Here is a 112,827-nt window from a genome sequence, read left to right on the forward strand (position 1 = left end):
CCGTGAACCGCGCATGCCAGTCGTCCGCGACCTGCGCGGCCTGCACAATGGCCACCGGTTGCGGCTTGAGGTGATAGTTCAGCGCCTCGGACAGGCGGAACGGATCCCAATCCTTGATCAGATCGCAATGGGCCACTTGCCCCAGCGCATGCACGCCCGCATCGGTACGCCCGGCGGCGGCAATGGTGTGATCGCCCGGTTGAATGCGGGACAAGGCGTACTCGATGGCACCCTGTACCGACGGCAAGTCCTTCTGCCGCTGCCAACCGGCAAACGGTTCCCCCTGGTATTCGACTTTCAACGCATATCTGGGCATGCGCCGCTGGTAGCGTGCGGCGCGCAAACGGGCAAGGGGGCGAAAGCACTGGCATGTCCGAAGGCGGCTACCTATCTTGGGCAAAACGATAATTGCGGGGCGACAGTTTGGTCATCTCATCCCTGGCAGACAGTCTTGTGCGCGGCGTCGAAACCATTGGCGACAGCGTGTCCGAGACATTTTTCGAGCCGGTCATCCGTCTGGGCGTCACCGGTCTGGCGCGATCTGGCAAGACGGTTTTCATCACCTCGCTGGTGGCAAACCTGCTTGACCGGGGCCGCATGAGCGGCCTTGTCGCGCAGCAGGAAGGCCGGATCAACGCCGCTTATCTGCAACCGCAACCTGACGACATCGTCCCCCGATTTGACTATGAATCGCACCTCTCCGACCTGACTGGCCCTCAACCACACTGGCCCGACAGCACCCGCGCCGTGTCCGAGTTGCGCTTGTCTTTCAAGGCACGTCCTGCCGGGTTGCTGGCCGGTCTACAGGGGCCGCGCACCGTGCATCTGGACATCGTGGACTATCCGGGTGAATGGCTACTGGACCTCGCGCTGTTGGACAAATCCTATGAGGATTGGTCGCGCGAGACCCTCTCGCGCATCGAAAACCGACCTGACGCGGCAGAGTTTCTGAAACAAGCCCGCGCAACCGATCTGACAGCCATTCATGACGAACCGACCGCGCAGGCCCTGTCTTCCGCATTTACCACCTATCTGAATCAGGCACGCGAGGTCGGGTTCCACGACTGTACGCCGGGGCGGTTCCTGCTGCCGGGCGATCTGGCAGGCTCTCCGGTTCTGACCTTCGCGCCATTGCCGGTGTCCGAGCCCTCGCGCCGCCGTACCCTCCAGCGCGAGATGGAGCGGCGGTATGAGGCCTACAAGGCGCAGGTAGTAAAGCCGTTCTTCCGCGACCACTTCTCGCGCATTGATCGGCAGTTGGTTCTGGTCGATGCGCTGGGCGCGATCCACAAAGGCCCGCAAGCGGTCGAGGATATGCGCCGGGCCATGGGCGATATCCTGTCGGCTTTCCGTCCGGGCCGTAACGCGTGGCTCAGCCAGTTGCTGCTGGGCAAACGGGTCGAACGCATCCTGTTCGCCGCCACCAAGGCCGATCACCTGCATCACACGCAGCACCCCCGCCTGACCGCGATCATGGAGGCGCTGACACGTGAGGCGCGCGACCGGGCAAGCTTTGCGGGGGCCGAAACAGCGGCGCTGTCGCTGGCCTCGCTGCGGGCCACAACCGAAGAGATGCGCAGCCATGACGGGGTCGAATTGCCCTGCGTGCGCGGCACGTTGCAGGACAGTGGCAAGCAGGCGGCGTTTTACCCCGGTGAGCTGCCGGACGATCCGGCCCACTTGCTGGGCCCGGCCCGGAACGGGGCCGAGACTTGGCTGGGCGATGATTTTGGCTTCATGAGGTTCGCTCCGGCGCATCTGACCCTACGCCCCGGCGATGGCCCACCGCATATCCGGCTGGACCGGGCCGCGCAGTTCCTGATCGGAGACCGGTTGTGATGGTCACTTTGCGCCCGGCCCGCAGCACCGATGCCGGAACGACCGGGGAAATCCTGCACGGGTTTGCCCGCGAAAACGACTGGATGCCGGAACTGCATAGCTGCGCCGAAACCATCGCCTTTTGCGGTCGCATGATTGATCAGGGCTGGGTCACGGTGGCTGAAACCTCGGATGGGGTGGTTGGGTTTCTGGCGTTGAATGGATCGGATATTCATTCGCTGTACCTGACGGCCTCTGCGCGCGGGCAGGGGATCGGGGCGCAGTTGCTCGACCATGCCAAGGCGCGACACCCGCAACTCAGCCTCTTTGCCTTTCAGGCCAATACCGACGCGTGCAGGTTCTACGAACGTCATGGCTTTGCCGAGGTTGCCCGCAGCGACGGGGCCGACAATGATGAAAACCTGCCGGACATCAAATATGTCTGGCGTATCGAAAGGGCAGCACATGGCTAAAGGCCCGGTACTGATCGATCTCGAGGAAGATGCGCCCGCCGCCGACGTGGCCATGGCCCCGCCGGTGCCGGACCTTGCGCAGCCTCAGGGTCAGGCGATGCAAAGCGCGGCCCGAATTGCTGCCCGCAAGCCCTCGGCCCTGTCGCGGTGGTTCTGGGGCTTGGCGCTGGCGGTTGTTGGCGCTGCGATCTCGGTCGCCGCATGGGATTTCGCCACCTCGCTGGTCGCCCGCGCGCCTGTGCTGGGGTGGATCGTCACCGGATTGATCGCGGCGCTGGTTTTTGTCGCGCTGATCATCGCAATCCGGGAGTTGGCGGCGATTGGCCGTCTGTCCCGTGTCGACGGGCTGCGCCGCGCTGCGGATGAAGCGCTGGCCGACGCCGATCTTGCCAAGGCCCGTGCTGTTACGTCTCGCCTGATCGCCTTCTACAAAGGTCGGCATGAGACCCAATGGGGCCGCGACCGCCTGTCCGAACGAATGCCCGAGCAATTTGACGCCTCAGGCCTTCTGGGTTTAGCCGAAGATGAAATTCTGGCCCCTCTGGACGCTGCCGCCAGCCGCGAGGTTGAGGCGGCTGCCCGGCAGGTGGCGACTGTGACCGCTTTGGTGCCGCTGGCGCTGGCGGATGTGGTGACGGCTTTGGCCGCCTCGCTGCGGATGATCCGGCGGATAGCGGACATCTATGGCGGGCGGGCCGGGTTTCTGGGCAGTTGGCGTCTGACCCGCGCCGTTTTTGTTCATCTGGTCGCAACCGGCGCAGTCGCAGTGGGCGACGATTTGTTGGAGCCGGTTTTGGGCGGCTCGGTCCTCAGCAAACTGTCCCGCCGGTTTGGTGAGGGGCTGGTGAACGGCGCACTCAGCGCCCGGGTTGGCGTTGCCGCGATGGAGGTGTGCAGACCCTTGCCGTTCTCGGATCGTCACAAACCGTCGACCAGGGCCGTGATCAAACGCGCCTTGAAGGGTCTGTTTTCCAAGGGTTGATCTGACGCAAAGCGCACCTGCCAGCCATTCGTCACACTGAATGTGACGGAGGGCCAGCCATGACAGATCACGGTCACAGCCAGCAGGAGATCGCCCAGCGGATCAATGCCCCGCCCGGGCGCGGCGTTCTGCGCGATGTGGTCTATGGCGGTATCGACGGTTCGGTCACCACCTTCGCCATCGTGGCAGGTGTTGCGGGGGCAGGGTTGTCGTCCTTTGTCATCGTGGCGCTAGGGTTGGCGAATGTTCTGGCCGATGGGTTTTCCATGGCGGCGGGCAACTACTCGGGCACCAAGGCGGAACTGGACAACATCAAGCGGATCCGCGCCATCGAGGAACGCCACATCGCCCTTTACCCACAAGGCGAACGCGACGAGGTGCGGGCGATTCTGGCGCAGAAGGGGCTGTCGGGACCCGTGCTGGAGGATGCGACCGCGGCCATAACCTCGAACCACGAAAGCTGGATAGACCTGATGATCGAAGGCGAATATGGGCTGGGCAGTGTCGATCCGCATCCGATGAAGGCCGCTCTTGCCACGTTCTTTGCCTTTCTGGTGGCCGGGATGATCCCTTTGTTGCCGTTTCTGCTGTCGCTGAACAACGCCTTCGCTGTTTCGGCATGGATGACGATGGGCGTCTTTTTCGCCATCGGAGCGCTGAAAAGCCGCTGGTCGCTGGCCCCGTGGTGGCGTTCGGGCTTGGAGACGCTGCTGATCGGCGGCGTGGCGGCACTTATTGCCTATCTGGTGGGGTCGCTGTTTCACCCCTGACCCTGCGGCTTTGTCGCAGATCGCCTGACACGTCTGGCGCGTTCCCATGTTTCCGTTAGGCTGAGGCAAAACGGATTTGACAGCCAATGCCTTCTGACGATCTGCGTGGGAAAAACATTCTGGTTCTGGGCGCTTACGGGTTTATCGGAGCCGCTGTTGCGCGCGCGCTGACGGCTGAAGGTGCAAGCGTGCGCGGGCTGGTGCGCAACTTGCCGATGGGGAACAAGGTTCTTCCGGGGACACAACTCATACAGGGCGATCTGCGCAATCTGAACCGATCGTAGGACTGGCAGGACCTGCTGCAATCGGTCGATATCGTGGTCAATTGCGCAGGTGCCCTGCAGGATGGCGGGCAGGACGATCTTGAAGTGGTCCACCACACTGCAATCGCGGCCTTGGGTCAGGCTTGCGCTGCACGGGAAATCGCGGTGATCCAAATCTCGGCCATTGGGGCCGAGCCGGATGCGCCGACGCCATTCCTGAACACCAAAGCCGCCGGGGACGCCGCTTTGCGGGCCTCGGGCATGCCGCTTTGGGTGCTGAAGCCAGGGCTGGTGATTGGGCAGAGCGACTACGGTGGTACCGCGCTGCTGCGCATGCTGGCCGCGATCCCGTGGGTACAGCCGCTGGCTTATCCGGACACCCCTGTGCAGTGCATCGGAATGCCGGATCTGTGTCGCGTCGTTCTGTCTGCCGCCATGGATCGGCTGCCGCAAGGCACTTATGATCTGGTCGAGGATACGCCCCATCCGCTGGCAGAGGTGGTTGCGGCCACGCGTCGTTGGCTTGGGTTTCGCCCAGCCTCGACCCATTTGAGGATTCCGTCCGCATTGATCAAACCCATCGCTGCCGGGGCTGATCTGCTGGGTCGGTTGGGGTGGCGATCCCCGCTGCGCAGCACGGCAATGACGGTCATGGCGCAAGGCGTGATCGGTGATCCTGCACCATTTCGGCAGGCCTCGGGGCAGGCGCTGGCGTCCTTGCCGCAGATCTACGCCGGATTGCCCTGCGGTCGCGAACACAGGCTGACCGCGCGCATGACCCTTCTGATGCCACTGGTCGTTGGGGTGCTGAGCCTGTTTTGGCTGCTCTCAGGTCTTTTCGGGCTTTTGGGGCTGTCCAATGCGGCGCAGGTCCTGATCGGGGCAGGATGGGCGGTGCCCGTCGCGATGCTTGGCGTGGCGTTCTGGTCGGTGGTCGACATTGCGCTTGGGCTGGCCATTCTGTGGCGGCCCTGGGCCACCCGCGCATGTTTGGCGCAGATCGGGGTGGCGCTGATTTACCTGATTTCAGCCTCGGTTCTGGTGCCCGGCTTGTGGGCCGATCCGCTGGGTCCGTTGGTCAAAGTGCTTCCTGCAATGACCTTGTCCCTGATTGCCATTCCGATGTTGGAGAGCCGCTGATGGACCCCGATCTGATCCTGCTCTGGCTGCATGTCATTGGAGCGTGCGTGTTGTTGGGAACCGGCGCTGGCATCGCGTTTTTCATGCTGATGGCACACCGTAGCCGGGACGCACATCTGATTGCGCATACCGCAGGCATCGTGGTGCTGGCTGATCTGATCTTCACAACAACCGCCGTCATCCTGCAGCCGATCACCGGGACCGCGCTGGCCTGGCGGTTGGGCTGGTCGCTGAGCGAGGGTTGGATCGCCTTGTCGCTGGTGCTGTATGTGCTGACCGGGTTGTTCTGGTTGCCGGTGGTGTGGATACAGATCAGGCTGCGGGCCTATGCGCGGGTTGCTGCGGATGCAGGAAGCCCAATGCCCGCAGACTACACCCGCCTGTTCCGTATCTGGTTTATATGCGGAATTCCGGCTTTTCTGTCGGTGCTGGTGATCCTTTGGCTCATGATCGCGCGCCCGGCGATCTCGGTCCTTTAGCGTGTTTCCCGCAACACCGCGACGGTACCGGGATTTCCGTACTGTCGCCCGATAGCTCGCGCGGTATAGCTTGCCCGGACGATATTGAACGGAGCCTGAATTGGAATCGCTGCTTGTTCTTCTTGGCCTGATTGTACTGGCCATTCCGGTAACGATTGTCGTGCTTTTGGTTGGCCAAGCGCGCTTGCGCCGCCGGGTTGAGCACCTTGAGCGGCAAGTACAGGCGCTGTCGCCGGGTCAGGCTGAGGTCGAACTGCCAGAGGCCGTGGCATCGGCGCCAGAGCCAAAAGCCGAGGTGGATTTGCCCGCATCAGAGGCCACGCCCGGCCCATGGTCGCCACCTGACCAAAAGCAGGATCCTCCGGTTGCCGAAGAGACCGAGCCATCAGGGGCCGTTGTTTTCCGGCAGGATCGCTTTGCGGCCCTCGGGCTGTGGCTGCGCGAGAACTGGTTTTATGCGGTTTCGGCCCTGTCCTTGGCCTTGGCCGGTATCTTTCTGGTTCAGTACGGGGTTGAAAATGGGCTGCTGCCACCGGCTGCGCGGGTCGCGGTATCTTTGGCCTTTGGGGTCGCGCTGATCGTGGTGGGCGAAGTCATTCGCCGCAGGTTCGGCGATGACGAAACAGCCTCGACCGCGTATCTGCCATCGGTCTTTTCCGGTGCGGGCTTGGTAACATTGTTCGGCGGCATTCTGGCCGCCCGGCAACTCTATGACCTGATCTCTCCCGAAACGGCGTTGGTTGGCATGGTTCTTGTCGCGCTGGTGGGTCTGGTGCTGGGCTGGTTCCACGGGCCGCTGCTGGCTGCTGTGGGACTGATCGGAGCCTTCTCGGCCCCCTTTATGGTTGGAGGCTCATCCGATGATCCGACATGGCTGTATGGGTATTTTGTCATCCTGACCTTGCTGGGTCTGGGCATCGATACGGTGCGGCGCTGGGCCTGGATTTCGGTGCTTACGCTCTTTGCCGCCTATATTGCCTGCCTGCTGCTGGTTCTGTCTTCCCCGTTGACCGAGCCCGGTTATCTGACCAGCGTTACCGTGCTGGCACTTCTGGCCATTGCGATCCCCAACCGGCGCATCTGGCCCGATCACGCGGGCCCCATGGTGGCCGAGATCATCCGGCGCAAGAAGGGTGATCCGTGGCCTGCTTTCCCGACCCGCGTGGCATTTGCCGCAGTGGCCGTCAGCTCGGCCATCCTGTCCCTGCACTGGGCGGATTCAGCGGGTGAGTTCTGGCTGACCACATGCTTGCTGCTCGGGTTGGCTCTGGCACTGCTTTTGTGGGCCAAGGACGCGCCTGCCTTGCAGGATGCCACGGTGTTCCCGGCTGTTGGGTTGATCGGCTTTGTCGTCGCGCATGGCCTCGAAAACGGCACCGTCGCGCGCACCTTCGCGGCCACCTATGCCGAGACGCCCGAAGCAGACGCCCCGTTAGTTGTCACGATACTGGTCGCATTGGGCGTGCTGGTCTCAGTTCTTGCGGCTTGGCGATCCTGCAACGCAGACCGATACGCCGCCATATGGGCCGGGGCGGCCGCCGTGTTCGCGCCCGCCATGGCCATCGCGCTGGAGGTCGGCTGGCATCCGGCCAAGGTGATCGGCCCGTACCCCTGGGCGCTGCACGCCATCGTTCTGGGTGCGGTGATGGTTGGTATAGCGGAACGCTTCGCCCGCGTTGATGGCGAGAACCGGATGCGGCCCGCGCTGGCCACGCTTTCAGCGCTGTCCTGTCTGGCCTTTGCCTGCGTGATCGTCCTCAGTTCCGCAGCGCTAACGATTGCGCTGGTCGTGACCATCGTGGTCGCTGCGGCGTTGGATCGCCGGTTCACTTTGCCGCCGATGAGCTGGTTTATCTGGGCAGGTGTGTTCACGGTAACCGTACGGCTGGTTCTGGACCCCGGTCTGCGCTGGGCCGAAAGCGCACCACTTGCCGAGATGGCGCTGGTCTACGCTTCGGCGACGCTTGGGTTCTTTGTCGGCTGGGTGCTGATCAAACCGCTGGATCGCCCGATTGCCAAGCTGCTGCTCGAAAGCGCGGCCTGGGCGACCGGAGGCATTTTGCTATCGCTGCTTCTGCTGCGCTGGCTGGAGGCGTTTGGTGAGGGCGGGGCCGAGAACAGCCATTGGGGTCTGGGCCTGCTGTCCGTCATCTGGCTGCTGCTGGCCTATGCGCAGGTGCAACGCTTCGAACTGGGCGGCAAGCTGACCTATGCGCGCTATGCTCTGGCGATCTTCTTCGCTGGTCACGGGGTGCTGCGTCTGGTCGAAGCTCTGGTAGATCGCAATCCGTTGCTGAACCCCTTGGCCGAGCCGGTTCTGGGCCCTCCGCTGTTGAACACACTGGCGGTGGCCTATCTGATCCCCGCACTGGCCATCGGGTTTTCGGCCTGGAGGATTACGTCCATGCCCAAGCATTTGCGGCAGGTCAGCTATGGTGTGGCTGCGGGTTTAGTGACCGTCTGGCTGGGCCTGACCATCCGCCATGTCTGGCAGGGTGCCGAGGGCATGTACGAGGGCAACGGCGTAACCCAGCCCGAGCTTTATACCTATACCCTGACCCTTTTGATTGTCGGTGCGGCGTTGTTCTACCAATCGCTCGCGCGGCGGTCCGACCTGATGCGCAAGGCGGGGCTGGCGGTGATCGGGCTGGCCGTGGCCAAGGTGTTCCTGATCGACATCGCGGGCCTTGGCGGTCTGATCCGCGTCTTCTCGCTGCTGGCGCTGGGCCTCGCGCTGGCGGGGCTTGCATGGCTCAATCGTTGGGCCAAGCTGCGCCATTTGCCGCAAGGCTCGGAACCTCTGGACCATTGAGAGCGGGCGTCATATAAGCGCGGCCATGTTTGACCGTTTGGCCATCATTATTCGAATTATATCCCCGGCGCTCTGATCCTCGAGACGCCGGGCAAAGGTGTTTGAGACTTCGCACCGACCGCTTCGATCCTAGTACGACCAGATCACCCAAAGGACGCCCCCAATGTGCGCCGACACGACCCAAACACCTGACTACAAAGACACGCTGAACCTGCCCAAGACCGATTTCCCCATGCGCGCCGGCCTGCCCAAGCGCGAGCCCGCATGGCTGGACCGTTGGGCAAAGATCGGCGTCTATGACCGCCTGCGCGAGAAAGAGGGCCGCACGCCCTTTACCCTGCATGACGGCCCACCCTACGCGAACGGCCACCTGCATATCGGCCACGCGCTGAACAAGACCATCAAAGACATGATCGTGCGGTCCCATCAGATGATGGGGTTTGACGCGCGCTATGTGCCCGGCTGGGACTGCCACGGTCTGCCCATCGAATGGAAGATCGAGGAGCAGTACCGCAAGAAAGGCAAGAACAAGGACGAGGTGAACGTCGTCGACTTCCGTCAGGAATGCCGCAAGTTCGCCGAGGGCTGGATCGATATCCAGCGCGAAGAGTTCAAGCGTCTGGGCATCACCGGCAACTGGGCCGATCCCTATATCACCATGGACTACCACGCCGAGGCAGTGATCGCCGACGAGTTCATGAAGTTCCTGATGAACGGCACGCTCTATCAGGGCTCGAAACCCGTAATGTGGTCGCCTGTTGAAAAGACCGCGCTGGCCGAGGCCGAGGTCGAGTATCACGACAAGGAAAGCTTTACCATCTGGGTGAAGTTCAGGGTCGTGAATGCAGGCGATCTGGATGATGCCTATGTGGTGATCTGGACGACGACTCCGTGGACCATGCCGTCGAACAAGGCGGTCGTTTACGGCAAGGATATCTCCTACGGCCTGTACGAAGTCACCGACACGCCGGACGAATGCTGGGCCAGTGTTGGCGACAAGTTCCTGCTGGCCGACAATCTGGCCGCGGATGTGCTGGGCCGTGCCCGTCTGAACGACGACCAGTGGACCCGTGTCCGCGATGTAACCACCGATGAACTGGAAGGCGTGCAACTGACCCACCCGCTGGCCGGGGCCGAGGGCGGCAATGGCGAGTGGGATGATCTTCGCGATTTCCGCGCCGCTGAGTTTGTGACCGACACCGAAGGCACCGGATTCGTCCACTGTGCGCCGTCACACGGGATGGAAGAATTCGAGTTGTACCGCGATCTGGGGATGCTCGAGCAGGTCATCACTTATAACGTGATGGACGATGGCTCGTTCCGCGCTGATCTGCCGTTCTTCGGCGGCAAATACATCCTGTCCCGCAAGGGCGGTGAGGGTGATGCGAACAAAGCCGTGATCGACAAGCTGGTCGAGGTTGGTGGGCTGCTGGCACGCGGCAAGATCAAGCACAGCTATCCGCATTCGTGGCGCTCGAAAGCGCCGATCATCTACCGCAACACGCCGCAGTGGTTTGCCTCGGTCGACCGCAAGCTGGATGACGGCATGGGTGAGATGGGCGACACCATCCGCGAACGTGCGCTGCGGTCCATCGACGAGCTGGTGAAATGGACGCCGCAGACCGGCCGCAACCGTCTGTATTCGATGATCGAGGCGCGCCCGGACTGGGTTCTGTCGCGCCAGCGCGCCTGGGGTGTGCCGTTGACCTGCTTCACCAAGAAAGGTGCTCTGCCCACCGACGCGGATTACCTGCTGCGCAACGCAGACCTGAACGCCCGCATCAAGGCGGCGTTCGAGAAGGACGGCGCGGATATCTGGTATACCGAAGGCTTCAAAGAGCAAGTGCTGGACGGCATTGCCAACCCGGACGACTACGACCAGGTGTTCGATGTGCTGGACGTGTGGTTCGACTCGGGTTCGACCCACGCCTTCGTTTTGCGCGACCGTGAGGACGGGACCGAGGACGGCATCGCCGATGTCTACATGGAAGGCACCGACCAGCATCGTGGTTGGTTCCATTCGTCCATGCTGCAGGCCTGCGGCACCAAGGGACGCGCGCCATATCGGAACGTGGTGACCCACGGCTTCACGCTGGACGCCAAGGGCAACAAGATGTCCAAGTCGCTGGGCAACACCATTGTCCCGGAGGAGATCGTCAAGCAATACGGCGCGGATATCCTGCGCCTGTGGGTTGCTCAGACCGACTATACCGCTGACCAGCGGATCGGGCCGGAAATCCTGAAGGGCACCGCTGACAGCTATCGCCGTTTGCGCAACACGATGCGGTTCATGCTGGGCTCTCTGGCAGACTTTACCGAAGCCGACCGGGTCGATCCGCAGGACATGCCGCGTCTGGAACGCTGGGTGCTCAGCCGTCTGGCGGAACTGGATGAACAGGTGCGCAAGGGCTATGCGTCCTTCGACTTCCAGGGTGTGTTCAGCGCGGTGTTTACCTTTGCCACGGTCGATCTGTCGTCTTTCTATTTCGACGTCCGCAAAGACGCGCTCTATTGCGACGGTGATACCCTGCGCCGCCGTTCGGCCCGTACGGTGCTGGACATCCTGTTCCACCGCCTGACCACATGGCTGGCCCCTGTTCTGGTTTTCACCATGGAAGAGGTTTGGCTGGAGCGGTTCCCGGGCGACGACAGTTCGGTCCATCTGGTGGATTTCCCCGAAACGCCCGCCGATTGGCGCGACGTCGAGTTGGAAACCAACATGGCCAAGGTTCGTCGCGTGCGCCGCGCCGTGACCGCCGCGCTTGAGGTGCAGCGCCAGGACAAGGTGATCGGATCGAGCCTTGAGGCCGCGCCGATTGTAAATGTCGAGGATGGCGAAACCCGCGACTTGCTGGCGACGTTTGACGTGGATGACATGTGCATCACCTCCGGCTTGACCGTCACGGGCGATCCAGCCCCGGCCGAGGCGTTCCGCGTGCCGGAAATCGAAGGCGTCGCGGTGATTTTCGAGAAAGCCGAGGGCAAAAAATGCCAGCGCTGCTGGAAGATCCTGCCGGATGTCGGGTTGCACGCGCATGAAGGCGTGTGCGGACGCTGCAACGAAGCACTGGGCTAAAGCGAACCGCCCCCTCGGGCATCTGAGGGGGCGATTTCAGTTCAGGGCTGCTTGGTCTGAGGTGTCGGGTTGAACAGGTCGAACCCGATTTTCGGATCTGTCAAAGCTTTCCAGACCTCATAATCGGTAAAGTACCCGGAATGCCCTCCGGGATTGACCGGTATGTTGCGATCCGAGAATATCAGGCCGCCTTCGATCTCAGTGCCGACGAAATCATCCTGCCGGAATATGTTGAACCACGCGGCATTCAGTTTACCGGCAACGACCGTAAACATCTCGGGGAAATAGCGCTGGTAGATATGCGTGACCGGGCAGCCCATCGTGATCAATGTCAGGTTCCGCCCGTTTATCAGCCGTTGCACCCGCGGGTCGGCCAACATCTGGGTCGCAATCACAGTGCCCTGAGAGTGCGAGATCACGGTGATATGGTCCGCCGGAAAGACGTCCAGCACATAGTGCATTGTGCGATAGAACCGCTCGTCAATGGCGGTACGGTCCGGGTAGTTGTGGATTCTGCTGTTCAGATCTGCGCTGATGAAACATCTGTCGCGAATGGCATAAGTCACAATGTCCCGCGCCACGCCCAGCCCGGCAGCAACAAAATCTGAAAACCGGTACATCAAAGCCGTCGCGCCCAGCACGATCAGGCCGATCTCACCGTGAAAACAAGCAAGCCGATCCAAAGCCCAGGCAATGACATAGGCGTCGTTCAGGGTGGTTTTGCAGACAGAGCCATGGTGCGGGTTCGTGACAATCTCGCGGATCGTTACCAGAACCAGCACAATCGCCCCAAACAAAAAGACCCATTGCGCAAACCGATTGACAATCGCGCGGCTGATCAGCCCGTTGCGGGCATGCAGGTTCGCCTTGAATTTCCGGCGACCGGCAAACAGCCCGCCACCGACCAAAAGCAGCAGAACGATGGCGATGAACACGGCGCTTAGCGTTTCGATCGAGTCGCGGAGGTTGGCGTCGAACAAGGTCTGGAGCTGACCGTCCGACAAGAAATCAACGGTTTTCAACATCTGTTCGATGGTTAGCCACAGACCCGAAATGAAGAACATCCAGAAGATCATCATGCCGGCGCAAATGCTTGGATAAAGCCGCCTGTGTTCTGTCAGATTGTCGTTGATCTGAATGGGGGCGGCGGACATCAAGTACAGAAATAGTGTCAGGAAGATCAGCGTGGCCCAGAAGACCGACAATATGTAGATCTGAAAGCCCACAAAGGGTTCCAGGATCAAAGGACAGAAAGTTGTCTCTGACGGGATGCAATTGCGAAATTCAGCGCCAACCGGCCCTAGGGCCAGACCAAGCGCCAGAACGACCCCCATTCCGAACATGCCACGCCAAAATACCCGCCGCAGATAGGTCGGGGCGGAAAAACCACGCAGCAGACCAACAACAGCTCCGCCTGCGTAAAGCGCGAGAAGCAGCCAGAACAGCAATGTCGGGCTTTGAAAAAATCCGACCGGAATTCTGTCGATCATTATCACCGCCGCGCCCAGCAACAGATAGGCGTTCAGGGTCGCGACCGCGCCAAAAAAGATCCAGGTGAACAGATGAACCAACTGTGCGGCGAAAGTGTTCCTGCCGTTGGGGGCGTCCGGGGCGATATTCTTGCGCTGATGGGTCTGTTCGACATTGTCCATCGCCAGATAGCCCAGCGCCAGAACCACCCAGATCAGATCCAGTATTGTCTTGATGGCCCCTTTTGGCGCGGGCGAACGATCTGCCCAATAAACCTCGGCAAACAGGGCCTCGTCGCTGGGGACCGAGGGTTTGGTTACTTTCCGCAGATTAACCTTATAGAGCTTGGCATTGCGCGGGGTGCCGTTGAACGTTGTCTCGGCCAGCTCGATCATGCCGCGTTCGACCTCGATCGGGGGTTTGGGTCGCCCGTCCAGCCAGGTCGTGGCCGCGCCAACGACCTGATCTACCGTTTCACCGGGTTTCTGTTCGCCGATACCATGAACTGTGAGGACAAGATGCCGTCCCATTCCCCCAAAACTCCAACGCATAAAACAATGCCATCAGCATAGCACGGGCCGAGGGTTTTCCCAAAAGGACGCGCTTATCTGGCAATTTGTCTAAATTTGCGACGCGGGAATTGGCCAACTGGGCCCGGCCAAAACCAACTGCGCCCGCGCTGTTTCAGCAGGCAGGCGCAGGATGAACTTGGACCTCTGCGGCGTTGTCGGACGGCCGGTTAGCCTTCCTCTTCCTCGGGATCGAAATTCGCGATCACAAGGTTTTCGAGGAATGCGATCAACTCGTCCTGCTGTTCCTCGGGCAGCGCAATGAACGCGTTCTTGCTAAGCTCCGCCGCGCCGCCATGGGCCATAATCGCCTCTCGCAATGTGGTGGCATGGCCGTGGTGCAGCCACGGACCCGTCGAACCGACACCTGCCAGCGACCGCGTGGGCCAAACCGAGGCACCGAAGCCATAAGCGTCAATCGGATCGGCAAGCTTGGGACCCATGTCGTGACGGCGGAAATCGGTGTACCAGAACACGGTTGCGCCGGTCTCGCCCTTGCTTGGGAACGCGCCCAAATGGACCTCGCTGCCGTCGGCCATTGCGATCCGGTTGTTGGGCTGATCTTTGGTCAGGTCAAACCACATGGGGTTTTTCCCGTCCAAACCCAATTTGGCGGCGATTGCGCCGCTGGGCAGTTCTTCCTCGCTATATCCCGGCACGGCGCTGGGTTCGGCAAACACCGCATTATTCAGATCGACGCTTGGCACATGGCAGGACGTGCACCCGGCATCCACCAGCCGCTGTTCGCCGCGCAACAGCTTGTATTTCTCATCCTGGGTCAACTCGACCAGACCCAGTTCCGCAAGTTCCAGCTTGGAGGTTGGCCGCTCTAACGCAGCCATATAGAGCGTGACAGCGGTGACGTCTCCGACCGTCAGTTCGCCGGTCACGCCATCGAAATCCCCGTCCTCGTTTCCGACCAACTCGACCGCCTGCATTCCCATCTCGTTATGGGCCGCACTTCTGGCAAAGCTGCGCAGGGTCGAGTGCAAGCCTTTCCAACCAAAAGGACGCACGATCAGGTCCTCATCGATTCCGTAGACCTCATCGTAGTTAATGCTGGCCTTGCAGGTTGTTCCGTCCACCTCGGCCGAGGCTGTAAGCGCGCCAAAGGAAATACCCTTGGACACCAGATAGTGCTTGATCGGGAAGCTTTCCTCGCAGGTTTCCTTGGCCAGCGCGGCTTCCTGTTGCTTCAGGTCTTGGGTGATTTCCTCGGCGACCCGCTGCACGGCGCCAAGGCCGAACAGATGCAGGGTGTTGCGTTCCAGAAAGCTGGATGGATCACCCGAATGCGTCGGGTCGATCACAACGTTCATCGCCATCGGTCCCGCCCCGTTGGCCAGCGGGGCCGAGTGGCAGGAAATGCACGAATGCGCCTGAGGGCCGCCTTCGCGGGCGGGAAAATGTTCGGCCCAATCCCCGGCGCTGGCCAGATCGGCGCGTGGCAGGCGCGAGAAATACTGGCCATCTGAGACGCGTGCACCAACCCCGCGCTCCATCGTATAGTCCGCTTCGGTTATTTCGTCGCCGGCCTCAAAGGCATAGACGAAAGCCTTGAGCCGGTCCTTGCCCAACCGCGACATCAGGTCTTTCTGATCGACCGGCGGAGGCGTTTCGGCCAAAGCAACTGAAGCTGATAAAACAAGCGAACCTACAACAATAACGCGAATCTGATTTCGCATCCCATCCCACATTGGCGTTGATTTCAGCTGCCCTCACGTTAGGGATAACAATTCATCACGACAACGTTTTATGTGAATGCGTGTTTGTTTAAGTGGATGAGCGCCGAGCCTTGCGAAACTGAGCCCGCTCTGACAGCATCGCGACATGCCGATGATTGCCGTTGAAACGCGTTTTGGATGCCTTGGGGTGGAAGAGCAGGACGGCTTTGTCAGGCGTCTTGTTTGGCATGGTGCAGACGAAGGTGAACCGACGGCTCTGCTGCACGAGGCCGCGGCCCAGTTGCGGGCCTATGATGCGGGTCAGCTTGACCGTTTCGACCTGCCGTACCGTGTCGAAGGGTCCGCGTTTCAAAAGCAGGTTTGTGATCTGATGTACGCGATCCCATTGGGTGAGACACGCACATACGGGGACATCGCAAAAGAGCTGGGCCAACCTGCGCAGCCGGTGGGGCAAGCCTGCGGGGCAAACCCGATCCCGGTCATTATTCCCTGTCATCGGGTGCTGGCCGCCAACGGTCTGGGCGGGTTTTCCGGTGATGGCGGGATCGAGACGAAGGTGGCCCTTTTGCGTCATGAAAAGGCAGCGGGCCTGTTGATCTGAGTGACGGAAATCAGTTGCAATCCGAAATCCGGATGCTCAACTTATATTTGATGCTGATTTTGAAGGATCCTATTGCATGATGACCGACGCAGACCGTGCCGCCCGCAAGAAGGCCATTATTGACAAGCTGATGTCGTTAGAGGCGCAGGAACTGGCGACCGCTCAGGCGCATTACGATGCCTTTCTGAAAGACGCTCAGCTGGATGACCGCGAGGGCCACGACAAGGACGATATTGCCGCCTCGCGTGAGAATGCCGATCTGGCGGCCGCTTTTGACGCCCCGGTCCATGCGCATCACGCCAAGATCGACGTCATTGAAAACACCGATTTCGGCCTGACCGATACGGTGCAACCGGGTGCGATCATCAAGTTCAACAACCGCCGCTTTGTTGTCTGCGTTTCCACGACGCGGTTTGACGTGGACGGCAAGACCTATATGGGCATTTCAACGCAAAGCCCGATCTATCTGGCCATGGTTGGGCTACAGGCCGGAGATGTCTTTACCCATAACGGCACCGAGTTCGAGGTTCAGGACGTCCTGTAACCCCCTCTAGGTATTGCGCTGCGGTATGATCTGCTGCGCGATACCGGCAAAGGTCAGATACAGGCTGGTGACAACCAGCCCCCAATGCGCCCAGCTTTCAGGGTGGAAATCGACCCAGGCTGCCCAGCCCGCAAAGAAGGTCCAGGCCAGGGCCATCGGCAAGGTCAGGCTGCGCCAGCGTTCGGTCCGTACGGGATGGACGAATTTCAGCGGCAGGAACATTGCAATCGACAGCAACGTCACCAGCACCAGGCTGAACCAGAAGTTGGGTTCAAGCGCGAAAATCACGATAACCACCATATTCCAGCATCCAGGGAAGCCGGAAAACGAGTTGTCCTTGGTTTTCATGCGCGTATCGGCAAAATACATCGCGCTTGCAAAGGTGATGACAATGATTGCAAACCATCCGGTCCAGCCATCCATCAACCCGGATTTGAACAGGGCATAGGCCGGAATGAACACGTAGGTCAGGTAATCGATGATCAGGTCCAGCAGGACGCCATCGAATTCAGGCGCGTTTTTCTTGACGTGATAGTGTCGGGCCAAAGGACCGTCGATGCCATCGACTATGAAGGAAACGACAAGCCAGAGATACATCAGGCTCCACTTTTCCTCGACGGCGGCCAGCATGGCCAGCATGGCGAAAACGGCGCCCGTTGCGGTGAAAAGATGGACGGCTAATGCTTTGAATCTAAGTGTCATGCGGCTGTCATGTACGATGCGTTGGCGAGATGCAAATCAAAAGCCCGCTTAAGTTGCAGAAGTCTTCAGGACGCAGCGTTCCAGGCGTCACGCTTTGGGATGCGCACGGTTGTAAACCTCCATCAACCGCGCGGTATCGACGGCAGTGTAAGCCTGAGTGGTCGATAATGAGGCGTGGCCCAGCAGTTCCTGAATTGCACGCAAATCCCCCCCGGCCGTAAGCAGGTGGGTGGCAAAGCTGTGTCGCATGGCATGAGGTGTGGCCGTTGACGGCAGGCCCAGTTGCATCCGCGCCTTGGCCATCGCGCCCTGAATGGCCCGCGGGTTCAGCCGCCCGCCGCGCACGCCGCGAAACAAGGGCGCATCGTCGGCCTGAGGGTGCGGGCAGAGTTTCAGGTATCGGGTCACGGCCTCACGGGCGGCGGGTATGACCGGAACAATGCGTTCTTTCCCGCCTTTGCCCATGATGCGCAGGGTTGCAGGCAGCGGGGCGTCGGCTCCGGTCAGGGACAAGGCTTCGGATATCCGCAAACCGCAACCGTAAAGCAGAGTGACCACCGCCACATCGCGGGCAGAAACCCAGTCCGAGGTCGATTGCAGCTCGACCGTGTCGATCATCGCGCGGGCGGCGTCTTCTGCAAGGGGGCGGGGTAGTTTCTTTGTGAACTTGGGCGCGCGGGTGGACAGGACGGCGGTGGGTTCAAAGCCTTCACGTTCGGCCAGCCAGCGGTAGAAGCTTTTGACAGCGGAGAGTTTACGCGCCAGCGACCGCGCGCCGACGCCCGATCCGCGCTGATCCGCCATCCAGGCCCGCATGTCCGATACGGTAATGCGTTCCAAAGCGGCCAAACCCTGACGATCCCCGTGGTGCAGGGTCATGAAGGACAGGAAATCGGTGACGTCACCGCGATAGGCGGTTTGTGTGTTGTCCGATCGCCCGGCCAGCGCGCTGAGGCTCTCCAACCAGTGTTGGAGGGCGTCCCGGCAGGCCGGGGAGATCAGGCTCACGACAGCCAGTGACGCATCGACCGTTCGAAAACGCCTGCAAAAAAGGCCAGAAGATCAGTGCCAAGCTGCGGGGTAAAGTGGCGCGGATCCGACGCGCCCATCACGATCATGCCGGGCAAACGGCCCGCGCCCAGATCCAGCTTAAGGCAGGCCTCGGACCGCAGATGGGTTGCTCCGGTTCCATAGACGCGCGGGTTTGCGCGTTGAATTTCGCGCAACGTGACCTCGCGGGCCGGGCCGCCGCGGTCATAGGTCAGGTAGGTATCGACAAAACCGGGCTCGACGACGGTCAGAACACCGCCCAGCTTGTCGATGGCCGGATCGTCCTGCACCACCGTGGTTTCCAGAACCAGCGTGACGCGGTCGACCCGCAGGATCTCGGCCACGTCATTGCCCAGAACCTTCAGGAAGTCCTCGAACTCGACCGGTTCCAGCAGCCGCAGAATGGCGCGGTGCACTTGATTGGTGCCCGCCAGATTCTCGTAAGCGGCGGCGATGACCGAGCGGTGCGTGTCTTCCAGCCGGTCCAGCCGCGCCTCGAGCCGTTGCATGGCGATACCGCGCAGGTCGATCACATTGTCTCCGCGCGCCTGTTCATTGGCGGCCACAAGCGCCTGCATCAGATCCTTGTCGTCCAGCAACGCGTCGGGCTTGGCCAGAATCGCGGCGCGGAGGTTATCCTCGAGTTTTGGGTTGCTGCTCATGTCCCGTCCGGTCGGTTTTTTGTTTTGGCGACTTATACCATGACAGGTCGGGATTGCCTTGGAAAAAATGCACGTATGGGTAGATTTTGGTGCGATCTGTGCTCGAACGGCTCCCGCCTGCAACATCCTGATCCGGGGATCAGGCGTTTGCAGTTGGGCCGGGCGCGGCACCTGTCGGTGCCGCGCGGGCGCTAAGGCTTTGAGGTCAGAGGATCTTCTGACCGGTTTTGGCCCAGTCGGCCAGGAAGGTTTCAAGGCCCTTTTCGGTCAGTGGGTGATCGGCCAGTTTCTTGATCACGGCAGGCGGTGCGGTGATCACGTCTGCACCGATACGGGCGCTGTCGGTCACGTGGTTCACGGTACGGATCGAGGCGGCGAGGATTTCGGTTTCAAAACCGTAATTGTCATAGACCTGACGGATATCGGCGATCAGGTCCATGCCGTCGAGGTTGATGTCGTCCAACCGGCCAATGAAGGGCGAGATGAAGGTCGCGCCCGCTTTGGCCGCCAGAATCGCCTGATTGGTCGAGAAACACAGGGTCACGTTAACCATCTGGCCTTCGTCGCTGAGGGTTTTGCAGGTTTTCAGACCGGCCCATGTCAGCGGCACTTTGACCGCGATGTTCGGCGCGATCTTGGCCAGCTTGCGGCCTTCGGCGATCATGTCGTCGGCCTCGGTGGCGACAACTTCGGCGGATACGGGGCCGTCGACCAGATCACAGATTTCCTTGGTCACTTCCAGAATGTCGCGGCCCGATTTCAGGATCAGCGAGGGGTTGGTGGTCACACCGTCCACCATGCCCAGATCGTTCAATTCGGCGATGGCGTCGATCTCGGCTGTGTCTACGAAGAATTTCATGAGGGCAGTCCTTTGATGGGTTGGCCTTGGTCGCGGATGGCTTTACCTCAAAGAAACCCCTGCTGGAACCCCCTGCATAGGATATGCCGTGAGCGCTAACGGATTTTTCGACGAAGGAGAGCTGGTAGCGGTGCTGACAACGCAGCCGCTGGACCGGACGCTGGATTACAAAGCGCCCGAGGGTGGGTGCTTTCTGGGCGCGTTTGTCGAGGTGCCTTTGGGTCCGCGCAAGGTGCTGGGCGTGGTCTGGGGGCCGGGGCAGGGTGGTTTTGACCTTGCCAAGGCGCGGTCGGTGATCCGCGTGCTGGACGTTGCGCCGATGCGGGAAGAGATGCGCCTTTTTCTGGGCAAGGTGGCCGACTACACGTTGACACCCATGCCTGCGATGCTGCGGCTGGCGACGCGCGCGCCGGGGTTGGGTGATCCGCCATCGATGCGCAAGATTTACAGGTTGAGCGACCGCGAGCCGGACCGGATGACCGATGCCCGGACCCGGGTGTTGGAGGTGTTGCGCGACTATGGCGGCTTGGCTTTCACGCTGAAGGAACTGGCCGAGCAGGCGGGTGTGACCTCGTCTGTTGTCAAAGGGTTGGTCAAACAGGGCGCGGTGCGCGAAGAAGACAGCCCCCGCGATCTGCCCTATCCGCATCTGGACCCGGATTTGCCCGGCAAAGACCTGACCGAGGATCAAGCCGCAGCCGTGGCGCGGCTGCAGACCGGGCAACGGACCGGGGATTACGGCACCACGCTGCTGAAAGGCGTGACGGGGTCTGGCAAGACCGAAGTGTATCTGGAAGCCGTGGCCGAGGCGCTGCGGCAGGGGCGGCAGGCGCTGGTGCTGCTGCCCGAGATTGCTCTGACCGCCGAATTCCTGACCCGGGTCGAGGCGCGGTTTGGTGCGCGCCCGGCGGAATGGCATTCGGGGGCAACTATGACCGAGCGTCGTCGGGTCTGGCGCATGGTCGGGCAGGGGGATGCGCAACTGGTGGTCGGCGCGCGCTCGGCGCTGTTTCTGCCGTTCCGCAATCTGGGGCTGGTCGTGGTCGATGAGGAACACGACACCTCGTACAAACAGGAAGACGGCGTGCATTACAGCGCTCGTGACATGGCGGTTTTGCGGTCGGCCATTTGTGGCGCGCGGGTGATTCTGGCCAGCGCGACGCCGTCGCTGGAAAGCTGGGCCAATGCCGAAGCGGGGAAGTATGAGCGGCTCGACCTGACCTCGCGTTTTGGGGCGGCGGTTCTGCCCGAGATGAAGCCCATCGACATGCGGGCCGAGCAGATGCAGCCGGGGACGTGGATTTCTCCGTCGCTGCGGCAGGCGGTGCGGCAGCGGATCGAGAGGGGCGAACAGTCGTTGCTGTTCATCAACCGTCGCGGCTATGCGCCCGTGACCCTTTGCCGGGCCTGCGGCGAGCAGATCGCCTGCGACCATTGCGACGCGCGCATGGTGGAACATAGGTTCCTGAAACGCCTGATGTGCCATCAATGCGGTGAGACCAAGCCGATGCCTGAAACCTGCCCGTCTTGTGGGGTCGAGGGTAAGCTTGCCCCGGTCGGGCCGGGGATCGAGAGGCTGGCGGAAGAGGCCGAGGCAACCTTTCCCGAGGCGAAGATTGCGATGCTCAGTTCCGATCTGTTCGACTCGGCCCGGGCGCTGAAGGCCAAGATCGAAGAGATTGCCGAAGGGGATGCGGATATCGTCATCGGCACGCAACTGGTGGCCAAGGGGCACAACTTTCCCAAGCTGACGCTGGTGGGCGTGATTGACGCCGACCTCAGCCTGCATGGTGCCGATCTGCGCGCTGCCGAGCGGACGTTCCAGTTGATGCGGCAGGTGGCCGGGCGCGCAGGGCGGGCCGACAAGCCGGGGCAGGCTCTGCTACAGACCTTTCAGCCGGAACATCCGGTGATCCGGGCGATTCTGTCGGGCGACGAGGAAGGCTTCTGGAAGGCCGAGGCCTCTGGGCGACAAGCCGCCGGGGTGCCGCCCTATGGGCGCATGGCCGGGATCGTCTTGTCGGGGCCAGAGGTCGGGCCGGTGTTCGACATCGGCAACGCCATGGCCCGCAACGATGCGCCTTTGCGCCAGATCGGCGCGCAGGTCTTTGGCCCCGCACCCGCGCCGATTGCCCGTATTCGGGGCCGACACCGCGTGCGTTTGCTGGTCAAGGCCCCCAAGGGTGCTCCTATTCAGGACGCCATCGCCCGCTGGATCGCGCCTTTGCGTCTGAAAGGCGATATTCGCCTGACCGTGGATATCGATCCGCAGAGTTTCTACTGACCTCTGCATCTGAGCAGGGCGGCTGTGCAGCAAACCCCTCGCCAAGCTGCGAAAATAGGCGTAGAGGGGTCTCATGCTGAAACCCATGCCGCTTTCCGAGGCGCAAAGCCTACCGTTCTGGCGCCGCCCCATCACGCTGTTGTTCGTGATGGCGATGACCATGCCGATTGCCTTCAACGGGTGGAGCGCGCTGCTGAACAACTTCGTTATCGAAGTGGCGAATTTCGACGGCGCGGATATCGGGTTGCTGCATACGGTGCGCGAGATCCCCGGCTTTCTGGCGGTCGGTGTCATCGCGGTGATCATCTTTATCCGCGAGCAGGTTCTAGCGATGATCTCGCTGATCATGCTGGGCGTGGCAACGGCGGTCACGGCGTGGTTTCCCAGCCTTGGCGGGCTGCTGTTTGTGACGCTGTTCAGCTCGATCGGGTTTCACTATTACGAGACGGTGAACCAGTCGCTGCAACTGCAATGGCTGCCCAAGGACCGCGCGCCGCAGGTGCTGGGCTGGCTGGTGGCGATGGGCTCAGCCGCGACGATGGTGGTCTATGGGCTGATCGTGCTGACCTGGGACCGGTTCGATCTGTCCTATAACTTCGTCTTCATGGCTGCGGGCGGCGTGACCGTCCTGCTGGCGCTGTTCAGCCTGATTGCCTATCCGCAATTCGACGCGCCGACGCCGCAGACCAAAAAGATCATACTGCGTCGCCGCTACTGGCTGTACTACGCGCTGCAATTCATGGCTGGCGCGCGGCGGCAGATCTTTGTCGTCTTCGCGGGCTTCATGATGGTCGAGAAATTCGGGTTCGAAGTGCACGAACTGACCAGCCTGTATCTGATCAACCTGATGATCAATATGATGGCCGCGCCGCTGCTGGGAAAAGCGGTGGCCAGGTTCGGCGAACGCCGCACGCTGATTTTCGAATACGCTGGCCTTGCGATTGTCTTCGCGGCCTATGGCGGCATCTACTGGTTCGGCTGGGGCGTGCTGCTGGCCGCGATCCTCTATGTGATCGACCACGTGCTGTTTGCGCTGGCGCTGGCCCTGAAAACCTATTTCCAGAAAATCGCCGACCCGGCGGATATCGCGCCCACGGCGGCGGTGGCCTTTACCATCAACCACATTGCGGCGGTGTTCCTGCCTGCGCTTCTGGGCTTGCTGTGGGTCGTCTCACCCGGTGCGGTTTTCGGGCTGGCCGCGGCGATGGCGCTGATCTCGTTGGCGCTGTCGCTGCTGATCCCGCGCCACCCGGAACCGGGCAATGAAACAATCCTGGCGAAATACGCCCCGGCCCCCGCTGAATAAGCACCAGTGCTTGACCTTGGCGGGCCCGCGCCATAGGCGCTGTTTCAACTGAGACAGGAGGCCCCCATGCCCACATTCACCGCGCTTACCACTCTGACCGGCAAGACCGCCGCCGAAGGTCTGGGCGAAGCGATGGAGCGTCTGGACCCGGAACCAACCGGTGTCGGCGTGTTCGAGGTCGAAGACGGCTCGGGCCTGTGGGAGGTTGGCGGCTATTTCACCGAAGCGCCGGATGAGACCGCGCTGGCCGTGCTTGCGGCTGCGTTTGACGCCAAGCCCTTTGTCGTCTCGGAACTGCCCGAAACCGATTGGGTCGCCCATGTGCGCCGTGAACTGGCCCCGGTCGAGGCGGGGCGGTTTTTCGTCTATGGCAGCCATGATGCCGACAAACTGCCCGAAGGCCGCATTCCGCTGCTGATCGAGGCGGCGATGGCCTTTGGCACCGGACATCACGGCACGACTCTGGGCTGTCTGAAAGCGTTGGATCATTTGCTGGATCAAGGCTTCACCGCCTCGAAAGTGGCCGATATCGGCTGCGGAACCGCCGTTCTGGCCATGGCCGCCGCGCGCGTTTGGGATGGCGACATCATCGCCAGCGACATCGATCAGGTTGCCGTCGATGTAGCCGAAGCAAACCTGACCGCCAATGGCATGTCCGGTGCCGTGCGCTGTGTCGAGGCGGCGGGATTTGACCATTCCGAGTTGCAGGCCCTGGCACCTTACGACCTGATCTTCGCCAATATCCTCAAAGGTCCGCTGGTGGCCCTGTCTCCGGAAATCGCCGCGAATCTGCGGCCCGAAGGCTATGCCATTCTGTCGGGAATCCTGAATGAGCAGGCCGATGATGTTGTAACCGTTTATTCCCAAAATGGATTTAATCTGGCAAATCGAGCCGAGATTGGTGAATGGACGACGCTAATCTTAAGCAAACAGGGCTGAATTTAGGCCATTTACAGGAGTTTTGTGGATTTTCGCCACGCTTTTGTCGCAATCTCTACTTACCGTTTTCCAATCAAGTCGAGGGGGGCGGTTTTGAGGAGGCTGCCATGACGGTAAAGCAACTGGATTTCGATCAGCGCGTTCATCGCCTGAACAAGAAACATCAGAAGATGAGCCGGGGCTACCGCGCCACGATGCGCAAAGACGGCCTGGTTGTCATGAAACCACAGCGGGTCCGATCTGCGGTGCCCGCAAAGGTGCTGCTGTTCTGTCTGCTCGGGTTCTTCGGGTTCAAGGCGTTCCTGCTCTCCAGCCTCGGACCAACGGGGTACCAGTTCCGGATCGACAGCCTGAACGAAGGAACCTCGGTCGAGAAAGCGGGTGCCTGGGTCATGCAGATTGACCCTCTGTCCGAGACTCTCGCGGTCCAACTGAACAAAATTCTCTACTAAACGAACCTCCTGAAGAAAAAAACACCGCATGCTGAATGGCACGCGGTGTTCTTTTTTGCCCCTCAGGGAGGAGGAAGGGGCCTATACGCGGTCGCCGCTTTTAGCGACGACGCTGGATGATGTCGTCGATATCGCCACGGCACAGGCCGATATCGCTCAGTTCACGATCCGTCAGGCCAGCCAGCGCCTTGCGGGTTGCGCGGGCGTCGTTCCATTCTGCAGCGACGTTGAACGCCGATACGAAAAACGCGCCGATACGGCCAGCGAGGCCGAACGAGCCAGTGGTGGCGATGCGGGTGGTGTCCAGTGCAGCCATATCCTGTTTCCTTCTGGTTTGTGTTTACGTTTGATCAGTCGATCTGAGCGGCATCTAGTGTTGTCATATAACCTTCACAAGATCATTTTTTGCATGTGTCCTATGCATTTTTTGCAAGGCTTCACGAGGCTGTAATCCCCTTAAATATTTGGTGAATTTACCTTCATCCGGGTGCCGCTTTCAGACCCGTTTCAGGTCGCAAATACACCTTTGGGTCGCGGGTGGGATACTGGTGTCGCTTTCAGACTTCCGGTCAATTCGCTTGGAAAATGTTCACGCTTCGTGCTAGGCGTTGAAAAAACATCACATAACCCGAGCAGGCCGAGGCACAACATGCGAATTCTGGGCATTGATCCGGGGCTGAGAACCCTGGGATGGGGCGTCATCGAATCAAATGGCAGCCGCCTGAGCCACGTTGCCAATGGCTTGTGTAAGTCGGATGGGGATGATCTGGGTGAACGGCTGCTGTCCCTGCACAATCAGATTGTCGAGGTTATCGCGGATCATCAGCCGGATCAGGCCGCAATCGAACAGACATTCGTGAACAAGGACGGGGCAGGGACCCTGAAACTGGGTCAGGCGCGAGGGGTTGCCCTGCTGACACTGGCGCAGGCCGGTCTGCCGGTGGGGGAATATGCACCCAACCGGGTCAAAAAGACCGTGGTCGGCGTCGGCCATGCCGAGAAAGAACAGGTTCTTCACATGGTCAAACTGCAGCTGCCCGGCTGTGCGCCGAAAGGCGCGGACGCGGCGGATGCGCTGGCGATTGCGATCTGTCATGCGTATTACGGCAAGACGCAGCAATCGCGGGTGAAAGAGGTACGGGCATGATCGGAAAGCTGACGGGGCGTTTGGACTATCGCGCGGCGGATCACATTCTGATCGACGTGCGCGGGGTTGGGTACATCGTCTATTGCTCGGACCGGACAATGGCGGCGTTGCCCGGCGTAGGCGAGGCGGTCTCGATCTATACCGACATGGTCGTGCGCGAAGATCTGATGCAGCTTTACGGATTCCTGTCGCTGGTCGAGAAGGAGTGGCATCGGCTGCTTTGCTCGGTTCAGGGTGTGGGGGCTAAGGTCTCGCTGGCCATTCTGTCGGCGTTGGGGCCGGATGGCGTGAGCCGTGCGATTGCGCTGGGTGATTGGGCTGCCGTCAAGGCGGCCAAGGGCGTGGGCCCTAAAACGGCGCAGCGGATCGTGTTGGACCTGAAAGACAAGGCGCCGGGTGTGATGGCCATGGGCGGCACTGTGACCGAGGCTTCGGATGGTCCCGCGCTGGACGTGGTTGAGCCGTCCGAACCTGCGCCTGCACCAAGGCGGGCGGCAAAAGCGGCCTCGGGCTCGGCTGCGGCATCGGCCGGGGCTTTGTCTGCGCTGTCCAATCTGGGGTATGGCCCGTCCGAGGCGGCCTCGGCCGTGGCCGAAGCGGCGGCCAACCTGCCGGAGGCGGGTGAGGCGGACCTGATCCGCGCTGCGCTGAAACTACTGGCACCGAAAGGGTGAGTGAATGGTAGACGCTGATCCCACCCTGCGCCCCGATCCGTTGCCCGAGGATAACGACCGTGCCCTGCGCCCGCAGGGTCTGGATGAGTTCATTGGTCAGGCCGAGGCGCGGGCCAACCTGCGCATTTTCATCCAATCCGCCAAGCAACGCGGCGAGGCGATGGACCACACGCTGTTCCATGGGCCTCCGGGGCTTGGGAAAACGACTCTGGCGCAGATCATGGCGCGCGAGTTGGGGGTGAACTTTCGCATGACGTCCGGCCCGGTTTTGGCCAAGGCGGGCGATCTGGCGGCGATCCTGACCAATCTCGAAGCGCGCGATGTGCTGTTTATCGATGAGATTCACCGCCTGAACCCTGCGGTGGAAGAGGTGCTTTATCCCGCGATGGAGGATTTTGAGCTGGATCTGGTGATCGGCGAAGGCCCCGCTGCGCGGACGGTTCGGATCGAGTTGCAGCCGTTTACACTGGTGGGGGCGACGACGCGGATGGGGCTGCTGACGACGCCGCTGCGGGATCGGTTCGGAATCCCGACGCGGTTGCAGTTCTATACGGTGGATGAGTTGCACGAGATCGTAACCCGAAACGCCCGCAAGCTGGGCGCGCCCGCTGATGATGATGGCGCGCGCGAAATTGCGCGGCGGTCACGCGGGACGCCTCGGATCGCGGGGCGGTTGCTGCGGCGGGTGGTGGATTTCGCCATTGTTGAAGGCGATGGGCGGATTACCCGCGAACTGGCTGACGGAGCACTAACGCGGCTGGGTGTGGATCATCTGGGGCTGGACGGTGCGGACCGGCGGTATCTGAAACTGATCGCCGAGAATTACGGCGGTGGGCCTGTGGGGATTGAGACAATGTCAGCGGCTTTGTCGGAAAGCCGGGATTCGCTGGAAGAGGTGATCGAGCCCTATTTGTTGCAGCAGGGCCTGATCCAGCGCACGCCACGCGGGCGGATGTTGGCGCAGAAGGCCTGGACGCATTTGGGGATGGCCGCACCAAAGGGTCAAAGCGATCTGTTTGGTTGAAGCGGCGCGCGTTCGATTTTATGCCTCCGGCGGCCGTATTTGAAACAAGAAGAAGGGTTGGGTGTGACACCAGAAGAGATCGAGGCGCTGTTCACGCGCGAAAGCGGTGAGTTTCTGTTTGCGCGTTGGGGGAGGCCCATCGTGCCGATCGTTTTTGGGGTTGAGGATGAGACGCTTGCAACAGTGAAGGGTGCGTTCGAGGCGATCGTGACGCTGGCCGGGCACAAGATGGCCGAGACCGACCCTGAATTGGGTGCCAACTGCATGGTGTTCTTCTTTCGCGACTGGCAAGAACTGCTGGAGGTGCCGGATCTGGATCGTCTTGTTCCCGACCTTGGGCCTCTGGTCGCGCGTCTGGTTGGCGCGGATGCCAATCAATACCGGATTTTCAGGTTTGAAGAAGATGGCGCGATCCGGGCGGCCTTTGTGTTCCTGCGTATGGATAAGGAATTGTCCAAGATGCCTGCGGAAACCCTTGCGCTGAGTCAAGTGGTGCAGACCATCCTGCTGTGGTCCGACACCGCGTTTCGCGCGCAGTCGCCCTTGGCTGTGGCGGGCGGGGCGACGATCCTGCGGCCTGACATTGCCGGGCTGATCCGGGCTGCTTATGATCCTGTTTTGCCGGGGGCGGCGCAGGATGTGTCACATGCGCTCAGGCTGTTTGCCCGGTTGGAGCCGTCGCAATGAAACACATCTACCCGGTGCGCGTTTTTTATGAAGACACCGACATGGGCGGCGTCGTCTATCACGCGAATTACCTGCGGTTTATCGAGCGCGCGCGTTCGGATTGGGTACGCAATCTTGGCAACGACCAGAACGCCATGCGCGAGGAAGGCATTGTCTGGGTCGTGCGCCGGGTCGAGGCCGATTACCTTTCGCCTGCGAAGTTCGATGATGAGTTGATTGTCGAAACCGAAGTGACCGACATATCGGGCGTGCGCCTGACCATGGCGCAGCTTGTGCGGCGGGGTGAGACCGAGATATTCCGCGCCTCGGTCACCGCTGTGTGCATCAACAAGGACGGCAAGCCGATCCGCCTTCCGGCAGAGATTCGCGCATTGATGTAACAATTTGTAGGGCAAGGGTGGTTCTGTTGGCTTTTCAGCCCCAACTGCGTTAGCGTTTGGCAAAACAAGGCCAAACGAACGGCCGTCAGGCAAAAACAAAGAGCAGGTTCATGGAAGCTGAAACGCTGGCGCTGGCGCAGGAGATCGATTTCTCCATGTGGGGGCTGTACGCCCGCGCGACCTTTATCGTCAAACTGGTGATGCTGATGCTGATCGGGGCATCGATCTGGTCGTGGGGTATCATAATCCAGAAACTCATCAACTACCGGGCCGCGCGGCGCGAGGCGCAGGTGTTTGATGAAAGCTTTTGGTCCGGGAACCCTCTGGACGAGTTGTTCGAGCAGATCGGCTCGCAACCCGATGGCAGTTCCGAGAAGATTTTTGCAGCGGGGATGATCGAATGGCGCAGGTCGCATCGTACCGATGGCGGGCTGATTGCCGGGGCGACGGCGCGGATCGACCGGTCGATGGATGTGGCCATCGCGAAAGAGGCTGAGACCTTGCAAAAAGGCTTGCCCATTCTGGCCACCGTCGGTTCGACCGCTCCGTTTATCGGCCTGTTCGGAACCGTTTGGGGCATTATGAATGCCTTTATCGAGATTGCCGAGCAGCAGAACACCAACCTCGCCGTGGTTGCTCCGGGGATTGCCGAGGCGTTGTTGGCCACTGGTTTGGGCCTGCTGGCTGCGATACCGGCGGTGATTTTCTACAACAAGCTCAGCGCGGATAGTGACCGGATTGTAGGCGGTTACGAAGCCTTTGCCGATGAATTCGCGACGATCCTGTCGCGTCAGTTGGATAGCTGAGACATGGGGGCGGCGGTTCAGCAACCTGCGGGCGGGAATGGGCGCCGACGCGGACGGCGGCGTGGGCGCGCGCAGCCGATGGCCGAGATCAATGTGACGCCTTTTGTCGATGTCATGCTGGTTTTGCTGATCATCTTTATGGTGGCGGCCCCGTTGTTGACAGTTGGTGTGCCGGTTGATCTGCCCAAAACCGCCGCAAGTGCGCTGCCCGGCGACAGTGAAGAGCCGCTGACCGTCACCCTGACAGCCGATGGGCGCGTTCAGATCCAGACCACGGATGTGTTGCGGGAAGAACTGGTCGGACGGTTGCGCGCCATCGCGGCGGAGCGCAGCAGCGACCGCGTATTCCTGCGGGCGGATGGGGCGATCCCCTACGCGCAGGTCATGCAGGTTATGGGTGCGCTGAACGCGGGCGGGTTTTCGAATGTGGGTCTGGTGACGGATACCGGCGGGCCGACGCTGGACGATGGGTAAAGGTGGGGTTGCGCGGTGGATACCGGCACCAAAATCTCGGCGATTGCGCATGTCGGCCTGATCGGCTGGGCCCTGTTCGGCGGCACCTTCCGGTCCGAGCCGTTGCCGATGGCCGTGCAGGATGTGTCCGTGATTTCGTCTGAGCAGTTTGCGGCGCTTCAGGCGCAGACGGATGCTCCGGAAGTGCCGGAACAGCCTGGCACTTTGGAACAACCCCCGGAGCCCGAGATCGAGGCCAGCACGCCCGAGGCGACCCCGGAAGAACAGCCGCGCCCGGAACCCGTGGCCCCGCCAGAGCCGGAACCTGAGACCGTCCCGGAAACGGTTGAAATCCCGCCAGAGCCCGAGTTGCCGGAAGAACCGCCAACCCTGACCGAGCCGGAAACGGCAGCCTTGCCCTTGCCGCCGGGCCCCGAGGCGCAGCCCAGCCCGTCCGAGCGGGTCGCGCCCGAAGCCATCGCGCCACCGCCGCCCGAAGCCAAGCCGGACGAGGTGGAAACGCCGCCAGTGTCCTTGGACGAGGGAGCCGAGACGCAGCAGGAACAGCAGGATCAGACCGCCCCGGAAGAGGCCGCGCCCGAGATCGTGACCGAGGCCGAGGAAACCGAGGAGCAATCGCCGCTGACCTCGCCCCGTCCACGTGTGCGTCCGAACCGCCCTGCGCCCGCGCCGCAACCAGAGGTCGCCGAAACCCCGGATCCCGAGCCGGAAGCCCCGGCGCAAACCAATGATGATGCCATCAATGACGCCTTGGCCGAAGCCTTGGGCGGAGGCAGCGAACCGTCCGGCCCGCCGCTGACCAGTGGCGAGAAAGACGCCATGCGCGTGGCGGTGTCCCAGTGCTGGAATGTCGGGTCGTTGTCGACCGACGCGCTGAATGTGGTTGTGGTCGTCGGCTTTTCGCTCAACCCTGATGGAACGGTTATTGGGGGCAGCGTTCGGCTGCTGGACAGCTCTGGCGGGTCTGCGGGTGCTGAAAATCAGGCTTATCAGGCGGCAAGGCGTGCAATTTTGCGCTGTGGCGCGCGTGGATACGATCTGCCTGCTGACAAATACGATCAGTGGCAGGATATTGAGATTACATTCAATCCCGAGAGGATGCGGATCAAATGATGAAACTTCTGACCAGCCTCTTCCTTGGTCTGACCCTGATGTCGGCCCCGGTATACGCGCAAAGCGGGCCGTTGCGTCTGGAAATTGACGAAGGGATCATCGAACCCTTGCCCTTTGCGGTTCCGAATTTCGTGCCCGACGGGCCTTCGGCGTCGCAATATGCAATTGATATTTCGCGGATCGTCGCGGCTGATCTGACTGGAACGGGGCTGTTCCGTGAAATCTCTTCGGACGCGTTCATCAGCCGTGTCAGCAGCTTTGATGCGCCGGTCCAGTTCGTGGACTGGAAAGCGATCAACGCGCAGGCGCTGGTGACCGGGGCGGTGAATGTCTCGGGCAAGCGTCTGACGGTCCGGTTCCGGGTGTGGGATGTGTTCTCGGGGCAGGAGTTGGGCAACGGTCTGCAACTGGCCGGAACCACCGACGGGTGGCGGCGGATGGCGCATAAGGTGGCCGATCAGGTCTACAGCCGGATTACCGGCGAGGGCGGGTATTTCGACAGCCGTGTTGCGTTTGTGTCGGAAAGCGGCCCCAAGGATCAGCGCCTCAAGCGGTTGGCGATCATGGATTACGACGGGGCGAATGTTCAGTACCTGACCGACAGTTCCGCCATCGTTCTCGCCCCGCGCTTTTCGCCGACCGGGGACCGGCTGCTTTATACCAGTTACGAAACCGGCAGCCCGCGCATTTACGTGCTGGACGTGGGCAGCGTTCGGCAGCAGGAGTTGAACACGCAGGGCGGCACCATGAGCTTCTCGCCCCGCTTCTCGCCGGATGGGCGGTCGATTGTCTATTCGCTGATCCAAGGCGGGAATACTGACTTGTGGAAAATGGATCTGGCCTCGGGCCAAAGCACACGCCTGACCAACACACCTGCCATTGAAACTGCCCCCAGTTATTCGCCGGACGGCAGCCAGATCGTTTTTGAAAGCGACCGTTCGGGGACGCCTCAGCTGTATGTCATGCCCGCTAATGGCGGTGAGGCGACGCGGATCAGCTTTGGTCAGGGTCGTTATGGCACGCCCGTCTGGTCCCCGCGCGGTGACCTGATCGCGTTCACCAAGCAAAACAAAGGCCGGTTCCATATCGGTGTGATGCGCACCAATGGGGATGAGGAACGGCTGCTGACATCCTCTTTCCTGGATGAGGGTCCAACATGGTCGCCGAACGGGCGCGTCATCATGTTCACCCGCGAAACGCAGGGTGCAAGCGGTCGGGCGACGCTCTATTCCGTGGATATCTCGGGTCGGAACCTGCGCCCGGTGCGCACGCCGGATGGGGGCAGCGACCCGTCCTGGGGGCCGTTGCAGAATTGATCGCCGCAGAGGCGCGGCAAAGTTCACAAGAAACCGTCTCTGTGATAGACAGGCGGCAATAAACAAAACGACGAGGCACATGAGATGAACGTATTGGGCAAAATCCTGGCCGTGGGCGCGCTGAGCGTCGTTGCGGCCTGCACCAGCAATGATCCTTCGGATTTGGGGGGCTTCGGCTCGGGCGGTGCTGGTGGCGCGCTTGTACCGGGTTCGCCAAGTGATCCACGCTCGCCTGCGTATTTCCAGCAGACGGTTGGGGATCGGGTGTTGTTTGCGGTGGATCAGTCGACCCTGTCGCCACAGGCGCAAACGGTATTGCAAGGGCAGGCGGATTGGCTGCTGGCCAACCCGGACTACGTGGCCACAATCGAAGGGCACGCGGACGAGCAAGGCACACGCGAATATAACTTGGCACTGGGCGCACGGCGGGCGAATGCAGCGCGTGAGTTCCTGATTTCGCGCGGCGTGGCGGGCAACCGTCTGACGACCGTCAGCTACGGCAAAGAACGCCCGATCGAGATTTGCAGCACCGAGGATTGCTATTCCAAAAACCGCCGCGCGGTGACGGTGCTGACCGGTTCAACCTTGGGGTAAGACGATGAGACTTGCAGGATGGGTTTTGGCCGCAGTTGTTGCAACGGCGGGCGTCGCACAAGCGCAGGATCAGCAGACACTGGCGGATATCAGGCAGGAACTGACGGTGCTGCATGTGGAAATACAGCGCCTGAAGCGCGAGTTTTCGACCACCGGCTCGCCCGCGCCAAACCTGTCCGGTAGTTCGGTCCTTGAACGCGTAGACGCGATTGAGGCCGAGTTGCAGCGGCTGACGCGTCAGACCGAGCAGTTGAACCAGCGGGTGCAGAATATCGTAACCGATGGAACCAACCGGATCGGGGATCTTGAGTTCCGATTGGTCGAACTGGAAGGCGGCGATCTGTCCACTTTGGGAGAGACGTCAACGCTGGGCGGAGATACTGAGACGACCGCCGCGATCACCCCTGCGCCCACGCAGCCCAATACCTCGGACCAAGGTGAACTGGCGGTGGGTGAGCGGGCCGATTTCGACGATGCCTCGCAAGCGCTGGCCGATGGCGATTTCCAGACCGCCGCGACGATGTTTGCACAGTTTGATACCTCGTACCCCGGTAGTCCTTTGGCCCCCGAAGCGCATCTAAAACGTGGACAGGCGCTGGAAGGTCTAGGTGACACGCGCGAGGCGGCGCGGGCGTTTCTGGCCAGCTTCACCGGGGATTCCGAGGGGGCCGTTGCGCCCGATGCTCTGTTCGAACTTGGCGCGGCGCTTGGCCGTTTGGGCCAGACCGAACAGGCTTGCATAACACTCAGCGAGGTCGGAGTGCGCTTCCCCTCCTCTGGCCCGGCGGCAAGCGCCACGCAGGAAATGGCCACCTTGGGGTGTTCTTGAACAAGACCCCCACCAGCCTGACATCCGAGATTCGCGCGCGGCTGCCTGAACGGTTGCCGCAACGGCTGGGCGTTGCCGTCTCGGGCGGGGGCGACTCGGTGGCGTTGATGCATCTGCTGGCGGAGATTGCGAAGACCGAGGGTGTTAACCTAAGCGTCGCCACCGTGGATCACGGCCTGCGCCCAGAAGCCGCGCAAGAGGCCCGGCTGGTTGCAGGGCAGGCGGCTGAACTTAGCCTTCGACACGACGTTCTGAAATGGCAAGGTTGGGGCGGCAAGGGCAATCTGCAGGATCAGGCGCGTCAGGCGCGCTATGCGCTGCTGACCGACTGGGCGCGGCAGAATGAGATTCCGATTATTGCCTTGGGTCACACGGCGGATGATCAGGCGGAAACCGTGCTGATGCGACTGGGTCGCGCCGCTGGTGTCACCGGTTTGGCAGCGATGCCTGTATCGCATCATCGGGACGGCATCGAAATGATCCGGCCCATGCTGGGGATCACACGTCAACGCTTGCGAGATCACCTGACTCAAATGGGTGTCACATGGATCGAAGACCCATCGAATCAGGACAGCCGGTTCGACCGGATCAAGGCGCGTGAGGCTTTGGCCGGGTTAGACACGCTGGGCATTACGGCGGAATCCCTCTCGCGTGTGGCAAAAAATCTTGCACAAGCGCGTGAGGCACTGGCGCTTTATGCGCAGGATTCCGCCCGCAAGACCACCACAGTTGTTGACGGGGACGTGTGTCTTGATCGGTCGGTGTTTGCCGCGCTGCCCGCTGAAATCCAGCGGCGCGTATTGATTGGCATAGTCGCCTGGATTTCCGGACCCGGTTACCCACCGCGCCAAACGGCCGTGGATCAGGCCATTGACGCCTTGCAAAGCGGGCAGGCGGGGTCGTTGAACGGCTGCCTGCTGGTGCCAAGGGGCGGGAATACTTGGATTTGCAGAGAGTTTCAGGCCGTCTGCAACCTCTCATCAACCCCGTCAGACAGTTGGGACGGTCGCTGGGTCCTGACTGGCCCCGCACCCCAAGGCGTAGAAATTCGCGCATTAGGTGAGGCCGGTCTGGCGTTGCTGCCGGATTGGCGCGTGACCGGTCGCCCGCGCCTTGCGTTGCAGTCCTCGCCAGCGGTCTGGCGCGGGGGTGACCTGTGCGCGGCCCCTCTGGCAGGTTTCCCAAACGGGTGGGTCGCAAAGCCCGCGACAGACTGGCCCGAGTTCTACGCTTCTTTTTTATCGCATTGAACCTGCCACAATCCTCTCTATTTTAAGAGACAACCCGGCAGATCCCCATCTGCTGATATCTTTTGGGAGAATTTCCTTGGGCAACGCTCGCAATATCGCCTTCTGGGTCGTTCTGTTCTTGCTGATCCTTGCACTGTTCAATCTGTTCAGCGGACCAGGCGGAACACTTCAGAGCAATGAACGAACCTATTCCGACTTTGTCAGCGCCGTGCAGAACGGTGAGGTCAAGAATGTGACGCTGGACGGTGAACAGATTCGCTATACCACAGAAACCGGCGGGACATTCGTGACGATCAAACCCGGCGATGCCGAGGTCACCAAACTGCTGATCGACGAAAACATCCCCGTACGCGCTGAGAAACAGCAGCAATCGGGTTTCCAGTCGTTCCTGATCACGCTGTTGCCCTTCCTTCTTCTGATCGGTGTCTGGGTCTATTTCATGAACCGGATGCAGGGGGGCGGCAAAGGTGGCGCGATGGGCTTTGGCAAGTCCAAGGCCAAGATGCTGACTGAAAAGCATGGCCGCGTGACCTTTGACGACGTGGCGGGTATCGACGAGGCCAAGGAAGAGCTGGAAGAAATCGTCGAGTTCCTGCGCAACCCGCAGAAATTCAGCCGTCTTGGCGGCAAGATTCCCAAGGGCGCGCTGCTGGTTGGCCCTCCGGGTACCGGTAAGACGCTGCTGGCCCGTGCCATTGCGGGTGAGGCGGGCGTGCCGTTCTTCACCATTTCGGGCTCGGATTTCGTTGAAATGTTTGTGGGTGTCGGTGCCTCGCGCGTGCGCGATATGTTCGAGCAGGCCAAGAAAAACGCGCCTTGTATCGTGTTCATCGATGAGATCGACGCCGTGGGTCGCCATCGTGGCGCAGGCTATGGCGGTGGCAACGACGAACGCGAACAGACCCTCAACCAGTTGCTGGTCGAGATGGACGGGTTCGAGGCCAATGAAGGCGTGATCATTCTGGCCGCGACCAACCGTAAAGACGTGTTGGACCCCGCGCTGCTGCGTCCGGGCCGGTTTGACCGGAACGTGACCGTTGGCAACCCCGATATCAAAGGCCGTGAGAAAATTCTGGGCGTGCACGCGCGCAAGACCCCCTTGGGCCCCGATGTCGATCTGCGCATCATCGCGCGCGGGACGCCGGGGTTCTCGGGTGCCGATCTGGCAAACCTCGTGAACGAGGCCGCGTTGATGGCCGCACGTGTGGGTCGCCGCTTTGTCACCATGGAGGATTTCGAGAACGCGAAAGACAAGGTGATGATGGGGGCCGAGCGCCGCTCGATGGTGCTGACCCAGGACCAGAAGGAAAAGACCGCCTATCACGAGGCTGGTCACGCTGTGGTCGGTCTTGAACTGCCGCTGTGCGATCCGGTCTATAAGGCGACGATCATTCCGCGCGGTGGTGCGCTGGGTATGGTTGTGTCTCTGCCGGAAATGGACCGTTTGAACTATCACCGCGATGAGTGTGAGCAGAAGCTGGCCATGACCATGGCCGGTAAAGCTGCTGAGGTCATCAAATACGGTGAAGATCACGTCTCGAACGGTCCGGCGGGCGACATCATGCAGGCCAGCCAACTGGCCCGCGCGATGGTGATGCGCTGGGGCATGTCGGACAAGGTCGGCAATATCGACTATGCCGAAGCGCATGAAGGCTATCAGGGCAACACCGCCGGTTTCTCGGTTTCTGCGCACACCAAAGAGCTGATCGAGGAAGAGGTGAAGCGCCTGATCCAGCAAGGCTATGAGCGCGCACATAAAATCCTGACCGACAAGAACGAGGCTTGGGAACGTCTGGCGCAGGGGCTGCTGGAATACGAAACCCTGACCGGCGATGAGATCAAGCGCGTCATGAATGGCGAGTCGCCCACCGAAGGCGACGACGAAGGCGACAAGCCGGATGAGGGCAGCGCGCCCAGCGTTACGGCCATTCCCAAGACCAAGCCGAAGAAATCTCCGCCCGAAGGTGGGATGGAACCTGAGCCGACTGCATAAACAAAAAAACCCGGAGCCAGCCTACGGGTTTTTTCTTTTCATCAGGTCGGTGCTGGGCATTATGCGCGCAAGGACGCTGATAAGAAGGGAAGGCCCATGCCGTTTTTGCGCGAAACCGAATACGCAGGCGAAGTGATCTGGCTGGGCCATGTACCGGCGGGGCAGTCGTTGCGGGCTGAGCCGGTTGAAACCTTGAAGCTAGATTTCGAAGGTGTGCGCGGCGAACGGCATGAAGGGCTTAACCGGGCGTCCTGCGTGCGCGTCAAGAACCTGTATCCGCAGGGCACCGAGATCAGGAACGTCAGGCAGCTGTCGGTCCTGTCAGCCGAGGAATTGGCCGGGATCGCGACTGAGATGGGGGTGGATGATCTCGATCCGTCGTACCTTGGGGCGTCGATTGTCGTGAAGGGTATTCCCGATTTTTCACATGTTCCCCCATCCTCGCGTTTGCAGGCCGACAACGGTGCGACGATCACCGTGGATATGGAAAACGCCCCCTGCGTTCTGCCGGGGCGTGAGATTGAACAGGATCACAGCGGTCACGGTGCCGCCTTCAAACCCGCAGCCAAAGGGCGGCGCGGGGTGACGGGTTGGGTCGAACGACCCGGTTCCCTGCGAATTGGCGACAAATTGCGATTGTTTGTCCCTGATCAGCCAATCTGGCAGCCATAAGGCCCATTCGTTTCCGATTTGAAACTCACGATATCCGGCGACGCCGTTTCGCGGCATGAATATGTCGGAATCCATAGCCATCGGAATTGTGTACGACTGTATGGGTTGCACAGCGCCGACGCGCTGCGTCGGTTTTGCAAGGCATTCAATCAGGGACCCTGGCCAATGAGCTACAAATCCGACATCGAAATCGCCCGCGAAGCGAACAAGAAGCCGATTCAGGAAATCGGCGCCAAGATCGGCATCGATTCCGCCGATCTGCTGCCCTATGGCCACGACAAGGCGAAAGTCAGCCAGGACTTCATCAACTCGGTGCAGGACCGTGAAGACGGCAAGCTGATCCTTGTAACCGCGATCAACCCAACCCCGGCAGGTGAGGGTAAGACCACGACCACTGTGGGGCTGGGTGACGGTCTGAACCGCATCGGCAAGAACGCGATGATCTGTATCCGTGAGGCCTCGCTCGGCCCGAACTTCGGCATGAAGGGCGGCGCTGCAGGTGGCGGGTATGCGCAGGTTGTTCCGATGGAGGAAATGAACCTGCACTTCACCGGCGACTTCCACGCGATCACCAGCGCGCACAGCCTGCTGTCGGCGATGATCGACAACCACATCTATTGGGGTAACGAGGCCGAGATCGACACCCGTCGCGTTGCATGGCGTCGCGTGGTCGACATGAACGACCGTGCCCTGCGTCAGATCACGGCGTCTCTGGGCGGCGTCAGCAACGGTTTCCCGCGTGAGGCCGGTTTTGATATTACCGTGGCCTCTGAGGTTATGGCGATCCTGTGTCTGGCAAACGACCTGAAGGATCTGGAAAAGCGTCTGGGTGACATCATCGTCGCCTACCGCCGCGACAAGACCCCGGTCTACTGCCGCGATATCAAGGCCGAGGGCGCAATGACCGTGCTGCTGAAGGACGCAATGCAGCCGAACCTGGTGCAGACGCTGGAAAACAACCCGGCCTTTGTCCACGGTGGCCCGTTCGCGAACATCGCACACGGCTGTAACTCGGTCATCGCGACCAAGACCGCTCTGAAAGTCGCAGACTATGTCGTGACCGAAGCGGGTTTCGGGGCCGATCTGGGTGCCGAGAAGTTCATGAACATCAAGTGCCGCAAAGCGGGCATCGCTCCGTCGGCTGTGGTGCTGGTTGCCACCGTGCGCGCGATGAAGATGAACGGCGGCGTGGCCAAGGCTGATCTGGGTGCCGAGAATGTTGATGCCGTGAAATCGGGCTGCGCCAACCTGGGCCGTCACATCGAAAACGTGAAATCGTTCGGTGTTCCGGTTGTGGTCGCCATCAACCACTTTGTCACCGACACCGATGCCGAAGTAAAGGCCGTGAAAGACTATTGCGGCGATCACGGGGTCGAGGCGGTTCTGTCACGTCACTGGGAACTGGGGTCCGAAGGCTCGGCTCCGCTGGCCGAGAAAGTGGTCGAAATCGTCGAGGGCGGCACCGCGAACTTCGCGCCGATCTATCCTGACGAGATGCCGCTGTTCGAAAAGATCGAAACCATCGCCAAGCGCATCTACCGCGCTGACGAGGTTCTGGCCGACAACAAGATCCGCAATCAGCTGCGCGAATGGGAAGACGCGGGCTATGGCAACCTCCCGGTCTGCATGGCGAAAACCCAGTATTCGTTCTCGACCGACCCGACCCTGCGGGGCGCGCCTACCGGCCACTCGGTTCCGGTGCGCGAGGTGCGGCTAAGCGCCGGTGCGGGCTTCATCGTGGTTGTCTGCGGTGAGATCATGACCATGCCCGGCCTGCCCCGCAAACCCGCGGCTGAGACGATTCGCCTCAACGACGAAGGCCAGATCGAGGGCTTGTTCTAAGCGCCTGAATGATACATCTCGTGGTTCGGGGGTATCCCCGGACCACAGGAGATTAAAATGTCCATTCTGACACTGCCGCAAGACTGTCACTCGATGCCGGAGTTGCGGGTTCAGATCGACAAGCTGGATCGCCAACTGATCGAATTGCTGGTGACGCGCGCGGGCTATATCGACCGCGCATCCCAGTTGAAACCGGCCGAGGGCCTGCCGGCCCGTATCCCGGATCGTGTTGAAGAGGTGGTGCAGCGCGTGCGCGCAAGCTCTGACGAATTGGGCATGGACCCGGATTTGGCCGAAAAGCTGTGGCGCATTTTGATTGACTGGTCGATCGCGCGGGAAGAGCGCGTGCTCGGCCCTGACTGAGAAACCGGGCGCTTCCTGCGCCCGATCCGTTTTGAAAGAAGGGATCACAGGATGGTAGCCCAGGTTATCGACGGGAAGGCTTTTGCCGCCAAGGTGCGCGCTCAGGTCGCCGATCAGGTCGCAAAGCTGAAAGAAGAAAACGGCATCACGCCCGGTCTAGCGGTGGTGCTGGTGGGCGAGGACCCGGCAAGCCAGGTCTATGTGCGGTCCAAGGGCAAGATGACTGTCGAGGTCGGCATGAACTCGTACGAGCACAAGCTGGAGGCCGACACTTCGGAAGAGGATCTGCTGGCGCTGATCGACAGGCTGAACAATGATCCGGCGGTGCACGGCATTCTGGTGCAACTGCCGCTGCCGGGGCATCTGAACGAAGACCTGGTGATCAACTCGATCGATCCGGCCAAGGATGTGGATGGCTTCCACATCTCGAATGTGGGTCTGCTGGGGACCGGTCAGAAGTCGATGGTGCCCTGCACGCCACTGGGCTGTCTGATGATGCTGCGCGACCACCATGGCTCGCTGTCCGGGATGGATGCGGTTGTGATCGGGCGGTCGAACATCGTCGGCAAACCGATGGCGCAACTGCTGCTGGGCGATAGCTGCACCGTGACCATCGCGCATTCTCGCACTAAGGACCTGCCGGATGTGGTCCGCCGCGCCGATATCGTCGTGGCCGCGGTGGGACGCCCCGAGATGGTGCCCGGCGACTGGATCAAGGAAGGGGCCACAGTGATCGACGTGGGCATTAACCGCATCGAACGTGACGGCAAGAACAAGCTGGTGGGCGACGTGGATTATGCCAGCGCGGCTGAGCGCGCAGGCGCGATCACTCCGGTTCCGGGGGGCGTCGGCCCGATGACCATTGCCTGCCTCCTGGCCAACACACTGACCGCGTGCTGCCGCGCCAACGGTCTGCCGGAACCCGAAGGTCTGACCGCCTGATCCTGCTGGCGCGGGTGCACCCTGTGCCATAACCCGGAATATTCAAGATGCCCTGTCCCCTATATCCGGGGGCAGGGCATTTCTTTGAATGGGTTTGCTTGTATTCGATTTCGTGATATGTCCGATATTCCAAGTGGTTACTAAGTAAGACCGCAGTTTTCCGGGCAAGTGTTTGTGTGACGCGGGAAATTGCGCTCGGAATACGTATGAATATCGAAGTCAGTGAGATCAGAACTGTTCTAAGCCCTCAGCGCATCGTCGCGGCGCTCGTTTTTCTACCATTGCTGGCTTATGTGTTTCCGCCCTTCATGGACGGGGAATTGCCGTTCGGTCTGCGCCTTGTGTTCTGGGTCGGTGTGATGATCATCGCGCTCAGCGCGACATGGACTGCCCGGAAACTGCTGCGTGACAAATTGGTGCTGGTCAAACTGCCGTGGCGTGATCTTGCTTTTGCCACCGTGATGCTGGCTTTGCTGACGCCGATGTTGTGGTTGCTGGCCTGGGTGTGTTTCACCTGTATCGGCAAGATGGCGCCCGAGGCGCATGCGGTCGCCGTCTACGGCATCCTGTTCGCCGCAGGTCTTGTGCTGGTCCGCCGCGGTGATCTGCATACGCGGGAGGTCGAAGAAAAACCTGTCCAGCCGCGACTGGTCCGACGGTTGCCCGCCGGGTTCGAAGGCAAGATTTTCCGCCTGACCGTGAAGGACCACAACGTGGATGTCGTCACCTCTGAGGGGACTTTCACAATTCGATCCCGACTGACAGACGCCATCGATGAAATGGAGCCTGTACCGGGCCATTGCTCGCATCGCTCGCATTGGGTTACGGACGCGTCGATCATGGGTGTCGAGAAGGCCGAGGGCAAAACCTTCCTGCGACTGGTCAATGGCGATCTCGTGCCCGTCAGCCGCAAGTACAAGCCCATGCTGGAAGAGGACGGGCTGATCTGAGCCTAACGTGGCATCGGCACCATCTGAGGGGTTGGGCCGGTCAGAATGGCCTTGGCCCGAGGTCCCAATAGCGTCGTCAGAACATGATCTGTGCTGCGCAGCCCGCCGGTATAGGTGCCGTAGGCTGGCAGGATCAGCCGGGCGTGGTCCAGCAGGAAGGCAGGCCGGGAAATCGACCTGCCCCTGAGCGTCAAACGCGCTTTGGGGTGAAAATGCCCTGAAACCTCGCCTGTTGCGTCGGGTTGTGCGATGTGGCGAAAGACAAGCGGCCCGCAGGTCCATTCAGACAGATGTGCGCCGCCCAGCTCGATCGGTCCCGGATCGTGATTGCCTTCGATCCAAATCCAACGTCGACCAGCTTGCAGCGCCGCTATTCGCAGCTTTTCATCCGCTGCCAAAGCGCTGGAAGCGTCCAGATCGTCAAAGCTGTCGCCCAGACAAACCACGACCTCACCCCCTGTCCGGTCAAGGTCCGCCGACAACCGATCCAGCGTTTCACGGCTGTCATAAGGCGGAAGGGTCAATCCACTGCGCCGCGCCATCCTTTCGGACTTGCCCAGATGCAGGTCCGAGACGCAGAGCATGCTCTGCCCCGGCCACCAGAGCGCGCCGGAGGGCAGGGCAAAAAGATCCGCGCTGCAAAAGGAAAATCCCAGTTTGTTCATGGTAAGTTCATTATATGTTTCAGTGTTGCACGCAAGGTATTTTACAGATTGTCCAGCCCGGCGGCTTCCAGCAGACGGGCGCTTTCCTCTGCCAGCAAGCGTTCCTCGGCCGCGCCTTTGACCGGGATTTTGCCGACTTCCAGAAACAGCGGTGCTGCCAGCGGTGAAACCCGATCAAGGCGCATCAGATCAATCCGGTCGCCGATACGCGCGATCATCGCTTCGATCCGGCCAAAATCGACCAGACCGCGCATGGCTTCTTCGCGGGTGATTTGCATCAACAGGTGGTCCGGGTCGTATTTCAGCAGCGTGTCATACAGGATGTCCGATGAAAACGTCGCCTGCCGCCCGCTTTTGCGTTGCCCGCCCGTGTTGCGCTCGATCAGACCAGCTATTGTGGCCGAGGCGCGGAAGGTTCGTTTCATGACGGCATTTCCCGCCAGCCACGTGTCCAACCCCTGCCGCAGCGCGTCCAGACGGAACAGCGGGCTGGGGTCCGTGACCGCATCCAGACCCCAGATCAGGGTGGCATAATCCGTCGCGACAAAGCCAAGGGGGGCCAGACCCGTCTCCTCCATCCGTTTGGTCAACAGCAGGCCGAGCGTCTGCTGCGCATTGCGCCCTGCAAAGCCGTAGACGCACAGATGCTCGCGCCCGTCGCTGGGAAAGCTTTCGATCAGCAGGCGGTCGCGCTGGGGCAGGCGGGACATGTCCCGCTGCAGGGCCAGCCAGTCGGCGGTGTGGCGGGGCAGTTGCGGCCAGTCGGGTTGGGCGAACATGCGCAGAATACGGTCGCTCAGCTGGGTCGAGGTGGCGAATTTCGTCCCCATGAAAGTGGCGATCTTGGGCTTTTTGTCGGCCCGGCGGCTGACCTCGACAACCATCTCGCGCAGGCCCTCATAGCGCACGATCTGACCACCGATCAGGAAGGTGTCTCCGGGCGTGAGCGAGGCGGCAAAGCCTTCCTCGACCTCGCCCAGTGGCTTGCCGCCGCGGTTGCGTTTCAGGCGCACTTTCAGGGTGTCGGTGTCCTGAATCGTCCCAAGGTTCATACGGATGCGCGCGGCGGCGCGGGGGTCGCGCAACTGCCACAGCCTATCGGGACGCTGCAGCAGCCGCTGCCAGCGGTCATAGGCGCGCAGGGCATAGCCACCGGTTGCGCAGAACTCCAGACACGCGTCAAACTCCGGACGGGTCAGATCGGCAAATGGCCCGGCTGAGGTCATTTCCGTGAACAGTGCGTCAGCCTCGAACGGTCCCGCCGCCGCAGCAATCAGGATATGCTGGCAGAGCACATCTCGGGGGCCTGCGCCGCGTGGCTCGCCATCCAGTTCATGCGCTTTTGCAGCCTCTAACGCGGCGACGCATTCCACCACTTCGAACCGGTTGGCAGGCACCAAAAGGGCCTTGGACGGCGCGTTGTAGCGGTGGTTCGCCCGCCCGATCCGCTGCACCAATCGCTTGACGTTCTTGGGCGCACCGATCTGGATGACCAGATCGACATCCCCCCAGTCGATGCCCAGATCCAAAGAGCCGGTGCAGACGATGGCCCGCAGATCACCACGCACCATGGCGGCCTCGACCCGTTCACGCTGCTGACGGTCCAGACTGCCGTGATGGATGCCGATGGGCAGGCCTTCGTCATTTGCAAGCCACAGATTGTGAAAGAAAATCTCGGCCTGCGCGCGGGTATTGTGAAAGATCAGCGTGGTCTTGTGCCGCCGGACCTGCTCCAGCACTGCCGGGATCGCATAAGCCGCGCCGCCACCCGACCACGGGGGCATTTCCTCGGTTGCCAGCATCGCGATGTCGGGGTCAGGGCCGGGGTCGGCCTGAATGATACAGCAAGGGTCCGGGTGCCGCGCCAGAAAGCGGGCGATCCCTTCGGGGTCTTCGACCGTCGCCGACAGGCCGACGCGACGCAGATCGGGGCAGAGGGTTTGCAACCGTGCCAGCGCCAGCATCAACTGATCCCCACGTTTGCTTTCGGCAAGGGCATGGATTTCATCCACGATCACCCTCTGCACCCCATCAAACATGCGCGGGGCGTCCTCGTAAGAGGTCAGCAGGGCCAGACTTTCAGGCGTTGTCAGCAGAATATGCGGAGGGTCAGCGCGCTGACGTTTCTTTTGCGTGGCCGAGGTATCGCCGGTTCGGTCTTCGATGCGGATGGGCAGGCCAATCTCATCCACCGGAGTGCGCAGGTTGCGTTTGATATCCGCTGCAAGTGCTTTCAACGGCGAAACATAGATCGTGTGCAGCCCGGTCCGCGCGCCATCGGCCAGCTCCGCCAGAGAAGGCAGAAACCCGGCCATCGTCTTCCCTCCCCCCGTGGGTGCGATCAGCAACGTGGCCGGGTCCTGCGCCTGGTCGAACATTTCTTGTTGATGGGGATGGATCGACCAGCCTTTGGTATTGAACCAATCGCTGATCGGCACGGGAATCTGCGTCATGGACACAGATTACCCGTCTCAGTACCAATTTGGCACGGCGTTATTTGACGATTTTCTCGTCTTTGACGAACATGTTGGCCCAGGCGCGGTCAATCAGGTCGGGGCTCATCTGATAGGGGATGCCCTCGAATTCGCAGATCGAGATCATCTGATCGATCAGGAAGATGGGCTGATAGTTCGCATAGATATTGTCGATGGTCGGGTATTTGACCTTCAGCAGGTGGACCAGAGCGGCCTCATCCAATGGCATGCCGCGTTTGCGGGCCACCATGGCGAAGATTTTCAGGAAGTTCTCCTGATTGGGGCCGTCGATTTTGATCTTGAAAAAGATCCGGCGCAGGGCGGCTTGGTCGAAAATCTCGTTCGGGTGGAAGTTAGTCGAGAAGATGACCAGCGTGTCAAACGGCACCTCGAACTTTTCACCCGATTGCAGGCCGAGGATATCCTTGTTCTCTTCCAGCGGAACAATCCAGCGGTTGACCAGCGCCTGAGGCGGTTCGGCCTGTCGCCCAAGGTCATCCACGATGAAGATGCCGCCGGTTGATTTCAGCTGCAGTGGGGCCTGATAGGTCCGAGCAGTGGGATTGTAAACTAGATCCAACATGGACAGCGACAGTTCACCACCCGTCACCACTGTCGGGCGTTCGCACTGCACATAGCGCGAGTCGAACCGCTTGCGGCGGCGCAGGCTGTTGGGGTCGTCGGCTTCCTGCTCGATCGCGGTGTGCACGATCGGGTCATAGACGGTGATCACCTGCCCGGCATATTCGATAGCATAGGGCACATAGACATTGTCGCCCAAAGCATCGCGGATACCGTTCGAGATCGAGGATTTACCATTGCCCGGAGGGCCATACATCAGGATCGAGCGGCCCGCACTGACCGCCGGACCAAGATGGTCCAGCAGGCTGTCGGGCAGGACCAGATGGCCCATGGCACCGACCAATTGCTCACGCGTGACCTGAATGTTTCGGATCGACTGGCGTTTGACTTGCTCGCGATAAACGTCCAGCGGCACCGGCATCGCGCCGAAATATTCAGACTGGCTAAGCGCGTCCAATGCGCGGGCCTTGCCTGCATCGGTCAGCTGATAGCCCATCTCATTGCCGCTATTGGCGTTCAGGGTGCCTGTGGCTTCGATCAGTTTCTGTTCGCGCGCGATGTCGATCAGTTCCTGCGTGACCGAACCGGGCAGGCAGACCGCCTCGGCAACTTCGGACACAGTGCTGGCGTTCTTACGGAAGATCGTTTTCAGCAGAATGTCCCGCATCATCACCAGCGGGAGCTGCATCTCCCCCAAACCTTTGGGGGCAGGAGGGGCCATAACAGAGGAAGCTTGCATATTCATGAGCGACGCTCGTCCATCCAAAAAATCACACAAATGCCCGCAAACGGGCGACTTGTGGGAAATCTGGCCCAGCTTTATGGCGGGACCAAGGCAGCGGCATGGCGCGGTGATGATAGTTTACGAACCGTAAACAGTGCCCAAAATCAAATACATCGCCAAAGCCCCGGCAAGGGCAAGGCCCATCGGGAACTTTTTGCCCCGGTCCCAGCTTTCCCAATGCGGCGCGATTGCGCGCAAGCGGGTGTGGCGGGCCAGCCGATGCGTGACTACGGCACCCAACACGGTTGCCATCAAAATCGCAAGCACGACACCCAAGTCCTGAACCCAGACAAACGGTGCAGCCGCCGCCAGAAACTTGGCATCACCCGCGCCAACAGCGCCGATGGCATTCAGGACCATTCCGGCGATCAGGATCACGGGAAGATGCAGCAATTGCCAGACATAAGGCGGAAAAGCGACGGGGAATGGCCCCAGCTTTCCGCTGAGTGTGCCGGTCGCCCACGGGGGCAGGGCGATCAGCCCGACAACCACATAGACCAGCGCCAAAGCCACAACGGCGTGGTTCTTGATCCGCATCTCACGCATATCGGTGAAGGCGACATAGAAACAGATCGGCAGAATGAACGGCAGGAACCACACCGCCGCCCGAACAGGGATGTCCATTTAGGTGGATTCCTCAAGCGCGCGCAGCGAACGGACGGCTTCGTCGAAATGCTGCGGATGGGTCGAGATCGCCTCGCGGAACAGGTTCTTGGCTGTGGTCACGTCGCCCTGCTTCACAGCCGAGATCCCCATAGTGTTCAACAGGCGCGCCCGTTCGATCTGTGACATGGGAACAACCGGCAGGCTGTAATTTCCCTGTGCAGAGCGGGCCAGAACCAGATTGTTCTTTGCGGTAAACAGCGAACTGTCTTGCCGGATCGCATCGGTGAACAAACGCTCTGCCTCGGCGTATTGCCCGCGTGAGAGTTTTGAGAACCCCCAGTTGTTCATCACGCTGCCCGGGCGCGTGGTCAGGCCAACCGCAGTTTCATAGAAATGGTCTGCGCGTTTCCATTCTTTTCTGGAATCGGCCACGACCGCCTCAAGCCGGTAACGTTTGAACGTCTCATAGGTTGGCGGAACCGTGTCCAGAACCGATTTCGCCTGCGCCCAATCACCATTTCTGACCAGCGCATCCGCGTACTCGACCTTGTCCGAGCTGTTGGCCCCTTTCATGGTCGTCACGCGTTTCCACGCCGATACCGCTTCGGTCGTGCGTTTGGCGCGCCCAAGTGAAATGGCCAGACCGCGTTGAAGGTCGATCCGGTTGGGGCTTTTGCTGGCTGCGTTGTGGAAATAGGTCACCGCCTCATTCGGGTCGGCCGCGTTCAGTAGAACATCGTTCAGGTTGGTTTCGTCGATGACGTTCACTTCCTGAAACGTGCGTTCAACCTTTTCTTCGGCAGTTTCCTTTTCGCAAGCGGCTAGAATGAGCCCACTGAGAATGAGGGATGGAATCAAGAATTGGTGGCGCATTTTTGCGTCCTTTACTGCTCTTGCCTCGATTACTGGATCTTGCGTAGCGTAAATTGCCCGTCGCCAAGCTGCTCCAGCGTATATTCTTGTTCTTGGGGGGTATTATTAACAGGATTTTCCATTTTTGCGAGTGCTAAGCGCAGATTGTCGCGAATTGCGTCACTTTCGCCATTGTCCAGCGCAAAGGCCCGTTGAAAGACCTGAGCGGCCTCGGGGTATTCCTGCAATTCCATCAGCAGAACACCCAGATTGTTCCAGGCGATGGGCCAGTCCGTATCATCCTCGACCGCCTGCCGCAGTAAGGGCTCCGCCTGACCCAATCGACGCAGCCCAACATTGGCGGTTCCCATCGAGGTCAGGACCTCCGGGGTCATCCCCTGATCCAATGCGGCGCGGGTAAAGCTCTCCAACGCAAGTTCGTATTCACCCGCTGCCATCAACCGGTTGCCAACGGTGATGTGGTCGACCGACTTGCCTTTGGGATCGACGCCCGGCGCATCCAGCCCATTGGACAGACCGCCTTCAGTGCAAGAAGCCACCGTGGCGATAACCACAGTGGCTTGAAGCAATCGGCGTAGCCGGGACAGGACACACCTGAGTTTTGTTTTCATAAGCGATCCATCAGCGACCGAAGCTCGAAATCACGTTTGCCGAGGGGCCGACCAGAATGATCAACAGCGGCGGCACCGTCAGCATCATTGTGACCAGAGTCATTTTCGTAGGCAACTTGTTTGCGGCTTCTTCTGCCCGCATGACCCGTTTGTCACGCATTTCACCGGCATAAACCCGCAGAGCTTCGGCAATCGATGTACCAAATGTTGCCGATTGGATCATCACGGTCACAAATGAACTGACATCCTGCACACCGCAACGGGTTCCAAAGTCCCGCAGAACGGTGTCCTTGTCCTTACCGGCCTTCATCTCATAGGCGACGACCTCAAATTCCTGAGCGATGTCGGGGTAGGAGGATTTCATTTCACTTGCGACGCGCACGATGGCCTGATCAAGGGACTGCCCTGCTTCGACACAGACCAGCATAAGGTCGAGTGTATCAGGAAACCCGGACGTGATTGCCTCTTGCCGTTCGGCGACCCGGCGCGTGATCCAGTATTTCGGGATCATGTATCCCACGCCGCCCGGCAACAGCACCCGGATGACCATTTGCTGAGTGGTGAATTCCTGGTCACCGGAAAACACGGTTATCAACAGAACGCCCAGAACAATACCAATGATCCCTAGGGCGAACTGCGCAAAGTGGAAAAACCGAACCGCGTCCTTGGACTGATAACCTGCTTGTCTCAGTTTCAGCTGGACGGCCGAGTATTCTTCCTGGTCCTTCGGCTCAAGGAAAGTTGCGAATTTCTCAAGCTGCTCATTCTGGCTGCCGTGCCGCAGCTTGTCTTTCTTGTCCTTCTTGGTTGCCTTTGGTGCCGCATTGGCGCGCTGAAGCTTTTTGAGCGGATCCTCGGGCTGGCTCATCATCAGCGAGACAGCAACACCGATCAGGACAAGGCCAAGAATTCCAACCACGATCAGAGGGCCAAACTCTCCCAAGTTCTCCGTAAGCAAATCATTGATTTTTGTCAGAAACTCCATGGGATCGCCCTCAGACCTTGATGTTTGTGATGATCTTCATGACGATCAGGTTCAGCGTCAACATGATACCAACGATGAAACAGGCCGGGATGAACCACTGGTGGTCCAGAACCTCGTCGTAGTATCCGGGATCTTTTACCAAAACGAAAACCAGACAGAAGATTGGGAAGCCGGACAGGAATTTACCGGACCATTGTGCTTCGGCCGTGATCGCCTTGACGCGGCGGAATAGGCGGAACCGGGCGCGAATGACTTGGGCCAGGCCTGCCAAAATCTCAGCAAGGTTGCCACCGGATTGCTGTTGGATACCCACGGCAACCGCCAGGAACCGCAAGTCCTGCATATCCAGACGTTCGGCCATATCCTTCAGCGCTTCGCCCACGTCGCGACCATAGGCGCATTCATCCGCGATGACACCAAATTCGGTGCCCAGCGGGTCCTGCACTTCGTTCGCAACCACCTGAATAGTCGACACAAACGGGTTACCAACCCGCAGCGAGCGTACCATCAGTTCAACAGCGTCAGGCAATTGCTCTTCGATCATTCCCATGCGCTTTTTGGCCTTGTGGTTGACCCAGGCGTAGACGCCACCAACGCCAATCGCGATCGAGATGGCGACGCGCAGAACCATCTCAGTGGCGGTTCCGATGCTCAGCCCCATGAATGCCACAACTGACACAAGGCACATGATCATGATCAGTTGGCGGGGCGAGAACGCGATGGCCGCCTTCTGCGCCTTGTCTGCCAGCAATGAATACAGAGGGATGCTCTGCGATTTCATATGCTGTTGCATTTCCTTGCGCAGCTGTTCCAGCACCTGCTCGCGCCCGGCGCCTTTTTCCAGCATGTCGAGGCGACGGTTGACGCGGCTGTTCAGGCTGATCGACTTGCCGAAGGCGACAAGATAGATGCCTTCGACCAAGGCGAGAACCCCCACAAAGATGGCGACATAGATGATCGCCTCCATAGGCACTTGCATGTAAGTTTCTCCTACATTGTGGTTGGGTCGTAGATCGACGCCGGTAGATCAAAGCCCCAAAGACGGAAGCGTTCGGAATAGTGGCTGCGCACACCCGTGGCGGTGAAATGCCCGATGATTTTGTTGTCGGGTGTCAGACCAACACGTTGAAACCTAAAGATTTCCTGCATCGAGATCACGTCGCCTTCCATCCCCGTGATTTCGGTGATCGAAGTCATGCGGCGCGAGCCGTCCTGAAGACGGCTGGCTTGCACGATCAGGTTCACAGCGGATGAGATCTGGCTGCGTACGGCCTTGATCGGCATTTCAATCCCGGCCATCGCGATCATGTTTTCCAGACGCGATATACCATCGCGGGCCGAGTTGGCGTGGATCGTGGTCATTGATCCGTCGTGACCGGTGTTCATGGCCTGCAGCATGTCGATCACCTCGGCGCCACGCGTCTCGCCCACGATGATGCGGTCGGGGCGCATACGCAGGGCGTTTTTCAGACAGTCGCGCGGGCTGACCTCACCCTTGCCTTCGACGTTGGGCGGGCGGCTTTCCATGCGGCCCACATGGGTCTGTTGTAGTTGGAGTTCCGCCGTATCCTCGATGGTCAGGATGCGTTCGGCATCGTCAATAAAACTGGACAGGGCGTTCAGGGTGGTTGTTTTACCGGAACCCGTACCGCCCGATACGATGATGTTCAGACGGGTCGATACGGCAGCCTGTAGATAGGCGGCCATTTCTTCCGTAAACGCGCCGAAATTGACCAGATCGTCAATGCCCAGCTTGTCTTTCTTGAACTTACGAATGGAAACCAGCGAGCCATCGACGGCAATCGGCGGCACCATCGCATTGAAACGCGAGCCATCGGCCAGACGGGCGTCAACATAAGGGTTTGATTCATCAACACGACGGCCCACGGCGGACACGATCTTGTCGATGATCCGCATCAGGTGCTTTTCGTCCTTGAACGTGATGTCGCTGAGTTCCAGCTTACCGGCGCGTTCCACAAAGATCTGCTGCGGACCATTGACCAGAATATCGTTGACCGTGTCGTCCTGCAGCAGCGTTTCCAGCGGGCCGAGGCCGGTGACTTCGTCGTAGAGCTCTTTGTTCAGCTGGGTCCGGTCGTCGCGGTTCAGAACAATGTTCTTGGCTTCCAGCACTTCGCTGGCGATTGCGCTGATTTCCGCGCGCAGTTCCGCTTCACCCGCGTTCTCCAACGCTGCGAGGTTCAGATTTTCCAGAAGCTCGCGATGCAGTTCGATCTTAATCTCGCCCAGACGCTCTTTGCGTTTGCGGTCGCGGTCCGAACCCATCGCCTCGGCCGATTTCTTTTGCAGTGGCTTGCGGGCCACGGCGTTTGGGGTAGGGGCCGCTGCCGGTGCAGCCGCTTCAGGCGCTTTCGACGGCGCTTGTACTGGCTGCGCTTCGGGCTGTTTCTTGTATCTTGAAAACACGGCTTATCCCCCCTTGGGATGGTTTTACGCGGCCTCGGCGCTGCTGCTGCCCAGGCTGTGAAGTGATTTCGCAAGTTTTGCGAATTCGCGGCGCAATGGGTTCTTTGCCGCAGAACTTGCCAAGGGCAGACCGTGATCGCCGCTTTGCATCACGGGTTTACCGCCATCCGGCAGTTGCAGATCGATCGAAATCCCAAGGCTTTCGCCCATGCGTTTGACCCGGCCTTTTCCATTCAGGTCGGTGAATTTGGGTGCACGGTTCAGGGCAAAGCGCAGCTTGTTGAAGGGCAGCTCTTCGGCCTGCAAAGCGCGTTTCAGGCGCAGCGCGTTCTGGGCCGACCGCATGTCCAGCTCGATCATGGCAAAATAGACATGCGCCGCCTGCAAAACGGTTTCAGACCAAAGAACCAGCGTCTTGGGCATGTCCACGATCACATAGTCAAAATGCTTGCGCGCCATGTCGATGACGCGCTGAATGTCTTCCGGCGTGATCAGGTCCAGCGGTACCATATCGGAGGGCGCTGTCAGCACCTGAAGCTTTTCTTCATAACTTTGAAGTGCTTGCGAGAAAACCTCATCATCCATATTGGCCGTATCCGACAGCATTTCGAACACGGTTTCGCGGCGCGGCAGATCCAGATATGTGGAAACGGTGCCGTACTGAAGATCCAGATCGATCAGGCAAACAGTCGGTGTGTCCTTGTCGGAAACACAGGCAAGCTCCCACGCAAGGTTCACCGCCATTGTGGTCGATCCGACACCACCGGCCAGACCATGCACAACGAATAGGGCACCTTCCTTGGCATCTCCGCCCGCCAGCGGCACCGCAGCCGCTTGCGCAACGGCAACCGGGTCAGGTTGGTTCATCCGCTCGATGGCTTCCTGCAATTCGCCTTCGGGCAGAGGGTAGGGGACAAACTCGTCCGCGCCCTTGCGCAGCAATTGGTGAAGAGCAGCAGGTGTGACGTCCTCGGCGATCAGGACCACTTTGATTTTTTTGTCTTTTGCCTGGGTGATGATCTCGCCCATCAAAGACAGGTTGTCTTCATCCTCGCCATCTATGGCCAGCGCAACAAACTGCAGTGATTCGGCTTCGGGCTGGCTGAAAAAGGCCAGCGCTTCGGCAAAGCCCAGATCACCCCATCGTTCGCCCAGCGCGGCTTCCATGTCTTCGATGAGCAGGTCGAAGTTCTGGACATCCCGGCTGATCGTGCAAGCCAAGATACCGGTGTTGTCATCTTGCGGCGTCGCGCTGGTCATAAACAATATCCTCGTTGAGAGAGGCCAGCTTCTCTTGCGGACGGATATCGTGCCGGTTGATTTGCTGTCGCCCCTATGCGGTCAATTCAGGCCGCAGGTCACCCAATTGTTGACAATGTCGCTGTGAAGTTGGGCGAGAATTTGGCGCAAAAGAACCAATTGTAGGGAAATGGGCGACGATGTCGCCCATTTCTGTCGTATTATCCACCGCTCCCCGAGTCGGCTACATTGGAAGAATCTTCAATGTAACTCGGTCGCGTCGCGCTTTCGACGTATTCGCGGTAAATGACCTGGGCGTATTTTCCGTCCAGCGTCTGCGGGCCACCGTCCACAAAGCCTGACACTTCGGTCACTGTGCGACGATTGCGGCGGTCGCGATTCGAAGTAGCAACCAGGGGCTGGGTTTTACCGAAGGATACGACGGCTTCCAGTCTGGACCGGGAAATACCCTGTTGGACCAGGAAATTCACCGCTGCCTGCGCCCGGCGCAAACCCAGGCTCTGGTTGTAGCTGTTCGAACCGACGGCATCTGTGTGCCCATAGACCCGGAACCGTGCCTCGGGGAATTGTTTTATCCAGTCTGCCTGCTGCAACAAAATGCTTTGGGCGGATGCATCCAGTTGCGAACTGTCGAAGGCAAAGTTGATCTGGCTGGGCACATCAGCCGCAAAGCGACGGCTCAGGATCTCAGCATAAGACAGTTCACCATTCATAACCTGAACGTTGTTAAGCGTCGCGTTGCCAAAGGCCCCTTGGTCGGCTTCGTAACCGGCCTCACGTGTACAGGCCGAGACGGCGACCGTAAGACCCAGTGTGATGATCCACTTGTTCATTGGTCTATCCTCCTCATCAATCCAGGACGTAGCCGTATGAGCTGCCGAAATCCTGTTTGGCGACTTCAGAAGCGGCACCTACACCTGCGCGGGTCGTGCGTGCTGTCTTACCGTTAATAAACAGGTCGAACTCACTGGGTGGCTTGACACGGTCGGTTGGCAGAGCAAGCGCCTCGCCGCGTATCGGTGACACCAGATGTGCGGTGACGATGATAACGAGTTCGCTCTGATCCCGCTGGAAATCGGCGCTGCGGAACAGGGCGCCAAGGACGGGAACATCGCCCAGCCAGGGAACTTGGCTGGCTTGATCGACAAAGTTGTCCTGAAGAAGCCCGGCGATGGCAAAGCTCTCACCGTCGCGCAGTTCCACGGTGGTCTTTGCTTGACGCACGATAAAGCTGGGAACGTTGTCCCCGTTGATCGTGAAGCTTGAGCTGGTGTCGATGCTAGATACCGACGTGCCCATTTCAAGATTAATCAGATCGCCGTCCACAACCCGTGGCGTGAACAGCATTTCGACACCGAAGGGTTTGAATTCGATGGCCACGACACCATCGTCCTGGGGAACCGGGATTGGAACTTCGCCGCCCGCAAGGAAGGACGCTTCCTGACCGGACAGAGCTGACAGATTCGGTTCGGCAAGGTTGCGGACAAGGCCCTTTGTTTCCAAGGCTTGCAACAGCAGATTGACCTGCGCCGACCCGACCCCGAAGCCAAACAGCAGCACACCGTTTTCAACAGTGACAGGCGGCACGAGGTTTTGCGGGTTGAAACCGCCAACAAAGTCATCGGTTGCGATAGAAAGCGTTGAAGAAAGCTCTTTCGCGACAGAGCGGTTCATTTCCGCAAACCGCACTTTCAACATGACCTGCTGGACGCCGCCAACAGACATCAGGTTCGAAACGCGTTCAGGCGCATAACGTTCCGCCAGTTCCAGTGCGCGGGCCAGTTTGGCTGCGCTTGAAACCGTACCGGACAGAACGATGCCGTCATTCGCTGTGCGAACCTCAATCGGTTCGGCGGGCAGGATCTGACGCAAACGCTCTTTGAACTCGGTCACATCCGGGGCAACCCGGACCCGAACGTTGGCCAACAGCATACCGGCGCCGTCAAACAGCGTCAGTGTCGTCAGACCGGGTGCTTTACCCAAAACATAGATGGTACGATCGGAAAGCGACGAAATGTCAGCAATGCCCGCGTTGGCAATGCTGAGTTCTGCAAAAGGTTGCTCGCTTTCAACAACGATCGCGCGGTTCATTGGAACTTCCAGTGTTTCCACTGTGCCCTTTTTGACCACGCGAAGGGTTTCAGCCCAGGCGGCATCGCCGACCGGGCCCACAACAAGCGTCAACCCCAGCAGGGTTGCGCTGATCCAGGAACGTATTGTCATGTGACCTGCCTCTCCGATCACGCCTCGTTTTTGGGTCTTATGCCCTATGGTTCAAAAGACTGCGCGAATTCCGAATTTATTGCAATAATCAATGGTTTCTGGAATTTTGTTTATGTGGACAATAGGCAACAATAACAAAAAAATGAGCCGCGCGAATGGCGCGGCTCGTAGCCTGTAACGCTCTGAATTGACGTCAGTTTGTGCAGGGGATCTGGGTTTCGAACGTATCGCCGCCACGGCGGATGCGCGTGGTGCAAATCTGTTCCTTGGCGACTTCTGGCGCAGGCGCTGTCTCTTCGATGCCCAAGAGCTTTCGCTGGTCGACTTCGATCGCTGTTGCAACCGATTCATCGCTAACCCCTACAAGGGCAAGAGAAAGCCGGCCCGTGTTTTGTGCCTGAGCCAACGCAGCGACCTGTTCCGGTGTGGCCGCGACGGTGACAGTTCGTGCAATCGTTGTCCCTGTCACATCTGAACCTGTGCTTTGGTCCACGGCAACAAGCTGAATGCTCGTCTGAATCAAGCGCGTGATCCCGCCGGTGTTCCCTTCGGTCGTACCGCTGGAGCCGGTCCAGTAAATGTCCACGTTGTCGCCAGGGCGCAGAAAACCCGAAACGCCGGATGCCACATCAACGCTGATGGCAAAAGCGCGCATTCCTTTTTCCAGGCGAGACGTCAGCCCGGCCTTCTCACCAGGTTCGGTGACCTTAACGGCCAGAATGGCCTCGTCCTTTTCCATGGTTCTCAGAATAAAGCGCTCTTGCGGGCCGGTCTCTGGGAACAGGGCCGCAATTTCAGTGAACGTGCCTTCCGGGATCGCGTTTTCGGGCCAGTCGACGGCACGCACATCTTCCTGTGTCAGGCGCTCACCATATTTCAGAGGTCGATTCGAAACGTATACCGTCACCGTTGGAACAACTTCGACCTGAGCATTCGCCAGCGCTTCGGCCGCAGCCTGCTTCTGGCGGGCGAGTTCATTCTGGTACTCGGCAATATAGTTGCGCGCCATGTAAACCGCGCCCCCGGCCAAAGCCACCCCGACAATCAGAACAAGTCCGAATACCGCTCGCATGTATGCACCTCATAATTTCGTCGGTCAAAAAGTTAGCGACAGTATCGCGACTTTTGAACAGCATTATTCCTAAACTGCAATTGTGTCGAAATGTGGGACAAAATTGCCAGCAACAGCGGATTTTTACTATTCGTCTACAGGATTGCAGCCGAACCTAGGAGGAAGAGCAGTCGCAACTTCGGTTGGCGGGGTGCGCGAAAAACGACCGTCAAAGCCACGCTATCAACGGTCGTATTAACACGTTCATATTCTGGGAATTTGTGTCAGGCTTTAGCCGTCGCCACCTACAGTTCCGCCACCTGAAGACGATCCTCCGCTGGAACTGCTGCCTGAAGAAGACCCTCCGCTGGAGCTACCACCAGATGATCCGGACCCTGAGCCTCCGCCAGCGGTGCCAGCAACGGTGATACCGCCGGCATTGTCGTTGTCACCAGTGCTAATGGTTGCGCTTGTTAGGGCTGTGTTCACATTTCCGCCGAAGTCGTCCGTCGCAGTGGAGATAGCGAAAAACAATGCCGAGCCCAGCCCAATGATCATGGCGGTCAACACAACCCAATCAACGGTGATGGCACCTTCTTCTTCTCTCGAAAATCGGTTAACGAACCTAAGCATGTTTCCTCTCCGCCCTCTCAGTTCCCGAGAGCCCAATAGCCCTATTTCCGGGTGCAAGTTTTCTGGGTTCATTTTAGCGTGATGTCAGTGGCGGAAATGCGGCCAAAGATTGAATTTCACGCCTTAGTCCAAGGATTGCCGGATATTTCACTCTGGGCGGTCAGAGAAAGAGACTCATGTGTGTAAAGCCCGGCATGCAGTTTTTGATGTTTATGTCCCAAACGAAAAAACCGCGCCAAACTGGCGCGGTTTGTGTTTTATGCGAAGCGCTGGCTTAGTTTCCGCCGGCGACGGTGATACCGCCTTCTGCGCCGGTGTTGTCGCCGGTCGAGATGGTCGCTGCGTTCAGAGCGGTGTTCACGTCAGTCGCCAGGCCGGTCGCGCCGCCTTCGATCTGGTTGTATGCAACGGCTGCCAGGCCGATGACTGCTGCGGTCAGAACAACCCAGTCAACTGTTACTGCGCCGTCTTCGTCTTTGCGGAAGTTCTTGAAGAACTTGATCATGTTACGTCCCTCCTAAAGGATCAAAATAAGTCTGTTAAACCTTGGCGTGTTTCAGAGCTTTCTCTCTCAGTCCGCTCCAGTCCGTCTCGGTATGCATCTATGTTTGCCCGTTGCGCGTGGCAGGAATTGGGCCAAACGCATATTTTTTTTCGTCAACCTTAACTTTTTAGATACGATTTGCGTAAAGCATTGAAATACAACAAATAAAAATACAAACAATCGATGTTATGCAGGGGTGGGCGGTGCAAAATTGCGCCAAATGAGGCGAAATTGCCCCAATTCGCTTTGTTTTTCTGGCCTTGCGGGACGTTTTGAGGTTCAAATCACCTAAAAAGAGAACATGAGGCAGGCAAATGAATCTCCGGGACGCACTTACATGCGCCGGTGCACTGGCGTTTCTGGCATGTGGTGTTGCGCCCGCGGTCGCGACCGAGCCCGAACCCCGTGGCGTATACAAAAGGATCAAGGCACCACAGCCCGGCGAGCGTCGGCGCGTGACCGTGCAGATTTCACCTGAAGAACACGCAGCACGGCCCTCTGCGCCCAGCACCGGCACCGAGCTTGTGGTGCCAGAAATCATCAAACGCGCCAAGGTTCCGCCCGCCACCGCGCCTGACGCAGGCGTCAAAAGCAATCCCAAAGGGTCCTATAAGGCGTTCTGGGATCGCGTATCGCCCGAGATGGCGCAGGCTGGGGCAGGGCGTCTGGATGATGCGATCAACGCGCTGGCCGCGACCAGCGTCAGGTCCCCCCGTTTGCAGACATTGCAGAACATCGCGCAAGAGCAGGGGATCGAGATTCTGCGCTCGACCGTCGGGACCAATGTTTCGCCTGCTTTGGTTCTAGCCGTGATCGCCGTCGAATCCGCCGGGCGCGCCGATGCCGTAAGCTCCGCAGGTGCGCAGGGATTGATGCAGTTGATGCCCGCAACGGCGGCTCGGTTCGGCGTCAGCGACAGCTTCGAGCCCGGACAGAACATTTCCGGGGGGGTGAAATACCTGAACTGGCTGATGGAAGAGTTCGGGAACGACCCGATTCTTGTTCTGGCTGGCTATAATGCGGGCGAGGGCGCAGTGCGCAAACACAGCGGAGTGCCGCCCTATGCGGAAACGCGGGACTATGTGCCCAAAGTTCTGGCGGCGTTTCAGATCGCGCGGGCTTTGTGCACCACACCGCCCGATCTGATCTCGGACGGGTGCGTGTTTCAAACCAGCAGATAGAAAAGCCCGCCTTGGATGGCGGGCTTTCTTTTTGGTCAGGTTCAGTTGACCAATTGCGCTTCGGTTGCGGCGCGGATCTCGTCTTCGGTCACGCCCTCGGCCAATTCGATGATCTTCAGACCGCCCTCGACCACATCCAGAACGCCCAGATTGGTGATGATGCGGTCCACCACTTTCTTGCCGGTCAGCGGCAGGGTGCATTTTTTCAGCAGCTTGGATTTGCCGTGTTTGTTGGTGTGATCCATCACAACGATCACACGGCCCACACCGGCCACCAGATCCATTGCGCCGCCCATACCCTTGACCAGAACGCCGGGGATCATCCAGTTGGCCAGATCGCCCTCTTCGTCGACCTCCATCGCGCCCAGTACCGCTGCGGCAATCTTGCCGCCCCGGATCATCGCAAAGGACGTGGCGCTGTCGAAATACGAGGTACGGGACAATTCGGTGATCGTCTGCTTGCCTGCGTTGATCAGGTCGGGATCCTCTTCCCCCTCAACGGGGAAAGGGCCCATGCCCAGCATACCGTTCTCGGATTGCAGGGTGATGTCCTTGTCGCCCACATAGTTCGCCACCAGCGTCGGAATGCCGATGCCGAGGTTCACATACATGCCGTCTTCAAGCTCTTGCGCCGCGCGGGCGGCCATCTGATTGCGGTCCCAGGGCATTATGCGTCCTCCTTCTTGCGGGTGGTGCGCTGTTCGATGCGCTTTTCATGATCGCCCTGAATGATGCGGTGCACGTAGATGCCGGGCAGGTGGATCTGGTCAGGGTCCAACGAGCCGCGCGGCACGATCTCTTCCACCTCGGCCACGCAGATCTTGCCGCAGGTCGCAGCAGGGACGTTGAAGTTACGAGCGGTCTTGCGGAAAATCAGGTTGCCCGTGTCATCCGCTTTCCACGCCTTCACAATGGCCAGATCGGCAAAAATGCCTTCTTCCATGATGTAGGTTTCGCCGTTGAAGTCTTTGTGCTCTTTGCCGTCGGCAATCACGGTGCCGACGCCGGTCTTGGTGTAGAACCCGGGGATGCCCGCGCCGCCAGCCCGCATCCGTTCAGCCAAAGTGCCTTGCGGGTTGAACTCCAACTCCAACTCGCCGCTCAGATATTGACGCATGAATTCCGCGTTCTCACCGACATACGAGCTGATCATCTTTTTGACCTGCTTGGTCTGCAGCAGAATACCGATGCCGAAATCGTCGACGCCCGCGTTGTTGGACGCGAAAGTCAGGTTTTGCACGCCGGATTGTTTGATCGCATCCAGCAGCAGTTCGGGAATACCGCACAGGCCGAACCCGCCAGCCGCAATCAGCATGCCGTCCGACAGCACTCCGTCGAGTGCCTCAGAGGCATTGGCATAGATTTTCTTCATGGAAAACTCCCCCAATGACATGGTGATGCCGCAGGTTGTGCCGCCACGTCATTGGGAAGTCAATGAAACCAAAGCGCGTAGGTATTTCTACCCGGTCGGCAAAGCATCTGCGCTGTATTGTTCCGCAAAGGCGGCAGAGGGCGGGATCGGGGTGATCACGTCAATCAATACCCCGTTGGGGTCAGCAGCGATAAAGTGCCGTTGGCCGAAATCTTCATCGCAGAGCGGTTTCAGAATTCGCAGACCAGCGTGGGTCAGACGCTCGTATTCAACTGCTGCGTCGGCCACTTCAAAATTCAGGATCAGCCCGGCGGCACAGCCACGCCCAGCGGCTGGAATAGTGTCGTGATGGGCATCCAGTATCGCCAGATTGACGCTGGGGTCCGTGTCGGATTGCAGGTGAACGTACCAGTCGGCGGCAAAGGCAGGGCTGAACCCAAAGTGAGTTTGATAGAACTCGGCTGTGCCTTGCACGTCGTTTGTTTGGATGACGGGGTAATATTGTGTGGTCTTCATGTTGCGCTCCTTCAAATTTACGTACAATCTGTATGTATGTTGAAATAAACATACAGGCTGTATGTATGCAAGACAAAACTACGACACCCATACCGAATGCAGATCGTCGCGCAGCGATGCGTGCCCGGCTGATTTCACACGCCCGCGCGTTGTTTGTTGAAAAAGGGTATGCCGACACGTCGACACCCGAGATCGTGCGCGCCGCAAATGTCACGCGTGGCGCGCTGTATCATCACTTTACGGACAAGCAGGACCTCTTCCGCGCTGTTGTCAGGGCCGAGGCTGAAGCGTTGGCGCAAGCGATCGACAAAAGCGCACAGTCCGCGGGCGAGGCGCCGATGACTGCAGGCAGCATGGCGTTCTTTCAGGCCATGCGTGTATCCGGGCGGGCTCGTTTGCTACTGATTGACGGCCCCGCCGTGCTGGGACACGCGGAAATGGCAGCCATCGATGCGGGCGGCGGACGCCGAAGCCTGCACGAGGGGCTTGCGGCGGCGTTGCCGCAAGCTGATCCCTCTGAACTTGAGGCGCTGTCCGATGTCTTGTCGGCCGCTTACGATCGCGCAGCATTGGCCATTGCCCAAGGACAACCGCAAAAGCCTTATGTTCAGGTCATGACCCGACTGATCGAGGCCGCAACGCGCAGTTAAGAGCTTTTGGCCGTTGTCTTCTTGGCCGTCGTCTTTTTGGCTGCGGCTTTCTTCTTTGGGCCCGCCTTTTTCTTGGTGCCCTTCTTCGCCGCCCGCTCGTTGACCAATTCGATGGCCATCTCTTGCGTTACGTCTTCGGGCTTGATGTCCTTGGGAATGGTGGCGTTCACCTTCTCCCACTTCACATAGGGCCCATAACGTCCGTCCAGGACCTGCATCGCGCCACCATCGGGGTGCTCGCCCAGTTCCTTCAGAGGTTTGGCTGCAGCCCGGCGACCGCGCCCCGGATTGGCGCGTTTTTCAGCCAGCAGCTCAACGGCGCGGTTCATACCGATCTCGAACACGTCGTTGGGGTCTTTGAGGTTGGCGTAAACCGGCTTGGCCTCGTCGGCCAGCTGATGCATCAGGTAAGGCCCAAACCGCCCAAAGTTCGAGGTGATCATGCCGCCCTCGGGGTGTTCGCCGATCTGGCGGGGCAGGGACAGTAGGGTCAGCGCCTTTTCCAGATCCATGTCATCCTTGCTCCACCCGCGGGGCAGCGAGGCGCGCGGAGGTTTCTTGTTCTCGGGCGTCGGTTCGCCGCGCTGAACATATGGGCCGAACCGTCCGGATTTCAGCCAGATCTCGTCCCCCGCATCTTCGCCCAGCAGACGTTCCTCGCCCTCGGCCCCTTCACCTGCGATGGGACGGGTATAGTTGCATTCGGGGTAGTTGCCGCAACCGACAAAACCGCCGGTGCGTGAGGTTTTCAGGTGCAACTGGCCCACACCGCATTTCGGGCAGACACGCGGATCGGACCCGTCCTCGCGCGGCGGATACAGCTGAGGCGCAAGCGCTTCGTCCAACCTGTCCAACACTTCTGAAATGCGCAGTTCCGACGTCTCACCAATCGCAGCCGAGAAGTCGCGCCAGAACTTGCCCAGAAGGTCTTTATAGTCGCGGTCACCGGCGCTGACGTCGTCCAGTTCTTCTTCCAGATTGGCCGTGAATTCATAGCCCACATACTGACGGAAGAAATTCAGCAGGAAGATCGTGACGATCCGGCCCTTTTCCTCGGGGATCAGCCGGTTCTTGTCCTTGCGCACATATTCGCGGTCCTGAATCGTTGTCACGATTGAGGCGTAGGTCGAGGGGCGACCGATCCCCAATTCCTCCATCCGCTTGACCAGCGTGGCCTCGGTATAGCGCGGGGGGGGCTGGGTGTGATGTTGCAGAGCCAGCACGGCTTCGTTGTCGGACAGAATGGCGGCTTTATCTTCGGCTTTTGCGAACTGATCACGCAGCGACACCTTGGCGAACCGCGCCGGATCGCCCTGCATGATCTGCGGCAGGCGCTTTTCGTCGTCATCGGCCACATCGTCGCGGCCTTCTTCGTAAACGCGCATGAACCCGTCGAACAGCACCACCTGACCGGTGGCGCGCAGGCCGACCTGCCCGTCATCGCTGCCGATTTCGACCGTGGTGCGTTCCAGCCGCGCAGCGGCCATCTGACAGGCAATGGTGCGTTTCCAGATCAGATCGTAAAGTTTGCGCTGATCTTCATCCGTGACTTTCAGTGCCTTGGCGTCGCGCGACATATCCGTTGGGCGGATACATTCGTGGGCTTCCTGCGCGTTCTTGGCCTTGTTCTTATACATGCGCGGGCTGTCTGGCACATATTCGGCACCGTAGCGGTCCGCGATTGTCTCACGCGTGGCGGCCACCGCCTCGGGTGCCATGTCGATGCCGTCGGTCCGCATATAGGTGATATATCCGGCCTCATACAGCCGCTGTGCCACCTGCATCGCGTGACGTGCGCCCATGCCGAACTTGCGGCTGGCCTCCTGCTGCAGGGTTGAGGTCATGAAGGGCGCGCTGGGGTTGCGGGCCGCAGGCTTGGCCTCGACCGAGGTAACGCTCAGCGCACGGCTGGTGATCGCCTGAACCGCCAGTTCCGCCTGCGTGGCATTGGCCAGATCGTGCTTATCCAGTTTCTTCCCGGCCAGAGTGACCAGACGCGCCTCATAGATCTGGCCGCGCGGTGTTTCGAACAGCGCGCGCACGGACCAGTATTCAACCGGCTTGAACGCCTCGATCTCCATCTCGCGCTCGACGATCAGGCGCAGGCAGACCGATTGCACCCGGCCCGCCGACCGGGCACCAGGCAGTTTGCGCCACAGAACCGGAGAGAGGTTGAAGCCCACCAGATAGTCCAGCGCGCGACGGGCCAGATAGGCCTCGACCAGCGGCATGTCGACCTGACGCGGGTTCTGCATCGCCTCGGTCACCGCCTCTTTGGTGATGGCGTTGAAGGTGACGCGGCTGACCGATGTGTCCTTTTTGATCGACCGGCGTTTGGTCAGCGTTTCTTGCAGGTGCCAGCTGATCGCCTCGCCCTCGCGATCGGGGTCGGTGGCGAGGATCAGCGCGTTGTCTTCCTTCAGCGCGTCGGCGATGGCTTTGACATGCTTGCGGCTGTCATTTCCAACCTCCCATTTCATCGAAAATTCGTGGTCGGGATCGACAGATCCGTCCTTGGGCGGCAGGTCGCGAACATGACCGTATGAGGCCAGAACCGTGTAGTCGGGGCCAAGATATTTGTTGATCGTTTTTGCTTTGGCCGGAGATTCTACAACAACTACGGGCATTTAAGAGGAATCCTCGCTCGACGGGCTTTGCGCTTTGTATGGCCGTGCAAAATGTGTGCGGCAAGATCGAATTGTCAATGCGTTCCTTTGGTCACCAGCGGGGGCGCGTCGATTTGGTGCGTCTTCCGGTGGGCTAACGGCCCGTTTTGTCGCCACTTTGGCGTCAACCGGCCAAGGACAGAAGACCGCCGGGTTGGCGTTGAATCCTCCCATCCAGTTCCAGATCGACCAGAATGGGGCCGATTTCCCCTGCGGTCGCGGCGATGTCGCGGATCAGCTGGTCCTCGGCAATGGGTGAGGGGCCAAGCCGCATCAGAATTTCGTTATGCAGCGCAGCAGGGTTGGAGACAGGCTTTTGGTCGGTTGCAACCGGGGAGGGCGGTTCCCTGAACATCTCGGCTTGTTCAGGTGGCAATGCGTCAATCACATCCTCCGCCGAGCGCACTAAAGTCGCCCCGTCGCGGATCAGCAGATTGCACCCTGCGGCGCGTGCATCGAACGGATGTCCCGGAACCGCCAGAACCTCGCGCCCCTGATCCAAAGCGTCGCGGGCCGTGATCAGGCTGCCGGATTTGGCGGCGGCTTCAACCACCACAACCGCTTGCGCCAGGCCTGAAATGATCCGGTTGCGGCGCGGAAAATGCCGCGCCTGCGGGGTCACGCCGATGGGTTGTTCGGACAGGCGCAGGCCGGTTTCGGCAATGTTCCGTGCAAGATCCGTATTCTCAGCCGGGTAGATCACATCCACACCCCCGGCCATGACCGCAATCGTCCCGCTTTCGACCGAGGCCAAATGTGCGGACGTATCGATCCCTCGGGCCAACCCCGAGACGATGACGAACCCTTTCTCACCAAGCTCTTTCGCCAGCCCACGCGCCATGCGGGCCCCCAGGGACGAGCAATTGCGCGCGCCGACCAAGGCAATCGACCGCCGTTTCAGGACAGACGTATCCCCAATCGCCCACAGCATCGGCGGGGCGTCGGACAGGTCCATCAAGGCATCTGGGAAATCGGCGGCCCCAAGGCACAAAAGCCGCGCTTTGGCGGCCTTTGCGGCCTTGAGCTCCGCCTCAATCACGCCGGGGGGGCAAATTTCATACCCTTCTATTCCGGCAGCGCGTGCCATTTCCGGCAGCGCGGCCAGCGCATTCTGCGCCGAGCCATGTTCGCGCAGCAGCCGACGAAACGTCGCCGGGCCAACCTTGCGCGAGCGCAACAGACGGAGCCAGGAAAACCTGTCCTCTTCCGTGGTGGGTGGGAGTGGGGGGTGATTGGAAGAAAGCTGCTCTTCGGTCATCCGATGCTCCGCCTGATTGCAGAACTGGTTTACGATTGCGCGGGTTAACAGCCTGTGAATCTTGGAAAATTATACGCAATCTCTTTCGAAAAACCGCAAGAGTATTTGCTAAGCTGTTGAAATTCAACAAAACAAAATCTGCAGTGAATTTTTTGTCAAACTGTGGAACGCGTTGACACGAAGCCAAAAGAAAGGCGCAGGTTAACCCTGCGCCGTCCGAATAACTGGTCCGTCCGACTCAGGCGGCCGAGCCGCCGACCGTCAAACCATCCATCAGAACCGTGGGCTGACCGACCCCGACCGGAACCCATTGGCCATCCTTGCCGCAGGTGCCCATCCCCGGATCCAGTGCCATGTCATTGCCCAGCCCCCGAATCCGCTTGAGCGCCGACGGCCCGTCCCCGATCAGCGTGGCCCCTTTGACCGGCGCGCCGATCTTGCCGTTTTCGACCCGATACGCCTCGGTGCAGGAGAACACGAACTTGCCGTTGGTGATATCCACCTGACCGCCCCCGAAGCCAACGGCCCAGATACCGTCCTTGATATCGGCCACCAGCGCGGCCGGATCAGCCTCACCGCCCAGCATGATGGTGTTGGTCATGCGCGGCATGGGTTTGTGCGCATAGCTTTGCCGCCGCCCATTGCCGGTGGGCGCAACGCCCATCAGGCGCGCGTTCTGGCGGTCCTGCATATAGCCGGTCAGCACACCGTCTTCGATCAACACGGTCCGCGAACTGGGCGTGCCTTCATCATCCACACTGATCGAGCCGCGACGGTCAGAGATCGTGCCGTCATCGACCACCGTGACGCCCTTCGAGGCGATCTGCTGGCCCATCAACCCGGCAAAGGCAGAACTACCCTTGCGGTTGAAGTCGCCTTCAAGCCCATGACCGATGGCTTCGTGCAGCAGGATGCCGGGCCAGCCGGGGCCAAGCGCCACTTCCATCACGCCAGCCGGGGCAGGGACCGCATCCAGATTGACCAGAGCGATTCGCAACGCTTCGCGCGCCTTGTCCTGCCAATCGGTCGGATCCAGCAGTCCGCTTAGGCCAATGCGCCCACCACCGCCGGCCGAGCCGCTTTCACGACGGCCATTCTGTTCGACAATCACCGAGACATTGACCCGTGTCATCGGGCGCACATCGCGCACCAGCACACCATCGGGGCGCAGAATCTCGACCTCTTGCACCTCGGCGCTGATCGAGGCGCTGACCTGCACGACGCGGGAATCAAGGTCGCGGGCGAAGGCGTCAATCTCGCGCAAGGTTTCGATTTTCACCGGAAAGGCGGCGGATTCGATGGGGTCCTCGTCCGTGTAAAGCCGCGTATTGGTGGCGCGCGGGGCATCAGCCAGAGTGCCGCCACCGTCGCCAACGGCCAGTCGTGCGGTCTCGGACGCGCGCTTTAGTGCCGGGATCGAAACCTCGGTCGAATGGGCATATCCGGCAACCTCGCCTTGCACCGCACGCAGGCCGAACCCCTCGGACGCATCGTAGGATGCGGTGCGCAAACGCCCGTCATCAAAGACCAGAGCCTCGGATTTTCGCCGCTCGACAAACAGCTCTCCGTCCTCGGCCCCGGCTGTCGCGGACTGCAGTATAGACAGCGCTTCGTCATGCGGCAGAGCGTTTTCAAAGGGGCGAAACGGGGCTTGAGCCATGGGTTGGGACCTTTCGGATTTGATCCAGATCAAAAATAGCGTCTGTTTGACGCAAGCATTTTGCTTTATCTACCAGCAGGAATATGGTTTTTAACGCGGCCAAAGACAACGGGAGAGGTGCGACCGATTCACACCTTTTCGCCAGGGACGCAAAGATCAAACGATCAGGACAGAACATGAAGAATGCTTTGATGCTTTCGGGCTTTATGACAGCCCTCTCCAGCCTTCCCGCCATGGCTCAGGAGCTTGAGATTATTGGCAAGCCGGTCGATGGCGGCCTTGGGTTCCAGCCTGCGGCCACCAGCCTTGCCGAAGGCATCCACAAGTTGGATACGATGATTCTGGTGATCATCACCTTGATCTGCGTGTTTGTGGCTGCACTGCTGGTTTACTGCATCGTGCGCTACAACCAGCGTGTAAATCCAACCCCGGCGCGGTTCTCGCACTACACCCCGGTCGAGATTGCGTGGACCTTGGGCCCGATCCTGATTCTGGTCTTTATCGGTGCCTTCTCGCTGCCGGTGCTGTTCAAGCAGCAAGAGATTCCCGAAGGCGACATCACCATCAAGGTGGTCGGGAACCAGTGGTACTGGACCTATGAATATGTCGATCACGATTTCGCGTTTGACAGCTATCTGCTGGGTCATCCGGCCACGCTGGACGAAGGTGCGCGGCCTGCGGATGCAGACGTCACTCCGTTCGTGCTGGACGATGCGATGCGCGCCAAGCTGGCCGACTCGGGCTATAGCGATGATGAGTGGCTGCTGGCCACCGACACTGCCGTGGTTGTTCCGGTTGGCAAAGTTATCGTGATGCAAGTCACCGCCTCGGACGTGATCCATTCGTGGACCATTCCGTCCTTCGGCGTGAAGCAGGATGGCGTGCCCGGACGTCTGGCCGAGCTGTGGTTCGAGGCTGACAAGGAAGGCATCTATTTCGGTCAGTGCTCGGAACTGTGCGGCAAGGACCACGCTTATATGCCGATCACTGTGAAGGTCGTCAGCGAAGCGGCCTATGAACAGTGGCTGCAAGGCGCGATCGACGAATATGCGGGCCTGCCGCAAAGCTATCAGGTTGCTTCGAACTAAGCACTGTGCGGGCAGGGCGACCTGTCTGCAATAGACAGCCAGCTGCGCGGTGGATCGCGCAGCTTTCGCCGCAAAAGGACCAGGAATGACCGACGCAAGCATCAATGCCAGCGCAACGACCGCACAGGCGCACGCGGATGAGGCCAGCTTTGGCGATTACTTCGCCCTGCTGAAGCCCCGCGTCATGTCTCTGGTCGTGTTCACGGCCTTGGTCGGTCTGCTGGCAGCTCCGGTTGCGGTGCACCCCTTCGTGGGTTTTTGCGCCATCCTGTTCATTGCCATCGGCGGCGGAGCCTCGGGCGCGCTGAACATGTGGTGGGACGCGGATATTGACAGGGTGATGAAGCGCACCAAGAACCGCCCGATCCCTTCCGGCAAGGTAGAAGAGGGCGAGGCGCTGGCAGTTGGGCTGGCCCTGTCCGGTCTGTCGGTAATCATGCTGGGCCTTGCGACCAACTGGTTCGCGGGTGCGTTTCTGGCCTTCACCATCTTTTTCTACGTGGTCGTCTATACGATGTGGCTGAAGCGCACGACGCCGCAGAACATCGTGATCGGCGGCGCTGCGGGTGCGTTCCCTCCGGTGATCGGCTGGGTTGCGGCAACCGGGTCGATGTCGATCGAGCCCTGGCTGATGTTTGCCCTGACTTTCATGTGGACACCGCCGCATTTCTGGGCGCTGGCGTTGTTCATGCGCTCGGACTATGACGACGCAGGCGTGCCGATGCTGACCGTCACGCATGGTCGTCGCGCAACACGCTGGCATATTCTGGTTTACACCGTGCTGCTGGCCCTGCTGGCAGTCGGCACGTCCTTCTCGGGCATTGGCGGCCCGGTCTATCTGACCGTCGCGCTGGTGCTGAACGCGCTGTTCCTGCGCGGCGCATGGCAGATCGCGCGCCGGACCGAGGACGATTCCGAGGCAGACAACTTCAAAGTCGAGCGTGGGTTCTTCAAGCTTTCGCTTCTCTACCTCTTCCTGCATTTCGGGGCTATTCTGGTCGAAGCCCTGCTGAAACCTTACGGCTTGGGAGGCTGGTCATGAGCCTGCGCAAAAGCCACGAACTGCATAAACGCCGCTTTGGCCGCAACCTTGGGGTCGGCCTGACCTTGGCGGCGTTCATCGTGATCATTTTTGGCCTGACGGTCGTGAAAGTGTCGGGCACAGACTTTGGCATGGCGACTGAGGAGGTACAGAACTGATGGCATTGACCGGCCCGCAGAAGACGGTTGCACAAACGGTGGGTGTGGTTGTCCTGATGGGCAGCCTGGCCTGGGCCGCTGTCCCCTTCTACGACTGGTTCTGTCGCGTCACTGGGTTTGGCGGCACCACCGGCGTGGCCGAAGCGGCCCCCGAAGACATCCTGGACCGCACCGTCACCATTCGCTTTGATGCCTCAAAGGCCAAGGGCATGGCATGGGAGTTCAAACCGGTTGAACGTGAGATGGAAGTGCGCATCGGCGAGACTGGTCTGGCCTTTTATGAGGCCTACAACCCGACCGACCGCCCCATCGCGGGGCAAGCGTCGTACAATGTGGCGCCATATTCGGCCGGCGGCTATTTCCAGAAAATCGCCTGTTTCTGCTTTGAGGAACAGGTGCTGCAACCGGGCGAGCGGGTAGAGATGCCCGTCAGCTTTTTCGTCGATCCCGAGATGGTCGAGGATCTGGAAGCGAAATATGTGCATACGATCACTCTGTCGTATACATTCTACGAAATTGACCTGCCCGAGGGCTTTGCCGCCCTGGACGCGCAGACCGATACAAACACGAACTAACGCCTTTAGGTGAGGGACACTGATGGCACACGCAAAAGACCATGATTACCACATTCTGAACCCCTCAATCTGGCCGCTTGTCGGCGCGATTGGGGGCTTTGTGATGCTGTTCGGAGCCGTCCTGTGGATGCACGGCATCACGCCATGGATGTTCTGGGCCGGTTTGGTGGCTGTTCTTTACACCATGTTCGCCTGGTGGTCCGAAGTGGTGGTCGAAAGCCGCCAGGGCGATCACACGCCGGTCGTGCGCATCGGCCTGCGCTATGGCTTCATCCTGTTCGTGATGTCCGAGGTGATGTTCTTCTTTGCCTGGTTCTGGTCGTTCTTCAAACATCGCATGTACCCGATGTACGACTATGCAGGCACTGAATACATCCAGCCGGATATCCATGCGGTTGACCCGTTCCACCTGCCGCTGATCAACACTCTGGTCCTGCTGCTGTCGGGCTGTGCGATCACCTGGGCGCACCACGCGCTGGTGCACGACAATGACCGCAAGGCGCTGATCAACGGTCTGGCCATTGGTATCGTTCTGGGCATCGCCTTCACCGCGCTGCAGGGTTTCGAATATTATGAATTGCTGGCGCATGAGGACTGGAAGTTTGGTGGCGACCAGTTCTACTCGAACTTCTTCATGGCGACCGGTTTCCACGGCGCGCATGTGATCATCGGCACGATCTTCCTGTCGGTCTGTCTGATCCGCGCGCTCAAGGGCGACTTTACCCCTGAAAAGCACGTGGGTTTCGAAGCTGCCGCCTGGTACTGGCACTTTGTTGACGTCGTCTGGCTGTTCCTGTTCTTCGCCGTCTACATCTGGGGCCAGGCCCCGCTGATGTAACACCGGTCAGGTGATCCAATTGCAAAAGCCGCCCTTCGGGGCGGCTTTTTCTCTGTCTGGGGCGCAAGATTGCGCCCGATACAATTGCGTGGTTGCAATCCGGCCCGCGCCGCCCTTAACAAGACGCCGGTTCCTGCAATGAGGTTTGCCCCCGCCATGCGCCGCTTTTTGTTTCTGCTGATCTTCGGCCTTGCCGGTCTGGCCGTGCTGGTGTCGCTGGGCGTGTGGCAGGTGCAAAGGCTGGCATGGAAACAGGGCGTGCTGTCCGAGATTGAAAGCCGCATTTCAGCCGACCCTGTGGCGCTGCCGCAGCAACCGTCTGAAGGCGCTGACAAATATCTGCCGGTCGTCGTCGAGGGCGAACTGGAGCCGGGGGAGATTCACGTTCTGGTTTCGGTCAAACAGGTCGGGGCAGGGTACCGCATAATCCAGTCCTTCAGCACGCAGGGCCGGACCATTCTGGTAGATCGCGGATTTGTGCCGACCACGGCGAAACAGACCGACCGCCTGACCGGGCCTATGCAGATCACCGGCAATCTGCACTGGCCCGACGAGATCGACAGTTACACGCCCGAGGCTGATATCGACGCCAACATCTGGTTCGCCCGCGACGTGCCCAATCTGGCCGCTGCTTTGGGGGCAGAGCCTGTCTTGCTGATCGCCCGGTCGCAAACCGACCCCGGCATCACGCCCTTGCCCGTCAGCACGACCGGCATTCCGAATGATCATCTGCAATATGCAATCACCTGGTTTGGTCTGGCTCTGGTCTGGGCCGCGATGACCGGGTACTTCCTGTGGCGCAGCCGTGCCAATTCTGAAAGTGACGCGACATGAAATACATCTCGACCCGTGGGCAGGCGCCCGAACTGAGTTTTGAAGAGGCGATGCTGACCGGGCTGGCCCGTGATGGTGGCCTGTACCTGCCCGCCGAGATCCCGGTGATGTCGCAGGATGAGATCGCAGCGCTGGCCGGGCTGCCTTATGAGGAAATCGCATTCCGGGTGATGTGGCCTTATGTCAGCGGGTCCTTTGCCGAGGATGAGTTCAAGGACATCATCGCCCGTGCCTATGAAGGTTTCGGCCACGACGCCCGCGCGCCGCTGAAGCAGTTGAACGAGAACCACTTCCTGCTGGAGCTGTTCCACGGGCCGACGCTGGCCTTCAAGGATTTCGCCATGCAACTGATCGGTCAGCTGTTCCAGGTCGCCCTGAAACGGCGCGGCGACCGTGTGACCATCGTGGGCGCGACCAGCGGCGATACCGGCTCGGCCGCCATCGAGGCGTTCCGGGGGCTGGACGCGGTGGACGTGTTCATCCTGTTCCCGCAAGGCCGCGTGTCCGAGGTACAGCGCCGTCAGATGACGACACCCGCCGACAGCAATGTTCATGCACTGGCCGTAGATGGCGATTTTGACGATTGTCAGGCCGCCGTGAAAGATATGTTCAACGATTTCGACTTCCGTGACGGGGTCAAGCTGGCCGGTGTGAACTCGATCAACTTTGCCCGCGTGCTGGCGCAGGTGGTGTATTATTTCTCGGCAGCCACAAGCCTGGGCGCGCCGCATCGCAAGGTCAGTTTCACCGTGCCCACTGGCAATTTCGGCGACGTTTTCGCGGGCTATATCGCCAAACGCATGGGCCTGCCCATCGACCGTCTGGTGGTGGCGACGAACCAGAACGACATCCTGCATCGCTGCCTCTCGGGCGAGGGGTATTTCAAGGGCGACACTATCCCCTCGATCAGCCCGTCGATGGATATTCAGGTCAGCTCGAACTTTGAGCGCGCGCTGTATTACGCCTATGGCGAGGATGGCAGCGCTGTGGCGCAGTTGATGGATGAACTCAAGAATGGCGGCTTCAACGTCAGTCAGGGCGCGATGGAGGCGCTGCGCGAGAATTTCGACTCTGGTCGCGTGTCCGAGGAGGAAACGCTGGCGACGATCAAATCCACGCTGACCCGTAGCGCCGAGCTGGTCTGCCCGCACACCGCCATTGGCATCAAGGTGGCCGAGGATCACCGCGCGGCGGACGTGCCGATGATCACGCTGGCCACCGCGCATCCGGCGAAATTCCCGGCGGCGGTCGAGACGGCGAGCGGCGAACATCCGCCTCTTCCATCCCGCATGTCTGATCTGTATGAACGTCCGGAACGGGTGACGCGGATTGCCAATGATCTGGGCGCCCTTGAGGATCATATCAGAAGGCATATTGCTGAGTGACAGTCAGACAGGACCAGCTGAAGAACGGCTTTCGTATCGTCAGTGAACATATGCCGGGGCTGCAATCGGCGGCCATCGGCATCTGGGTGACCGCCGGCGGGCGGCATGAGCGGATCGAACAGAACGGCATCGCGCATTTCCTTGAGCACATGGCGTTCAAGGGAACCGAGCGCCGATCCGCGCTGCAAATCGCCGAAGCGATCGAGGATGTGGGCGGCTATATCAACGCCTATACCTCGCGCGAGGTCACGGCCTACTACGCGCGTGTGCTGAAAGACGACGTGGCGCTGGCGATGGATGTGATCGGCGACATCGTGCTGAACCCGGTTTTCGACCCGCGCGAGATTGAGGTTGAGCGTGGTGTGATCCTGCAGGAGATCGGTCAGGCCTATGACACGCCGGACGATGTGATCTTTGACTGGCTGCAGGAGCAGAGCTATCACGACCAGCCTTTGGGCCGGACCATTCTGGGCCCGACCGAACGGGTCAGCGCCTTCTCGCGTGAGGATTTGTCGGGTTTTGTGGCCGAGCATTACGGACCCGAGCAGATGATCCTGTCCGCGGCGGGTGCCGTGGATCACGATGCGCTGATGAAACTGGCCGAAGAAATGTTTGGCCATCTGCAACCGCGCAAGGGTTTGATCCCCGAAGCGGCCCGTTTCACCGGCGGTGAGGCGCGGCAGGAGAAAGAGTTGGAGCAGGCCCATTTCGCGCTGGCGCTGGAAAGTCCGGGCTACCGCGACGATGCGATCTATACGGCGCAGATTTATTCGACGGCCTTGGGCGGCGGCATGTCCTCACGCCTGTTTCAGGAGGTGCGAGAGACACGCGGGCTGTGCTATACGATCTTTGCCCAGACCGGGGCCTATGCCGACACCGGCACGACCACGATCTACGCCGGAACTTCGGCCGATCAGGTGGGCGAACTGGCGACGATCACAATTGATGAGATGAAGCGCGCGGCCGAGGACATGAGCCCCGAAGAGGTCGCCCGCGCCCGCGCCCAGATGAAGGCGGGGATGCTGATGGGGCTGGAAAGCCCGTCGAACCGCGCGGAACGTCTGGCGCGTCTGGTGCAGATCTGGGGAAGGGTGCCCTCGCTTGAGGATACGGTCGCCAAGATCGACGCGGTCAGCACCGAGGATGTACGTGCCTTTGCCGAGAAGATGGCGGTGCAGGCCCCGGCGGCGCTGGCGCTGTATGGCCCCGTTTCGGGCGCGCCGTTGCTGGCGGAATTGCAGGAGAGGCGTGCGGCGTGATGCTGTTGGGCAGACGCAAGCTGAAACTCGAAACCGAGCGCCTGAGCCTGCGCCCGCCCGTCCATTCCGACTTCAACAACTGGACCGCGCTGCGGCGATCCTCGAAAGATTACCTGACCCCGTGGGAGCCGATCTGGGCCAAGGACCATCTGAGCCGGAAATCTTTTACCAATCGCGTCTACTGGGCGCAGCGCTCGGTTGCCAGCGGCACCGCCATTCCGCTGTTCCTGTTCCGGCGTGAAGATGACGTGCTGTTGGGCGCAATCACGCTGGACAATATTCGTCGCGGCCCGGCGCAAGCGGGCACGCTGGGGTATTGGACCGGGCAGGCATTCGCACGCCGTGGTTACATGCGCGAGGCCATTGGGGCGGTTGTTCACCACGCTTTCACGCGTTTGGATCTGAGCCGGATCGAGGCGGCCTGTCTGCCGGAAAACGCGGCCTCTCGAGGGTTGTTGGAAAGCTCGGGGTTCAAATACGAGGGCGTCGCGCAGTCCTATTTGCAGATCAATGGGCGGTGGCGGACGCATGTTCTGTACGCGAGTCTTCGATCGGATCGGCGCGGCAAGACGGACGCGGGGTAAGGGGGCGCTGCCCCCGTCGCGGCAGGCCGCGACTCCCCCGGGATATTTTTGGCCAGATGAACAAGGGGCATGTCGCACAAAAGTTGGCACCTGATTTGTGCCGTTCTGACATGCACAACTAAAGCGCATGACTTGGGGGCGTTCTGCGCTACACTCTGGGTATGCGCTGGTTGGTTGCGGCATTGATGGTGATTTCGGGCGGGGCCGCAGCGCAAGAGCGGCGGCCGAGCCATTGCATCGCCATTGCGGATGCAGCTCCGGGGATCGCGTATATCCACAAGGCGGCCTGGCAGGACCCTGTGCCTGAGTTTTCGGTCCGGATCAGTTATGTCGCCCATGCGTCTTTTCTGATCCAGACGCGCGGCGGATTGAACGCAGTGACGGATTTCACCGGGTTCATCGGTGGTGCCGACCTGATCCCGGACATCGTGACCATGAACCACGCCCACAGCACCCATTGGACGGCCCACCCGGACCCCGCGATCCCGCATGTTCTGCCGGGATGGGGCGAGTTCGGTCAGGGCATCGATCACTACCTTGATCTGGGTGAGATGCTGGTGCGCAATGTTTCGACCGATATCCGCTCGGTCTATGGTGGGGTTGAGGAGCAGGGCAACTCGATCTTTGTGTTCGAGGTTGAGGGCTTGTGCCTCGGCCATCTGGGGCATCTGCACCACGTGCCCTCGGACGAGCAATTCGCGGCGCTGGGGCGGTTGGACGTGGTCATGGCGGCGGTGGATGGGGGTACGACAATGCCATTGCCCGACATGATTTCGGTGCTGAGGCGGCTGAAAAGCTCGGTCATCATCCCGATGCATTGGTTTTCCAGTTTCTCGCTGGATCGGTTTCTGGTCGATATCCGCAATGAGTTCCCTGTTGTGCGTGAAGGCACGTCCGAAATCACCGTATCGTTGCGCACGTTGCCTGATCGGCCAACCGTTGTGGTGCTTGAGCCGGAATATCTGATTGATCTGGAATAAGGCTTGTGGGTGCCGTGCACCTTGGGCAATGAAGAGCAATGACCCTGAACCCCGCTGATGACCATCTTGCAGACCTGATCCGCTCAACCGTGGGGATCGATGTGCTGCGCCCGATTTCAGAGCGATATCTGGAAGAACCGCGTGGTCGGTTTTCCGGGCAGGCGGGCCTGTTGGCCCTGCCGCATTCGGTCGAAGAGGTTTCCGCTCTGGTCCGGCTTGCGTCCAATCAGGCGGTGCCCGTTCTGCCCTATGGCGGCGGTACAGGTCTGGTCGGGGGGCAGGTGATGCCCGACGGGCCGCCCCCGTTGGTGATCTCATTGGAACGCATGACCGCGATACGTGAGGTCTATCCCACCGAGAATGTCATGATCGCCGAAGCAGGCGCTGTGCTGGCCGATGTGCAGGCGGCGGCCGAGGCGGCGGGCCGGTTGTTTCCTCTGGCCTTGGCGGCGCAGGGATCGTGCCGGATCGGTGGCAACCTTGCGACCAATGCCGGTGGGGTCAATGTGCTGCGCTATGGCAACGCCCGCGATCTGTGTCTTGGGCTTGAAGCCGTGCTGCCAAGCGGTGAGATCTGGCATGGTCTCAGCCGGTTGTGGAAGGACAACACGGGCTATGATCTGCGTAATCTGCTGATCGGGTCCGAAGGCACGTTGGGGATCATCACGGCGGCGTCGCTGAAGCTGTTCCCGCGCCCTGCGGCGACCGGAACCGCGATTTTTCAGGTTGCCTCACCCGAGGCCGCGATTGATCTGCTTGGCGTGGCGCGCGATCAGGTGGGCGAGACGGTCAGTACGTTTGAGTTGATCCACAGGCAGGGGCTGGACTTCTTGACCGAGGTGTTGCCGGATGTGCGCCATCCGTTTGACACGCCGCCGGACTGGTCCGTTCTGATCGAGCTGGGCCTGCCTGCCGGGCAAGACCCGTATGACGCTTTGGAAACCCTGTTCAGCGCTGCGAGTGCAAGGGGCTTGGTCAATGACGGGGTGATCGCGCAAAGCGAGGCGCAGCGTCAGGAGCTTTGGGCGGTGCGGGAAAACATCCCCGAAGCAAATCGCTTGATCGGTTCGGTCTCGAGCCACGACATCTCAGTGCCGATTTCGGCGATCCCCGAGTTCATTCAGCATGGGGCTGAGATCATCGGGGCGCTGGGGCCGTTTCGGATCAACTGCTTTGGTCATCTGGGCGACGGCAACCTGCATTACAACGTATTTCCGCCCAAGGGGCAGAGCCGGGCAGATTTTGCCGAAGACCGCATGCTGGTCAAACAGGCGGTGCACGATCTCGTGCATGCGTTCGAAGGATCTGTCAGCGCGGAGCATGGGATAGGTCGGCTAAAGACAGAGGATCTTGAGCATTTCTCTGACCCGACGAAACTGTCTGCCATGCGGGCGATCAAGGCGGCTTTGGACCCAAAGAGCATCATGAACCCGGGCGCTGTTCTAAAGATGTGATCACGGCCCAGCCGGGACCGGGCCGTGAAGAATAGTGCTTAGGACGCAGGCAGGATCACCTTGTCGATGACGTGGATCACGCCGTTGCTTGTCTCGATATCGGCCTGAACAACGTTGGCGTCATTGACCATCACGCCCGAGTCCAGATCGATGGTGATGTCACCACCCTGAACGGTTGCAGCGGTCATGTCGTCGGACAGATCGCCCGACATCACTTTGCCCGGCACGACGTGGTAGGTCAGGACCGCCACAAGCTGGTCTTTGTTTTCCGGCTTCAGCAGGTCAGCGACCGTGCCTTCGGGCAGCGCTGCAAAGGCTTCATCGGTCGGGGCAAACACGGTGAACGGGCCCTCGCCCTTCAGCGTATCCACCAACTCGGCAGCCTGAACAGCTGCAACAAGGGTTTCAAAGCTTCCGGCGGCGACGGCGGTGTCGACAATGTCTTTGCCGTGGCCATCGGCCATGGCCGAGGTGCTCAGAAGGATCGAAGCAACACTGACGGCGGCGAATTTGCGAAACATAACGTAGTCTCCCTGGTTTGGGATGCTCTCAGCAGCATCAACCGGGATACGCCGGGCGCATGGAACAGATCACATGAAACGCGCAAAGAATTGGCTTGAAAACTGGCGAAGCCGGGCTAAGCCTGAGCCAATTCAGATTTCCACTCAAAAATATGTGATTTTGTTTGGGTCAAAGACCTTCGAATTCGCAAAGGATGTGCACATCCATGCCCATCTCTTCCAGAACCTTGCGGCCGCCAAGCTCGGGCAGGTCGATGATGAAAGCGCAAGAGACGATTTCGCCACCCAGACGTTCGATCAGCTTGATCCCGGCCGCCGCAGTGCCGCCTGTCGCCAGCAGGTCGTCGACCACCAGGATTTTCTCGCCGGGCAGGATGGCGTCATCGTGGATCTCGACAATCGCCTCGCCGTATTCCAATTTGTAATCCTGACTGATGGTGGTGCCGGGCAGTTTGCCCTTTTTGCGGATCGGCACAAACCCGACGCTAAGCTGGTGCGCGATGGCGCCGCCCAGAATGAACCCGCGCGCTTCCAGCCCCACAACCTTGTCGATCCGTTCACCCGCGTAGGGGTGCAGCATCTGATCGATGGCCATGCGAAACCCGCGGGGATCGGCAAACAGGGTTGTCACATCGCGGAACATGATCCCTTCATGGGGGAAATCGACGATGGTCCGGATGTAATCTTTGACCGTCTTGTTTCTGGACATGAGGCAACCCTTTGGCGTCAAAACACGCCGGGCTGTTTGGCCCATCGGGGTCAGTCATGCAAGAAAAGAATACCGCCTGCGCCTATTTGCGGCGGTCCGGGGACGCCTTCGGCAAACCGTAATATCGGTACAGTGCTGCGGGCAACCACGACAAGTGTGGTTTGCGCCAGTTGCGCTGATCTCGCAAAAGAAATGCCTGAGCAGTATGAAGGTTCATTGCCATAATCCTATTTTTGTTGTTATGTGCCCGATATCTACAACCTCTATGCCATGTATATACATTGCATCGCAAAGAGATTCAAGGTTCAGACGGGAAAAAGACGCGTGGCAAAGAAAGACGGTAAGGGTTCCACCAAGAAAAACAGTCAGTTGGTCTTGCGTCTGGACAAAGATGAACGCGATGCTTTTGTTGAATTGTGCAAAGAGCTCGACACCTCGGCAGCGCGCGAAATCCGCCGCTTTATTCGCGGTTTCATGAAGGAAAACGCCGAGGAATAGGTCAGGCGGGACGGCGCAGTACCGCGGTTGCGATCCCCATTCCGATCAGCGCGATCCCTCCGGCGCGTGTCAGGGCGGTAATCACGCCCGCGCGTCCGATCATCACGCGCAACCGGTCGGCCAACAGCGCATAGGCCAGCGCATTCAGCGCGGCAAGGCCGACGAATGTGCCGATCAGGATAACGAATTGCGGACCCAGAGGCTCGGCGGGGCGCAGGAACTGGGGCACAAAGGCAATGAAGAACGCAATGGATTTGGGGTTCAGCGCGGTCACTGCGGCAGCGTGACCAAAGACGCCTCGGGCGGTTACATCGCGCCCGGTCTCTACCGGGGTCAATCCGCCAGACGGTGCGCTGCGCAGCAGCTTTAGCCCTAACCAGACCAGATAGACCGCTCCGACCCATTTCAGGACGGTGAATAACGTCGCCGAGGCCAGAACCAGCGCGCCCAGCCCCAAAAGCGAGGCCGTCATGGCAATCAGATCACCCAGCGCAACCCCGGTGGCCGAGGCCACGGCGACGCTGCGCCCCTTGGACAGCGCGTAGCTGAGGACCAGCAACACTGTTGGTCCGGGGATCAGCAGCAGCGCAGTTGATGCGGCGACAAAGGCCAGCCAGAGTTCGAAAGACATGGTTCACCCGGTATTGTGCAATCCGCAGCAAGCCCATTTGGCGCGCTGGGGTCAAGAGTTTTGCTGTGAGCGCCACAACATTAACCCTAGATTAAGCTTGGCGTATGTTTCTTGAATCTGGCAAACCGGCCCCCAGACTAAGGGCATCACTGCATTCGGCGGAGTCATCGATGAACCAAACTCAAAAAGTAGGGCAGGGCACCGCGCCAAGCGATGCGCCCGGTACGCGTCGCGTGATCCGGTTGTTTGTCACCTTGTTTGCTTTGGTCGCCGTTCTGTATCTGGCCGCTGTCGGATACATGTACGTCAATCAACGCAACTTGCTGTTCAAACCGATGGGGGATTTGCCAGAACCCGGCGCAATCGGGTTGGCGGATGTGGACGTCATCTCAATCCCCATGTCGGATGGAACCGAACTGACCGCATGGTCCGCACCGCCAGCCAGCGAAGATGCGCCAACCGTGTTGTTCTTCCACGGTCAGGGCGGCAATCTGGGCGACCGGGCTGCGCGCCTTCGGGAAATCCTCAACAGCGGCTACGGGCTGCTTGCGCCCAGCTATCGCGGCTATCCCGGCAGTGCAGGTGAGCCGTCCGAGGTGGCATTTGTGTCGGATGGGCTGGAACTGTTCGACTGGCTGAACGATCAGGACACACCCGTCGTTTTGCATGGCCAAAGCCTGGGCACGGGAGTTGCGGCTGCCGTTGCGGCGCAGCGTCCAGCGGCCGAGTTGCTCGTGCTTGAAGCCCCATTTACCGCAACCGTTGACGTGGCGGGTGAGCGTTACCCGTGGCTGCCGGTCAAAGCGTTGATGAAGGACCATTTCGCCACCCGTGACATCATCGCGGATATCGAGGTCCCAACGCTGATCTTCCACGGCTCGGCGGATACGGTTGTTCCTGCCCATCACGGACAGGCTTTGGCGTCACTGGCCGAGGATACGGCCAGCCTGTATCTGATCATCGGTGGAACACATGATGATTTGTGGTCGCACGGGCTGTGGCAGGTGGTCCAGGACACGCTACCCCAGCCCTGAACGCATCAAAGCACTCGCCCGGCCACCGCGTCCAGCTTGGACAACAAGACCAGATCGCGCTTTTCGGGGGCTGTAAGGATCGCATATTCCAATGCCCGGTCACATCCGTGCGGGCAGGGCACGCGCACCGCCCCCAACAAGGATGGCAATCCTTTGACCAACGCCTGTCCCTTTTCGGCATTGCCGGTCAGGGTTGCGATAATGGCGGTGACATCAACCTCGCCATGGTCCGGGTGCCAGCTGTCATAATCGGTGACCATCGCGATGGAGGCATAGCAAAGCTCGGCCTCGCGGGCGAGTTTCGCCTCGGGCATGTTGGTCATTCCGATGACATCACAGCCCCATTGCTCGCGATACATCTTGGATTCGGCCAGCGACGAGAATTGTGGCCCCTCCATCGCCAGATAGGTTCCGCCGCGATGGATGTTGATACCTGCAGCCTTACCGGCGGTCTCACACGCATCGCTCAGCCGTGGGCATGTGGGGTGGGCAACGCTGACATGCGCAACGCAGCCAGTACCAAAGAAGCTTTTCTCGCGCGCAAACGTCCGGTCGATGAACTGATCGACGATCACAAAATCGCCCGGAGCCATATGCTCGCGAAACGATCCACAGGCCGAGACCGAGATCACGTCCGTCACGCCAAGACGTTTCAGCGCATCGATATTGGCGCGATAGGGGACTTCGGTTGGCGAATGCACATGACCACGCCCGTGGCGCGGCAGGAAAGCCATCTCGACCCCATCCAACGACCCGGTCAGGATCTGATCCGACGGTGCGCCCCACGGCGTCTCGACCGTGACCCATTGCGCGTTTTGCAGGCCATCGATGTCATAAATACCCGATCCTCCGATCACGGCGATTTTTGTTTGGGTCACGTTCGGCCTCCGTACTGAATTTCTGATACCCGAGTTCTGCGACCCGGCGATCAAATTGGCAAGTGCGGTCAACTGTTTGTGTCTTGTGCACGTGTCCTAAGGGTGAAGTCATGCAAGAAATGCATAGCGGGTTCCCACTTATGTGGTATCTCAGCCCGGGCTTAACCGGTAGAAGGCCCCCTTCGCGCGAACATAACGACCCACAGGACCGTCTCATGCCCCGAGCCATGCTGGCAAGCTTTGCCAACCGTATAGCCAAACCCGATCTGCGTTGGGTTCCGGACGAGGGGCTGACCGTCTCGCGCCTGCGGATCGAGCTGTTGTCGGGTCTGACCGTGGCACTGGCGCTGGTGCCCGAAGCGGTGGCGTTTGCCTTTGTTGCGGGTGTGCACCCGCTGGTCGGCCTGTACGCGGCGTTCTTGGTCGGTCTGATCACGGCTCTGATCGGTGGTCGCCCGGGCATGATTTCGGGCGCAACGGGTGCCTTGGCCGTTGTAATGGTGGCGCTGGTGGCGCAGCACGGGGTGGAATACCTGTTCGCGACCGTGGTTTTGATGGGTATTTTGCAGGTCATCGCCGGTGCCATGCATTGGGGCCGGTTCATTCGCCTTGTGCCGCACCCGGTGATGCTGGGCTTTGTGAACGGTCTGGCCATCGTGATCTTTCTGGCACAGATGGGCCAGTTCAAAGTGCCCGGCTCGATGGAAAACACCGGCCATGGGATGAGCGGGGGCGAGTGGCTCTCGGGCGCGCAGCTGTATACCATGCTGGGCCTTGTGGCGCTGACAATGGCGGTGATCTGGGTGATGCCACGGATCACGCGCATCATTCCTGCGCCACTGGCCGGTATTCTGGTGGTTGCGGCGCTGGTGATCGGCTTTGGTCTGGACGTGCCGCGCGTCGGCGATCTGGCCTCGATCGAAGGCGGGCTGCCTGCTTTCCACATCCCGATGGTGCCGCTGAACTGGGAAACGTTTGAGATCATCCTGCCCTATGCCGTCATTCTGGCCGCCATCGGCCTGATCGAATCCCTGCTGACGCTGAACCTTGTGGGTGAAATCACCGGCAAACGCGGTGGTGCCTCGCAAGAATGTATCGCCCAGGGCGCGTCGAACATTGTAACCGGATTTTTCGGCGGCATGGGTGGTTGCGCGATGATCGGTCAGTCGATGATCAACGTGAAATCCGGTGGCCGAACCCGGATCGCGGGCATCGCGGCCGCCCTGTTCCTGCTGATCTTCATCGTTTTTGCCTCGAAGCTGATCGAGCAAATCCCGCTGGCCGCGCTGGTGGGCGTGATGTTCATGGTGGTAATCGGCACTTTCGCCTGGAACTCGTTCAAGATCATGCGCAAGGTCCCTGCCATGGACGCCTTTGTGATCGTACTGGTGACTGTCGTGACGGTGATGGAGGACCTTGCGGTTGCCGTCGTCGTCGGTGTGATCGTCTCGGCGCTTGCTTATGCCTGGAACAATGCCAAGCGTATCCATGCGATCACGCGCGACTCCGAAACCGAAAAAGGCGCAAAGGTCTACGAAATCCAGGGCCCGCTGTTTTTTGGCTCGTCAGACGGCTTTGTTGAGTTGTTCGACGTGCCCAACGATCCCGACACGGTGATTGTGGACTTTGCTGAAAGCCGGGTCGTCGATCAGTCCGCCCTGCAGGCCATCGAGAACATTGCCGGTAAATATGAGGCCGCAGGCAAGCGCGTGATGCTGCGCCATCTTAGCCATGACTGCCACAAACTGCTGAACAAGGCGGGCCATCTGATGGTGGACAGTGACGATGACCCGGATTACGGCCTCGCCGTCGACTACTCTGTCCGCACCGGCATTCTGGGTGGTCACTGAGGCTTTGTGCGAGGCTCTGCCTCGCGCTCCGGGATATTTAGGGCCAGATGAATGAAGGATCCCTTGCTTCATCTGGCTGAAAATATCCCGGGGGAGGCGCGCGCAGCGCGGCGGGGGCAGAGCCCCCCAACCCCGTCAATCGTCGGGGCGGTTCAGTGAGAATAACTCGTTGACTACGGAATAATCCCGATACCCAAGCCGTGCCAGCGGTTTGAACGAGGTCACGTCGAATTTCCCGTCGCGGATGTGGTCGTCGTCGAGGTGGACGCCTGTGACCTCGCCGAATACGACCCTGTTGGCTTCACCCGGCAGGGTGACGATCTTGGTCAGTTTGCATTCCAGCGCTGCCGGCGCGCCTGCGACCCGGGCGCATGGGATGGTTTCGCACTCGACAGGTGTCAAACCGGCATGTGCAAACTCGTCGGTCTCTTTTGACAAACCCGCTGAACTTGCGTTCATTGCGTCCTGATGGGCATGGGCGACGACGTTTACGCAAAAAACCTGTGTGGCTTCGATATTCGCAATGCTGTCTTTGCCGCCGTTCTGATCATGCTTGGTGCCGGTGGTTGCAAACATCACCTGTGGCGGCGTGTAGGCGACCCCGTTGAAGAACGAATAAGGGGCCAGATTGTTGATCCCATCCGCATCGCGGGATGAGATCCAGCCGATCGGGCGGGGCGTGATGATGGCATTGAACGGGTTATGCGGCAGGCCGTGGCCGTCTTCGGGGCGATAGAACATCTGATCTCCAAGCGTTTGCCCAAGGCGTAGCGAAGTGCTAGGGCGATTGCCAGCTAGGAAAAGAGGGCAGGCGTGCAGCAATTCGGGATCAGGCCGGAAGAGCCGGACGATTGGTGGGAGGTCGAGGCCCTCTATGACCTGTGCTTTGCGCCGGGGCGCGAGGCGCTGTCGTCCTATCGTCTGCGCGACGATGTCCCTCCGGTCTCGGGCCTGTCTTTGGTGGCTCGGGACGGGCAGGGCATTCTGGCGGGCGCTATTCGGTTCTGGCCGGTCCATGTGGGCACGGATGACGCTTTGTTGCTGGGGCCGGTTGCGGTGCATCCCACGCATCAGGGTGAAGGGTTGGGCGGATACCTGATCCATGCCGGGATCGACGCCGGGCGGACCAAGGGTTGGAAACGGGTCATGCTGGTGGGCGACGCGCCCTATTACGCAAGGTTTGGCTTTGCCCGGTTGAGTGGAGTGGAAATGCCCCCTCCGACAAACCCGGATCGTGTTTTGGGAGTGGAATTGGACTCTCAAGCGTGGGCAGGTGTGCGCGGCCCCGTTACACGCTGGATGCGCTGAGCTATTGAAACCGCGCCCGTCAGCCCCGATGTTTCCAAGACAGGAGGGCACAGATGCAGGACGTGGTTCTTGTCGAATACGTAGATGCCGAGGCCGTGCTGGACCGGCTGGCGGAGCATTACAAATCTGCTGGCGGGGCCGGGGTAAAACTGCTGAACGCGCTGGGCGGGTCGGCGGAGTCTCTGCTTGATCAATTGCCCGAACCGGTGCGTCATGGCCTGACCGGAGCGACGGAACGGGCGCTGTGGTTGGCGATTCATGCGGCTCAGGGTTCTCGTCGCGCAATTCCGGATCAGAAACCCTGGGTCAATACCGCTGTGACAACCGCAATGGGGGCGGCGGGCGGAATGGGCGGTCTGTCCACCGCCTTGATGGAACTGCCTGCAACGACAGCGATGCTACTGCGCTCAATTCAAGGGGCGGCGGCGCGGGAAGGCTTTGATCCGGCTGAGGAAAACGTCAAGTTCGATTGCGTTCGGGTTCTGTCGGCGGCTGGACCGCTGTCCTACGATGACGGGGCAGATCTTGGGTTCTTTTCCGTTCGTTTGACACTGACGGGCCCGGCGATGCAGCGCTTGATTGCTGCTGTGGCACCTCGGCTGTCGATTGTCTTGGGGCAAAAGCTGGCGGCGCAGTCTGTACCGGTGCTGGGCGCCTTGGCCGGAGGCGGCACCAATTACGTCTATACACGCTACTACCAGCAGATCGCCCATGTGCATTTCGGCCTGCGCCGATTGGCCATTGACGCCGATATTCCACATGTCGAACTGGTGCGGAAACTGTCGGCCAGAATGTAGGCCAATCCGCCTGTTCCTTGGCTTGAGCCTCATTATGTGGTATCCAGACAGGTAAGGGCCGCAAAATAGGATAAAAACCGGCGGTCTGGCAGACAGGCATGACCCTCATGGCGAAAGGGATTGGCGGCGATGAATGCCCGGCTTTCATCCGATCTGTTGCACGGCGCTGGAAATCTTCCGGTTTTGCCGCAAGTTGCCGCCTTGTGCTATCGGATTGAAAAGGGGCGGCCCGAAGTTCTTTTGATAACGACGCGTCAGACCCGTCGGTGGATCATTCCAAAAGGGTGGCTGATGCCTGGGCTGTCAGCGGCCGAGGCTGCCGCACAGGAAGCCTGGGAAGAGGCAGGCGTGATCGGGCGGTGCAGCCCACAGCAGCTGGGGCATTTTCCCTTTGTCAAACTGCGCGCCAAGAAGGGGCCGGCACTTTGCATGGTGGATGTCTTTCCGCTTTTTGTAAAATCCGTTGCCCAGAAGTTTCCTGAGAAAGGGCAGCGCAGGCGAGAGTGGTTCTCGCCCAAAAAAGCGGCCGCAAAGGTTGCGTCACCTGAACTTGCCGCGATTTTGCGCGACTTTAAGCCTCGGCTGCATTGAAGGGCGGCCAGAGGGGCTTGATATTGCCTTGTCGGTCGGTATCTATTCGGCAATCGATTTTTGGACGGACCATGATTCAATACGCATTGAAATGCCGTGAAGGCCACACTTTCGAAAGTTGGTTTCAGTCAGCGGAAGCGTATGACAAGCTTGCGGCGGCGGGGCTTGTGACATGTGCCGTTTGTGGCAGCGCGCGGGTGGAAAAGGCGATCATGACACCGCGCGTTCGTCCTGCACGCAGCGCCGCGAAACAGCCAGAGGCTCCGGCGCCGGCGCAGAACGATGTCAGCGTGGCAACCCCCGCGCCCGATGTCCAAAAAGTTCTGGCCGAGTTGCGGCGCAAGGTCGAGGAAAACTCGGATTACGTAGGCAAGGATTTTGCCAGCGAGGCGCGGAAAATCCATCTTGGCGAAGCGCCGGATCGGGCGATCTATGGTGAGGCCAAACCGGATGAGGCGAAGGCCCTGATCGAAGATGGTGTACCAGTTGCGCCGCTTCCTTTTGTTCCCAGCAGAAAGACCAACTGAGACATGCATATCCTGATTACCGGGGCCAATCGCGGTATCGGAAAAGCGCTGGCAGATCAGTATCGTAACGACGGCCATCAGGTGACGGGGACGGCGCGGGACGACAGTGCCGAAATGCGTCTGGACGTGTCTGACCCCGCGCACCACAGCGCCATGGCGGACCGTTTGCAGGGACAGCCGGTGGATCTGCTGATCTGCAATGCAGGGGTCTATCTGGACAAGGGGCAGGGCATTGATGGCTACCCGGCCGAGATGTGGGCGCAGAGCTTTGCGACAAATGTGACCGGTGTATTTCTGACCGTTCAGGCGCTGTTGCCGAACCTGCGTGCGGCGCGGGGTCGGATTGCGATCATTTCATCTCAGATGGCGTCACACACACGTGCGCCGGGCGGTAGCTATATCTACCGGTCTTCCAAAGCCGCTGTGCTGAACCTGGGCCGGAACCTGGCCACCGATCTGCGCTCGGACGGTATTGCGGTTGGAATTTATCACCCCGGCTGGGTCAAGACGGATATGGGCGGATCGGCCGCAGACATCCATTTGGATCAGGCCGTATCCGGCCTGATTGACCGTTTCGACAGCTTGTCGCTGGATACATCGGGGTGTTTTGAAACCTATGACGGGCAGGCGCACGCCTACTGAGTGTTCAGGGCCGCCTTGGGCAGTTCGTAAACCTCACCGGGTTCGATGAAGATCACCAGCAAATCGCCGCGGGTCTCATAGGTGAGTTTCGAGGTTGAGCTGCTGGAATCGGGAATGCCATCGGTGAAATAGATGTTGCGCACCTCGCCATTGCCCAGACCAACGGCAAGTGTTGCGCTGCCATCGTCGCGCCGGCGCAGTTCGGCATTGCAGGTTTTCAGCGGATCTCCGGCGTTTGCGGCGCATGGGATTGTGCCCAATGCGTTCTGACCATCGGTTCCAGCCAGGCTTGTAACCTGAGCCGTGGCGGCAGAGGACAAAAGGGCGAAGGCAGCGGCAAGACGGAGCATGAATAACCTCTTGGAATGATTGCGATGCGCAGGCTGACACCACGCCTGCCCATTGTAAAGCGGCCCTGCGTCGCAGGCAAAGCCTGTTTGCGCCCTTGCCCTTGTTCCCCCCCTCGCATATGAGGCACGGAACCATAAGTCCAAGGCGCGGAGACACCTGCCCCCATGCCCGTACTCGTAATGAAATTCGGTGGCACTTCGGTTGCCAACCTTGACCGCATCCGCCGCGCTGCAAAGCGCGTGGGCGTCGAAGTGGCCAAGGGATACGACGTGATCGTCATCGTCTCGGCCATGTCCGGCAAGACCAATGAGCTTGTGGGTTGGGTCAACGAAACCTCGCCCCTGTTTGACGCGCGCGAATATGATGCCGTGGTGTCCTCGGGCGAGAATGTGACCGCCGGTCTTATGGCGTTGACCCTGCAGGAAATGGACATTCCGGCGCGCAGTTGGCAGGGCTGGCAGGTGCCGCTGCTGACCAACGGGGCGCATTCCGCCGCCCGGATCGAGGAAATTCCGACCGATAACCTGAACCAGAAGTTTGGTGAGGGCATGAAGGTTGCCGTTGTGGCCGGGTTCCAGGGCATCAGCCCGGAAGGCCGTATCACAACGCTGGGTCGCGGTGGGTCGGACACGACCGCTGTGGCCTTCGCCGCCGCGTTTGATGCCGAGCGCTGCGATATCTACACGGATGTGGACGGCGTCTACACGACCGACCCGCGCATCTGCGAAAAGGCGCGCAAGCTGGACCGGATCTCGTTCGAAGAAATGCTGGAACTTGCCTCGCTGGGCGCAAAGGTGCTGCAAACCCGCTCGGTCGAGCTGGCGATGCGCTATAAGGTGAAATTACGCGTTCTCTCAAGCTTTGAGGAACAATCCGACGAGGCCGGTACGCTGGTCTGCGACGAGGAGGATATCATGGAATCCAATGTTGTGGCCGGTGTGGCCTATTCCCGCGACGAAGCCAAGATGACCGTCGTTTCCGTGGCCGACCGCCCCGGTATCGCCTCGATCATCTTCACTGCACTCAGCGATGAGGGCGTGAATGTGGACATGATCGTGCAGAACATCTCGGACGAGGGGCGCACGGACATGACCTTCTCATGCCCGACCGATCAGGTGGCGCGCGCCGAAAAGGCGCTGCTGGCGATCAAGGAAAAGGGCGAGCTGAACTATGCCGAACTGGTTGCGGATAACGATGTCTGCAAGGTCTCGGTCGTGGGAATCGGCATGCGCTCGCAATCGGGTGTGGCGGCCAAGATGTTCAAGGTGCTCTCGGATGAGGGGATCAACATCAAGGTTATTACAACCTCTGAGATAAAAATTTCCGTGCTGGTCGACAGGAAATACATGGAACTTGCGGTTCAGGCACTGCATGATGCCTTTGAACTGGACAAGGCGGCCTAAGCTGATCGGCCAAAGGTTTCGCCTGACACGCTAATTTGGGTGGGCCATGGCGGACGGCACCGAAACAGAATCCCGCAAGCTGCTGGGGCGGCTGCGCGAAGAAATGGCGAGCGAGGCCGCTGGTCAGGAACGTCTTGACCGGATCACGCAACTGATTGCGGACAGCATTCAGCGCGAGGTGTGCTCGATCTATCTGTTCCGGGATGAGGAAACCCTTGAGCTTTGCGCAACCGAAGGTCTGTCGCCCGAGGCGGTTCACAAGACCCGTATGCGGCTGGGCGAAGGTCTGGTGGGGCGCGTCGCCAAATCCGGAAAAGTGGTGAATACGGCCGATGCGCCGTCGGCCAAAGGTTTCCGTTTCATGCCCGAAACCGGCGAGGAGCGGTATTCCTCGTTTGTGGGTGTCCCGGTGCAGCGGCTTGGTCAGAAGCTGGGCGTGCTGGTCGTGCAATCCCGCGAGGCGCGCGAGTTTTCATCCGACGAAGTATATGCGCTGGAAGTTGTCGCCATGGTGCTGGCCGAAATGGCCGAACTTGGCGCCTTTGTCGGCGAGGGCGCGGCCCTGTCGCCGTTGCACCAGCAATCTGTTCTGCTGCGGGGCGGACCGGCGCAGGAAGGGGCGGCAGAAGGCCATGTCTGGCTGCACGAACCCCGCGTGGTGGTCACCAACCCGATTGCCGACGATCCGCATCGCGAGCGTGAGCGTCTGGTCGAAGCGGTCGAAGAACTGCGTGTCGGCGTCGACAAGATGCTCGAGATTTCTCAGGGCGGCGACTCGGATCAGTTGAAGGTGCTGGAAGCCTATCGGATGTTCGCGAACTCCAAGGGCTGGATGCGCCGGATGGAAGAGGACATCGCGCTTGGCCTCAGCGCCGAGGCGGCGGTGGAAAAGGAACAATCGCAGGCCCGTGCCCGTATGGGTCAGGTGACCGACCCGTATCTGCGGGAACGGCTGGCCGATCTGGATGACCTCAGCAACCGGTTGCTGCGCATTCTGACAGGGCAGGGCAAAACCGACAGTTCCGACCTGCCGCCCGATCCGATTCTGGTGGCGCGCAATATCGGCCCTGGTGATCTGTTGGAATATGGTCGCTCGCTGAAAGGTATCGTGCTTGAAGAAGGATCTGTCGGCAGTCACGCGACCATTGTGGCGCGGGCCTTGGCGATCCCGTTGGTCGTGCATGTAGGTCGGATCACGACCGAGGCTTTGAACGGAGATCATGTCCTTGTCGATGGCGATCAGGGCGTGGTGCATCTGCGCCCCGAGGACACTGTGGTCAGCGCCTTCCGCGACAAGATCGCGATGCAGGCCAAGGCGCAGGAACGCTATGCTTCGATCCGGGAAACGCCGACCGTCACGCAAGATGGCGCGCGGATAAATCTGGTCATGAACGCGGGACTGATGGCGGACCTGCCGTCGCTGGACAATTCGGGCGCAGAAGGCGTGGGACTGTTTCGGACCGAGTTGCAGTTTCTGGTCCGCAACCAGATGCCCAAACGGTCGGAACTGGTGACGCAATACAAGCGCGTGCTGGATGCGGCGGGCGACAAGCGTGTGGTGTTCCGCACGCTCGACATCGGCTCGGACAAGGTACTGCCTTACATGAAGCACGTGGCCGAGCCGAACCCGGCGCTGGGCTGGCGCGCGATCCGCGTAGGGCTGGACAAGCGCGGCGTGATGCGGATGCAGTTGCAGGCGCTGATCCGGGCTGCAAACGGGCGGCCGCTGACGATCATGTTCCCCTTTGTCGCGCAGGCCGATGAATTCCGCGAGGCCCGGTGGGAGGTCAACAAGACCATAGAACGGGAAAAGCGTCTGGGTCACGTGCTGCCCGAAACGCTGGAAGTGGGCGCGATGCTGGAAACGCCCTCGCTGGGGTTCGCGCCGCAGAAATTCTTTGACGAGGTCGATTTCATCTCGATCGGCGGCAATGATCTGAAGCAGTTTTTCTTTGCAGCGGACCGCGAAAACGAACTGGTCCGCCGCCGCTATGACACGCTGAATGTCAGCTTCCTGAGCTTTATCGAGCGTATCGTCGAACGCTGCGATATCTCGGACACGCCGCTCAGCTTCTGTGGTGAGGATGCCGGGCGTCCGGTCGAGGCGCTGTGTCTTGCGGCCATGGGGATTCGGACCTTGTCGATGCGTCCAGCTTCGATCGGGCCGGTCAAAACCCTTCTTCTGCGCTCGAACCTGCAGGATGTGCGCAAGATCATTGCGGATGCGCGCCACAGGGGTGAGCAATCCGTAAGGCCATCGGTGATGGAGTGGCTGCGCAACCAGCCATAGGTGGAAAACCTGTCGCATTCCGCAAATCCAAGCTTGATTTTTCTGCGCGGCCTTTCTATTGACGCCCTAAATGTTAGCGATAACAGTTTCGCGTTTTGGGCGCTTCGTGCCGAAAAAGCCGGTCGTGCTAAGCTGACGACAGAGAATTCGAAAGGAACCTTGCCATGGTGTCTCGCGTAATTCCGGTGGATCCGTTCGACCTGGTGCTGTTTGGTGCGACAGGCGACCTGGCGCAGCGGAAGATCATTCCGGGCCTCTATCATCGGTTCCAGGTGGGCCAGATGCCGGAAGACGCCAGGATCATCGGCACAGCGCGGTCAGATATGGACAGCGCCGCGTTCCGGGATCAGGTGCGCAAATCGATGGACGAATTCGCGCCCGGCTTTGACAAGGCCACGCTGGACCGCTTTCTTGAGCGGGTCGAATATGTCCCCGTGGACGCTCTGGGCGCGGCGGGCTGGGATGATCTAAAGTCCGCTTTGCGCGAGGATGTGGTCCGCGCGTTCTATCTGTCGGTGGGGCCAAGCCTGTTTTCGGGGATCGCAAAGCGCCTTCAGGATCAGGGCCTTGCGACACCCGACAGCCGTATCGTGGTGGAAAAGCCGTTTGGTCATGACCTGGCCTCGGCCAAGGCGCTGAACGAAGGTCTGCGCGCCTGTTTCGAGGAGCATCAGATTTACCGCATCGACCATTATCTGGGTAAGGAAACGGTGCAGAACCTGATGGCGCTGCGCTTTGCCAATTCGCTGTTCGAGCCGCTCTGGAACTCGACCCATATTGATCATGTGCAGATCACCGTGGCCGAAACTGTGGGGGTCGAAGGGCGCGGCGCGTATTACGACCAGTCCGGCGCCATGCGGGACATGATCCAGAACCACCTTGTGCAGCTTTTGTGTCTGACCGCGATGGAACCCCCCTCGAAGTTTTCGCCAAACTCGGTGCGCGACGAAAAGGTCAAGGTGATCGAGGCGTTGGAGCCGGTTGATGCCAAAGACATCGCACGCGGCCAGTACCGTGCGGATAAGGGCGAGGGCGGATATGTCGACCACGTCGGCGATCCGGCCAGCCGCACCGAAAGTTTCATCGCGCTCAAGGTCCATCTGGGCAACTGGCGCTGGGCCGGGGTACCGTTTTACCTGCGCACGGGCAAACGGCTGCGGGCGCGCGAATCCGAGATTGCGGTGTTCTTCCGCGACCCGCCCCATACGATTTTCCCCAATGTCGGCCCTTTACGCGGCAATGTACTGGTGATCCGCCTGCAACCGGATGAAGGCATCACCCTGCGTACCACGATCAAAGACCCGGGTCCGGGCGGCTTCCGCCTGTCCGACGTCTCGCTGGATATGAGCTTTGCCGACGCGCTGGGCGACGATGCCAGCGCCCCGGACGCCTACGAGCGCTTGATTATGGACGTCATCCGTGGCGACCAGACCTTGTTCATGCGGGGGGACGAGGCCGAGGCCGCCTGGGCCTGGGTCGATCCCATCATTCAGGGGTGGGAACAACGCGGCGACCGCCCGTCACGCTATGATCAGGGCAGTTCGGGGCCGGAAGAAGCACTGATGCTGATGCATCGCGATGGACGCCGCTGGCGTCAGATCGGAGGTTAGGAATGGTTCACACCGTCATCAAGGACGTCACCCAGCGGATCATCGACCGCAGCGCCGACCTGCGTGGCCCGCATCTGGAACGGATGGAGCAGGCCAAATCCAAGGGGCCCGCGCGGGGTCATCTGTCCTGCAGCGGTCAGGCCCATGCCTATGCGGGGGCGGGCACAGACCAGCAGGCTATGGCCACAGGTACGGCGGGCAATCTGGGTATCGTGACCGCCTATAACGACATGCTGTCGGCTCACCAGCCGTTTGAACGTTACCCCGAGCTGATCCGTCAGGCCATTCGCGCCGCAGGCGGAACCGCTCAGGTCGCAGGCGGTGTGCCCGCCATGTGCGATGGCGTCACCCAAGGCGAGGCGGGGATGGAACTGTCCCTGTTCTCGCGCGACGTGATCGCTTTGGCGACCGGAGTGTCGCTCAGCCACAACACCTATGATGCGGCTGTATTCCTTGGTGTCTGTGACAAAATCGTCCCCGGTCTTGTGATCGGCGCACAAGCGTTTGGTCATTTGCCCGCGGTGTTCCTGCCTGCCGGTCCGATGACCAGTGGCTTGCCGAATGATGAAAAGGCCAAGGTTCGCCAGAAATTCGCTGCAGGAGAGGTTGGTCGCGAAGAACTCATGGCCGCTGAAATGGCCGCCTATCACGGCCCCGGCACCTGCACCTTTTACGGCACTGCCAACACCAACCAGATGCTGATGGAGTTCATGGGCCTGCACCTGCCGGGCTCCAGCTTCATCAATCCAAACACGCCGCTGCGCGATGCCCTGACCGAAGAGGGCGCGCGCCGTGCGCTGTCGCTTAGCGCTTTGGGCAATCACTATACGCCAGTGTGCCAGATCCTGGATGAACGCGCCTTTGTGAACGGGATCGTGGGTCTTATGGCTACCGGTGGATCCACGAACCTGCTGATCCACCTGATCGCTATGGCCCGCGCGGGTGGTATCGTGCTGGACTGGCAGGATTTCTCGGACGTCTCCGCCGTGGTCCCCTTGGTTGCGCGGGTTTACCCCAACGGTCTGGCCGACGTGAACCACTTCCACGCCGCCGGAGGGTTGGGCTACACCATCGGCACCTTGCTCGAGGATGGCCTGCTGCATCCCGACACACTGACAGTCGCTGGGCAGGGCCTGCACAACTACACCAAAGAACCCAAGCTGATCGGCGGAGAATTGACGTGGCAAGACGGCACGGGCCACAGCCTGAACGAAAAGATCGTCCGTTCAGCCAAGGACCCGTTCCAACCCACCGGAGGCCTGTCGCGCCTGACCGGTAATCTGGGCACCGGGGTCATGAAAGTGTCTGCCGTCGCGCCTGAACATCAGGTGGTCGAAGCCCCGGTCCGCGTGTTCCACGATCAGGACGAAGTCAAAGCCGCCTTCAAAGCCGGTGAGTTCACCGATGACGTCATTGTTGTCGTGCGTTTCCAGGGGCCGAAAGCCAATGGCATGCCCGAGCTGCACTCGCTGACCCCGATTCTGTCGATACTGCAGGGGCGCGGGCAGAAGGTTGCGCTGGTCACAGATGGCCGCATGTCCGGCGCATCCGGCAAGGTTCCGGCGGCAATCCATGTCTCGCCCGAGGCGCTGGATGGCGGTGCAATCGCATATCTGCAGGATGGCGATCTGGTGCGGGTCGATGCGGTGAAAGGTGAGCTGGAAATCCTCACCGATGGGGTTCTGGACCGGGTGCCTGCGAAGGCCGATCTCTCGGCCAATCAATTTGGTGTCGGGCGCGATCTGTTCGGCACATTCCGCGCCAATGTCGGGTCCGCCGACACCGGTGCCAGCATTTTCGGAGTGTAAGCCATGTCCAAAACCCAACGCACGCGCGAGATTTGCTCCCTGGCCCCGATTGTTCCGGTTCTGGTCGTGGACGATGCCGCCACAGCGCGCCCGCTGGCCGAAGCACTTGTCGCTGGCGGCCTTCCGGCGCTTGAGGTCACATTGCGCACTCCGGCGGCTCTGGACGCAATCCGGGCCATGGCCGACGTGCCGGGCGGTGTCGTTGGGGCCGGAACACTGGTCACGCCCGACGATGTCCGCGCCGCGAAAGAAGCGGGCGCGCAATTCGGTGTTTCACCCGGCGCGACCGACGCTTTGATTGCTGCCTGTGAGGCAGAAGGCCTGCCCCTGCTGCCCGGCGCGGCCACTGCCAGTGAGGCGATGGCGCTGCTGGAACAGGGCTATGACATGCTGAAATTCTTCCCTGCCGAAGCCTCGGGCGGCGCGCCCGCATTGAAAGCGATCGGAGCACCTCTGCCCCAGATCAAATTCTGCCCCACAGGCGGAGTTTCCCCGGCAAATGCGCGCGATTACCTCTCCCTGTCCAACGTGGTCTGCGCCGGTGGCAGCTGGGTCGCGCCGAAACAGATGGTGCAGGATGGCGACTGGGCAGGCATTGAAACTCTTGCGCGCGAGGCGTCCCGCCTGACGGATTGACGCCGCCCAAAGCAACGCTAGGGTAAGGATCAATTCATACAGGTTGATCCCATGACAAACCAAATCTCCCTTGCGCAGGGGCGCGGGTATCTGGCGATTCCGGGTCCGTCCGTCATACCCGACGCGGTTCTGCAGGCGATGCACCGACCGTCGCCCAATATCTACGAAGGCGCGCTGATCGAGATGATGCCCGCGTTGACCCGCGACCTGCGTCGCGTGGCCCGCACGGATCACAATGTCGCCATCTACATCTCCAACGGCCACGGCACGTGGGAGGCGGCGCTGTCCAACGTGATCGCACCGGGTGAAACGGTGCTGGCCCCGGCTTCGGGCCGGTTCACCCATGGCTGGGCCGAGATGGCCGATGGGATCGGCGCCAAGGTCCAACTGCTGGATTTCGGCACCGCGTCGCCGTGGGATTTCGACCAGATATCCGAGGCCCTGCGCGCGGATACCGCCCACCAGATCAAAGCGGTGCTTGCGGTGCATGTCGATACCTCAAGTTCGGTCCGCAACGATATTCCAACCCTTCGCGCGCTGCTGGACAATCTGGATCATCCGGCGCTTCTGATGGCCGATTGCATCGCCTCGCTGGGCTGCGACCGGTTCGAGATGGATGCCTGGGGCGTCGATGTCATGGTGACCGCCTGCCAAAAGGGGCTGATGACCCCGGCAGGCGTTGGTTTTGTCTTCTTCAACGACAAGGCACAGGCGAAACGTGCAACCATGCCCCGCGTCTCGCAATATTGGGACTGGGTGCCGCGCGCCAATCCCGATCTGTTCTACCAGTATTTCAACGGCACCGCGCCCACCCACCACTTATATGGTTTGCGCGCCGCGCTGGACATGATCCATGCGGAAGGGATCGAGCATGTCTGGGCCCGCCACGAACGTCTGGCACAAGCCGTTTGGGCCGCCTGCGAGATCTGGTCCCAGGGCGATGCCCTGCACATCAACATCGCCGACCGCCAGCACCGCAGCCACGCGGTGACCGCGCTACGCCTGACCGATGGACGCGGAACATCACTTCGCAGATACACCGAGACCCAATTGGGCCTGACACTGGGGATCGGGCTTGGAATGGCGGATGAAGACGGCTGTTTCCGCCTTGGCCATATGGGCCATGTAAACGGGCAGATGATCATGGGGATGCTGGGTGGCGTCGAATCCGGCCTTGCTGCGCTGAACATTCCCCGCGGCTCAGGCGCGCTCGATGCTGCAGCTGCCGTTCTTGCGGGGTAACCCCTCAACAGGATCCGCTGCTTCATCTGGCCAAAAAATATCTTCGGGGGGAAATCGCGCAATGCGCGATTGGGGGGCAGACAGCCCCCCCTGCGCCGATCACATCCCGCGCGCCGCGTTCAGCGCTTTGGGCAACGCGACCGCAAATGCATCCAGATCAGCATCCGTCCCGCAACTGACCCGGATACAGCGATTTTGCGGGGCAACAAAAGGCATCCGCACAAAGATTCCCTGCGCGACTAACGACTCCAATACTGCCTTGGCAAAGACACCATCCCGACCGCAGTCAATCGCCACGAAATTGGTGGCCGAGGGCAAGGGCACCAACCCATTGTCCCGCGCAATCTGGTTGATCCGATCCCGAGCCGCGTCGATCAAACCCTGAACCTGCGCCAACCAGGCCCCATCCGCCAACGCGGCCAGCGCCCCGGCCTGTGCCGCGCGGTTCATCCCGAAATGATTGCGCAGCTTGTTGAAGGCCAATATCAGTTCAGACGCACCAATCGCATAGCCGACCCGTGCTCCGGCCATCCCGTAGACCTTGGAAAACGTGCGCATTCGGATCACGCGCGGGTCTTCTGCCGATACCGGCGCTGCCGTACCTTCGGGCGCGCATTCGACATAGGCTTCGTCCAGCACCAGCAGGCAGCCCTTGGGCAGTGCCTCCATCGCGGTCACGATATCCTCCCCGCTGTGCCAACTGCCCATCGGGTTGTCCGGATTGGCAAGATAAACCAGCTTGGCCCCAACCTCGGTGGCCTTGGCAAACAGGGCCGACGGGTCTTCGTGGTCTGCGGCATAGGGCACCTTGTGCAAAACGCCCCCATAGCCCGCGACGTGATAGTTGAACGTCGGATAGGCCCCATCCGAGGTCACAACCGCGTCGCCCGGACCTACAAGCAAACGCACGAGATAGCCCAGCAGCCCATCGATGCCTTCACCAACCACGATATTCTCGGCTGACACAGCATGATGGTCGGCCAGAGCAACGCGCAGATCGTGGTTTTCCGGATCTCCATACATCCAGATCTCGGTCGCTGCCTGTCGCATCGCCTCAATTGCGCGCGGCGAAGGGCCGAACACGCTTTCATTTGCGCCCAGCCGGGCGGTGAAGGGCGCGCCGCGCTGACGCTCCTGTGTTTCGGGACCGACAAAGGGCACGGTGGCAGGCAGGGATTGCGCAAGGGATGTGTATCGTGGTCCGGTCATACGTGCAGATAAACGCAAGTCGCGCGGCTCGACAAGGCTCAGCCAAGGCCGGCCTTTGCCCTGACGTCGCAGTGGAACTCGGCCCGCCTTTCGGGGCATGCTGACAAAAACCAGAGTTGGGAGGCCCTGCATGGCGCGCGTATCCGTCGAATACAAAGACCACATTGCCCACGTAACGCTGACACGCGGCGACAAGATGAATGCGCTGGATGACGCGATGTTCAAGGCGATTGTGTCGGCCGGGCAGGACGTCGCGGCCTCGGACGCCCGCGCCGTTGTGCTGTCGGGTGAAGGCAAAAGCTTTTGCGCCGGGCTGGACATGGCCAGCATGGCGGGGCTGGCGCAGGCCGATCCGAACGAGATGCTGATGCCGCGCACGCATGAGGACGCCAACCCCTTGCAAGAGGTCGCGATGATCTGGCGGCGCGTGCCGGTGCCGGTGGTCTGCGCCATTCAGGGCGTGGCCTATGGCGGCGGGCTGCAAATCGCGCTGGGCGCGGATATCCGCATCGCCCACCCCGAGGCCAAGCTGGCCCTGATGGAGATGAAATGGGGCATCATCCCGGATATGGGCGGCATGGTTCTGCTGCCGAATCTTGTGCGCTCGGATGTGCTGCGCCTGCTGACCTACACCGCGCGCCCCATCGGCGCGGCACAGGCCGCCGAGTGGGGGCTGGTCACAAAACTCTCGGACGATCCGCTGACCGAGGCGCAGGCACTGGCCGAAGACATCGCGGGCAAAAGCCCCTCGGCCATCCGTGCGGCGAAACGGCTGATTGATGTGGCCGAGACCCGGCCCCGCGCCGACGTGCTGCTTGAGGAGTCCGCCGCGCAGGTGGAACTGATCGGCAAGCCGGATCAGATGGAGGTCGTGATGGCCCAGATGCAGGGCCGCAAGCCCGAGTTCAAATAGTCACCGCATGAAGGCCCGTCGCGCATCGCGGGCCATGTTGTATCGCATCTCAAGTTCGGCGATGCGGGCCATGGCGGCCTTGCGGGCCTCGGGGTCGGTCAGCGCGGCATATTCCTTGCGGGCGGCGTCCAGATTTTTCCGGATCTCGAATTCTTCGGGCAGCACACCGGCCTGCGCCATGATCCGGTGCCCGGCGGCAATGGCGGGGTCGCCCTGCGCCTCGGCAGACCGGTCGGGCAGGGGTTTGCCTTCGCCCTCAAGCCCCTGCAACTGGCCCTCGGCCTGCGCCTTTTTGATCTGGCGTTCGATCAGTTTTCCCAGCGGTCCAAACATGGCGCAACAATACGCCATAGCCACACCGGATAAAAGCGTTCAGCGCGCCCGGTTGGTGAGCAGATAGGCAATGCCGCCCGCCGCCAATCCCCAGACCGCGGCACCCAGCCCAAAAACCGTAATCCCCGAAGCGGTGATGGCAAAGGTGAGGATGGCCGCCTCGCGTTCGGCAGGCACTTCGAGCGCGCCAAAAGTTGCGTTCGCCATCACGCCGATCAGCGCAACTCCGGTCAGGGTTCCCATCAACAGCGGGTCGGCATGGGCGGCAAACCCGGTGATCGCCACCGCAAAGACGCCAAACAGGCAGTAGAACACACCGGCCATGACCGCCGACCAATAGCGCTGGTCCCGAGCCGGGTGGCTGTCCTCGTTCGAGCACATCGCAGCGGTAATTGCGGCAAGACAGGTGGCGGGGGCTCCGAACGGGGCCGACAGGATGCTGGCCCCTCCGACCGCCGAGAACAGCTTGCCCGCATCCGGTGTGTAGCCAAAGCTGCGCATCACCGCGATGCCGGGGATATTCTGCGTGGCCATGGTGACGATGAACAAAGGGATGCCGATCCCGACAGCGGATGCGACCGAGAATGTGGGCATGGTCCAGACCGGCGCGGCCACCAGATGCTCGGGGCGGACGGGGCTGCCTCCGGCGTTCAGGACAACGACGATTGCCGCCGCGACCACGGCGGCGGGGACGGCGAACAGCCGGTTGAAACGGCCCGCAATGAACCAGGTCAGGATCACCGGCAGGGCCTGCCACGGCAGTTCCACGGCGGCTTTGAAGGGAATGATGCACAGGGGCAGCAGCACCCCGCCCAGCATGGCCTGCGCCAGTGTCGTCGGTATCGCCGCCGCCAACCGCCCCAGCGGTCGCCAGAGACCGGCCAGAACGGTCAGGGCCCCGGCGCACAGAAACGCGCCGACGGCCCCCGAAAAGCCAGCAGCAGGCGTGGCCGAGACCGCAAGCAGCGCCGCACCGGGCGTGGACCATGCCACACTGATCGGCTGCTTGTGCCAAAGGCTGAGGATGATGGCCGCCAACCCCATCGCAATCGCCGCCATCATCAGGCCGGATGCGGATTCAGCGCCCGATGCGCCCATCGCCGCAAGACCCTGCAACACAATCGGAAAAGAGCTGAAGAACCCGACCACCGCCACCACGAGGCCGGTCGAGATTGTCTGCACGGGGGGAAGCGGGTGCGCCATTGCTGCCTCGGGCTTGTTTGAGCAGATTGCTAACAATCGCGGGCTATCATGAGCAAGTGGAAAGCTGTGTCGCCCATAGAAAACCCCGCCAGACGGGTGGCGGGGTTCGGGATTTCCGTATTTGGAACGAGAAGAAGATCAGGCGATTTCGGCCAGACGGGCGAGCGCTACGTTCAGTTTCGCTTCTTCCTCTTCGCGGGCGGCGAGGTTGGCTTTGGCTTCCGCGACAACCTCTTCCGGGGCCGAGGCCACGAATTTGGGGTTGTTCAGACGACCGCGCAGGCCACCCAGTTCCTTGGCCAGCTTGCCTTTGGCTTTTTCCAGCCGTTCCTTTTCCGCGCCGATGTCGATGATATCCGCCAGAGGCAGGCCGAAGGACGCGCCGGGAGCGGCGATGGAGATGGTGCCTTTGGGCAGTTCGTTCGCCTTAGTCAGGCTGTCGATCCGCGCCAGACGTTTGATCAGCGTCTCGTTGCGGTCCCATGCGGCCTGACCGTTGGCGTCGATCTCAGTCACCAGCATCGGCACGTAGAGCCCCGCCGGAACCCGCATCTGCGCACGGGCCGAGCGGGTGTTTTCGATCACCGAGATCACCCAGTTCATCTCACGATCCGCGTCGGCGTCGATCAGATTGGCGGCGGCGTAGGTCGGCCAGTCGGCGTGGACGACCATCTTCGCGCGGGTACCGGTCAAACCCCATAGCTCTTCGGTGATGAAGGGCATGATCGGATGGAGCAGGACCATGCACTGGTCCAGAACCCATCGCATGGTGGCGCGGGTCTCGGCCTGTGCCTCGGCATCGTCGCCTTGCAGCAGGGGTTTCGACAATTCCACGTACCAGTCGCAGACCTTGCCCCAGACAAAGGCATAAAGCCCGTTGGCCGCATCGTTGAAGCGGTAGCTTTCCAATGCCGCGTCGACCTCTTCCCGCACGCGGGCGGTTTCGCCGATGATCCAGCGGTTCACGGCGGCTTTGGGCTTTAGGTCGGCCACGTCCAGTTGCGGAACGGCGTCGGTGAAGACCTCGTTCATCTCGGCAAAGCGGACGGCGTTCCACAGTTTGGTGCCGAAATTGCGATAGCCGGTGATGCGCTCGCGCGACAGTTTCAACACGCCGCCGATTGCCGCCATCGAGGCGTTGGTAAAGCGCAGCGCGTCTGCACCAAACTCGTCCACGATCTCCAGCGGGTCGATGACGTTGCCGGTGGTTTTCGACATCTTCTTGCCCTTCTCGTCGCGGACGAGCTGATGTAGGTAGACGGTGTGGAAGGGAATCTGATCGACCACGGCCAGTTGCATCATCATCATCCGGGCGACCCAGAAGAACAGGATGTCGAAGCCGGTGATCAGAACGTCCGTCGGGAAGTAGCGCTTCAGTTCATCGGTCTGCTCGGGCCAGCCCAGCGTGCCGATGGGCCAGAGGCCGGAGGAGAACCAGGTGTCGAGGACGTCGGGGTCGCGCCACAGTCCAATAAGAGTGACGTTGTCGAGATTTTCAGAAGCCGTTCTATTTTCAACCTCGATGCCATTATCGAGTTCGTCGCCACCAATACCGTTGGAGCGATAATACTCCATAGCGGCCCTTTCGGCTTCCTCAAAGGAGGGGGCGCAGAAGGCAACGACAGCGTCCGGTTCGTAGGAGAGTTCGGAAAACTTGGCGGTAGTGTATTCGACGTAGTCGGGAGTTGCATCGACAACTCCCGGCCCATACCAAACCGGAATCTGATGCCCCCACCAAAGCTGGCGCGAGATGCACCAGGGCTCGATATTTTCCAGCCAGTGGTAATAGGTCTTCTCGCCGGACTCAGGGATGATCTTGACTGCACCGCCCCTGACCGCATCCAGCGCCGGGCCGACGACCTTTTCAGCATCGACGAACCACTGGTCGGTGAACATCGGCTCGATCACAACTTTCGAGCGGTCGCCGAAGGGCTGCATGATCGGCTTGCTCTCGACCAGCGGGACCAGCGCCGCCGGGTCGTCATCTTCGCCCAGTTTGGTGCCCAGAACCGGGTTGTCGGCGCGGGTCATGACGGCCAGACCGTCAGCGGTGATCTCTTCGACGACCTTCGCGCGCGCCTCGAACCGATCCAACCCACGCAGGTGATCTGGCACGAGGTTGATCGCGTCGATCTCGTTCTCGGTGAACGCGCGCCCACGGGCGTATTCCTGCGCCTTGCCAGCCTCGTCGGCGTAGGGCGCACCATCGGCCCGCATCGCGCCTTTGGTATCCATCAGGCGGTACATCGGGATGCCGCCACGCTTGGCCACCATGTTGTCGTTGAAGTCATGCGCGCCGGTGATCTTCACCGCGCCCGAGCCGAAATCAGGATCGGGATAATCATCGGTGATGATTGGAATCTGACGGCGATGCTCTTTCGGGCCAACCGGGATTTCACAGAGTTTTCCAACGATTGGCGCATACCGCTCATCTGACGGGTGAACCGCGACCGCACCGTCGCCTAGCATGGTTTCGGGGCGCGTGGTGGCGATCGAGATGTAATCGCGTTCTTCTTCGAGGATGACGTTCCCATCCTCATCCTTCTCGACATAGGTATAGGTTTCACCACCCGCCAGCGGGTACTTGAAGTGCCACATATGACCAGCGACTTCGATATTCTCGACCTCAAGGTCCGAGATTGCGGTCTCGAAATGCGGGTCCCAGTTGACCAGACGCTTGCCGCGATAGATCAGGCCCTTTTCGTACATATCGACGAAAACCTTGATGACCGCGTCGTGAAAATTCGGAGAATTTTCGTGCCCCGTGCGGGGATCGCGCGGCGCGCCTGCCATGGTGAAGGCGTTGCGCGACCAGTCGCAGCTTGATCCCAGGCGCTTCAGCTGCTCGATGATCGTGCCGCCATATTCGCCTTTCCATTCCCAGACCTTGTCCAGAAACGCCTCACGCCCCAGTTCACGCCGGCTTGGCTGCTGCTCGGCGGCCAGTTTCTTTTCCACCTGCATCTGGGTGGCGATGCCCGCATGGTCCTGACCGGGTTGCCACAGCGTGTCGAACCCGCGCATCCGGTGCCAGCGGATCAGGATGTCCTGCAGCGTGTTGTTGAACGCATGGCCCACATGCAAAGCGCCTGTTACGTTGGGCGGCGGAATCATGATGGTAAAGCTTTCGTCGCGAGATTTGTTCGCGCCTGCCTTGAAGGCTCCGGCCTGTTCCCAGGCCTTGTAAATGCGGGCCTCGGCCTCGGCCGCGTTGAATGTCTTTTCCATCGCCATGGGGTGCGTCCTGCGTCGTCAATCCTTGATCAGCGCCTGCAATAGCGAATGGACGCGGGAAGGGGAAGGGCCTGCGCGCCTAGGTCATGCCAAAGCGGGCTTTGAAATAGGCATCGACGCGCTGATAGGCCGGTTCGTGGAAGTCGAGGGTCAAAAGCGAGTGGTCCTTGCCCGGATATTCCTTGGTTTCCAGCAGATCGCCAAAGGCCCGTTCCAACGCGTCCATCAGTTTCTTCGGGGCCAGCTTGTCGCCTTCGTATCGCATTGCCAATCCGGGGCCTTTCGCCGTCATACCGGCCGAGGCTGCGGCGATGTCCTGCGCGCTCATATGCAGGTGCTTGCCGCCAAAAATGGGCAGGGCGGGCTGGCTGGCCACGCCGCCCACCACGGCATCTTCGGCCATCAGCGTCAGGGCGAAGCTGCCAGTCAGGCACATGCCGATGACACCGACGCCTGCGCTGTTTTCGCGCTGCTTGATCTCTTGCGTCAGGGCGCGCATCCATCCGGCGATGGGGCTTTGCTTGCCTCTTGCGAAGATGTTGAACTCTTTTCGCACGCAAAACAGCCGGGCGGCGTTCTTGGCCATTTCAATCTTGCCATAGGCGCCGAACAAATGCGGCAGGTAAACGCGGAACCCTGATGCGTTCAGCTTGGTTGCCAGATCCAGCGTTTCAGGCCCGATGCCAGGCAATTCCTGCAAGATCAGGATCGGAGGGCCGTTGCCGCCGACGTAAACATCGTGCGTCGTGTTCTGCCCACCGGTCAGCGGGGCTGTGAATGGGAAAACGGTGTCATGTGTCCAAGCCATGGCTTGCATGCTACCTGATTTCTGAAACGCAGCAACATCTGGGCGCAAGGGGCGAAAATCCCTGCTTTGGCGTGGGTCCGCAACGTGAGGCGCGTCACAGACCATGCGCTAACAATCTGCTACAAATTGTAACTCAGATAGCAATACCGCGAGCAGATCGGCTGCCCAAAAACTCGTTTCTGGGGTAGCTGCGACGCTCAGGTGAAGGCTTTGGTCTGACATGTTGTGTTGTTTGTGTTTTGTTAATGGTTTCAGTGTCATGAAGATCATAACGCGTTTGAAATCTCTGGTTTGGGATGCTGTCGATCCGGCGGTGAGATTGGCCATGATCCTTGGTGCCAATCGGCAACGGCTCACGCCTTCGTTCATGGCCTGTGCCTTGCCCCAGGCGTTTGGGATACCCATGATCAGGTTTACCCCGGCGGTTGTGTTGGCGATACCTGTGTCTTCGGGATCGGCGGCAGCGACCGGGGCAGCTAGGCAGGCGCACCGGTCGCTTGGAAGATACGGCCGGAGACGCGCCCAAGGCGTACAGGGTGCGGTGGGCTGAGATGTCCGCCACATCCCAAAACGAATAGGAAGTGCGGAAAGATGAATTTGTCGCGGTTGAGTAGGAGGGTTCTTGGATGGCTCGGACGGCCATTGCGATCCGAGCATTCCGCCGAGACGCCGCATCGCGAGCCGATCAGCCATGTCATCATTCTTGACGGTACCATGTCGACGCTGGAGCCGGGGTTTGAGACCCACGCCGGTCACACCTACCGTCTGTGCCGCGAGGCCGGAAGTCAGGTCTCGGTCTTCTACGAATCCGGTGTTCAGTGGGAAAACTGGAAGTCTTCGCTGGACGTGATGATGGGGCGCGGCATCAACCGGCAGATCCGCCGGGCGTATGGGTATCTGGCGTCTCGGTACAAGCCGGGCGACCGGATCTATTTCATCGGCTATTCGCGGGGGGCTTATGGGGTGCGCAGCCTGGCCGGGGTGATCGACATGATCGGGTTGCTCAAGGCCGAACACGCAACCGAGCGCAATATCAAGCAGGCCTACCGCCATTACGAGTGCAACCCCAGCGGCGCCGCGGCGCGGGATTTTCGACAACAGTTTTGCCATGACGAGATCGCTATCGAGATGATCGGCGTGTGGGATACGGTGAAAGCGCTGGGTCTACGCCTGCCGCTGCTGTGGCGCTGGGCCGAGGATCGGCATGCCTTTCACAACCATCATCTGGGTCGCGCCATCCGGCACGGCTATCACGCCATGGCGCTGGATGAGACCCGCGAAGTCTTTGAGCCTGTCTTGTGGAAATGCACGCCCGACTTTCAAGGCCATGTCGAGCAGGTCTGGTTTCGCGGCAGCCACGGCGATGTGGGCGGCCAGTTGAATGGGTTTGAGCAGGCGCGACCCCTTAGCAATATCTCTCTGATCTGGATGCTGGATAAGGCCGAGATGCACGGGCTGCCGCTGCCCGAAGGGTGGCGCGACCGGTTCCCCACAAATGCCCATGCGCCGTCTGTTGGCACGTGGCGCGGGTGGGGCAAGATTTTCCTGCTGCGCAAGCATCGAAAAGTGGGGAAGGATCGGTCGGAACGGCTGCATGTCTCGGTCGCACCGGATGAGTTGCCGCGCTGGGTGCCGATGCCGGATTTCCCGTCACATCCGGCGCAGTAACCTTCGGTTTAATCGAACAGTGCCGAGGGGTGTTGGGACCGAAACGCTTCGAACGCCGCCTGAATGTCCTGTTCAAGGTTCCGTGTCAAAGAAAGGTCGGGCAGGCTGTCCCTCGGGAAAAACGCCACGTCGCTTGTCTCGGGTCCCGGTTTCGGTGTGGCCGCACCCGCCTCATCACACAGAAAGAACAGCTTGTAGAAATCCCGAATGTCAGCCGGGTACGGGTGCCGTGCCTTGTGCCGAAGCGCATAAAGGTGCCGTGCACGAACGCGCAATCCGGCCTCTTCCCAAACTTCACGCTCGATGTTTTCCGCCGGAGAGCTTCCAATATCCGCAAATCCGCCCGGCATCGCCCATTTTCCGTCACTGCGCTCGCGCACCAGCAGGATGTGGCCGTCGCGGATCACGGCCCCTCGAATGTCGATGCTGGGCGTGGCGTAGCCGCCCGCATGTTCGGATACCAAAGCGTCGAGTTCCGACAGAGGGATGCGCCCCAGATCGGCCAGCATAGCACGGGCCATGTCGGCAATCTCGTCATAGCGTTCGCGGTCGAACGGGTCTTTGGTGAAATGTTGGCCGGTTTCGGCCAGAGCCAGCAGTCTTTTTGCCCGGGTGAGCCAGGTATCCTCCATCGCGGTCGGATCCTGGCGCATCGGATTTAGCGGCGACGGTCCCGGCGCGAGCTCATGGGCTGGAAGGCCACACCCACATGTGCCTCGCAATAGGGTTTGCCAGCCTCAACGGGCAGGCCGCAGAACCAGAAATCATCGGTCGCGGGGTCACCGACGGGCCATTTGCAGGTCTTCTCGGTCAACTCCATCAGCGTCAGCTTCTTGGCCTTCTTCTCAACCTCGTTGACCTTAGCCAGCGCCTCGGGGCTGATTTCGTTGGCCGAGGGCTGCGGCGGCAATGGCTGACCGGCAGGGATGATCTGACGACGGGCCGGGACCGCTGGTTTGGCTTCTGCCGCCGGGGCAGGGGCCGGGCGCGCCGGTTCGGTTTTGGGCGCAGGCTTGGGCTTGGCCTCGGCCTTGGGTGCGGGTGCCGGTTTTTCCTTGGGTTCGGATTTCGCCGGGCTGGCACCGGTTGCCCGGTTCGACAGGCCCAGACGATGCACCTTGCCGATCACCGCGTTGCGCGTCACACCGCCCAGTTCCTTGGCGATCTGACTGGCCGACTGGCCCTCGCCCCACATCTTTTTCAGCAGTTCTACGCGCTCGTCGGTCCAGGACATGGGTTGCCTTTCAAAAAACGGGAAAGCGGCCCCGGATTCGGGCCGCCTTGGGAATTCGTGTCAGCCCCCTATTCTAATCACTGCGCCCCGAGTTACAAGCAGTCTTCGAATCGGATTGAGGTCAGATGATGCAGAGCCCCGCAGAGCAGAGTGAACCACGGTTTGGTCCGGTCAACTGGATGGGTCTTTATACGCTGGCGCAACGCGAAACGCTGCGCTTTCTGGCGGTCTGGACACAAACCTTGCTGGCGCCCTTGGTGACCGCCGGTCTGTTTCTGCTGATCTTCAACATCGCCATCGGCCCCAGCCGGTCGGACGTCATGGGTGTGCCGTTTCTGACCTTTCTGGCCCCGGGCATCATGATGATGACGGTGATCCAGAATGCCTTTGCCAATACGTCCTCGTCGATGGTGATCTCGAAGGTACAGGGTAATATCGTCGACACTCTGATGCCGCCGCTCTCTCCTTTGGAGATCCTTCTGGGCTATCTGGCAGGCGGTATCGCGCGCGGCGTGCTGATCGCCTGTGTCGTTGCGGCTGCGCTGGCTTTGGTGTTGGGGATCGTGCCGCAACACCCGCTGGTCGCGTTGATCTTTGTTATCATGGGCGGCGCATTCATGGGGGCCCTGGGGCTTTTGGCCGGGATATTCGCCAACAAGTTCGACCAGATGGCGGCGATCACGAACTTCATTGTGACCCCGCTGGCGTTCTTGTCGGGCACGTTCTACTCGGTCGAGGCGCTGCCGCCGCTTCTGAACCGGATCAGCCATGTAAACCCGGTGTTCTATCTGATCGACGGGTTGCGATACGGCATGATCGGAGTCTCGGACAGCGCACCTGTTTTGGGGTTTGCGGTGTGTGGGTTGGCCACGTTGATCGTCTGTTGCGCCACCTGGCAGATGCTGCGCACCGGTTACCGGCTCAAGGCCTGACGCTGCCGCGTTTCACGCCAGACCAGGATCAGTGCCCCGGTCAGGATGACCGAGGATCCGATGACGCTGACGACATCGGGGATCACGTCGAAGATCGCGAAATCGTAAAGCGCAGCAAAGATCAGCGTTGCATAGCTGATCGGGGCGACAAATGACGCATCCGCCCGCGCCATTCCATTGACGAAACACGCCTGAGCGCAGGCCATCAACCCTCCGATACCAGCCAGCGCGGCCCATTGGGCAGGTGTAGGCGGCTGCCACACGGCGACCACGGCGATCGTCGCAATGGCCAGTCCCATCGAGTTGTTCACCAGCAGAATCTGGATCGGAATTTCCCGGCCCGCGAGCTTTTTGATGAAGATCAGCTCCATCCCGATAACCGCCGCCGCCGTCAGCGCCAATAGTGCAGCGGGCTGAAAGCTTGCAGGCGTCGGGCGCAGCAGAATAAGCGCCCCAGTCAGGGCCACCGCAGCGGCCAGCCAGCGCCACGGCCCAACACCTTCCTTCAACAGCGGGATGGCCAGAACCATCGCAAAGACGGGGTTGAGGAAAGAGATCGCGGTGGCATCCGCTATTGGGATGTAAGCGACCGAGGCAAACATCAGCGTGATCCCCAACCAGCCAAAACTGGTGCGACCAATGTGCAACCCCCAATGCGGCCGCCGAAGCCTGGGGCGTAGCGCGGCGACGGCGCTGATGATCACCAGAAACGCGAACAGAAACCGCCCATGGCTGATTTGCATCGGGTGCAAGGGCGGGCCCAAAGTGTCAGTGCCCAACGCCTTGGCCAACAGCGTCGTGGCGGCGATCAGGGCGCTTGCGACAAAGATCAGCAAAGCCGCAAGCGGCGGGTTCTGGGGTGTGGGTGTCATGTCCAAGCGGTGCGTTACATCCGGGGAAATGGCAAGTGGGAAATCCCGCGCCTTATGCCTTCCGGGTATCAGCGCAGATTCGGGGTTTTCAGATCCGACACATCCCGCTATACGACCGGCCATGATCAAAACAGCACATATCCTGCGCCTCCGACGCCGACGCCGCACAGCGTAACCGGCCCGTTTGATCCAATTGCGCGCTGTAAATCCGTGCAAACCCCACCAAATCAGTTGACGACCATGGCTCTTGTGTATCAACCACAGGGCTTAACCTACCCGAAAAGGATGATCCGATGATCCCGTCCGTTCTGCCGACCTATAACCGTGCGCCCCTGACCTTTGTGAAGGGCGAAGGCGCCTGGCTGACCGAGGCGGATGGCCGACGTTTTCTGGATCTCGGCGCGGGGATCGCGGTAAACGCGCTGGGCCACGCGCATCCGGTTTTGGTCAACGCCCTGACCGAGCAGGCACAGGCGCTATGGCATGTCTCGAACCTGTATCACATCCCGCAGCAACAAGCGCTGGCCGACAAGCTGGTCGAGCATACCTTTGCCGACACGGTTTTCTTCACAAATTCCGGGACCGAGGCCTGCGAACTGGCCGTGAAAATGGCCCGCAAGTATTTCTATGACAAAGGCCAGCCGGACCGGGTCGAGATCATCACCTTCGATGGCTCTTTCCACGGTCGCTCCTCGGCCGGGATCGCGGCGGCGGGGTCCGAGAAGATGACAAAGGGCTTTGGCCCGCTGTTGCCCGGCTTTGTCCACCTGACTTTCGGTGATCTGGATGGCGTGACCGATGCGATCACCGAAAAGACAGCCGCAATCATGATCGAGCCGGTTCAGGGCGAGGGCGGTATCCGCCCGGTCCCCGACGCGGAACTCAAAGCCCTGCGCCAGATCTGCGACGAACACGGGCTTCTGCTGATCATGGACGAGGTCCAATGCGGCGTCGGGCGCACCGGGAAACTCTTCGCCCATGAATGGGCGGGGATCACGCCCGATATCATGATGGTTGCCAAAGGCATCGGTGGCGGCTTCCCGTTGGGCGCGGTGCTGGCCACGGAAGAGGCCGCCAGCGGCATGACCGCAGGCACCCACGGCTCGACCTATGGCGGCAACCCGCTGGGCTGCGCCGTCGGATGCGCGGTGATCGATCACGTCGCAACCCCTGAATTTCTGGAAGGCGTTAACCGTAAGGCGGGCCTGCTGCGCCAGAAACTCGAAGGTTTGATCGCCGATCATCCGGACGTCTTTGAAGAGGTCCGCGGCTCTGGCCTGATGCTGGGGCTGAAATGCAAGGCGACCAATCTGGACGTGGTGAATGCAGGCTACGACAATCAGGTTATCACCGTGCCTGCCGCCGATAACGTGATCCGCCTGCTGCCGCCTCTGACGCTGACTGAAGACGACATCGCGCAGGCTGTCATCCGCCTGGACAAAGCCGCCGCGCAGGTCGAAGGCCAACTTGCCACTGCCTGATCTTCATCTTTTCCCAAATACTCCGGGGGTGTGGGGGCTGGCCCCCACTCGCCGCTCAGCCAAAAGCGAAACGATATGAACCATTTCCTTGATATCCACATGACCGATCAGGGTGACCTGCGGGCCATGATCGATCAGGCCGCAGCAATGAAACAGGCCCGTCTGGGCCGCCCCAAGGCAGCATTGGACGACGAACAACCGCTCAAGGATCGCATGGTCGCCCTGATCTTCGAAAAACCATCGACCCGGACGCGCGTGTCCTTTGATGTAGGTGTCCGGCAGATGGGCGGGCAGACCATGGTGTTGTCGGGCAAGGATATGCAGCTGGGTCATGGCGAAACCATCGCCGACACCGCCCGCGTCCTGTCGCGCTATGTCGATATGATTATGATCCGGACTTTCGACGAAACGATCCTGACGGAAATGGCCGAATACTCGGATGTGCCCGTCATCAACGGTCTGACCGACCGTACCCATCCCTGCCAGATCATGGCCGACGTGTTGACGTTTGAGGAACATGGCGGCCCGATCAAAGGCAAAAAGGTGGTCTGGACCGGGGACGGCAACAATGTCTGCGCCTCGTTTCTGCACGCTGCCGGTCAGTTCGGGTTTGACCTGACCTTCACTGGCCCCGCGCAGTTCGATCCCGAGCAAGAGTTCATGGGGTTCGCCCGCCAGAAAGGCTCGAAGATCGTGGTGGAACGGGACCCGTACAAAGCGGTCGAAGGCGCGGATCTGATCGTTGCCGATACATGGGTGTCGATGCACGATTCTCAATCGGCCAAGGAACGCCGCCACAACCTGCTGCGCCCCTATCAGGTCAATGCCGAGCTTATGTCGCATGCCAAGCCTGACGCGTTGTTCATGCATTGCCTGCCCGCGCATCGGGAAGAAGAGGTCACGTCCGAGGTGATGGACGGCCCGAACTCGGTCATTTTTGACGAGGCTGAAAATCGCCTGCATGCGCAGAAGTCGATCATGCGGTGGTGCCTCGGCGTCTAAGCCCGCCGTCTGGCATCCCACACCCGTAATTTGGTGAGCGCCCGGGCGCTCGCCAGTACCACCAGAACGCATAAAGCGGTCTTGGTCATGATCTCCATCGTGCCTTCGATCAGCATGGCGTGGATCACGCTGCCCAGAATGGTAATCATCGCCAGCCCCGTATGACTCAACCGCCACAGGCGAAACCGCAGGTTCAGGCGCGCCCAGCAGATGCCCAGAACTGCGGCCCCAAATGCGGCCCACATCGCAATCACGCCCCATGCCGAAAACGGGGTTGGCGATGTAAAGAGAAGGGCATCTACGACATCCGGCGGGCTTGTGATCCATAACCCGATTACGTGGGTCAGGATGGCCAAGACCAGCATTATTCCAACCGCACGATGCAAGCGCCGGCTGGTCACGGGCGATAGTCCCGGCAGGTCTTTGGCTGCCAGAAGTGGTTGCAGCAACAGAAGACCCATGCTCAGAACACCCGCGAACCCGGCGGTAATGTAGATGGGGTCACGCCATTGCAGATACGGGCTGGACGCCGCTGCAATCAGCGGAACAAGCAAGGCAGCCGTCAGCGCCCCCCAGATTGCCAAGCTGCGGATCACGCTTCAGACGGGCTGAAGGACGAAATGCGCCGCAAGGGTTTTGTCCCTTGCACTGGACATGACCGGACGCAGGAACACGGTTTCGAATTCACCACTGTCATAGGCCAGATGCCCGTGTGGCTGACCAAAGGCTGGCACGATCTGCGGCATTTCCAGCCGGAATTCACCATTGGCGTCGGTCAGGGTTGCCCCATGGCTGTGCGGATCGCGCTCGTGCCCTTCGGTGGTATGTGCCCAGATCTGGATGCGCTGACCGGCCAGGGGTGCCCCGTCACCAGCGCGCCGCACGGTTCCGGTCATCCAGAAGCCGCCGCCGCCAATCCGTTCGACGATCGGCGCGCCGGGGCGGTAATTGTTCGACCCGCCTCGCATCGATGGCGTGGGGGCAAGACCTGCTGCGCGCGCGGGGTTTGGGCGTAGGGCTACAACGCCGACCGCAGCTGCTGCACCCGTTGCGATAAGGGTTCGACGAGTCATCAGTATACGGGTCATGAATAACGCTCCTATCGATCCTGCGGCGACCTTGTGTGATCCAACCATTCAGGCGCAATCGATGGCTAAAGATAGCACACCCAAGCCGGATTCCGAGTTTCTACCCTTTAGTATTCGGCAGGATTCCCCTCACGCCTGCGTGAGTGGTTGGGCCGAGGCGGCCGCTTCGGCATCGGTTTGCACGCACACTGTGCGCTCGTGCGCTTTCCCTACTTGTTTTGCGGTATATATTCGCACCCATGAACACAATGCGGTGCAGTGGCCGCTTTTTGAGGGAGAAGAAAAATGAGTTGGAATCCGACCCACAATCCCGA

The 112,827-nt window shown here is 60.4% G+C and carries 111 protein-coding genes (2 of these 111 cut by a window edge); 66 read left to right on the forward strand and 45 right to left on the reverse strand.

Going from position 1 to position 112,827, the window contains the following annotated elements; translation table 11 throughout:
• On the reverse strand, positions 1-316 hold the beginning of the coding sequence (gene truA / locus ACR0KX_RS14025) for a tRNA pseudouridine(38-40) synthase TruA (RefSeq protein ID WP_170623781.1). The gene continues 452 nt to the left of window position 1, outside the view; 316 of the gene's 768 nt are visible here — the first part of the coding sequence; its start codon is at positions 314-316; its stop codon lies off the left edge, out of view.
• 107 nt (positions 317-423) lie between these two features.
• On the opposite strand from truA, the gene ACR0KX_RS14030 reads away from it, so the two are divergent.
• The 9 genes from ACR0KX_RS14030 (at position 424) to ileS (ending at position 11,813) form a co-directional block, all read left to right on the forward strand.
• Entirely contained in the window at positions 424-1,839 is a 1,416-nt protein-coding gene (locus ACR0KX_RS14030) for a YcjX family GTP-binding protein (protein ID WP_480708524.1), read from the forward strand.
• Positions 1,839-2,291, forward strand: a complete 453-nt coding sequence (locus ACR0KX_RS14035) for an N-acetyltransferase family protein (RefSeq protein ID WP_480626871.1) — start codon at positions 1,839-1,841, stop codon at positions 2,289-2,291. Before ACR0KX_RS14030 ends, ACR0KX_RS14035 begins: the two co-directional genes overlap by 1 nt.
• The gene (locus ACR0KX_RS14040; protein WP_480708525.1) at positions 2,284-3,273 is read left to right on the forward strand and encodes a YcjF family protein; all 990 of its coding nucleotides are present in this window, start codon (positions 2,284-2,286) and stop codon (positions 3,271-3,273) included. Before ACR0KX_RS14035 ends, ACR0KX_RS14040 begins: the two co-directional genes overlap by 8 nt.
• A gap of 59 nt (positions 3,274-3,332) precedes the next feature.
• Complete coding sequence (locus ACR0KX_RS14045; protein WP_170520509.1) at positions 3,333-4,043, forward strand: VIT1/CCC1 transporter family protein; 711 nt, start codon at positions 3,333-3,335, stop codon at positions 4,041-4,043.
• Positions 4,044-4,129: 86 nt separating this feature from the next.
• Positions 4,130-4,327 carry an NmrA family NAD(P)-binding protein gene (locus ACR0KX_RS14050; protein ID WP_480708526.1) on the forward strand — a complete coding sequence of 66 codons (198 nt, stop codon included), beginning with the start codon at positions 4,130-4,132 and terminating at the stop codon, positions 4,325-4,327.
• Positions 4,328-4,360: 33 nt separating this feature from the next.
• Positions 4,361-5,446 carry an SDR family oxidoreductase gene (locus ACR0KX_RS14055; protein WP_480708527.1) on the forward strand — a complete coding sequence of 362 codons (1,086 nt, stop codon included), beginning with the start codon at positions 4,361-4,363 and terminating at the stop codon, positions 5,444-5,446.
• Positions 5,446-5,925: a DUF2269 domain-containing protein gene (locus tag ACR0KX_RS14060; RefSeq protein ID WP_170623777.1), complete on the forward strand. Its 480-nt coding sequence runs from the start codon at positions 5,446-5,448 to the stop codon at positions 5,923-5,925. The genes ACR0KX_RS14055 and ACR0KX_RS14060 overlap by 1 nt, the downstream gene beginning before the upstream one ends.
• A gap of 100 nt (positions 5,926-6,025) precedes the next feature.
• Complete coding sequence (locus ACR0KX_RS14065) at positions 6,026-8,737, forward strand: DUF2339 domain-containing protein (RefSeq protein ID WP_170623775.1); 2,712 nt, start codon at positions 6,026-6,028, stop codon at positions 8,735-8,737.
• 163 nt (positions 8,738-8,900) lie between these two features.
• Positions 8,901-11,813 carry an isoleucine--tRNA ligase gene (ileS, locus tag ACR0KX_RS14070; protein WP_170454336.1) on the forward strand — a complete coding sequence of 971 codons (2,913 nt, stop codon included), beginning with the start codon at positions 8,901-8,903 and terminating at the stop codon, positions 11,811-11,813.
• 41 nt (positions 11,814-11,854) lie between these two features.
• Here ileS and ACR0KX_RS14075 read toward each other — a convergent pair whose 3' ends face one another.
• Positions 11,855-13,813: a hypothetical protein gene (locus ACR0KX_RS14075; RefSeq protein ID WP_480708528.1), complete on the reverse strand. Its 1,959-nt coding sequence runs from the start codon at positions 13,811-13,813 to the stop codon at positions 11,855-11,857.
• A 209-nt stretch (positions 13,814-14,022) separates the two neighbouring features.
• The gene (locus ACR0KX_RS14080) at positions 14,023-15,477 is read right to left on the reverse strand and encodes a di-heme oxidoredictase family protein (protein WP_480708529.1); all 1,455 of its coding nucleotides are present in this window, start codon (positions 15,475-15,477) and stop codon (positions 14,023-14,025) included.
• Positions 15,478-15,682: 205 nt separating this feature from the next.
• Here ACR0KX_RS14080 and ACR0KX_RS14085 point away from each other — a divergent pair, with 205 nt between their 5' ends.
• Together ACR0KX_RS14085 and ACR0KX_RS14090 are read left to right on the forward strand one after the other, a co-directional pair.
• The gene (locus tag ACR0KX_RS14085) at positions 15,683-16,138 is read left to right on the forward strand and encodes a methylated-DNA--[protein]-cysteine S-methyltransferase (RefSeq protein WP_170623768.1); all 456 of its coding nucleotides are present in this window, start codon (positions 15,683-15,685) and stop codon (positions 16,136-16,138) included.
• A 79-nt stretch (positions 16,139-16,217) separates the two neighbouring features.
• Positions 16,218-16,682, forward strand: coding sequence for a hypothetical protein (locus tag ACR0KX_RS14090; protein WP_170454328.1), 465 nt, complete (start codon positions 16,218-16,220; stop codon positions 16,680-16,682).
• Between the two features lie 6 nt (positions 16,683-16,688).
• On the opposite strand, the gene ACR0KX_RS14095 is transcribed toward ACR0KX_RS14090, so the two are convergent.
• The 4 genes from ACR0KX_RS14095 to fsa form a co-directional block, all read right to left on the reverse strand.
• The gene (locus tag ACR0KX_RS14095) at positions 16,689-17,384 is read right to left on the reverse strand and encodes a CDP-alcohol phosphatidyltransferase family protein (RefSeq protein ID WP_170454326.1); all 696 of its coding nucleotides are present in this window, start codon (positions 17,382-17,384) and stop codon (positions 16,689-16,691) included.
• Positions 17,385-17,471: 87 nt separating this feature from the next.
• Complete coding sequence (locus tag ACR0KX_RS14100) at positions 17,472-18,392, reverse strand: tyrosine recombinase XerC (RefSeq protein WP_170623766.1); 921 nt, start codon at positions 18,390-18,392, stop codon at positions 17,472-17,474.
• Positions 18,389-19,096 carry a DUF484 family protein gene (locus ACR0KX_RS14105; protein WP_170454322.1) on the reverse strand — a complete coding sequence of 236 codons (708 nt, stop codon included), beginning with the start codon at positions 19,094-19,096 and terminating at the stop codon, positions 18,389-18,391. Before ACR0KX_RS14105 ends, ACR0KX_RS14100 begins: the two co-directional genes overlap by 4 nt.
• Before the next feature lie 205 nt (positions 19,097-19,301).
• A complete protein-coding gene (gene fsa, locus ACR0KX_RS14110; protein ID WP_170454320.1) occupies positions 19,302-19,955 on the reverse strand; it encodes a fructose-6-phosphate aldolase in 654 nt (217 codons plus the stop codon).
• Positions 19,956-20,043: 88 nt separating this feature from the next.
• Between fsa and ACR0KX_RS14115 the strand changes: the two genes are divergently transcribed.
• From ACR0KX_RS14115 to ACR0KX_RS14130, 4 genes are all read left to right on the forward strand, one after another.
• A complete protein-coding gene (locus ACR0KX_RS14115) occupies positions 20,044-22,239 on the forward strand; it encodes a primosomal protein N' (RefSeq protein WP_170623765.1) in 2,196 nt (731 codons plus the stop codon).
• A gap of 73 nt (positions 22,240-22,312) precedes the next feature.
• Entirely contained in the window at positions 22,313-23,545 is a 1,233-nt protein-coding gene (locus ACR0KX_RS14120; RefSeq protein WP_170454316.1) for an MFS transporter, read from the forward strand.
• A 66-nt stretch (positions 23,546-23,611) separates the two neighbouring features.
• The gene (locus ACR0KX_RS14125) at positions 23,612-24,484 is read left to right on the forward strand and encodes a 50S ribosomal protein L11 methyltransferase (RefSeq protein ID WP_170623763.1); all 873 of its coding nucleotides are present in this window, start codon (positions 23,612-23,614) and stop codon (positions 24,482-24,484) included.
• A gap of 107 nt (positions 24,485-24,591) precedes the next feature.
• Positions 24,592-24,936, forward strand: coding sequence for a hypothetical protein (locus ACR0KX_RS14130; protein ID WP_170454312.1), 345 nt, complete (start codon positions 24,592-24,594; stop codon positions 24,934-24,936).
• 100 nt (positions 24,937-25,036) lie between these two features.
• Here the strand turns inward: ACR0KX_RS14130 and ACR0KX_RS14135 are convergent, their stop codons facing one another.
• The gene (locus ACR0KX_RS14135; protein WP_170520539.1) at positions 25,037-25,252 is read right to left on the reverse strand and encodes a DUF1127 domain-containing protein; all 216 of its coding nucleotides are present in this window, start codon (positions 25,250-25,252) and stop codon (positions 25,037-25,039) included.
• A 333-nt stretch (positions 25,253-25,585) separates the two neighbouring features.
• On the opposite strand from ACR0KX_RS14135, the gene ruvC reads away from it, so the two are divergent.
• The 18 genes from ruvC to ACR0KX_RS14225 all read left to right on the forward strand — a co-directional run bounded on the left by ruvC (position 25,586) and on the right by ACR0KX_RS14225 (position 41,992).
• Positions 25,586-26,083: a crossover junction endodeoxyribonuclease RuvC gene (gene ruvC, locus ACR0KX_RS14140; RefSeq protein ID WP_170623761.1), complete on the forward strand. Its 498-nt coding sequence runs from the start codon at positions 25,586-25,588 to the stop codon at positions 26,081-26,083.
• Positions 26,080-26,757 carry a Holliday junction branch migration protein RuvA gene (gene ruvA / locus ACR0KX_RS14145; RefSeq protein ID WP_480708530.1) on the forward strand — a complete coding sequence of 226 codons (678 nt, stop codon included), beginning with the start codon at positions 26,080-26,082 and terminating at the stop codon, positions 26,755-26,757. Before ruvC ends, ruvA begins: the two co-directional genes overlap by 4 nt.
• A 4-nt stretch (positions 26,758-26,761) precedes the next feature.
• On the forward strand, positions 26,762-27,781 hold the full coding sequence (gene ruvB / locus ACR0KX_RS14150) for a Holliday junction branch migration DNA helicase RuvB (RefSeq protein WP_480708531.1): 1,020 nt from the start codon (positions 26,762-26,764) through the stop codon (positions 27,779-27,781).
• Positions 27,782-27,844: 63 nt separating this feature from the next.
• Entirely contained in the window at positions 27,845-28,468 is a 624-nt protein-coding gene (locus ACR0KX_RS14155) for a hypothetical protein (protein ID WP_480708547.1), read from the forward strand.
• Positions 28,465-28,848: a tol-pal system-associated acyl-CoA thioesterase gene (ybgC, locus tag ACR0KX_RS14160; RefSeq protein WP_170454300.1), complete on the forward strand. Its 384-nt coding sequence runs from the start codon at positions 28,465-28,467 to the stop codon at positions 28,846-28,848. Before ACR0KX_RS14155 ends, ybgC begins: the two co-directional genes overlap by 4 nt.
• Positions 28,849-28,958: 110 nt before the next feature.
• The gene (gene tolQ / locus ACR0KX_RS14165; RefSeq protein ID WP_170520548.1) at positions 28,959-29,654 is read left to right on the forward strand and encodes a protein TolQ; all 696 of its coding nucleotides are present in this window, start codon (positions 28,959-28,961) and stop codon (positions 29,652-29,654) included.
• A gap of 3 nt (positions 29,655-29,657) precedes the next feature.
• Entirely contained in the window at positions 29,658-30,128 is a 471-nt protein-coding gene (tolR, locus tag ACR0KX_RS14170; RefSeq protein WP_170520550.1) for a protein TolR, read from the forward strand.
• A 15-nt stretch (positions 30,129-30,143) separates the two neighbouring features.
• Positions 30,144-31,241, forward strand: coding sequence for an energy transducer TonB family protein (locus tag ACR0KX_RS14175; protein ID WP_170454295.1), 1,098 nt, complete (start codon positions 30,144-30,146; stop codon positions 31,239-31,241).
• Complete coding sequence (gene tolB, locus ACR0KX_RS14180; protein WP_170623757.1) at positions 31,238-32,557, forward strand: Tol-Pal system beta propeller repeat protein TolB; 1,320 nt, start codon at positions 31,238-31,240, stop codon at positions 32,555-32,557. The genes ACR0KX_RS14175 and tolB overlap by 4 nt, the downstream gene beginning before the upstream one ends.
• Positions 32,558-32,641: 84 nt before the next feature.
• Entirely contained in the window at positions 32,642-33,151 is a 510-nt protein-coding gene (gene pal, locus ACR0KX_RS14185) for a peptidoglycan-associated lipoprotein Pal (protein WP_170454291.1), read from the forward strand.
• A gap of 4 nt (positions 33,152-33,155) precedes the next feature.
• Positions 33,156-33,980, forward strand: a complete 825-nt coding sequence (ybgF, locus tag ACR0KX_RS14190) for a tol-pal system protein YbgF (RefSeq protein ID WP_170623753.1) — start codon at positions 33,156-33,158, stop codon at positions 33,978-33,980.
• Positions 33,971-35,230 carry a tRNA lysidine(34) synthetase TilS gene (gene tilS / locus ACR0KX_RS14195; RefSeq protein ID WP_480708532.1) on the forward strand — a complete coding sequence of 420 codons (1,260 nt, stop codon included), beginning with the start codon at positions 33,971-33,973 and terminating at the stop codon, positions 35,228-35,230. Before ybgF ends, tilS begins: the two co-directional genes overlap by 10 nt.
• Before the next feature lie 76 nt (positions 35,231-35,306).
• Complete coding sequence (gene ftsH, locus ACR0KX_RS14200) at positions 35,307-37,223, forward strand: ATP-dependent zinc metalloprotease FtsH (RefSeq protein WP_170623751.1); 1,917 nt, start codon at positions 35,307-35,309, stop codon at positions 37,221-37,223.
• Positions 37,224-37,319: 96 nt separating this feature from the next.
• Positions 37,320-37,895 carry an MOSC domain-containing protein gene (locus tag ACR0KX_RS14205; RefSeq protein ID WP_170623749.1) on the forward strand — a complete coding sequence of 192 codons (576 nt, stop codon included), beginning with the start codon at positions 37,320-37,322 and terminating at the stop codon, positions 37,893-37,895.
• A 165-nt stretch (positions 37,896-38,060) separates the two neighbouring features.
• Positions 38,061-39,737 carry a formate--tetrahydrofolate ligase gene (locus ACR0KX_RS14210; protein ID WP_170623747.1) on the forward strand — a complete coding sequence of 559 codons (1,677 nt, stop codon included), beginning with the start codon at positions 38,061-38,063 and terminating at the stop codon, positions 39,735-39,737.
• 57 nt (positions 39,738-39,794) lie between these two features.
• Positions 39,795-40,100, forward strand: a complete 306-nt coding sequence (locus ACR0KX_RS14215; protein ID WP_170454283.1) for a chorismate mutase — start codon at positions 39,795-39,797, stop codon at positions 40,098-40,100.
• A 51-nt stretch (positions 40,101-40,151) separates the two neighbouring features.
• Positions 40,152-41,042: a bifunctional methylenetetrahydrofolate dehydrogenase/methenyltetrahydrofolate cyclohydrolase FolD gene (gene folD, locus ACR0KX_RS14220; RefSeq protein WP_170454281.1), complete on the forward strand. Its 891-nt coding sequence runs from the start codon at positions 40,152-40,154 to the stop codon at positions 41,040-41,042.
• 206 nt (positions 41,043-41,248) lie between these two features.
• Complete coding sequence (locus tag ACR0KX_RS14225; protein ID WP_170520564.1) at positions 41,249-41,992, forward strand: LytTR family DNA-binding domain-containing protein; 744 nt, start codon at positions 41,249-41,251, stop codon at positions 41,990-41,992.
• A 2-nt stretch (positions 41,993-41,994) separates the two neighbouring features.
• On the opposite strand, the gene pdeM is transcribed toward ACR0KX_RS14225, so the two are convergent.
• From pdeM to ACR0KX_RS14295, 14 genes are all read right to left on the reverse strand, one after another.
• Positions 41,995-42,657, reverse strand: coding sequence for a ligase-associated DNA damage response endonuclease PdeM (gene pdeM, locus ACR0KX_RS14230; RefSeq protein WP_480708533.1), 663 nt, complete (start codon positions 42,655-42,657; stop codon positions 41,995-41,997).
• A 41-nt stretch (positions 42,658-42,698) separates the two neighbouring features.
• The gene (locus tag ACR0KX_RS14235; protein WP_480708534.1) at positions 42,699-45,110 is read right to left on the reverse strand and encodes a ligase-associated DNA damage response DEXH box helicase; all 2,412 of its coding nucleotides are present in this window, start codon (positions 45,108-45,110) and stop codon (positions 42,699-42,701) included.
• Between the two features lie 40 nt (positions 45,111-45,150).
• Positions 45,151-46,458, reverse strand: a complete 1,308-nt coding sequence (locus ACR0KX_RS14240) for an ATPase (RefSeq protein WP_170454273.1) — start codon at positions 46,456-46,458, stop codon at positions 45,151-45,153.
• A 117-nt stretch (positions 46,459-46,575) separates the two neighbouring features.
• Positions 46,576-47,121 (reverse strand): prepilin peptidase, encoded by a 546-nt coding sequence (locus ACR0KX_RS14245; RefSeq protein ID WP_170454271.1) that lies wholly within the window; start codon positions 47,119-47,121, stop codon positions 46,576-46,578.
• Positions 47,122-47,976 carry a tetratricopeptide repeat protein gene (locus ACR0KX_RS14250; RefSeq protein ID WP_170454269.1) on the reverse strand — a complete coding sequence of 285 codons (855 nt, stop codon included), beginning with the start codon at positions 47,974-47,976 and terminating at the stop codon, positions 47,122-47,124.
• A 29-nt stretch (positions 47,977-48,005) separates the two neighbouring features.
• The gene (locus ACR0KX_RS14255) at positions 48,006-48,587 is read right to left on the reverse strand and encodes a tetratricopeptide repeat protein (protein ID WP_170454267.1); all 582 of its coding nucleotides are present in this window, start codon (positions 48,585-48,587) and stop codon (positions 48,006-48,008) included.
• Positions 48,588-48,597: 10 nt separating this feature from the next.
• Positions 48,598-49,572, reverse strand: a complete 975-nt coding sequence (locus ACR0KX_RS14260) for a type II secretion system F family protein (protein ID WP_170454265.1) — start codon at positions 49,570-49,572, stop codon at positions 48,598-48,600.
• Positions 49,573-49,582: 10 nt separating this feature from the next.
• The gene (locus tag ACR0KX_RS14265; protein WP_170454263.1) at positions 49,583-50,551 is read right to left on the reverse strand and encodes a type II secretion system F family protein; all 969 of its coding nucleotides are present in this window, start codon (positions 50,549-50,551) and stop codon (positions 49,583-49,585) included.
• Positions 50,552-50,562: 11 nt separating this feature from the next.
• Positions 50,563-51,999 carry a TadA family conjugal transfer-associated ATPase gene (locus ACR0KX_RS14270; protein ID WP_170454261.1) on the reverse strand — a complete coding sequence of 479 codons (1,437 nt, stop codon included), beginning with the start codon at positions 51,997-51,999 and terminating at the stop codon, positions 50,563-50,565.
• A gap of 24 nt (positions 52,000-52,023) precedes the next feature.
• Positions 52,024-53,259, reverse strand: coding sequence for an AAA family ATPase (locus tag ACR0KX_RS14275; protein ID WP_170623741.1), 1,236 nt, complete (start codon positions 53,257-53,259; stop codon positions 52,024-52,026).
• A 200-nt stretch (positions 53,260-53,459) separates the two neighbouring features.
• On the reverse strand, positions 53,460-54,092 hold the full coding sequence (locus tag ACR0KX_RS14280; protein WP_170520576.1) for an OmpA family protein: 633 nt from the start codon (positions 54,090-54,092) through the stop codon (positions 53,460-53,462).
• 16 nt (positions 54,093-54,108) lie between these two features.
• Positions 54,109-55,482, reverse strand: coding sequence for a type II and III secretion system protein family protein (locus tag ACR0KX_RS14285; protein WP_170454255.1), 1,374 nt, complete (start codon positions 55,480-55,482; stop codon positions 54,109-54,111).
• 193 nt (positions 55,483-55,675) lie between these two features.
• The gene (gene cpaB, locus ACR0KX_RS14290) at positions 55,676-56,554 is read right to left on the reverse strand and encodes a Flp pilus assembly protein CpaB (protein WP_170454253.1); all 879 of its coding nucleotides are present in this window, start codon (positions 56,552-56,554) and stop codon (positions 55,676-55,678) included.
• Between the two features lie 886 nt (positions 56,555-57,440).
• Positions 57,441-57,671 carry a hypothetical protein gene (locus tag ACR0KX_RS14295; RefSeq protein ID WP_170454251.1) on the reverse strand — a complete coding sequence of 77 codons (231 nt, stop codon included), beginning with the start codon at positions 57,669-57,671 and terminating at the stop codon, positions 57,441-57,443.
• Positions 57,672-58,024: 353 nt separating this feature from the next.
• Here ACR0KX_RS14295 and ACR0KX_RS14300 point away from each other — a divergent pair, with 353 nt between their 5' ends.
• Positions 58,025-58,891, forward strand: coding sequence for a lytic transglycosylase domain-containing protein (locus ACR0KX_RS14300; protein ID WP_480708535.1), 867 nt, complete (start codon positions 58,025-58,027; stop codon positions 58,889-58,891).
• Positions 58,892-58,932: 41 nt separating this feature from the next.
• Here ACR0KX_RS14300 and ACR0KX_RS14305 read toward each other — a convergent pair whose 3' ends face one another.
• From ACR0KX_RS14305 to ACR0KX_RS14315, 3 genes are all read right to left on the reverse strand, one after another.
• A complete protein-coding gene (locus tag ACR0KX_RS14305; RefSeq protein ID WP_170454248.1) occupies positions 58,933-59,559 on the reverse strand; it encodes a CoA transferase subunit B in 627 nt (208 codons plus the stop codon).
• Positions 59,559-60,263, reverse strand: coding sequence for a CoA transferase subunit A (locus tag ACR0KX_RS14310; RefSeq protein WP_170454246.1), 705 nt, complete (start codon positions 60,261-60,263; stop codon positions 59,559-59,561). Before ACR0KX_RS14310 ends, ACR0KX_RS14305 begins: the two co-directional genes overlap by 1 nt.
• An 87-nt stretch (positions 60,264-60,350) precedes the next feature.
• A complete protein-coding gene (locus tag ACR0KX_RS14315) occupies positions 60,351-60,779 on the reverse strand; it encodes a VOC family protein (protein ID WP_170623737.1) in 429 nt (142 codons plus the stop codon).
• A 116-nt stretch (positions 60,780-60,895) separates the two neighbouring features.
• Here ACR0KX_RS14315 and ACR0KX_RS14320 point away from each other — a divergent pair, with 116 nt between their 5' ends.
• A complete protein-coding gene (locus tag ACR0KX_RS14320) occupies positions 60,896-61,429 on the forward strand; it encodes a TetR/AcrR family transcriptional regulator (protein ID WP_480708536.1) in 534 nt (177 codons plus the stop codon).
• Here the strand turns inward: ACR0KX_RS14320 and topA are convergent.
• From topA to tldD, 3 genes are all read right to left on the reverse strand, one after another.
• Positions 61,426-64,056 carry a type I DNA topoisomerase gene (topA, locus tag ACR0KX_RS14325; RefSeq protein WP_480708537.1) on the reverse strand — a complete coding sequence of 877 codons (2,631 nt, stop codon included), beginning with the start codon at positions 64,054-64,056 and terminating at the stop codon, positions 61,426-61,428. The two genes, ACR0KX_RS14320 and topA, sit on opposite strands and share 4 nt — an antisense overlap.
• Before the next feature lie 163 nt (positions 64,057-64,219).
• Positions 64,220-65,353, reverse strand: coding sequence for a DNA-processing protein DprA (gene dprA, locus ACR0KX_RS14330; protein ID WP_170623731.1), 1,134 nt, complete (start codon positions 65,351-65,353; stop codon positions 64,220-64,222).
• A 238-nt stretch (positions 65,354-65,591) separates the two neighbouring features.
• Positions 65,592-67,013 carry a metalloprotease TldD gene (gene tldD, locus ACR0KX_RS14335; protein WP_170520590.1) on the reverse strand — a complete coding sequence of 474 codons (1,422 nt, stop codon included), beginning with the start codon at positions 67,011-67,013 and terminating at the stop codon, positions 65,592-65,594.
• Positions 67,014-67,189: 176 nt separating this feature from the next.
• Here tldD and coxB point away from each other — a divergent pair, with 176 nt between their 5' ends.
• From coxB to ACR0KX_RS14390, 11 genes are all read left to right on the forward strand, one after another.
• Positions 67,190-68,101 (forward strand): cytochrome c oxidase subunit II, encoded by a 912-nt coding sequence (gene coxB, locus ACR0KX_RS14340; RefSeq protein WP_170454235.1) that lies wholly within the window; start codon positions 67,190-67,192, stop codon positions 68,099-68,101.
• 85 nt (positions 68,102-68,186) lie between these two features.
• Positions 68,187-69,143 carry a heme o synthase gene (gene cyoE / locus ACR0KX_RS14345; protein ID WP_170454233.1) on the forward strand — a complete coding sequence of 319 codons (957 nt, stop codon included), beginning with the start codon at positions 68,187-68,189 and terminating at the stop codon, positions 69,141-69,143.
• Positions 69,140-69,301, forward strand: coding sequence for a hypothetical protein (locus ACR0KX_RS14350; RefSeq protein ID WP_170454231.1), 162 nt, complete (start codon positions 69,140-69,142; stop codon positions 69,299-69,301). The genes cyoE and ACR0KX_RS14350 overlap by 4 nt, the downstream gene beginning before the upstream one ends.
• A complete protein-coding gene (locus tag ACR0KX_RS14355; RefSeq protein WP_170454229.1) occupies positions 69,301-69,876 on the forward strand; it encodes a cytochrome c oxidase assembly protein in 576 nt (191 codons plus the stop codon). Before ACR0KX_RS14350 ends, ACR0KX_RS14355 begins: the two co-directional genes overlap by 1 nt.
• Positions 69,877-69,898: 22 nt before the next feature.
• The gene (locus tag ACR0KX_RS14360) at positions 69,899-70,714 is read left to right on the forward strand and encodes a cytochrome c oxidase subunit 3 (RefSeq protein WP_170454227.1); all 816 of its coding nucleotides are present in this window, start codon (positions 69,899-69,901) and stop codon (positions 70,712-70,714) included.
• Positions 70,715-70,870: 156 nt separating this feature from the next.
• Positions 70,871-71,548 carry an SURF1 family protein gene (locus tag ACR0KX_RS14365; RefSeq protein WP_170454224.1) on the forward strand — a complete coding sequence of 226 codons (678 nt, stop codon included), beginning with the start codon at positions 70,871-70,873 and terminating at the stop codon, positions 71,546-71,548.
• The gene (gene thrC, locus ACR0KX_RS14370; protein WP_170623727.1) at positions 71,545-72,933 is read left to right on the forward strand and encodes a threonine synthase; all 1,389 of its coding nucleotides are present in this window, start codon (positions 71,545-71,547) and stop codon (positions 72,931-72,933) included. Before ACR0KX_RS14365 ends, thrC begins: the two co-directional genes overlap by 4 nt.
• Positions 72,930-74,192 carry a M16 family metallopeptidase gene (locus tag ACR0KX_RS14375; protein WP_170454220.1) on the forward strand — a complete coding sequence of 421 codons (1,263 nt, stop codon included), beginning with the start codon at positions 72,930-72,932 and terminating at the stop codon, positions 74,190-74,192. The genes thrC and ACR0KX_RS14375 overlap by 4 nt, the downstream gene beginning before the upstream one ends.
• On the forward strand, positions 74,192-74,776 hold the full coding sequence (locus tag ACR0KX_RS14380) for a GNAT family N-acetyltransferase (RefSeq protein ID WP_170454219.1): 585 nt from the start codon (positions 74,192-74,194) through the stop codon (positions 74,774-74,776). Before ACR0KX_RS14375 ends, ACR0KX_RS14380 begins: the two co-directional genes overlap by 1 nt.
• Positions 74,777-74,937: 161 nt before the next feature.
• Complete coding sequence (locus ACR0KX_RS14385; RefSeq protein WP_170454217.1) at positions 74,938-75,756, forward strand: MBL fold metallo-hydrolase; 819 nt, start codon at positions 74,938-74,940, stop codon at positions 75,754-75,756.
• Between the two features lie 38 nt (positions 75,757-75,794).
• Complete coding sequence (locus tag ACR0KX_RS14390; RefSeq protein ID WP_480708538.1) at positions 75,795-77,210, forward strand: FAD-binding oxidoreductase; 1,416 nt, start codon at positions 75,795-75,797, stop codon at positions 77,208-77,210.
• A gap of 38 nt (positions 77,211-77,248) precedes the next feature.
• Here the strand turns inward: ACR0KX_RS14390 and ACR0KX_RS14395 are convergent, their stop codons facing one another.
• On the reverse strand, positions 77,249-77,731 hold the full coding sequence (locus ACR0KX_RS14395) for a fasciclin domain-containing protein (protein WP_170454213.1): 483 nt from the start codon (positions 77,729-77,731) through the stop codon (positions 77,249-77,251).
• Between the two features lie 169 nt (positions 77,732-77,900).
• Entirely contained in the window at positions 77,901-78,440 is a 540-nt protein-coding gene (locus ACR0KX_RS14400) for an adenine phosphoribosyltransferase (protein ID WP_170454211.1), read from the reverse strand.
• Positions 78,441-78,683: 243 nt separating this feature from the next.
• Here ACR0KX_RS14400 and ACR0KX_RS14405 point away from each other — a divergent pair, with 243 nt between their 5' ends.
• On the forward strand, positions 78,684-78,938 hold the full coding sequence (locus ACR0KX_RS14405) for a hypothetical protein (protein ID WP_170454045.1): 255 nt from the start codon (positions 78,684-78,686) through the stop codon (positions 78,936-78,938).
• 1 nt (position 78,939) lies between these two features.
• Here ACR0KX_RS14405 and ACR0KX_RS14410 read toward each other — a convergent pair whose 3' ends face one another.
• The gene (locus ACR0KX_RS14410; RefSeq protein WP_170623723.1) at positions 78,940-79,569 is read right to left on the reverse strand and encodes a LysE family translocator; all 630 of its coding nucleotides are present in this window, start codon (positions 79,567-79,569) and stop codon (positions 78,940-78,942) included.
• 170 nt (positions 79,570-79,739) lie between these two features.
• Here ACR0KX_RS14410 and ACR0KX_RS14415 point away from each other — a divergent pair, with 170 nt between their 5' ends.
• Complete coding sequence (locus ACR0KX_RS14415; RefSeq protein WP_170623721.1) at positions 79,740-80,603, forward strand: alpha/beta hydrolase; 864 nt, start codon at positions 79,740-79,742, stop codon at positions 80,601-80,603.
• A 5-nt stretch (positions 80,604-80,608) separates the two neighbouring features.
• Here ACR0KX_RS14415 and ACR0KX_RS14420 read toward each other — a convergent pair whose 3' ends face one another.
• On the reverse strand, positions 80,609-81,481 hold the full coding sequence (locus ACR0KX_RS14420; RefSeq protein ID WP_170454205.1) for an S-methyl-5'-thioadenosine phosphorylase: 873 nt from the start codon (positions 81,479-81,481) through the stop codon (positions 80,609-80,611).
• Positions 81,482-81,696: 215 nt separating this feature from the next.
• Between ACR0KX_RS14420 and ACR0KX_RS14425 the strand changes: the two genes are divergently transcribed.
• Positions 81,697-83,331, forward strand: coding sequence for a SulP family inorganic anion transporter (locus ACR0KX_RS14425; protein ID WP_170623719.1), 1,635 nt, complete (start codon positions 81,697-81,699; stop codon positions 83,329-83,331).
• Positions 83,332-83,466: 135 nt separating this feature from the next.
• On the opposite strand, the gene ACR0KX_RS14430 is transcribed toward ACR0KX_RS14425, so the two are convergent.
• Positions 83,467-84,072 (reverse strand): flavin reductase family protein, encoded by a 606-nt coding sequence (locus ACR0KX_RS14430; protein WP_170623717.1) that lies wholly within the window; start codon positions 84,070-84,072, stop codon positions 83,467-83,469.
• A gap of 72 nt (positions 84,073-84,144) precedes the next feature.
• Between ACR0KX_RS14430 and ACR0KX_RS14435 the strand changes: the two genes are divergently transcribed.
• The 5 genes from ACR0KX_RS14435 (at position 84,145) to ACR0KX_RS14455 (ending at position 87,196) form a co-directional block, all read left to right on the forward strand.
• On the forward strand, positions 84,145-84,639 hold the full coding sequence (locus ACR0KX_RS14435) for a GNAT family N-acetyltransferase (RefSeq protein ID WP_170623715.1): 495 nt from the start codon (positions 84,145-84,147) through the stop codon (positions 84,637-84,639).
• A 53-nt stretch (positions 84,640-84,692) separates the two neighbouring features.
• Positions 84,693-85,436, forward strand: coding sequence for an EcsC family protein (locus tag ACR0KX_RS14440; protein ID WP_170623713.1), 744 nt, complete (start codon positions 84,693-84,695; stop codon positions 85,434-85,436).
• 129 nt (positions 85,437-85,565) lie between these two features.
• Positions 85,566-86,027 (forward strand): NUDIX hydrolase, encoded by a 462-nt coding sequence (locus tag ACR0KX_RS14445; RefSeq protein ID WP_170623711.1) that lies wholly within the window; start codon positions 85,566-85,568, stop codon positions 86,025-86,027.
• Between the two features lie 71 nt (positions 86,028-86,098).
• On the forward strand, positions 86,099-86,554 hold the full coding sequence (locus ACR0KX_RS14450; protein WP_170623709.1) for a DUF1178 family protein: 456 nt from the start codon (positions 86,099-86,101) through the stop codon (positions 86,552-86,554).
• Positions 86,555-86,557: 3 nt separating this feature from the next.
• The gene (locus ACR0KX_RS14455; protein WP_170623707.1) at positions 86,558-87,196 is read left to right on the forward strand and encodes an SDR family NAD(P)-dependent oxidoreductase; all 639 of its coding nucleotides are present in this window, start codon (positions 86,558-86,560) and stop codon (positions 87,194-87,196) included.
• Here ACR0KX_RS14455 and ACR0KX_RS14460 read toward each other — a convergent pair.
• Complete coding sequence (locus ACR0KX_RS14460) at positions 87,190-87,546, reverse strand: hypothetical protein (RefSeq protein ID WP_170454191.1); 357 nt, start codon at positions 87,544-87,546, stop codon at positions 87,190-87,192. The two genes, ACR0KX_RS14455 and ACR0KX_RS14460, sit on opposite strands and share 7 nt — an antisense overlap.
• Positions 87,547-87,711: 165 nt before the next feature.
• On the opposite strand from ACR0KX_RS14460, the gene ACR0KX_RS14465 reads away from it, so the two are divergent.
• The 6 genes from ACR0KX_RS14465 to ACR0KX_RS14490 all read left to right on the forward strand — a co-directional run bounded on the left by ACR0KX_RS14465 (position 87,712) and on the right by ACR0KX_RS14490 (position 96,536).
• Positions 87,712-88,950, forward strand: coding sequence for an aspartate kinase (locus ACR0KX_RS14465; protein ID WP_170454189.1), 1,239 nt, complete (start codon positions 87,712-87,714; stop codon positions 88,948-88,950).
• A 46-nt stretch (positions 88,951-88,996) separates the two neighbouring features.
• Positions 88,997-91,240 carry a phosphoenolpyruvate--protein phosphotransferase gene (ptsP, locus tag ACR0KX_RS14470; RefSeq protein ID WP_170454187.1) on the forward strand — a complete coding sequence of 748 codons (2,244 nt, stop codon included), beginning with the start codon at positions 88,997-88,999 and terminating at the stop codon, positions 91,238-91,240.
• A 164-nt stretch (positions 91,241-91,404) separates the two neighbouring features.
• Positions 91,405-92,850, forward strand: coding sequence for a glucose-6-phosphate dehydrogenase (zwf, locus tag ACR0KX_RS14475; protein WP_170454185.1), 1,446 nt, complete (start codon positions 91,405-91,407; stop codon positions 92,848-92,850).
• Positions 92,851-92,852: 2 nt separating this feature from the next.
• Positions 92,853-94,658: a phosphogluconate dehydratase gene (gene edd / locus ACR0KX_RS14480; RefSeq protein ID WP_170454183.1), complete on the forward strand. Its 1,806-nt coding sequence runs from the start codon at positions 92,853-92,855 to the stop codon at positions 94,656-94,658.
• A gap of 3 nt (positions 94,659-94,661) precedes the next feature.
• Positions 94,662-95,294 carry a bifunctional 4-hydroxy-2-oxoglutarate aldolase/2-dehydro-3-deoxy-phosphogluconate aldolase gene (locus ACR0KX_RS14485; RefSeq protein ID WP_170623704.1) on the forward strand — a complete coding sequence of 211 codons (633 nt, stop codon included), beginning with the start codon at positions 94,662-94,664 and terminating at the stop codon, positions 95,292-95,294.
• A gap of 51 nt (positions 95,295-95,345) precedes the next feature.
• Positions 95,346-96,536: an aminotransferase class V-fold PLP-dependent enzyme gene (locus ACR0KX_RS14490; RefSeq protein ID WP_170454180.1), complete on the forward strand. Its 1,191-nt coding sequence runs from the start codon at positions 95,346-95,348 to the stop codon at positions 96,534-96,536.
• A gap of 99 nt (positions 96,537-96,635) precedes the next feature.
• On the opposite strand, the gene ACR0KX_RS14495 is transcribed toward ACR0KX_RS14490, so the two are convergent.
• Positions 96,636-97,745 (reverse strand): pyridoxal phosphate-dependent aminotransferase, encoded by a 1,110-nt coding sequence (locus ACR0KX_RS14495; RefSeq protein ID WP_170623702.1) that lies wholly within the window; start codon positions 97,743-97,745, stop codon positions 96,636-96,638.
• A gap of 130 nt (positions 97,746-97,875) precedes the next feature.
• Between ACR0KX_RS14495 and ACR0KX_RS14500 the strand changes: the two genes are divergently transcribed.
• On the forward strand, positions 97,876-98,658 hold the full coding sequence (locus ACR0KX_RS14500; protein ID WP_170623700.1) for a crotonase/enoyl-CoA hydratase family protein: 783 nt from the start codon (positions 97,876-97,878) through the stop codon (positions 98,656-98,658).
• Here the strand turns inward: ACR0KX_RS14500 and ACR0KX_RS14505 are convergent, their stop codons facing one another.
• The 5 genes from ACR0KX_RS14505 to ACR0KX_RS14525 all read right to left on the reverse strand — a co-directional run bounded on the left by ACR0KX_RS14505 (position 98,659) and on the right by ACR0KX_RS14525 (position 104,563).
• Positions 98,659-98,991, reverse strand: coding sequence for a DnaJ family domain-containing protein (locus tag ACR0KX_RS14505; RefSeq protein WP_480708539.1), 333 nt, complete (start codon positions 98,989-98,991; stop codon positions 98,659-98,661). It abuts the gene before it with no gap.
• A gap of 39 nt (positions 98,992-99,030) precedes the next feature.
• Positions 99,031-100,194, reverse strand: coding sequence for a benzoate/H(+) symporter BenE family transporter (locus tag ACR0KX_RS14510; RefSeq protein WP_480708540.1), 1,164 nt, complete (start codon positions 100,192-100,194; stop codon positions 99,031-99,033).
• A gap of 138 nt (positions 100,195-100,332) precedes the next feature.
• Positions 100,333-103,428: a valine--tRNA ligase gene (locus ACR0KX_RS14515; RefSeq protein WP_480708541.1), complete on the reverse strand. Its 3,096-nt coding sequence runs from the start codon at positions 103,426-103,428 to the stop codon at positions 100,333-100,335.
• A 79-nt stretch (positions 103,429-103,507) separates the two neighbouring features.
• Positions 103,508-104,236 (reverse strand): dienelactone hydrolase family protein, encoded by a 729-nt coding sequence (locus tag ACR0KX_RS14520; protein WP_170454163.1) that lies wholly within the window; start codon positions 104,234-104,236, stop codon positions 103,508-103,510.
• Positions 104,237-104,344: 108 nt separating this feature from the next.
• Positions 104,345-104,563, reverse strand: a complete 219-nt coding sequence (locus ACR0KX_RS14525; protein WP_480708542.1) for a hypothetical protein — start codon at positions 104,561-104,563, stop codon at positions 104,345-104,347.
• A 264-nt stretch (positions 104,564-104,827) separates the two neighbouring features.
• On the opposite strand from ACR0KX_RS14525, the gene ACR0KX_RS14530 reads away from it, so the two are divergent.
• Positions 104,828-105,904: a DUF2235 domain-containing protein gene (locus ACR0KX_RS14530; RefSeq protein WP_480708543.1), complete on the forward strand. Its 1,077-nt coding sequence runs from the start codon at positions 104,828-104,830 to the stop codon at positions 105,902-105,904.
• A gap of 8 nt (positions 105,905-105,912) precedes the next feature.
• Here the strand turns inward: ACR0KX_RS14530 and ACR0KX_RS14535 are convergent, their stop codons facing one another.
• Positions 105,913-106,557 carry an NUDIX hydrolase gene (locus tag ACR0KX_RS14535; protein WP_480708544.1) on the reverse strand — a complete coding sequence of 215 codons (645 nt, stop codon included), beginning with the start codon at positions 106,555-106,557 and terminating at the stop codon, positions 105,913-105,915.
• A gap of 5 nt (positions 106,558-106,562) precedes the next feature.
• A complete protein-coding gene (locus ACR0KX_RS14540; RefSeq protein WP_170454159.1) occupies positions 106,563-107,138 on the reverse strand; it encodes a GcrA family cell cycle regulator in 576 nt (191 codons plus the stop codon).
• 128 nt (positions 107,139-107,266) lie between these two features.
• On the opposite strand from ACR0KX_RS14540, the gene ACR0KX_RS14545 reads away from it, so the two are divergent.
• Positions 107,267-108,070: an ABC transporter permease gene (locus tag ACR0KX_RS14545; protein ID WP_480626868.1), complete on the forward strand. Its 804-nt coding sequence runs from the start codon at positions 107,267-107,269 to the stop codon at positions 108,068-108,070.
• Here the strand turns inward: ACR0KX_RS14545 and ACR0KX_RS14550 are convergent.
• Positions 108,052-108,942, reverse strand: coding sequence for a DMT family transporter (locus tag ACR0KX_RS14550; RefSeq protein ID WP_480708545.1), 891 nt, complete (start codon positions 108,940-108,942; stop codon positions 108,052-108,054). The genes ACR0KX_RS14545 and ACR0KX_RS14550 overlap by 19 nt on opposite strands.
• A 293-nt stretch (positions 108,943-109,235) precedes the next feature.
• On the opposite strand from ACR0KX_RS14550, the gene ACR0KX_RS14555 reads away from it, so the two are divergent.
• Both ACR0KX_RS14555 and argF read left to right on the forward strand, forming a co-directional pair.
• Complete coding sequence (locus ACR0KX_RS14555; RefSeq protein ID WP_170623694.1) at positions 109,236-110,423, forward strand: aspartate aminotransferase family protein; 1,188 nt, start codon at positions 109,236-109,238, stop codon at positions 110,421-110,423.
• A gap of 75 nt (positions 110,424-110,498) precedes the next feature.
• Positions 110,499-111,425, forward strand: a complete 927-nt coding sequence (gene argF, locus ACR0KX_RS14560; RefSeq protein WP_170623692.1) for an ornithine carbamoyltransferase — start codon at positions 110,499-110,501, stop codon at positions 111,423-111,425.
• Here argF and ACR0KX_RS14565 read toward each other — a convergent pair.
• Both ACR0KX_RS14565 and ACR0KX_RS14570 read right to left on the reverse strand, forming a co-directional pair.
• Positions 111,422-112,021 (reverse strand): ferric reductase-like transmembrane domain-containing protein, encoded by a 600-nt coding sequence (locus ACR0KX_RS14565; RefSeq protein WP_170623690.1) that lies wholly within the window; start codon positions 112,019-112,021, stop codon positions 111,422-111,424. The genes argF and ACR0KX_RS14565 overlap by 4 nt on opposite strands.
• 3 nt (positions 112,022-112,024) lie before the next feature.
• Positions 112,025-112,513, reverse strand: a complete 489-nt coding sequence (locus ACR0KX_RS14570) for a peptidase associated/transthyretin-like domain-containing protein (protein WP_170623688.1) — start codon at positions 112,511-112,513, stop codon at positions 112,025-112,027.
• A gap of 285 nt (positions 112,514-112,798) precedes the next feature.
• On the opposite strand from ACR0KX_RS14570, the gene ACR0KX_RS14575 reads away from it, so the two are divergent.
• A protein-coding gene (locus tag ACR0KX_RS14575; protein WP_170623686.1) for a pirin family protein crosses the window boundary here: on the forward strand, positions 112,799-112,827 show its start. 940 nt of this gene lie beyond the right edge of the window; the window shows 29 of its 969 coding nt (coding positions 1-29); its start codon is at positions 112,799-112,801; its stop codon lies beyond the right edge, outside the window.

It is taken from the genome of Ruegeria sp. BG5 (assembly GCF_056538425.1).

Coding starts and splice junctions, on each gene's coding strand:
- ACR0KX_RS14280 (WP_170520576.1), bottom strand. CDS start 54,092: ATGAACAAGTGGATCATCACACTGGGTCTTACGGTCGCCGTCTCGGCC.
- ACR0KX_RS14505 (WP_480708539.1), bottom strand. CDS start 98,991: ATGTTTGGACCGCTGGGAAAACTGATCGAACGCCAGATCAAAAAGGCG.
- ACR0KX_RS14425 (WP_170623719.1), top strand. CDS start 81,697: ATGCCCCGAGCCATGCTGGCAAGCTTTGCCAACCGTATAGCCAAACCC.
- ACR0KX_RS14235 (WP_480708534.1), bottom strand. CDS start 45,110: ATGACGCAGATTCCCGTGCCGATCAGCGATTGGTTCAATACCAAAGGC.
- fsa (WP_170454320.1), bottom strand. CDS start 19,955: ATGAAATTCTTCGTAGACACAGCCGAGATCGACGCCATCGCCGAATTG.
- ptsP (WP_170454187.1), top strand. CDS start 88,997: ATGGCGGACGGCACCGAAACAGAATCCCGCAAGCTGCTGGGGCGGCTG.
- ACR0KX_RS14205 (WP_170623749.1), top strand. CDS start 37,320: ATGCCGTTTTTGCGCGAAACCGAATACGCAGGCGAAGTGATCTGGCTG.
- ACR0KX_RS14085 (WP_170623768.1), top strand. CDS start 15,683: ATGCCGATGATTGCCGTTGAAACGCGTTTTGGATGCCTTGGGGTGGAA.
- ACR0KX_RS14430 (WP_170623717.1), bottom strand. CDS start 84,072: ATGTTCTATCGCCCCGAAGACGGCCACGGCCTGCCGCATAACCCGTTC.
- ACR0KX_RS14520 (WP_170454163.1), bottom strand. CDS start 104,236: ATGGCTTGGACACATGACACCGTTTTCCCATTCACAGCCCCGCTGACC.
- ACR0KX_RS14090 (WP_170454328.1), top strand. CDS start 16,218: ATGACCGACGCAGACCGTGCCGCCCGCAAGAAGGCCATTATTGACAAG.
- ACR0KX_RS14465 (WP_170454189.1), top strand. CDS start 87,712: ATGCCCGTACTCGTAATGAAATTCGGTGGCACTTCGGTTGCCAACCTT.
- ACR0KX_RS14105 (WP_170454322.1), bottom strand. CDS start 19,096: ATGAGCAGCAACCCAAAACTCGAGGATAACCTCCGCGCCGCGATTCTG.
- dprA (WP_170623731.1), bottom strand. CDS start 65,353: ATGACCGAAGAGCAGCTTTCTTCCAATCACCCCCCACTCCCACCCACC.
- ACR0KX_RS14380 (WP_170454219.1), top strand. CDS start 74,192: ATGCTGTTGGGCAGACGCAAGCTGAAACTCGAAACCGAGCGCCTGAGC.
- tldD (WP_170520590.1), bottom strand. CDS start 67,013: ATGGCTCAAGCCCCGTTTCGCCCCTTTGAAAACGCTCTGCCGCATGAC.
- ACR0KX_RS14260 (WP_170454265.1), bottom strand. CDS start 49,572: ATGGAGTTTCTGACAAAAATCAATGATTTGCTTACGGAGAACTTGGGA.
- ACR0KX_RS14285 (WP_170454255.1), bottom strand. CDS start 55,482: ATGACAATACGTTCCTGGATCAGCGCAACCCTGCTGGGGTTGACGCTT.
- ACR0KX_RS14075 (WP_480708528.1), bottom strand. CDS start 13,813: ATGGGACGGCATCTTGTCCTCACAGTTCATGGTATCGGCGAACAGAAA.
- thrC (WP_170623727.1), top strand. CDS start 71,545: ATGAAATACATCTCGACCCGTGGGCAGGCGCCCGAACTGAGTTTTGAA.
- edd (WP_170454183.1), top strand. CDS start 92,853: ATGGTTCACACCGTCATCAAGGACGTCACCCAGCGGATCATCGACCGC.
- tolR (WP_170520550.1), top strand. CDS start 29,658: ATGGGGGCGGCGGTTCAGCAACCTGCGGGCGGGAATGGGCGCCGACGC.
- ACR0KX_RS14550 (WP_480708545.1), bottom strand. CDS start 108,942: ATGACACCCACACCCCAGAACCCGCCGCTTGCGGCTTTGCTGATCTTT.
- ACR0KX_RS14135 (WP_170520539.1), bottom strand. CDS start 25,252: ATGGCTGCACTGGACACCACCCGCATCGCCACCACTGGCTCGTTCGGC.
- argF (WP_170623692.1), top strand. CDS start 110,499: ATGAACCATTTCCTTGATATCCACATGACCGATCAGGGTGACCTGCGG.
- ACR0KX_RS14410 (WP_170623723.1), bottom strand. CDS start 79,569: ATGTCTTTCGAACTCTGGCTGGCCTTTGTCGCCGCATCAACTGCGCTG.
- pal (WP_170454291.1), top strand. CDS start 32,642: ATGAACGTATTGGGCAAAATCCTGGCCGTGGGCGCGCTGAGCGTCGTT.
- ACR0KX_RS14265 (WP_170454263.1), bottom strand. CDS start 50,551: ATGCAAGTGCCTATGGAGGCGATCATCTATGTCGCCATCTTTGTGGGG.
- ACR0KX_RS14245 (WP_170454271.1), bottom strand. CDS start 47,121: ATGGACATCCCTGTTCGGGCGGCGGTGTGGTTCCTGCCGTTCATTCTG.
- ACR0KX_RS14355 (WP_170454229.1), top strand. CDS start 69,301: ATGGCATTGACCGGCCCGCAGAAGACGGTTGCACAAACGGTGGGTGTG.
- ACR0KX_RS14390 (WP_480708538.1), top strand. CDS start 75,795: ATGACCCTGAACCCCGCTGATGACCATCTTGCAGACCTGATCCGCTCA.
- ACR0KX_RS14310 (WP_170454246.1), bottom strand. CDS start 60,263: ATGAAGAAAATCTATGCCAATGCCTCTGAGGCACTCGACGGAGTGCTG.
- ACR0KX_RS14255 (WP_170454267.1), bottom strand. CDS start 48,587: ATGAAAACAAAACTCAGGTGTGTCCTGTCCCGGCTACGCCGATTGCTT.
- cpaB (WP_170454253.1), bottom strand. CDS start 56,554: ATGCGAGCGGTATTCGGACTTGTTCTGATTGTCGGGGTGGCTTTGGCC.
- ACR0KX_RS14215 (WP_170454283.1), top strand. CDS start 39,795: ATGTCCATTCTGACACTGCCGCAAGACTGTCACTCGATGCCGGAGTTG.
- ileS (WP_170454336.1), top strand. CDS start 8,901: ATGTGCGCCGACACGACCCAAACACCTGACTACAAAGACACGCTGAAC.
- ACR0KX_RS14490 (WP_170454180.1), top strand. CDS start 95,346: ATGACAAACCAAATCTCCCTTGCGCAGGGGCGCGGGTATCTGGCGATT.
- ACR0KX_RS14350 (WP_170454231.1), top strand. CDS start 69,140: ATGAGCCTGCGCAAAAGCCACGAACTGCATAAACGCCGCTTTGGCCGC.
- ACR0KX_RS14525 (WP_480708542.1), bottom strand. CDS start 104,563: ATGGCCAATCTCACCGCCGGATCGACAGCATCCCAAACCAGAGATTTC.
- ACR0KX_RS14250 (WP_170454269.1), bottom strand. CDS start 47,976: ATGCGCCACCAATTCTTGATTCCATCCCTCATTCTCAGTGGGCTCATT.
- pdeM (WP_480708533.1), bottom strand. CDS start 42,657: ATGAACAAACTGGGATTTTCCTTTTGCAGCGCGGATCTTTTTGCCCTG.
- ACR0KX_RS14385 (WP_170454217.1), top strand. CDS start 74,938: ATGCGCTGGTTGGTTGCGGCATTGATGGTGATTTCGGGCGGGGCCGCA.
- ACR0KX_RS14210 (WP_170623747.1), top strand. CDS start 38,061: ATGAGCTACAAATCCGACATCGAAATCGCCCGCGAAGCGAACAAGAAG.
- coxB (WP_170454235.1), top strand. CDS start 67,190: ATGAAGAATGCTTTGATGCTTTCGGGCTTTATGACAGCCCTCTCCAGC.
- ACR0KX_RS14305 (WP_170454248.1), bottom strand. CDS start 59,559: ATGCCCTGGGACCGCAATCAGATGGCCGCCCGCGCGGCGCAAGAGCTT.
- tolQ (WP_170520548.1), top strand. CDS start 28,959: ATGGAAGCTGAAACGCTGGCGCTGGCGCAGGAGATCGATTTCTCCATG.
- ybgC (WP_170454300.1), top strand. CDS start 28,465: ATGAAACACATCTACCCGGTGCGCGTTTTTTATGAAGACACCGACATG.
- ACR0KX_RS14225 (WP_170520564.1), top strand. CDS start 41,249: ATGAATATCGAAGTCAGTGAGATCAGAACTGTTCTAAGCCCTCAGCGC.
- ACR0KX_RS14400 (WP_170454211.1), bottom strand. CDS start 78,440: ATGTCCAGAAACAAGACGGTCAAAGATTACATCCGGACCATCGTCGAT.
- zwf (WP_170454185.1), top strand. CDS start 91,405: ATGGTGTCTCGCGTAATTCCGGTGGATCCGTTCGACCTGGTGCTGTTT.
- ruvB (WP_480708531.1), top strand. CDS start 26,762: ATGGTAGACGCTGATCCCACCCTGCGCCCCGATCCGTTGCCCGAGGAT.
- ybgF (WP_170623753.1), top strand. CDS start 33,156: ATGAGACTTGCAGGATGGGTTTTGGCCGCAGTTGTTGCAACGGCGGGC.
- topA (WP_480708537.1), bottom strand. CDS start 64,056: ATGCCCGTAGTTGTTGTAGAATCTCCGGCCAAAGCAAAAACGATCAAC.
- ACR0KX_RS14510 (WP_480708540.1), bottom strand. CDS start 100,194: ATGGCGCACCCGCTTCCCCCCGTGCAGACAATCTCGACCGGCCTCGTG.
- ACR0KX_RS14360 (WP_170454227.1), top strand. CDS start 69,899: ATGGCACACGCAAAAGACCATGATTACCACATTCTGAACCCCTCAATC.
- ACR0KX_RS14120 (WP_170454316.1), top strand. CDS start 22,313: ATGCTGAAACCCATGCCGCTTTCCGAGGCGCAAAGCCTACCGTTCTGG.
- ACR0KX_RS14440 (WP_170623713.1), top strand. CDS start 84,693: ATGCAGGACGTGGTTCTTGTCGAATACGTAGATGCCGAGGCCGTGCTG.
- ACR0KX_RS14395 (WP_170454213.1), bottom strand. CDS start 77,731: ATGTTTCGCAAATTCGCCGCCGTCAGTGTTGCTTCGATCCTTCTGAGC.
- ACR0KX_RS14045 (WP_170520509.1), top strand. CDS start 3,333: ATGACAGATCACGGTCACAGCCAGCAGGAGATCGCCCAGCGGATCAAT.
- ACR0KX_RS14035 (WP_480626871.1), top strand. CDS start 1,839: ATGGTCACTTTGCGCCCGGCCCGCAGCACCGATGCCGGAACGACCGGG.
- ACR0KX_RS14445 (WP_170623711.1), top strand. CDS start 85,566: ATGAATGCCCGGCTTTCATCCGATCTGTTGCACGGCGCTGGAAATCTT.
- ACR0KX_RS14540 (WP_170454159.1), bottom strand. CDS start 107,138: ATGTCCTGGACCGACGAGCGCGTAGAACTGCTGAAAAAGATGTGGGGC.
- ACR0KX_RS14545 (WP_480626868.1), top strand. CDS start 107,267: ATGCAGAGCCCCGCAGAGCAGAGTGAACCACGGTTTGGTCCGGTCAAC.
- ACR0KX_RS14300 (WP_480708535.1), top strand. CDS start 58,025: ATGAATCTCCGGGACGCACTTACATGCGCCGGTGCACTGGCGTTTCTG.
- ACR0KX_RS14320 (WP_480708536.1), top strand. CDS start 60,896: ATGCGTGCCCGGCTGATTTCACACGCCCGCGCGTTGTTTGTTGAAAAA.
- ACR0KX_RS14060 (WP_170623777.1), top strand. CDS start 5,446: ATGGACCCCGATCTGATCCTGCTCTGGCTGCATGTCATTGGAGCGTGC.
- ruvA (WP_480708530.1), top strand. CDS start 26,080: ATGATCGGAAAGCTGACGGGGCGTTTGGACTATCGCGCGGCGGATCAC.
- ruvC (WP_170623761.1), top strand. CDS start 25,586: ATGCGAATTCTGGGCATTGATCCGGGGCTGAGAACCCTGGGATGGGGC.
- ACR0KX_RS14535 (WP_480708544.1), bottom strand. CDS start 106,557: ATGCGCCAGGATCCGACCGCGATGGAGGATACCTGGCTCACCCGGGCA.
- ACR0KX_RS14450 (WP_170623709.1), top strand. CDS start 86,099: ATGATTCAATACGCATTGAAATGCCGTGAAGGCCACACTTTCGAAAGT.
- ACR0KX_RS14495 (WP_170623702.1), bottom strand. CDS start 97,745: ATGACCGGACCACGATACACATCCCTTGCGCAATCCCTGCCTGCCACC.
- ACR0KX_RS14530 (WP_480708543.1), top strand. CDS start 104,828: ATGAATTTGTCGCGGTTGAGTAGGAGGGTTCTTGGATGGCTCGGACGG.
- ACR0KX_RS14275 (WP_170623741.1), bottom strand. CDS start 53,259: ATGACCAGCGCGACGCCGCAAGATGACAACACCGGTATCTTGGCTTGC.
- ACR0KX_RS14130 (WP_170454312.1), top strand. CDS start 24,592: ATGACGGTAAAGCAACTGGATTTCGATCAGCGCGTTCATCGCCTGAAC.
- ACR0KX_RS14125 (WP_170623763.1), top strand. CDS start 23,612: ATGCCCACATTCACCGCGCTTACCACTCTGACCGGCAAGACCGCCGCC.
- ACR0KX_RS14295 (WP_170454251.1), bottom strand. CDS start 57,671: ATGATCAAGTTCTTCAAGAACTTCCGCAAAGACGAAGACGGCGCAGTA.
- folD (WP_170454281.1), top strand. CDS start 40,152: ATGGTAGCCCAGGTTATCGACGGGAAGGCTTTTGCCGCCAAGGTGCGC.
- ACR0KX_RS14315 (WP_170623737.1), bottom strand. CDS start 60,779: ATGAAGACCACACAATATTACCCCGTCATCCAAACAAACGACGTGCAA.
- ACR0KX_RS14515 (WP_480708541.1), bottom strand. CDS start 103,428: ATGGCGATGGAAAAGACATTCAACGCGGCCGAGGCCGAGGCCCGCATT.
- ACR0KX_RS14570 (WP_170623688.1), bottom strand. CDS start 112,513: ATGACCCGTATACTGATGACTCGTCGAACCCTTATCGCAACGGGTGCA.
- ACR0KX_RS14040 (WP_480708525.1), top strand. CDS start 2,284: ATGGCTAAAGGCCCGGTACTGATCGATCTCGAGGAAGATGCGCCCGCC.
- ACR0KX_RS14455 (WP_170623707.1), top strand. CDS start 86,558: ATGCATATCCTGATTACCGGGGCCAATCGCGGTATCGGAAAAGCGCTG.
- cyoE (WP_170454233.1), top strand. CDS start 68,187: ATGACCGACGCAAGCATCAATGCCAGCGCAACGACCGCACAGGCGCAC.
- ACR0KX_RS14485 (WP_170623704.1), top strand. CDS start 94,662: ATGTCCAAAACCCAACGCACGCGCGAGATTTGCTCCCTGGCCCCGATT.
- ACR0KX_RS14460 (WP_170454191.1), bottom strand. CDS start 87,546: ATGCTCCGTCTTGCCGCTGCCTTCGCCCTTTTGTCCTCTGCCGCCACG.
- ACR0KX_RS14240 (WP_170454273.1), bottom strand. CDS start 46,458: ATGAATATGCAAGCTTCCTCTGTTATGGCCCCTCCTGCCCCCAAAGGT.
- ACR0KX_RS14050 (WP_480708526.1), top strand. CDS start 4,130: ATGCCTTCTGACGATCTGCGTGGGAAAAACATTCTGGTTCTGGGCGCT.
- ACR0KX_RS14365 (WP_170454224.1), top strand. CDS start 70,871: ATGCGCCGCTTTTTGTTTCTGCTGATCTTCGGCCTTGCCGGTCTGGCC.
- ACR0KX_RS14095 (WP_170454326.1), bottom strand. CDS start 17,384: ATGACACTTAGATTCAAAGCATTAGCCGTCCATCTTTTCACCGCAACG.
- ACR0KX_RS14555 (WP_170623694.1), top strand. CDS start 109,236: ATGATCCCGTCCGTTCTGCCGACCTATAACCGTGCGCCCCTGACCTTT.
- ACR0KX_RS14415 (WP_170623721.1), top strand. CDS start 79,740: ATGAACCAAACTCAAAAAGTAGGGCAGGGCACCGCGCCAAGCGATGCG.
- ACR0KX_RS14500 (WP_170623700.1), top strand. CDS start 97,876: ATGGCGCGCGTATCCGTCGAATACAAAGACCACATTGCCCACGTAACG.
- tolB (WP_170623757.1), top strand. CDS start 31,238: ATGATGAAACTTCTGACCAGCCTCTTCCTTGGTCTGACCCTGATGTCG.